Raw genomic sequence first — 101,181 nt, 5'->3', positions numbered from 1 at the left:
CATTCCCGCCGACGGCGCCGTCCTCTACCCGACCGTCGACGACGGCCTCGACGGCGTCGCCTTCGTCCAGGCCTGCGTCGCCTCCTCACGCAAAAACGGCGCATGGGTCAGGCTCTAGCACGCACATCACCGGCGCATAACCGGAGCTCCCCCCGCCCGGCCTTCCCCGGAAAGCCCGCAACCCGCGTCAGGCCGCCGCAGCCCGTCTGTTCTTCATCGCCGCGTCGACGCTCATCGGACCGCCGCCGGCTGCGAAGAGGTAGAGAAAGACGAAGCAGAACAGGATGGCGGCGACGCCGCCGTTTTGCGCCGGAAAGAAACCTCTCGGGAAATGGCCGATGAAATAGGCGAAAGCCATGAGGCCGGAGAGGACGAAGGCTGCGGGACGGGTCTTGAACCCGATCAGAACACAGAAGCCCAGGACGAGTTCGAGAAGCCCGGCGGTCCAGGAAAGCGACCAGGCCGGCGGCACACGGTCGGTGGCCGGAAACAGAAGGATTTTCTGTGTTCCGTAGCTGAAAAGCACAAGGCCCGCCACGGCACGCAGCAGGCTCAGGAAACAGGGTTGCAGGTTACTGATCGTCTTTTGCATCGTTTATCCAGTTGCTTGTTGATCGCGCTCTTTTGCCTCCGCCCGGCGACGGGCGACAACACACGTCTCCTGACATTGGCGTGAGCATGGGCCGGATATGATGCGGCGCAATTCTGCAACGTTTCAGGATACGGGGTCTTGACGCTGTACAAGCGCCGCTATGTTGGTTAAACGGCCGGCCAGCATGGATGGACGGCCTTTAGAGCGCCGTGCGTCCTTTGGGACGCACAAAGGACGCTCTACCTTATTGAAAGCACGATGCTGCAGGGCCTGTAGCGATCAGAGATGGTGCCGATCCGATGATTGATCCCAAGACTTTTGCCTCCCGCTTCCCCGGAGACTTCCTCTGGGGCGTGGCGACCGCCTCATACCAGATCGAGGGCTCGACCAGGGCCGGTGGCCGGAAACCTTCCATCTGGGATGCGTTTTCCAACATGCCGGGCCGGGTCTACAACCGCAATAACGGCGATGTCGCCTGCGATCACTACAATCGCTGGGAATCGGATCTCGACCTCATCAAGGACATGGGCGTCGAAGGCTACCGCTTCTCGATCGCGTGGCCACGCATCATTCCCGACGGCACCGGCCGTATCAACGAGGAGGGGCTCGATTTCTACGACCGGCTGCTCGACGGCATGAAGGCGCGCGGCATCGAGGCCTATGCAACGCTCTATCATTGGGACCTGCCGCTGATGCTGATGGGCGAGGGCGGCTGGACGGCGCGTTCCACGGCCTATGCGTTCCAGCGTTACGCCAAGGTGGTGATGGCCCGCCTCGGCGACCGCCTGGACGCCGTCGCAACCTTCAACGAACCCTGGTGCATCGTGTGGCTCAGCCATCTCTACGGCATCCATGCCCCGGGCGAGAAGAACATGGAGGCGGCGCTCGCCGCCATGCACCATGTCAACCTTGCCCATGGTCTCGGCGTCGAGGCGATCCGCCATGTCGCGCCGAACGTTCCGGCCGGTATCGTCATCAATGCGAACTCGGTCATTCCGGGTTCCGACAGCCCGGCGGACCTCGCGGCGGGTGAGCGCGCCCACCAGTTCCATAACGGCGTCTTCTTCGATCCCGTGTTCAAGGGAGAATATCCGCAGGCATTCCGGGAGGCGTTCGGCGACCGGATGCCGGCTGCCGAGGACGGCGACCTGGAGATCGTCAGCCAGAAGCTCGACTGGTGGGGGCTCAACTACTACACGCCCCTGCGCGTCCATGACGATCCCGAGCGCAAGGGCGATTTTCCCTGGACGGTCGAGGCGCAGCGCGCGAGCGATGTGAAGACCGATATCGGCTGGGAAGTCTATGCTCCGGGGCTGAAGCTTCTGGTCGAGGATCTCTACCGCCGCTACGACCTGCCGGACTGCTACATCACCGAGAACGGCGCCTGCTACAACATGGAGCCGGTGAACGGCGAGGTGGATGACCAGCCGCGCCTGGACTATTATGTCGAGCACCTTTCGGTGGTCGCCGATCTCATCCGCGACGGCTATCCGATGAAGGGCTATTTCGCCTGGAGCCTGATGGACAATTTCGAATGGGCGGAGGGCTACCGCATGCGGTTCGGGCTCGTTCATGTGAACTACGAGACCCAGGAGCGGACGATCAAGAAGAGCGGCAAGTGGTATCGCGAACTCGCCGCGCAATTTCCGAAAGGCAACCACAGGTCGGGATGATTTCGCAGGTGCGAGAAAGATTTTCCTGCATTTCAAAATAATCGAAAAATCATCCCTGTTAAACGGGAGCGTGTCCGGGCATTTATGCGGCATCAGAAGAGGCCGGCCCGGCCTCCAGTGAAAGCCGATCAAGATGCTCCGGAAAGTCTTCTGTCATCGAATGTGCCGCCTGGCCGCATGAACTGAATACGGCGATCCTGTCGCCGGGATGACCAGACTTAACCTGAGAGCCTACAATGACATTCGCACAAGCCGCGGCCCGGTCCGCGCCGGTCGCTGAGGCCGTTCCTGCTCCCATGGTGGCGTTCGAGGCGGTGACGAAACGCTTCGGCGGCAACGGCAAGAGCCAGTTCACCGCCCTTGACGGCATCGATCTTTCCGTGGCCCGCGGCGCGATAACCGGCATCATCGGCCGGTCCGGCGCCGGCAAGTCGACGCTCATCCGCCTCGTCAACGGGCTGGAAAAGGCGACGTCCGGCCGCGTGGTCGTCGACGGCGTGGAAGTCGGGGGACTTTCCGAAAACGGGCTTCGCGATCTTCGCCGCCAGGTCGGCATGATCTTCCAGCACTTCAACCTGCTCTCCTCCCGCACCGCGTTCGAGAATGTCGCGCTGCCGCTGGAGATTGCCGGCCTGCCTGCCCGGGAGATCCGGGAGAAGGTGGCGCCGCTTCTCGATCTCGTCGGTCTCGGCGACAAGGCGAACCGCTATCCGGCCGAGCTGTCCGGCGGCCAGAAACAGCGCATCGGCATCGCCCGGGCGCTCGCCACCTCGCCGAAGCTGCTTCTCTCCGACGAGGCGACGTCCGCGCTCGATCCCGAGACCACCCAGTCGATCCTCGATCTGCTCAAGCGCATCAATGCCGAACTCGGCCTGACGGTTCTTCTCATCACGCACGAGATGGAGGTGGTGAAGACCATCGCTTCCGATGTCGCCGTCATCGATCGCGGCCGGATCGTCGAGAAGGGACGCACCTTCGACGTCTTTACCGATCCGAAGCACGAGACGACCCGGGCACTGCTGGCCGGTCTTGCCGGCGCCAGGCTGCCGGAATCGATCGCCCGCAAGCTGGCCGCCGCGCCGCAGGCGGTTTCGCGCGCGGTCGTGCGCGTCACCTTTTTCGGCGAGACGGCGCAGCAGCCGCTGATCTCGAAACTCATCCAGGAACTGGGTTCGGAAGTGAATATCATCGCCGGCACGATCGACGAGATCGCCGGCGAGCCCTATGGGTCGCTGGTCATTTCCTACACGGCGACGCCGGAGGTGCTTGCCCGCGCCGAACGCTTCTACGTCCAGACCGGACTTCGAACGGAGGTGCTCGGCTATGTCTCCTGATATGCTGCTCAGCCTGCTTTCCAAGGCGCTCCTGCAGACGCTGCAGATGGTCGCCGCCGCCGGTCTCGTCGGTTCGCTCATCGGCCTGCCGGTCGGCGTCTTCCTCGCGACCAGCGGCAAGGGCGAACTCTTTCCGGCACCCGTCAGCAATCGCGTCATCGGGGCGATCGTGAACGCGGCGCGCTCGACGCCCTTCATCATCCTGGTCGTGGCGATCATCCCGTTCACCCGCCTCGTCACCGGCACCTCGATCGGCACCTATGCCGCGATCGTACCGCTCACGGTGGCGACCATTCCCTTCGTCGCGCGGCTTGCCGAGGCGGCGATCCGCGAAGTGGACAAGGGCCTGATCGAGGCCGCCCGGGCCATGGGCGCCACGCCTTTGCAGATCGTCTTCAAGGTTCTGCTTGCCGAAGCCAGGCCGGGCCTGACGCTGGCGCTCACCCTCACCCTCGTCAGCCTGGTCGGTTATTCCGCCATGGTCGGCGCGGTCGGCGGCGGCGGGCTGGGGGACCTCGGCATCCGTTACGGTTACCAGCGTTTCATGCCGGAGGTGATGCTCGCCGTCGTCGTGGTGCTGATCGTGCTCGTGCAGGCGATCCAGAGTGCCGGCGACGCGCTCGCACGCCGTTTCGACAAGCGCAACCGCAAGACCTGATTTTCGAAATCCAGCCTCCCAGGACTGGCCGCCACAACAACCAAGGAGACACCCAATGAAGAAGCTCATCATCGCGGCGGCGCTGGCCGCGTTCGCAGCCGCCCCGGCGTTCGCGGAATCGATCAAGATCGGCGTGACGCCCGGCCCGCATGCCCAGATCATGGAAAAAGTGAAGGAAGTCGCCAAGCCGAAAGGCCTCGACATCGAAATCCTCGAATTCTCCGACTATGTCGTACCGAACCAGGCGCTGGCAGACGGCGAACTCAACGCCAATTCCTTCCAGCACAAGCCCTATCTCGACAACCAGGTGGCCGACCGCAAGTTCAACCTCGTCGGCGTCGCCCAGACCGTCAACTTCCCGATGGGCGTCTATTCCAAGAAGGTGAAGAGCATCGGCGACCTCAAGGAAGGCGCGACTGTCGCGATCCCGAACGATCCGACGAACGGCGGCCGTGCCTTGCTCATCCTCGCCGATCAGGGCCTCATCAAGCTGAAGGAAGGCGCGGGCCTCAAGGTTACCCCGGCGGATGTCGCGGAAAACCCGAAGAAGATCGAATTCGCGGAACTCGACGCCGCCCAGCTTCCCCGTTCGCTGGACGATGTCGACGCCTCGGTGATCAACACCAACTATGCGCTCGAAGCCGGGCTCAACCCGAAGACGGACCCGATCGCCCGCGAAGGCGAGAAGGCGCCCTATATCAACATCATCGCTGTCAACGCCAAGGACAAGGACGCCGCCTGGGTCAAGACGCTGATCGAGGCCTATCACAGCGACGCGGTGAAGGATTTCGTCAACACCCAGTTCAAGGGCGCCGTGATCGCGGCCTGGTGATATAGACTTTCGTGAAATTACCGGAGGGCCGGGCTTCCAGGGCGAAGTCCGGCCCTCCGCCTTTAACGCTATCTGAAGGAATACCCGCGAAAGATGTACAATCTAGCGAGGTATTTCATGCGGTTTCTTCCGTCACGTTTCCGACGTACCGTTTCGGTCGGCCGTCGATCCGCCGTGACATCCATGCTGTTTGCATTTGCGGTCGTCGTGGCGCTGGTGACGATCTTCATCCTGACCGCGCTGGACCGCATCGCCGACTACGCCAACCGGGCGGACGACGCGCGCTCGCGGGAGACCATGGTCGGCGCGATCCGCACTTTCGAAAGCCAGCTCCACGCGACGCTGAACGACTATGCCGCCTGGGACGACGCGGCGAGGTTCGTCTATGCCGGCGACCGGGAATGGACCGTCAGCAACTACGGCGACATGACGGTCAACAGCGACCTCTTCGATACGGCTCTGGTCATGGACGCCCGCCGGAACGTCCTGATGGCCTATCAGGACGGCGCTCCCGTCGCCTGGTCGCCCTCGGCCTATTTCGATTCCTCCTTCTGGACGCTGTTCGAAAAGGCGTATTCCGCAGGGCCGGAGGCCGTGCCGGAAGCGACCGGTTTCGTCCGGACGGAAAAGGGACTGGCAGCCGTCGGGGTCGCGCTGGTCCGCCAGAAATCCGGCGCGCTGAACCAGCCGCCCGAGGACCGGCGCTACCTGGTCTTCGCCCGCCATCTGGACGAGGCGAAGATCCGGGACCTTGCGGAAACCTATGTCATCGAGGGACTTCGTTTCGCCGGCGCGGGCGAGGCGGCTCCGAATGGCGTCGACATCCGCAATGCCCACGACACGCTGCTGCGGCAGTTCGTCTGGCCGCCGCGCCTGCCGGGCGACATGGGTTATGCGCAGGTTCGGCCGCTCGTCTATTGCGCGCTTGCCATGGTCGGCCTATTCTTCCTGCTTCTCTTCGTCAGTGGCAGCAATACGCTGAACCGGCTGAAGGCGGACGAGGCGGCCGCGCGACGGCTCGCGATGAGCGACCGGCTGAGCGGGCTCCTCAATCGCGCCGGCTTCTTCGCCGCGCTGGACGGGCTGGTCTCGGCAAGCCGCCGCGACGGGACCGATGTCGTCCTGCTTTATCTCGATCTCGACGGTTTCAAGGAGGTCAACGACGCCTACGGCCATGGAACCGGCGATCGGCTGATCCGCGGTGTCGCCGCCGGCCTCAAGACGCTTGTCGGAGACGAGGCGACGCTGGCGCGCGTCGGGGGCGATGAATTCGCCATCGCGCTTTCGACCGGGCAGGTGGCCAAGGCGGTGGAAAGCCTGAGCGATCGCATTCTATGCTTCTTCGACGAACCTTTCGTGATCGGCGAGCGGGTGGCGACGATCGGCACCAGCATCGGCGTCGCGATTTCTCCGCAGGGCGGGGTGTCCGGCGAGGAACTGGTGCGGCATGCCGACATGGCGATGTACCACGCCAAGGAGACGGGCGGCGGCCGGGCCGAGTATTACCGACTGGAGATGGATGCGGAGCGCGAAGGCCGCAACCTCCTGGAGATCGATCTGCGGGCGGCGATCGAACAAAGCGAGCTGCATGTGGTCTACCAGCCGGTGGTCGATGCGAAGACGTGGCGGCTGGTCGGCGTGGAAGCGCTTGCCCGCTGGAATCGCAAGGGGCACGGCCCGGTGTCGCCCGACATCTTCATTCCGATCGCCGAATCGACCGGGCTGATCGACCAGCTCGGGATATACGTGCTGCATCGCGCCTGCGAGACGATCGCCGGATGGCCGGAACTGCGGCTTTCGGTCAACATCTCACCGGGCCAGTTCCGCGATCCGGCCTTCGTCGCACATGTCGGAGCCGTCTTCCGCGATACGCGGACGGACCCGGCGCGCATCACGCTGGAAATGACCGAGGGCTATTTCATCCAGAACCCGGAACGGGCCCGCGCGGCGCTCGCCAAGCTCAAGCGGCTCGGTGTCCGGATCGCGCTCGACGATTTCGGCGTCGGTTTCTCCAGCGTGGGATATCTCAGGCAGTTCGGCTTCGACCGGATGAAGATCGACAAATCGATGGTGCATGCGATGGACGACGGCGGCCGGGCCGTCGACATGCTGCAGGCGACCGTCGCGCTCGCCCGTTCGCTGGAGATTCCCGTCACGGCCGAGGGCGTGGAGACCAAGAGCCAGGCCCTGGCGCTGAAGCGCAGCGGCTGCGACGAGCTGCAGGGCTATCTGTTCGGCAAACCCATGTCGGCAGAGGAAATCAACACCATCTACCGCAACGACAGTTTTCCGGGCGTGACGGTCGCCTACGGCTGACCAAAGGAAGGGAATGTCTGTTCAGGCGCGGGCCGCAGTCAAGTCGGTGCTGCGCAGAGCCTCTTTATGAGGCGTGTCGTATTCCAATTCCGGAGCGGTTTCCGTCGTCACGACCTCTTCGGGTAGCGGCGTCATTCCGGTCCGAATGCCTTCGGCATGCCACCACATGGCGTCTCGCGGCATACGGGCGCGGCGCAGCGGTTCCAGTTCGGTAAAGATGAACCGGCGCCTATAGGCGCTGGGGCTTTCTGCGAGATAGAAAGGCTTCATCCCTTCCGGACCAAGGAACCATGGTCTTTTCAGGAAACGGGCGGGATCTTCGACCCAGCCGGGAGCAGGACCTAGCCGCCATCTCCGGCAGAGATGCTCCGCGATCGCCCCGATCAGGGCGTCGAGCCGTTCGTTGCCGGTCAGCGGAGGCTCGTCGATGAGACGTGCCTGCCTGCCGTCGAACGACGGATCGATATAAAAACCATCGAGAAAACTGGCGAGGTGATATCTGAACTCGCTACCTGTCTCCAGGTGCGAGCGGACGGCCGCGGCCAGCGTTCCAGGTCGGATTTGTTCGATTTGCCGCATTGTATTCGTCCACCAGGCTTTTGATCTTCGTGCTCATGCGCGCCGAAACAGCGGGAAGAACGACTCCCGGGATATTAGGGTAACATTGAGCCATGAGATCAACAATCTTCTCATAGGTATCGATCCCGGTGAGCGTCATGAGTGCTATTGCATCGGTCGCGTCCGTCAGGTTCTTTTCGTCCTCCTCTGCCCGGTTTGCCAGAATTTTCATGGCAAGAAGGTATTCTGGCGTCGGGGTGAAAATCCTCAGACCGACCGCCGATCCGTCTCTCGGATAGTCCCTGAACCGAAGAAGGTGAGGGGGCGGGTTTCCTCTCGGGGGCGCGAATTGCTTCGCAGCCTGATTCAGCCATTCTTCCGGAAGCCGCTTGCGCCGCGTGACGGTCTCCACGATCTTGCGGGCTTGATCCTGATGGTTGAGATAGACCGCATCCACATCTTCGGAGGCTGCGCGGATATTCGATGCCAGGACGAGGCAGGAGCCGCCGTAGACGGCCATATCCAGAACGATTCCGAGCTGCGACGCGAGTTCGCCGATGGCGTCAAAGGCGTCTTCGACCGTTCGTTTGTCCAGCCTCCTATCGATTGACATGCGCAATCTCCAAATGCGGAGAAGAGATCCAGACCTATTCCGCCGCTAGCTTCCGATATGTTTTTGGCCGCGCTTGCGGGCGAGGGCGATCTGGTGCTGCCGCTGGCGATAGCGCAACCGGTCCTCCTCCGTCCGCGTGTGGTAGCAGTTCGAGCAGGACACGCCCTCCTCGTAATAGGGCGAGGTGATTTCCTCGGCGGTAATCGGGTTGCGGCAGGCATGGCAGAGCCGGTGGTTGCCTTCCTTCAGCCCGTGCTCCACGGAGACGCGCTCGTCGAAGACGAAACAGGCGCCTTCCCAGAGGCTTTCCTCCTGCGGCACGTCCTCCAGATATTTCAGGATGCCGCCCTTCAGGTGGTAGACGTCCTCGAAACCCTGCTCCTTCATGAAGGCGGTCGCCTTCTCGCAGCGGATGCCGCCCGTGCAGTACATGGCGATCTTCGGCTTGTTGTGCAGGCCGGGATTGTTCTTCACCCAGTCCGGGAACTCGCGGAACGTCCTGGTCTTGGGGTCGACGGCGCCCTTGAAGATGCCGATCGCCGTTTCGTAATCGTTGCGCGTGTCTATGACGATCGTGTCCGGATCGGAAATCAGCGCGTTCCAGTCCCGCGGATCGACATAGGTGCCGACGATGCGGTTGGGGTCGATGTCCTCGACGCCCATCGTCACGATTTCCTTCTTCAGCCGCACCTTCATGCGCAGGAAGGGCATTTTCGACGCCCGGCTTTCCTTGTGCTCCAGCTTTGCGAATTCCGGCTGGGAGCGCAGGTAGGCCAGAAGACGGGCGATCGCCTCGTCCGAGCCGGCGACGGTTCCGTTGATGCCCTCGCGGGCGAGAAGCAGGGTGCCCCTGATGCCGTTTTCGGTGCAGAAATCCTGCAGCGGATCACGAAAACTCTCATAGCGTTCGAAGCGCGCGAAATGATAGAGCGCGGCCACGAGAAAGGCGCCGGTCGTTTCCGGGCGGTACTGGATCGGATTGTCTGTCATGGCGCTGGAATACAGGCTCAGGCCTGTTCGCGCAACGCGGTTTCTTTCGCGCCCGTTTCCGGTGTCTTGCGTATCCTTGCGGTCCTGCGCTCCTTGCGGGAGGCCGTGGCCGCCTTCTCCCAGAGCAGCGCGATCAGGGCGCTTTCCGCCTCGGGGCTATCGGCGAAGACGTCCTCGGCCTTTTCCAGGGCTTCGTGTCTCAGGGCCTGCTGGCGCGCGATGATGGCGCCGAGCATGAGCGCGAGCGTATCGCTGTCGCCGAAAAGCTCGGGGCTTTCGTTGACCAAGCCGGTCAGCACCGAAAGATCGTGCTCGTGGCCGAGCAGGTCGACGAGTTCCTTGGCCTGCCTCTGTTTGGCGAGCATGGCGGAGGGCCAGATGTCGTCCAGCAGCGAGAGGTGCATCCAATAGGTCTGGCCGCATTTGCGCAGCTCATGATAGGCCTCGGCGTCCGCATGCTCCTCGCAGGCGGAAAGCGCGCCATGCGCCCTCAAGCGCTGTTTCCGCCAGGCCTTGGCGAGCCGTTTCGCCGTCTTGCGGGGATCGTTGTCAAGTTCGAGTCCCTCGGTGGCGCCGATCGCCTCGCGGCAGGTGTCGACCGCCGCGGCCATCTTCGCCGGCAGATCATGCTCCTCCGAGGCGATCCGGTCGCGCCGTTTCGTCAGCGTCTTCGACGCGAAGGCGAGGGCGGCCATTTCCTCCGCCGAAACCGCCTGGCTTGCCAGGTAGTCCACGGTCTCCACCAGCGCGGTCGCATCCCGCACGGCCGATAGCGTCATCGCCATGTCGCGGATGCGGGCGTTCTCGCGCCGGCGAAACTCCCTCGCGTCCGGCTGGACCAGCCGGTAGAGGGCGCGCACGCGCTTGAATTTCTTGCGGGCGTCGTGGATCGCCTCGTGCGGGCCGTCCGGCTGCTTTTCCAGCAGGTGGATCGCCCTGGAAAGCTGGCTTTCCGCCACCGACCGGAATTCGGCGGTGAAGGATTTAGCGGGCCGCAGACGATAGGCCATGACAGAGTTCCCTGCTCAAATCTTCCGTTGCCATCACCACATTCGAATAACGCCGGTCGCCGGTGATCTCCCTGCCGATCCAGTCGGGAATATCCGGGCGCGCGTTCTCGTCCTCCACCTCCACCTCGGCCACGACAAGGCCCTTGTAGGTCCCGTCATAGACGTCGACCTCCCAGGTATAGCCCTCGTGCTCGACCTCGTAGCGGGTCTTTTCGAGCACGATGCCGACGGCGTTCCCCGCCATCTCCCTGGCATCCGACAGCGGGATGTCGTATTCGAACTCGTCCCGCGCGATGAGCTTGCGGCCGATCTTGATGGTGAGCCTGGCGCGGGCGTCATCCATGATCCGGATGCGCACCGAGCGATCCTCGCCGGAGGCGATATAGGCCTGCAGGAAGTTCGACGACGACGACACTTCGGAGCGCCAGCCATCGCCCTTCACGAGAAATTTGCGCTCGATTTCCTTGGCCATGTTTTGCCCACTCTGCTCAGGAACCTTTTTCAACCCTACCGCATAATTCCGGGGAGCGGAATCGATTTGAGGACAAAATTATGCAGCAGTTCTAGAGTGCTACGGCATCGTCCCGGCATCGGATACGACGCGGCCCCGCCGTGTCCGGCGCTTTGGAGCGGCAGGCCCGGCTTCTCGCCGGGCGGCATTTTTCCTCGACAATGACAGGCTTGGGCGCTATCTCCTTCATCGGATTTCAATCGTTTTAGCGGAGAAGATCGCCATGGCCGGCAAGACCGAAAAGCTGCTTTCCATCCTGAAACTGCAGCCGGTGGTGCCGGTGCTCATCGTCGACGACGCGAAGTCGGCGGTGGGGCTTGCCAGGGCGCTTGTCGCCGGCGGCCTGAAGGCGATCGAGATCACCATGCGCACGCCTGCCGCGCTCGATGCCGTGAAGGCGGTCGCGGCCGAGGTCGAGGGCGCCAATGTGGGTGCCGGCACGATCCTCAACGCCCGCGATTTCGATGCGGCCGTGAAGGCGGGGTCCACCTTCATCGTCAGCCCCGGCTCGACGCCGGGCGTGCTGGCCGCCGCCAACGATTCGCCCGTGCCGCTTCTGCCGGGTGCCGCGACGGCGAGCGAGGTGATGACGCTGCGCGAGGCGGGCTACGACGTCCTGAAGTTCTTCCCGGCCGAACAGGCCGGTGGCGCGGCTTACCTCAAGGCGCTTTCCTCGCCGCTCGCCGGCACGCTGTTCTGCCCGACTGGCGGCGTTTCGCTGAAGAACGCCAACGACTACCTGTCGCTGCCAAATGTCGTCTGCGTCGGTGGCTCCTGGGTCGCGCCGAAGGATCTCGTCGCGTCGGCCGACTGGGCCGGCATTACGAAGCTCGCTTCGGAAGCGGCGGCGCTGAAAGCCTGACGCCTGAAAGAAGCCTGTCGCGTGAAAAGATATACGCATGACAGGCTTCAGATTGTCATTTCCGTGCATGCCGTTGCCGCAAATTACTGCACGCTCCTGCGCGACATGCGTGAGGCATTTCCGCATCCGGCGAGCGCCCGTCTTTGTAATTTCACAATCGCATTCCTATCTTCCAGCGGAAAACGCTACAGGGAGATTGAGCGATGTTCGACGCCAAGAAGCTTCTCGACCAGTTCCTGGGTTCGCAGATACCCGGGCTCTCGGGAACGGTGAAGGAGAGGGCGGGGCAGGCGGGCCAGCTCGCCAAGGACAATCCGCTTGCCACCGGTGCGATCGTCGCAGCGCTTCTCGGCACCAAGGCGGGCCGGCAGCTTGCCGGCAATGTCGCCACCGTCGGCGGTCTCGCCGCGGTCGCCGGGCTCGGTTATCTCGCCTACAAGAACTACAAGTCCGGCCAGTCCCCGGAAGCGGCGCCCCAGCCGGCGCCGCAGGCCGATACGCCGCTGCCGCCGCCGCCGGCCGATTCCTCCTTCAGCACGCAGTCGCCGCTGCTCAGCAACGATTTTGCGCTCACGCTCCTGCGCGCCATGATCGCGGCCGCCAAGGCGGACGGACATATCGACGCGTCCGAGCGGGCCAACATCATGGACAAGGTGCATGCGGTCGATCTCGGTCCGGAGGCGGAGGCCTTCATCGAGAACGAACTCGCCAATCCGGTCGACATGGACGATCTCGTCGCCGCGGCCGGGACCGAGGAGCAGAAGGTGGAGCTCTACACGGCCACGCGCATGACGATCGATCCGGATACCCGCGCCGAGCGCGGTTATCTCGACCTGCTTGCCGGCCGCCTCGGCCTGCCGGATGCGCTGATCGATCATATCGACGCGACGGTATCGGCGGCGAAGGCCTGATCCTCACCCGGCCGGCGGGTTCCGGGGAGGGGTGGTCGCATGTCCACCCCGTTGCCTTTCCAATCCCGCTGGCCTAAGCCTCTTTGCTCAATTGCAGAGGCAGACATGCGCGATCTCAGGAACTATAAAGTGGCCGCTCCCGCCCCGGTCACCCTCAAGGGCAGGTTCGTCACTCTCGAGCCGTTCGAGAAGGAGAGGCATCTTCAGGCGCTGTGGGATGCGCTTGGAGGAGCGGAAGGCATCAACGATCTCCTGAAGTATTTTCCCAATGAGGAATTCAGGACCGCCGACGAGCTGGGCGCCTGGATCGACAATGCCCGCACGGCCTCGAACTGGGTGACGCTGGTGTTTCGCGAAAATGCCACCGGCAACGTGGTGGGAATGGCGAGCTATATGCGTCCCGACCCGAAGAACGGCGTGGTGGAGGTCGGTTCCGTCGCGCACGGGCTTTCCATGAAGCGTTCGCCGCTTTCGACGGAGGCGCATTACCTGATGGCGAAGCACGTCTTCGACGACCTCGGTTATCGCCGCTACGAATGGAAGTGCCACAACGGGAACGAGGCGAGCAAGACGACCGCCCAACGTTACGGTTTCAGCTTCGAAGGCATCTTCCGCCAGCACGTCATTTCGAGGGGAGCCAATCGCGACACGGCGTGGTTCTCCATGATCGACGGGGAGTGGCCCCTGCTGAAGGCCGCGTTCGAGGCATGGCTCGCGCCTGCGAATTTCGACCCGGAAGGCCGGCAGAAGCGGCGACTCGAGGACATCCGCCAGGAGATCGCGGAAGGCATGGCGGCCGGGGAGACGTTGCAGTGAGCCCCGAAAGCCGCTCTCAGGCGATTGCCGCCGCCGTCATCCTCGTCGTCGCCGGGCTGGTCATCTATTTCCTGCCGGCCATCGTCCTCGGCATCGGCAAGTTTTCGCCGGTGCTCGGCTTCATCGTCGGCGCCGCGCTGCTGCTCGGTTTCTTCGCGATCTTCTGGCTGAGGGCGCGCTACCAGCAGCGGAAATAGCGGGCGGTCAGCCGCCCGCCAGGCTCGATGCCTGCAGCGAGGCGCCGAGCAGCGACAGGCCGACCAGAAGCACGAAAAGCGCGCCGGCGATCTCGATCGCATGGGTGATGCGCCGTCCGGTCCGCGAACCGGGGCCGGCGATCCTGACCGCGACGTCCTTGGCGGCCACGGCCAGCACCGCGAGGATGGTGACGGTGATGGCGGTTCCGAGCGACATGGCGAGCACCGAGAGCACCCCGCCGAGGTAAAGGCTGTTCAGGAGCGCGAAGCTCATGACCAGGATTGCGCCGGAGCAGGGGCGCAGGCCGACCGCGACGATCGCGGACCAGGCCTCGTGCAGGCTGAAGTCCTTCGCTTTCAGCATCGCCGGGTCCGGCATATGGCTCGCGCCGCAGGTCTCGCAATATTCACCCCGGCCCGTGTGGTCGTGATCGTCGACCTCGACGGCCTGGAAGTTGAGCCCGGTGGAGCCGCGGCTTGCGTGCGAGCCGATGCCGGCCGACGCCGCGACGGGAAAGGCGACGACGCGCATCCTGAGCGCACGGATCTTCTTCACCAGGAGCCAGGCGCCGAAAAGGGCGACCAGCGCGAAGCTTGCGATTTCCATCGCCTGCGTCGCCTGGGTCATGGTGATGCCCGAGCCGCGCAGCACCAGAAAGGCGGCGCCGACGAGGACGATCGCCACCAGGCCCTGGAGCAGGGCGGAGACGAAGGAAATCGCGACGCCGCGCTTCAGGGCGATTTCGTTGGCGATCATGTAGGACGAGATCACCGCCTTGCCGTGGCCGGGTCCGGCGGCATGGAAAACGCCGTAGGCGAAGGAAAGGCCTATGAGGCCGGAAAGCGCCCAGGGGTCCTCGCGCATCGCCTTCAATGCGCCGGTCAGCGCCCGGTAGAAGGATTGCTGGTAGGCGTTGATCCAGGCGAAGAACGGGCCGAGCGGCCCGCCGATCGAGAATGCCGGTTCGGCGGACCCCACGCCCAGCGGCGACTGCCCGTGGGCCGCGCCGGCGACGGCCAGCATCGCGATGACGGCGAAGGCCAGGGCATGGCGGTTCTTCAGCATGTCACTTCCAGTCTGGTGGCGAAAAGCTTCGACATGTCGGTGCCGGTCGGATCGTTGAAGAAGGCGTCCGTTAACGATGTGCTGTTCTGGGAGATCACCTCGTCGGGGTCCGGCCGCACCACCTTGTGCTGGCACTTGCCGAAGCCGCTTCCCTGCACCACAAGGTCGCCGTCCGTCGGGAAGTCGATCGAGGTGTAGAGCGACGGATCGTAGATGCCGAAGGTGAGCCTGCCCTTGAGCGGCACCGGCTTTTCCGGCTTGACCGCGAAGATGACGAGGAGCTGGTTGCCGTCGAGCGACGTGTGGATGACGTCGGGCTTCTTGACGCCGACCGTCGCGCCGTTGAGGGTGATGGTCGTGAAATAGTGGAAATCGGCGAGCGACTTGCGCATCACCTCGCCAAGCTCGGCAAGTTCCCTGGCGTCGAGCTTCAGGTCGGTGTTCTTGTCGAAGTCGAGCAATACGCTGGAGGAGAAGACCTCGTCGAAGCGCCAGACGTTGCGCAGTTCGGCGATGTTGCCGTCGTCGCCGGCCACCACTTCGAGCCGCGCTTCCGCGAAGATATGCGGATGGGCGAGCGCCGGAAGCGGCAGGCAGGCGACCGCCAGCGCGGCAATGGTCAGGACCTTGTATCGCATTCCCTGTCTTGCACTCCCGCTTCGTCCTGCGTGCTGTGCAGCGCAAATGGGACGGAATTTCGACTCAACCGCTGCGCGGGGAGGGTAGCGGTTCAATGCTGCCGGCGGAACCAGGTGGAGAGGAAATCGACGAAGCTTCTCACCTTCGCCGGCAGATAGCGGCGATGCGGATAGACCGCATAGATGCCGCGGTCCTTGGCGATATATTCGTCGAAGAGGGTTACGAGCTCGCCGGACTGGATCGACGCATTGGCGATGAAATCCGGGATGATCGCGACGCCAAGCCCGGCGCGGGCGGCGCGCAGCGTCGCCTGCGGGCTGTTCACCTCGATCGGTCCGCTGACGGCGACCGAGATCATCGAACCGTCCCTGTCGGTGAAGCGCACATTGTTGTGCCAGCGGGAATTGGTGTCGATGATGAAGGGGACGCGATTGAGGTCCTGGGGGTGTTCGAGCGGGCCGTATCTGGCCACGACATCGGCGGTCGCCACGGCATAGACCCGGAAATCGGAGAGCTTTCTGGCGATGAGGCCCGAATCCTCCAGCTTGGTGATGCGGATCGCGAGATCGAAATTCTCCTCGATCAGGTCGACGAACCGGTCCTCCGCGACGATTTCCAGCGAAACGTCGGGATGCGACTTGGCGAAGTCGATCAGCGACTGGCCGACCTCGGCGTCGACGAAGGTGCGCGGCACGGAGACGCGAAGGCGCCCTTTCAGGTCCGCATTGTTCTCGCGCACCAGGTCGGCGAGGTTGTCGATCTCCTTGAGGATGTCTGCCGCGGTGCGGTAATAGGTATGGCCGGCCTCGGTCAGGGAGAACTGGCGGGTGGTGCGGTTGAGCAGCAGCGCGCCGAGATCGTCCTCGAGTTCGCGCACATATTTGGACAGCAACGCCTTGGAGCGGCCCGTGCGCCGCGCCGCCGCCGAAAAGCCTTCCGCTTCAACCACATCGATGAAGGCCCGCATGCGCGTCAGAGTATCCAAATGCCACTCCCTTGGTTGTGCGATGCCCTAGGTGGGAGTTTCCGGGGGATTGTGCAATGCGAATTTTCGATGACGGCCAAAAAAACTCTTGATTATGACCGCGAATATTCTTATCTCCCGGGCTGCCCAAAGTCGCACGTGCCTGTGGGTGTCCGCCGACCCTCGAACTGGGAAATATCCCTAAGGTGAGGTCATCGGTAAGGTACCTGGAACTAACCCCTCCAGTCGCTATTCCGGCCAACCGGGAAATGCGAGGACATCTTGAAGCAACGACGGTGCGGGCCTTTCTGGTCTCTGTAGGCTTTCCATCAGCCTGCAATTCTGAAGAGGCACACCATCATTGCCGGAAGTGCGGTAGGGAACCCCCTCCAATCCAAGGCAGACAAAGCCGGATCAAAGCTCGTGGCAGGGCGTTGGTCTACATACCGCGCGGTAGAGCGTGTTCACGGTACCGGTGTCTCCACCAACTGGGCCGAACGCATCCTCATCCGCCCTTTGTCCTCCGGTTCTTGAACCGGAGCTTTGAGATTTCGAAGGGACTGACCGATGACCACTGCTCGTATCCTCGACTTCATCAAGACCCGACGTCCGGAAGGACCGTGCCTTGTCGTCGATCTCGATGTCGTGCGCGACAATTTCCACGCCTTCCGTCATGCCCTGCCGGACAGCGCGATCTACTACGCGGTCAAGGCAAACCCGGAGCCGGCAATCCTGAAGCTGCTCGCCTCCCTCGGCTCGAGCTTCGACTGCGCGTCGGTCGCCGAAATCCAGATGGCTCTCGACGCGGGCGCGACCGCCGACCGCATCTCCTTCGGCAACACGATCAAGAAGGAACGCGACATCGCCCGCGCTTTCGCGCTCGGTGTCGGCCTCTTCGCCGTCGACAGCCACGAGGAAGTCGAGAAGATTTCCCGCGCAGCCCCGGGTGCGAAGGTGTTCTGCCGCGTGCTGACCGATGGCGAAGGCGCCGAATGGCCGCTTTCCCGCAAGTTCGGCTGCGTGCCGCAGATGGCCGTCGACGTGCTCGTCTACGCACACCAGATGGGCCTCGAGTCCTACGGCGTGTCGTTCCATGTCGGTTCGCAGATGACCAAGGTCGATGCCTGGGATTCGGCTCTTGCCGATGCCAAGCGCGTCTTCGCACAGCTCGCGAAGCAGGGCATCTACCTGCAGATGGTCAACATGGGCGGCGGTTTCCCGACCAAGTACCTGCGCGACGTGCCGTCTGCCGAAGCCTATGGCAAGGCGATCTTCGCTTCGCTCCGCAAGCATTTCGGCAACAACCTGCCGAAGACGATCATCGAGCCGGGTCGCGGCATGGTCGGCAATGCGGGCGTGATCAAGGCGGAAGTCGTCCTCGTGTCGAAGAAGTCGGATAACGACAACCATCGCTGGGTCTTCCTCGACATCGGCAAGTTCGGCGGTCTCGCCGAGACGATGGACGAGGCCATCCGCTACCCGATCCGCACGACGCGCGATCAGGACGAGATGGAGCCCTGCGTGCTGGCCGGCCCGACCTGCGACAGCGCCGATGTGATGTACGAGAAGAACATGTACCCGCTGCCGGTGACGCTCACCATCGGCGACGAGGTTCTGATCGAAGGCACCGGCGCCTACACGACCACCTATTCGGCGGTTGCGTTCAACGGCTTCGAACCCCTGAAGGCCTACGTCATCTAAGGGGCGGCTTGCCGCTCCCAAGGCGATCCTCGCCGATCGACGTGACCTGATTGCCGCGGCCCCCGTTCCTCCAGGCGGGAGCCGCAAATTCACAATGATCTTCCGACACCGTCTGAAACGGTTTTGAGTACGGGAGGCCAGGATGGCCACTGTTCTTGATTCTGTCCGCGCACTCTTTGCGCCCAACACCTTCACCATCGACGCCGAAACGCCGGCCGACGTGGTGGCTCGCGAAACCCTGCTCGACCGCGCCATGGGGGCGGATCGTCGCAGGAAGTCGTCGGAAAAGATCCGCCGCGGCCGCGTGCCGGCGGAAGGGCTGGCGCTCGTCGCCCGCGATGGCGCAGGCCATGTGATCGGCACGGTGCGGCTGTGGAACGTCGAGGCCGGCATCTCGCCGGACGGCCAGCCGCTGGACGCGCTGCTGCTCGGCCCGCTGGCCGTCGACGGCGCCCATGAGGGCAAGGGGATCGGCGGCGCCCTGATGCGGGCCGCGATCGCCGAAGCCCACAGCCGCGGCCATGGCGCCATCCTGCTCGTGGGCGATGCCGCCTATTACGAGCGGTTCGGCTTCTTCGCCGACAAGGCGCGGCATCTCGTCATGCCCGGCCCCTTCGAGCGCTCTCGTTTCCTGGCGCTCGAACTGAAGGCCGGCTGGCTGGAAGGTGCTGCGGGCATGATCGTCGCGAGCGGACGCAAGCTGGCCTGATCCAAGGCATTCGACGCACAGGCCCCGCGTCTCCCCGATCTGCCCGGACCCCGCCTCCGCGCGAAGCGTTCCCGTTGGAGCGCCCGCCCGGAGGCGGGGGTTTCCATGCGACAAATTGGCCACGGACGCCCGCAGTCCCGCATCCTTCGCGGACCGGTTGATCCTGATCAAACCGACCCTATCCCCAGCGGCCTACCGCTTCTCCCTGCAAAAAGATCATTGCTGATTCATGGAGAGGTCAAATGAACACGAGTGGTGTACGGCATCTGAGGTGGCTCGCAGGCGCCAGCGCGGCTTTTTTCGCATTCGGGGCGGCGGCGGCGGATTTGACGCCGGCCCCCGTTGCCCCGGTCGCAGAAGAAACGGTGACTGGGCAAAGCCCATGGCAGATCCGCGTGCGCGGCTTGGGCGTCATCACTGAGGACAAGGGCTCGGTGAAGGGCGTGCCGGGTTCGGATCTTTCCTATACCGACTCGGTCATCCCGGAACTCGACATCACCTATTTCTTCACCGACAACATCGCCGCCGAACTCATCCTCGGCACGACCTATGCGAACATCAAGGAAGACGGCGCCGTGGGCGTGCCGGTGGGCAAGGCCTGGCTGCTGCCGCCGACGCTGACGCTGCAATACCACTTCACGGATTTCGGCGCCTTCAAGCCCTATGTCGGCGCGGGCGTCAACTATACGTTCTTCTACAACCAGTCGGAAAAGTCCGGCTTCCACAACCTCGATATCGACAACCATGTGGGCGCCGCACTGCAGGTCGGCTTCGACTACATGATCGACCAGCACTGGGGCGTGAACTTCGACGTCAAGAAGATCTTCCTCGAAACCGACTGGAAGGCCGATCACGACGTGCTCGGACCGCTGAGCGGCAAGGCCAAGATCAATCCCTGGCTGATCGGCGCGGGTGTCACCTACCGGTTCTAAAAAGAACAACGAGGACGGTGGGTGGGCGGCGCGGCGAAAGCCGCGCCGTTTCCGTTCAAGCGGCCGCCGTCCGGAGGCTTATTCGCCGTCCCTTGCCCGATAGGCATCCGGGATGACGAAGATTTCGTCGGCGCGGGCATAACCGCCGTCCTTGACTTCCTCGATCAGCACCATGGTGTGCGGCCTTGCGGCTTCGGAAAAATATCCGACCAGCATGTCCGTCGTCCTGTGGACGATTTCCTCCTTCTGGGCGCGGGTGAGGGCGCCCTCCGGCGTCTTGATGTTCACGAATGGCATCGGGGGCTCCTTGTCCGTGAGAGGGGGCTCAGATCATGCCGCCATTGGCGCGGATCACCTGGCCGTTCACCCAGCCGCCTTCCGGGCTTGCCAGGAACGCGACGACCGAGGCGATCTCGTCCGGCCGGCCGAGGCGGCCCAAGGGGATCGTTCCGGCGATCCGCTGCACCAGGTCCTCGGACTTGCCGGTCATGAACATATCCGTTTCCACGGGGCCGGGCGCGACCGCGTTGACGGTGATCCCGCGCCGGCCGAGTTCCTTCGAGGCGACGTGGGTCATCGCTTCGATGGCGGCCTTGCTGGCGGCATAGGCGCCGTAGGTCGAGCCGTAGACGCCAACGACGCTGGACGAGAAGCCGATGATCCGGCCCCCGTCGCGCATGCGATTGCCCGCTTCGCGGATGCCGCGGAACGTGCCGGTCAGGTTGACCGCAATGTGCTGCTCGAACGCTGCGTCGTCCATCTCGGCCAGCGGCGAAAGCTTCATCGTCCCGGCATTGTTGACGAGGATGTCGACGCCGCCGAAGCTCTTTTCCGCGGCGTCGAACAGGTCGGCGGCGGCGTTCGGCACGCCGACATCCGCCTGCACGGCGATCGCCCGGCCGCCATCTGCCTCGATCGCGGCGACGACGGCATCGGCCGCATCGCGGCTCGTTGCATAATTCACCACGACGGCAATGCCGTCCTGGGCCAGACGCCGTGCAATGGCGGCGCCGATCCCTTTCGATGCGCCGGTGACGATCGCGACGCGTTGTCCGTTGATGGTCATGACAAACTCTCCTTCATTGACGAGGGAGAGATATTGCTGGCACTAATGGAGAACAATTGCCGGTGAATTGACATGAGAATTCGCCTGTGGTGAACAAAGCCATGGATCGTTTCGACCGCATGCAGCTCTTCACCCGAATCGTCGAGCGTGGCAGCTTTGCCGCCGCGGCGTCCGATCTCGGGCTTGCGCGCTCCACGGTCACCGAGGCGCTCAAGCAGATGGAGGCGGATCTCGGCGTGCGGCTTCTCGAACGGACGACCCGGCATGTGGCGCCGACGCTCGATGGCCGTGCCTTCTACCAGCGCTGCCTTGCGATCCTTGCGGAGGTGGACGAGGCGGAGAACATCTTTCGCGATGCGCAGCCGCGCGGCCTGCTTCGGGTCGATGCGCACGGGTTCCTGACCCGGACATTCCTGCTGCCGAGGCTGCAGGAATTCCTCGACCGATATCCCCTGCTCGATTTGCAGATCGGCCAGGGCGACCGGCTGGTGGACCTCGTCCGCGAAGGCGTCGATTGCGTCATCCGCGCCGGCGAAGTGGCCGATAGCGGACTGATCATGCGGCGGCTCGGGGTGATCACGGAGATGACCTGCGCCAGCCCGGCCTACATCGAAAGACACGGCATGCCGCAATCGCCCGATACGCTGACCGGGCATGTCGCGGTCGGCTTCATCTCGTCCCGCACCGGCCAGATCATGCCGCTCGAATTCATGGTCGGGGACGAGGTGCGATACGTCACGCTTCCCGGCCGGCTGACGGTGAACAATTCCGACACTCTGGTCGATCTCGCACGCCGTGGTTTCGGTCTCATCCAGGCGCCGCGCTATCGCCTGCAACGGGATGTGGACGAGGGGCTTCTGGTCGAGGTTCTCGCCGGCTTCCTGCCGCCGCCGACACCGCTCTCGGCGCTTTACCCGCAGAACCGCCAGCTTTCGCCCCGGGTGCGCGTCTTCATCGACTGGGTCGCCAGGGCGTTCGCGGAAGCCGGGTTGTGACCGGATCGTCCGCTATCCACGTCATTTCCCGGGAAATGACGTCACGGCCTGTAGATCGCCTGAAGTTTCGCAAGGTCGGCGATCTTGAGCTCGACGGGGTCCATGCCGTCGCGCGAAGGCCTGAACCAGGCGCAAGCCTCCCGCACCTGCCCGCCGTATGGCTCCGGATAGGCGGCAAGCCCCAGAACCCACTGGCGCACGATCTCCCGTTCCATGCGGCCCGCGGCATAGCGGTCGTGGATCGTCTTCGCCGAGGTGACGAGGTCTTCGATCGTCTTCATCAATGCACTGCCGGTTCAGGCCCGGGCTCGCCGAAAAACGACCGGATGCCGTCGCGTCCCACGGTTGCGAGAAACTCGTCGAAGGCCTCCCGGTCGGTGGCAAACGGCTCGTCCCAGGAGGTGACGTCGTCCTCCTGGGTGATGACCACCAGCGTCCAGTCGCCCTGGGTGCCGGCCGGACGGTAGATATCGACGAGAACGGTAACGCCGTCGTCGGTGAATTCGCCCGAGAGTTCGGAATGTTCGGTCTTGGGTGCTTTGGCCATTGCCTGTCCAATCGAGGAAGCGGATTTACGTTCCCGTACATCGCTTTCGCAGCCGATTCAAACAGGAGGATCGAACGGCCCTGCCGATGTCCCCGGCATTCACCTTCCATGGATGCGGGCCATGGATGCGGGACGAACACCGGCGAGGTTCAGGCCACCTTGCGCCTCACATTCCGTCACCTTGGTGTGAACCGGGCTTTTCGGCGGTATGCGCCGGCAGGCGATTGCCCTAGTTTCGCGGCATGCTGACACGCCGCGCCACGCTTCTGTCCCTGCCGTTCGTCCTTACCGCCGCTCGCGGCCTCGCACAGCAGGACGCTTCGCGGCTGCCGGTCCCGCAGCCGCCTCCGGCACCTCCGGACGCGTCGTTGAAGGCCGTGCTCGACGGGGCGGCGGAACTGGAGCCCCTGAAGGTCGTGCTTGTCTCGCGCAAGGGCGGGATGCTGACCGAACGTGCCTTCAACGGCCGTTCCATCGACGCTTCGACCAATATCAAGTCGGCATCGAAGTCGATCATCTCCTGCCTTGTCGGCATCGCGATCGACAGGCGGCTGCTCGACGGACCGGACCAGAAGGTCGCGCCGATCCTGAAGGCCGATCTGCCGCCAAACCCCGATCCGCGCATCCACGAGATCACCATAGGCAATCTCCTGTCGATGCAGGCCGGTCTGTCACGCATGTCCGGGCCGAACTACGGCCGATGGGTCGCGAGCCGCAACTGGGTGCGGTTTGCTCTTTCCGAGCCCTTCGATGGCGAGCCGGGCGGTTCGATGCTTTATTCCACCGCGTCCACGCATCTCCTTTCGGCAATCCTGACGAAGGTCGGGCGCAAGTCGACGCTGGCGTTGGCGCGCGAGTGGCTGGCGCCGGTCGACGGCTTTCGCATCGGGGCATGGGAGCGCGATCCGCAAGGCATCTATCTCGGCGGCAACCAGATGGCCATGACCGCCCGTTCGCTCATGGCCTTCGGCGAGCTTTATCGCCATGGCGGGCGGACCGGGGAGGGCGTGCAGGTGGTCTCCAAGGGGTGGATCGACCAGTCGTGGACGCCGCGCACCAATTCCCGCTTCTCCGGTGACGGTTATGGCTACGGCTGGTTCCTGCGCGATATCGGCGGCGAGGACGTGAAATTCGGCTGGGGTTATGGCGGGCAGATGGTCTATATCGTGCCGTCGCTCGACCTGACCGTGGTGATGACGTCCGACGACAGCGGCCCGTCGGCCCGCAGCGGTTATCGTGACGAACTGCACAACCTACTGGGCGAGATCGTCGAGGTCGTCAGGCAGGCCTGATGCGGCGACCGGTAAAATTCTAGCGAACGGGCGCACGATATCTAAAGGAGGTTGTATTACATTTCCCTTGAATTGGGACGGGACCTGTCTTTGCGTGATCCTGCCGGGAAACCGTCAGGCGCACGGACGATACAGGCGCATCTTCCGGCATGGATGGGCCGGCATGGATGGGCGGTCGCGAACCCTGGCCGGGATGCCGAAAGCGAGGGGCGGTTTCCGACCAAGATCCCGCCCTGGCTTTCTGATGGATCAGGACTTCCGATTCCGGGCCGGCAGGCCCGGATTCATCCTGGTCGCGCGGGGGATGCAGATGACGTTCGATCTGCGAACGATATATGCGATGACGGCTGTCGCCTGCGTGGTGCTGGGCATGTTTCAGTGTGCCGCCTATGTCACGGGCCGTTTCGAGCGCTGGCTCGCCTGGTGGAGCGCCAGCAATATCCTCGTCGGGATCGGGTCCTTCTGCATCGCGCTCCGGGGTTTTGCGCCGCCTTTGATGAGCGTCCAGCTCGGGAATGTTCTCACCATTGCCGGTTGTGTGCTGCTGCCCGTGTCCATGCGGGTTTTCGTCGGGCGGCCGGTCAGTCTCCTGCATTGTTGCCTCGCCATCATCGTTCTCGGCCTGCCGTTCGTTTCCATTTTCGGCGCGTCCGATGCCTCGCTCGAACGTATCGCATATGGTTCGGTGATCTATTGCCTGCTTGATCTGGTCGTCGTCTGGGAGGCGCACCGGCTAGTCCGCGACGAGAAGCTCTATTCCGCGGAACTCGCCGTCGGCCTGTTCGTGCTGACGGCGGCGATCCATGCAAGCCGCGCCGTGATGGCGATGACCGGGTTCCTGGGCGGCGGCAATCTGTTCAGCGCCGGCGACACGGCGCATGCCTGGGTGGCGCTTTCGGCCATGGTGTTCCTCACGCTTCGCAGCATGGTCATCATGCTGATGGCGGCGGAGCGGGCGGGCAACCAGTTGAGGACCGTGGCTCATGCCGATCCGCTCACGGGCGTTCTCAACCGCGGCGGACTGGTCTCTTCGTTCCCGGCGCTTTCCCCGAGGCCGCTGGCGGTGCTTCTGATCGACATCGATCATTTCAAGCAGCTCAACGACACCCACGGCCATGCCATGGGCGACGAGGTGCTGCGGGCATTCGCGGTATCCGCCTCGAACGCGCTCGACGGCGAGGACCTGATCGCCCGGCATGGCGGAGACGAATTCGTGATCGTGCTCAAGGAGCGCTCGCTCGAACAGGCGGTGGCGATCGCCGAACATATCCGCCTGGCGTTCACGGCCTCGCTATGCCGCCTCGGCGACCGCCTGTCCGTCCTGCCCACGCTCAGCATCGGGGCGGCCGCCGAGACGTCGGGGCCATCCGAGCTCGAAGCCCTGCTCCACATGGCGGACCAGGCGCTTTATGCGCGAAAGAGGCAGGGGCGCGACGGCGTCGACGCCTTCGGCGGAAGCGTGCTGGCGGCGTGATGGCGGGGACGAAGCCGCCGGTGTGGAAAGAAATCTCCCTGAAATCCGAATGACGTATGCGGGAATTTATCCCCGGCGCGTCCACGCTTTTCCGGCAGGGGTTAGGCTGTTGTCGTCATCGGGCAGGGAGCCGGGTCGCGAACCGGTCTGCCTTCGGGGAACCATCCGGCGTCCGGTGACGGCCGTTCAAGGCAGGCGAAGCGTCGTCAGGACGCCCGCCGCCGGAAGACGAGGTTCCCGAGATCGCATCCCCGGGAGCCGATGTTTTCCGGAAAAGCCGAAAACAACCGGGCAGGCGGAACAGCCTGACACGATTGCCACGTACCAGACACTGCCTGCCCATCCCATATGGATCAGGCCGCGGCGGAAATCTTTCCGCCGCGGGGTCTTCGTGCTGTTTTCTACGCAGAGATATCGACCACGCCGCAATCGCCGGCTTCGGAGGCGAAGGCGAGCAGCTTGCCGCTGGCGCTCCAGCTCAGGCCTGTGATCGCGCCCTGGCCGGGACGGCGCAGCAGCGCCTCCTTCTGGTCCGCAAGGCGGACGCCGAGGATCATGCCGTCGATGAAGCCGATGGCGAGGACTTCCTCTGCGGGGTGGAAGGCAACTTGCGTCGCCATGATGTTGGCACGGGTGCCAAGCTCCAGGGGAGCCTTGCCCATCGGGCCGTCCTTCGACGAAAACGGCCAGACGATCGCCGCCGGCGCGCCGGAGGAGGCAAGCCATTTGCCCTTCGGCGACCAGGAGAGCGATTTCACTTTGGCCGGATAACCGGTCATGCGCATGTGCCGGTTTTCACCCGGCTTGCCGTCCAGCTTCCAGCCGTGCAGCGCGTTTTCCTGCATGGTAGTGACGAGGAAACGACCGTCGGGCGAGAAGGCGACGCCGGTATGGGCGCCCTTCCATTCCAGATCGGCCGGCGGCGCACTGGTCGCCACCCAGTGCAGCGAAACACCGTTGTAGCGGGCCGCGGCGATGCGCAACCCCTTCGGTGCGAAGGCGAGTCCCTCGACGCTGCGGCTCTCTGCGAATTCCTTCACGGAGCCGTCGTTCTGGAGCACGAAGCTCGACTTGCCGTAGGCATAGGCAACGGCATTCTGCGGACCGCCCGCGACGACGCCGATCCATTTGCGCGGCGCCTCGGCAACGAGGACGGCTGCGCCATCCTTGCCGATGCGGAAGACCTTTCCGTCCTCGCCGCCGGTCAACAGCGTCGGGCTGAAAGGATCGCGCACGCAGGTCAGGAGGCCCTGATGGACCTCGGTGACCTTCTCGCCGCCGTCGAGCCGATGGATCGGGCCGGCGGCCGTGGCGAAGAACGGAATATCGCTGAGGAAATGGGCGGCGACGACATGGCCTTGCAGATCAAGCGGAGCGACAGTCGGCATTATGCAGCAATTCTCTCAGGCATGACGGCGTCGGAAAACCGCCCGGCAATTCCGGGCCTCATGCCGTCGCCTCGCAAGCCTTGAAGCTTCTCTCGATCTTTTCGACGTCCAGGTCGCGGCCGATGAAGACAAGGCGGGATTCGCGCTTCTCGCCATTCTTCCATGGACGCTGGTGATCGCCTTCGATGATCATGTGGACGCCCTGCACGACGTAACGTTCCTCATCGCCCTTGAAGGCGATGATGCCCTTGAGGCGCAGGATGTTCGGCCCGTCCGTCTGGGTGATCTTCTGTATCCAGGGGAAGAAGCGTTCCGGGTTCATCTCGCCGCCGCGCAGCGAGATCGACTTCACCGTCACGTCATGGATCGGCGACATCTCGCCGTGGTGATGGTGGTGGTGATCATGATCATGATGATCGTGGTCATGCCCATGGTGGTCATGATGATGGCCGTGATCGTGGTGGTGATGGTCGCAGTCCGGGCCGCAGACATGGTCCTCATGGCCATGTTCCAGGAAATGCGGGTCGTTTTCCAGGGCGCGCTCCAGGTTGAACGCGCCCTGGTCCAGCACGCGTGCGAGGTCGACGCCGGAACGGCTCGTCTTGTAGACGCGGGCAACCGGATTGATGGCGCGCACCACGTCTTCCACCTGGGCCAGTTCCTCCGGGGTGACGAGATCGGTTTTGTTGACGATCACGACATCGGCGAAGGCGATCTGGTCTTCCGCCTCGCGGGAATCCTTCAGGCGTAGCGGCAGGTGCTTGGCGTCGACGAGGGCGACCACCGCGTCGAGTTCGGTCTTCGAGCGCACGTCGTCGTCCATGAAGAAGGTCTGGGCGACCGGCACCGGATCGGCAAGTCCCGTCGTTTCCACGATGATGCCGTCGAAGCGACCCGGACGGCGCATCAGCCCTTCCACGACGCGGATCAGGTCGCCGCGCACCGTGCAGCAGACGCAGCCGTTGTTCATCTCGTAGATTTCTTCGTCCGATTCCACGATCAGGTCGTTGTCGATGCCGATCTCCCCGAATTCGTTGACGATGACCGCGTATTTCTTGCCGTGGCTTTCGGAAAGGATGCGGTTCAGCAGCGTCGTCTTGCCGGCGCCGAGATAGCCGGTGAGCACGGTGACGGGAACGGGCTTCTGGGTGGCTGTATCGGTCATGGGAAACCTCGAGGGGTTATGGACATCCAGGCGGCGCGATCCTCGCGCGACCCGGGGCACGGAATTTCGGTCCGCCTCATATAAGGGCAAGGCGGGAGGAGTTCAAAGGGTTTTGAATGTTATAAGATCACATTGGTTTTCAGGGCAGCGTTTCGGCATCCGTCTGCCGCAGAAGCTGCCGAGAGGCGGGGCTGTTCCGCTCATTCTGTAAGAATAGGCAGCCTGATGTTACTTCAATGTTCCCACATCGAACTTCGCCACGTCCTCCAGCAGTTCGATGATCCCCCTGACCGCGTGGGCGATGAGCGTTTCGCCTCTTGCCGCGGTCGCATGGGCGGCGTTGCCTGCGACACCTTCCGTGTTGAGGTCCGACATCTTCCAGCCGAAGGCATGCGGGCCATAGGCGCGCAGGTGTTTGAATTCGCGCGCGAAATCCGACTGGCGCGAGCCGAAGTTCCGGGCTTTCGCCATGTCGACCCTGTCCGGGTGGAACGCCAGCATGACGGAGGTCTCGATATCGCCACCGTGGATGTCGACCGCCTTGTGCTCCGGCCTGATCCAGCCCTCGGGCTGGCCGAACCGCGTCCAGCTGGTCGCAACCGCGAGCATGCCGAATCGCACGCGCGCCTCGGTCGCGACGATGGTCGCCAGCGGCGAGTTGCCGCCATGGGCATTGAGCAGAACCAGCTTACGGATGCCCTGTGCGTGAAGTTTTTCCGCGATGGCGAGCCAGCGGTCGACCGCTTCTCCGAAGGCAAGCGTTTTCGTGCCGGGGACATCCATGTGTTCGATCGAGTAACCGACCGGTTCGGCGGGCAGGAAGGTGACCGGCAGGCCGGCGGGCAGGGCGGGGACGAGCCGAGCTACGAGGCCCTCGGCGATCAGCGTATCGGTGTCGAACGGCAGGTGCGGTCCGTGCTGTTCGTGCGCGCCGAGCGGCAGGACGGCGATCCAGTCGCCTCTTTCTGTGGATGCGAGTGTCGGATCGTTGTCATGATAACGCGGCAAAGGTTGCGACATCTGGCGGTCGATTCCCGGTTTGGATATGGATAGGCTGTGCAGATATAAGCCTAAATGCGGCAGGACAAAACGAGCGGAGCCGATGAGCAAGAAAAAGGGTGAGAAGAAAGCCAAGTCGGGCAAGAAGAAGAATCCGGAGGTCTTTTCGGCCGCCGATCTTGCGCCGGCGATCACGCAGACCGCCCGCTCCATGCGCACGGCGCTTTCCCGCAGCCTTGGCGAAAGCGGGCTTTACGCAGGGCAGGACGGCGTCGTCCTCATGCTCGCGGAGGAGGATGGCCTGACCCCCGGACAGCTTGCATCGAGGCTCGGCGTGAAGGCGCCGACCATGACCCGCACGATCGGCCGCATGGAGGCCCAGGGGTTTCTGGAGCGCCGCCCGGACGGCACCGATGGCCGGTTGACGAAGGTCCACCTGACCGAGGTCGGCCAGAAGAGCGTCGAGCAGATCGGCCGTTCCGTGGCCGATTGCGGCTCACTCGCAGCAAAGGGCCTGTCCGACAAGGAAGTGCGCACGCTTCTGAAGCTTCTCAGAACCGTCGAGCACAATCTCCAGCCGGCACTCGCCGACGACTGACCCGCCGCGCCGCCGGCCCCTTCGAAAAAATGCTGTCACAGGATTGTCGTACGGAATTAAATTGTTTATTTAAACTTTAATTCCGACATCAAAGACGATGCCTGATGGCGTGAGTGGGGGAGATGGCGCAAAAGATCAAGTTGTCGACGATTGCCGAGAGCCTCGGTCTTTCCACCGCCACCATTTCGCTTGCGCTTCGCGACAGCCCGCTCGTGGCGATCGATACGCGCGAAAAGATCAAGGAGCAGGCGCGGGCGCTGGGCTATATCTACAACCGCCGGGCCGCCAGCCTGCGCACCTCGCGCTCCGGCATCATCGGCGTCGTGGTGCACGACATCATGAACCCGTTCTACGGGGAAATCCTCAAGGCGATCGAAAGCGAACTCGACCGCAGCCGCCATACCTTCATCCTTTCCAACCACTACGACTCGGTCGAGAAACAGCGCACCTTCATCGAGACGCTGCTGCAGCTCGGCGGCGACGGGGTGATCATGTCGCCGGCGATCGGGACGCCGGTGGAGGACGCCAGGCTGGCCGAACAGAACGGCATGCCGGCGATTCTCGTCGCCCGTTCGATGGAAGGCGTCGACCTGCCGACCTATCGCGGTGACGACAGCTACGGCATTTCGCTTGCCACCAACCATCTGATCGGCCTCGGGCACCGGGTCATCGCCATGATCGGCGGCACTGACCAGACCTCGACCGGCCGCGACCGTTATCAGGGATATGTCAACGCGCTGCGCAAGGCGGGCATCGAGGTGGACCCGAACCTGCGTATTCCCGGCCCCCGCTCGAAGCAGGGCGGCTTCGAGGCCGCGGTGAATTTCCTGTCGCTGCCGCAGAAGCCGACCGCGGCCGTCTGCTGGAACGATCTTGTCGCGATCGGCCTGATGAACGGCATTGCCCGCGCCGGCTTCGTGCCCGGGCAGGACATTTCGGTGACCGGCTACGACGATCTGGAGGAAGCCTCGATCGCCACGCCGGCATTGACCACGGTTTCCAACGGTCAGGCGGAAGTCGGCAGGCTGGCGGCGCGCGCGCTGCTCGACCGGCTGGCCGGCAGCCACGAGCCGGACGGGCTACACCTGATCAAGCCGGAAATGCGCATCCGCCAGTCGACCGGCATCTACAAGCCGCGGGCCTGACGGCGCGAGGGGTCAGGCGGCGGCGCCGGTCAGCGTCCTGCGCTGCGCGTAGGCCCGAACCGCCTCGCCGAAGGCGTGGAAGAGGGCGCGGGACGGGGCGTCCGTCTCGGCCCAATATTCCGGATGCCATTGCACGCCGACGGCGAAATTCCGGGCGTCGATCACCGACACGGCTTCGATAGTGCCGTCTTCCGCCGTCGCCTCGACCTTCAGCCTCGGCGCGGTCTCGGCGATCGCCTGACGGTGCAGCGAATTCACCTGCACTTCGCCGGAGAGACCGAGATAGCTGGCGATGCAGGAGCCTTCCTGCACGAAGACCGGCTGGCGGATCGCATACATGTCGTCGCGGTGCGGGACATCCGGCTTGCGGTGATCCCATACGCCCGGCTGTTCCTGGATTTCGCTTGCGAGCGTGCCGCCGAGCGCCACGTTCAGCTCCTGGATGCCGCGGCAGATGGCGAGCAGCGGGATGCCCCGGTCGATCGCCCGGCGGATGAGGGGCAGGGAGGTCGCGTCGCGCGCCGGGTCGAAGGGGCCATCCCTCTCGCCGGCCTCCCTGCCGTAAAGCGCCGGCTGGACGTTGGTCGCCGAACCGGAGACCAGAACGCCGTCGACCCGGTCGAGGATGGCGTCGGTCTCGTTGCCTTCCTCGAAGGCCGGGATGATGAAGGTCATCACATCCGCCACCTTGAGTGCCGCCCGGACATACTGGTTGGGGGTGGCGTGCCAGAGCGCTCCGTCCAGTTCGCGGATATCGGCAGGCACGGCGACGATCGGTTTCGGCATGGGAATCTCCGGGTCAGGCATGCGGCGGTCGCATCGTGAACCTTGTGACGCCGGAAGCTGCCGCAAGTCAAGTTCGCGGTGCGGGCGCGCGCCTGGCATTGCACAAAGAATAAGCAATTTCCCTTTGAAATTCTTTGTGAATCTCGTTCCAGGCAATGCGCTACGAAAGTCTAAGGACAAAAGAACTTCCCGCATTGAGGAATATCGGCGGCGGCGCTTGCAACCGTTCAAGCAACATGTTTACTTCGATGCGGAACCGGGGGAATGGGAACGGGAAACCCTCGGTTGTCACCACTGGGAGGTATTTCATGGATCGTCGTTCATTCTTCAAAAAGGCTGCCGTCACGGGCGCCGGCGCCGCCGCAGCGACGGTGCTCGCCGCTCCGGCCATCGCGCAGTCCAACCCCAAGATCACCTGGCGTCTGACGTCTTCATTCCCGAAGTCGCTCGACACCATCTATGGCGGCGCGGAAGACATCGCCAAGCATGTCGCCGCCGCAACGGACGGTAATTTCACCATCCAGCCCTTTGCAGCGGCGGAAATCGTGCCGGGGATGCAGGCCGCCGACGCGGTCAGCAACTCGACCGTCGAGATGTGCCATACCTGCTCCTATTATTTTGTCGGCAAGGACCCGACCTTCGCCATCGGTACGGCGATCCCCTTCGGCCTCAATGCCCGGCTTTCCAATGCCTGGTTCTATCAGGGCAACGGCAATACGCTGCTGAACGAGTTCTATGCCAAGCACAACATCTATGGCCTGCCGGCCGGCAATACCGGTGCGCAGATGGGCGGCTGGTTCCGCAAGGAGATCAACACCGTCGACGACTTCAAGGGCGTGAAGATGCGCATCGCCGGCATTGCGGGCCGGGTGCTCGAAAAGCTCGGCGCGGTGCCGCAGCAGATCGCCGGCGGCGATATCTATCCGGCGCTCGAAAAGGGCACGATCGACGCCGCCGAGTGGGTCGGTCCCTACGACGACAACAAGCTGGGCTTCGCGAAGGTTGCGAAATACTACTACTATCCGGCCTTCTGGGAAGGCGGCCCGACCATCCACGCATTCATCAACCTGGAGAAGTGGAACAGCCTGCCGAAGGCCTATCAGGCGGCGCTGACCGATGCCTGCGCTTTCGCCAACACCAATATGATGGCGAAATACGATTCGAAGAACCCGATGGCGATCAAGCAGATCGTTTCGCAGGGCACGACGCTGCGTCCGTTCAGCCAGGATATCCTGGAGGCCTGCTACAACGCGTCCCTGGAGGTCTACAAGGACATCTCGTCCAAGAACGCGGACTTCAAGAAGATCTACGAGGACCAGGTCTCCTTCAAGAAGGAGGGCTATCTCTGGATGCAGCTTTCCGAATACACGTTCGATACCTTCATGATGATCCAGCAGCGCAACGGCAAGCTCTGATCGTCAGGCATCGAGGCTCGGCCCTCAACGAACCCCGGACCGGAAGGTCCGGGGTTTTTGTTTGTCAACTTCATGTTTTTGCTTGTCGACTCGACTTTCTTGTTTGTCGACACGATGCCGCGCGCGGTGTGGAAGCCGGGCAGGCACCGCAGGCAAAAGCCCTGGAAAATCCTGGGCTTGAGATGGCGGCATTCCTTATGGATTGATCTTGGGCGGCTCGCCGAAGTTCGGCATGGCCGGCTGGCTTGGCTGACCGGGCTGGGCCGGCGCGCCGTCCATTGGCGGCAAGCCGAAATTCGGCATCTGGTTGCCGCTGCCCGAACCGAAGCCGGGCACTTCGATCTTGATCGTGTTCAGGTCCACTTCCGGGGTCTTGTCCAGCCAGTAGATGACGGATTCGGGCCAGAAGATGATGATCGCCACGAGGATGAGCTGCATGCCGAGCCACGGAATGGCGCCGAGATAGATATCCCTGGTCTTGACGGACTTCGGGGCGATCGAGCGCAGATAGAAGAGCGCGAAGCCGAAGGGCGGGTGCATGAAGCTCGTCTGCATGTTGACGCAGAGGAGCACGCCGAACCAGATCAGGTCGATGCCGAGCGAATGGGCCACCGGGGCCAGCATCGGCAGGACGATGAAGGCGATCTCGAAGAAATCGAGGAAGAACGCCAGGAAGAAGACGAAGATGTTGACGAAGATCAGGAAGCCGACCGCGCCGCCGGGAACGTGGCTCAGCAGGTATTCGATCCACAGTCCGCCGTCCATGCCCTGGAAGACGAGGCTGAAGCAGGTGGCGCCGACCAGGATGAAGACCACCATGGAGGTGATCGTCATGGTGGAGTGCATGCCCTGGCGGATGAGGTCCCAGGTGAGGCGGCGATGCAGCGCCGCAAGCACCATGGCGCCGACGACGCCGAGCGCGCCGGCTTCCGTCGGGGTCGCGAGACCCATGAAGATGGTGCCGAGCACGAGGAAGATCAGCACGATCGACGGGATCATGCCCCACAGGACCTTGATGACCAGCGCGGCGTTCATCTCTCCGCGGGCTTCGAGCGGCAGCGGCGGCACGTCCTTCGGGCGGAAGATCGACAGGGCCAGGATGAACAGCAGGAAGATCACGACCTGCAGGATCGAGGGGCCGATCGCGCCGAGATACATGTCGCCGACCGAGCGGCCGAGCTGGTCGGCGAGCACGATCAGGACGAGCGATGGCGGAATGACCTGCGTGATGGTGCCCGAGGCGGCGATGACGCCGGTGGCAAGCCGCGGGTTGTAGCCGTATTTCAGCATGATCGGCAGCGAGATCACGCCCATGGTGATGACCGAGGCCGCGACCGTGCCGGTGATGGCGCCGAGGATCGCGCCGACGAGGATGACCGCGTAGGCGAGGCCGCCGGGGATCGCGCCGAACAGCTTGCCGGTTCCTTCCAGAAGGTCCTCCGCAAGGCCGCAGCGTTCCAGCACCGCGCCCATGAAGGTGAAGAACGGGATGGCGAGCAGCAGGTCGTTCGAGACGATGCCGAAGATCCTGAGCGGCAGGGCCTGCAGGAAGGCGAACTCGAAATGACCCGTGGCGATGCCGAGCAGGCCGAAGAAGAGGCCGACGGCGGACAGCGAAAAGGCGACCGGGAACCCGTAGAGCATGAAGATGATCATGCCCAGGAACATGGCCGGCGGCATTATACCGTATTCGAACATTGGCGGCTTTCCCCCGAATTTATTGTTATTGCAGCGGTTTTTCGTAAGTCGTGTCGACCTGGAGGATGCCCATGAGGCCGGCGATGCGCTTTACGAGTTCCGAGAGGCCCTGCAGCGCCAGGAGAACGAAGCCTGCGACGATGACGAGCTTGACCGGCCAGCGAATGAGGCCGCCGGCATTCGACGATATCTCGTTCTGGACATAGGAGATCGTGAAGAACGGCCAGGCCAGCCAGGCGAGATAGATGCAGCCGGGAATGAGGAAAAACACCAGCCCCAGCACGTCGATCCACAGGCGGGTCTTCTCCGACACGGCGCCGTAGACCAGGTCGACGCGCACATGCTCGTTGAGTTTGAGCGTGTAGGACGCGCCCATCAGCACGATGAAGCCGAAGAGATACCACTGGATCTCGAGCCAGCCGTTCGAACTGTAATTGAAAAGGTAGCGGATAATGGCGTTGCCGGCACTGATCAGAGTGCAGAAAAGAACGAGATATCCGGAAAATTTGCCAATGATTTCACTCAGGCGGTCGATGAGACCGCTCAATTTCAGTAACGCAGCCATAATTTCCCCATTTCAAAAACGGGTCTCCTTCTATCCCGCCCGTTCTGGGAACGCGATGTAAACCAAGGTCTAAGAAAAGGAAAGTCCTAATAAACCGCGTTTTTGCCCAGAAAAAGCCCGGATGGCGGCCGATTTGCACAGGCTGACGTTGCAGCCGGCCCGGCATGCGCGCGGACGCCCCCAAGAATTTTAGCTATCCTGTTTTCAATTTATTGAGCAAATTCTGAAGAACCCCCCTATGAAAGGGGGCGCGGCGCGTTCGGACAATCAATTTTTAAAGGGTTTTCCGCAGTGTTAGCCGGACGCAAAGGGATGAACCCGATGAAAGAGATCGAAGCGAAGACGTTGTCGACGGATGTCTATCTGTCGTTCGTCGCATCGCTGTTTGGAAATCGCGGCACATTGTGGACCGGGGTGGTTGTTCACGTCCTGTGGTGCCTGCTCGTTTTCCATTACAGCGGTTCGCAGTTCTATCTCCTCTTCGCGGGTGGTTTTGCCTCGGTCTTCGCCTATCGCATGTATTGGTTCAGCCGGTTCGACAAGGTGGACAAGACATCGCTGACGCACGAGCAGATCGCGGCCTGGGAGCAGCAGTATGTCATCGGCGCGTTCCTGGCGGCCTTCCTGCTGGGCGTCGCCAGCGGTTATGCCCTGCTGGTGCTGCAGAACACGTTCGTCGGCTTTACCTGCATCGCCATGACGCTCGGCTCGATGATGTCGGTCGTCGGCCGGAACTACGGGTCGCGCATCGCCGTGGACCTGCAGACGCTCGGATGCTGCGGGCCGATCCTGATCGCCTGCCTGTTCACGGAAGACCTGCATCTCGCCCTGATGTCGCTCCTGCTCATTCCGTTCGGACTGACCACCCGGTCGATGGCGAACGGCGTGCGCGACTTCCTCTATGAGAACGTCATCTCCTCGCGGAAGATGGCGATCATCGCCGGCCGCTTCGACATCGCCCTGAAGACGATTTCCCACGGCCTCGTCATGCTCGACGGCACGGGCAAGATCCAGGTGATCAACCGCCGCGCCCGCGATCTCCTCGGCCTCGACAAGAAGAGCGACCTGAAGGACCGCGATTTCGCGGCGGTGCTCTGCGAGGATGCGGAAAACGTGCCCGAGCCCATCCTCCGCCAGCTCTCGCGGCTGGCCGACGGATCGCTGGAGCGCGCCCTTTTCACGTTCAGGGACGAACGCCGCCTGGAATTCTCGGTCAGTTCCCGCAGCGACGGCGGCGTCGTGCTGATTTTCGAGGACGTCACCGCGCGTATCGCGGCGGAGGAAAAAGTCCTGCACCTGGTGCAGTTCGATGCGCTGACCGGCCTTCCGAACCGGGGGCATTTCGCGGATCTGGCGGCCGAAAAGGTGAAGGGCCGCGGCGGGGCGCTGGCGGCCCTCGCGCTCTTCGATGTGGACGGTTTCAAGCATGTCAATGACATGCGCGGGCATGTGGTGGGCGACCGGCTGCTGGCGGCGATCGCCGCGAGGTTTTCCACCTTCAAGACGGACAACCTGCTGGCGGGGCGCCTGATCGGCGACGAATTCGTGCTTCTGCTTCTCGGTTCCGACGACAATTGCGACCTGGAGCGTCAGGTCCGCCGGATTCATGCGGACATCCAGGGGGACTATCATGTGGAGGGCCTGCTCTTGACGGTCTCCATGAACAGCGGCTGCGTCATGCTGTCCTCGCAGGATTTCGACATGGAGACATGGCAGATCAAGGCTGACCTTGCGCTCAACCATGCGAAATCGGCGGGCCACGGCACGCTGACGGTCTTCCGGTCGGAAATGGACGCCCAGTATATCGACGACCAGAAGCTTCGCGCCGACCTTCGCCAGGCGATTGCCAACGGTGCCCTGCACGTCGTCTACCAGCCCATGTACCGGCCCGACGGCTCCGCCATCGAGTGCTGCGAGGCGCTGGTGCGCTGGCGCCATCCGGAGCGCGGGCCGGTCGGGCCGAACGTCTTCATTCCGATGGCGGAGGAGATGGGGCTCGTCTCCCAGATCACGCATCTGGTCGTCGACCGGGCCTGCCGCGACTGCGCAGCCTGGCCCGAACCGCTTGGCGTTTCCGTCAACCTGTCGATCCAGGACCTGCGCAACGACGATATCGTCGGCTACGTGGCGGAAGCGCTGAAACGGCATTCGCTCGATCCGTCGCGGCTGCATCTGGAAGTGACGGAAAGCTGCTTCATGGACGAACCGGTGGCCGTCAGCGCCATCCTCAACCGGTTCCGGAAGACCGGCGTGACGATCGCGATCGACGACTTCGGCACCGGCTTCTCGAGCCTCAGCTATCTCGACACGCTGCCGCTCGACGTCGTCAAGATCGATCGCGCCTTCATTCGCAATCTCGGCGAGGACCAGCGCAAGCTGAAGCTCCTGCGCGGCATCGTCAACCTGTCGCGGGAGCTGGGCCTGAAGATCGTCGTCGAGGGCGTCGAGACAGGGGACCAGCTCGGGCTGATCAACCGCCACAGCTTCGCCGATCTGGTGCAGGGTTTCGTGTATTCCATGCCGGTGGAGGCCAGCAGGATCGTCGAGCTTGCGGCGGAAGCCGCGCCGGCCGCCAAGCTTTCCGCCATGCATCGCGGCGCCAAGACTGTGGAAAACCCGCCGTTCAGAGCGGCTGCGCGCTGACCTCCTGCTTAAAAACTAGACAGAAGTGTAAGGATTTCGCACAGGGTGAACTGTGCGTTAACCCTTTGTTAACCATAATATTTAGAAGTTTATTAAATTCTTTGCCTGTTTGTTGCGGGCGGCAAGTCTTTTAGGGTTAATTCCTGGTTAACGCCCAGGAAATGACCCAATGCCGATGGACAAGACCTTTTCAGACGGAAATTTTTCCAACAAGCTTCTCACCACGCTGGACCACGTCGAATACCGGCGGATCGAAAGCCATGAGGATTTCGAGGATATCGCCAGGCTTCGCTACAAGGCCTACAAGACGCATGGCGTCCTGCCCGTGAACGCCACGCGGCTTATCGACGAGATCGATTTCGACCGCAACGCGCATGTGTTCGGCGTGTATCACGACGAGACGCTGGTTAGCACGATCCGCATCCACTACGTGACGCCCGAACATCGCGTCTGCCAGTCGATCGGGATATTCCCGGAGGCCGTGAACGCGCTTCTCGATTCCGGGATGACGCTGATCGATTCCGCCCGCTTCGCGATCGCGCCGGAATATGCGACCGAGCTTGCGGCCATGCCCTATCTGACGGTGCGGCTGACCCCGGTCGCGGCGATCTATTTCGATGCCGATCGGGTTCTGCAGCCGATCCGTCCCGCGCATGCCGCATTTTACCGCCGGTTCTTCTTTGCCCAGCCGCTCGTTCCGCCGCGGCGTATTCCGCAATACGATTTCGACCTGATGCTGCTCACCTCGCTGACCCGCGAGCTGCGTTCCAAGATGATGAAGCGCTTTCCGGCCTTCCAGTCGGAGGCATACGAACGGCGGATGCTGTTCGCGCGTTCGAATTTCGAAACCGCGCCGCTCACCATCCTTCCCACGGCCCGGATCGCCGGCCGGCCGAATTCTGCCGAAATGGCCTATGTGACCTGATGCCGAAAGGCGTACCGGGAGCGGCATTTGGTGGCATTGCGCTTTCCGGCGGCTTTGTGTAAGGCCTGAGGTGATGTTCGTCGCGCCGTCACGGGCGCGTTCCGGATGTCGACGAGGGTTTTTGTCGCGCGCCAGAACGCATTGATCCTGCGGGCCGCGCGCGGCGGTTTCAAGGAGACGGGACAGATGGACAATCACCATAGCGGGCCGGCGGAAACGGGCGCTTCCATGGACTATTCGGAACATGAAAAGACCTACAACATGTTCCTCGCCGGCACGAAATGGGGCACGATGGTCATCGCCGTGCTGCTGATCGCGATGGCGGCCGGCTTCTTCGGCGGCGCCGGCTTTCTCGGCAGCCTGATCGTCTTCATCGTTCTCAACGTCGCCGGCGTCTTCCTGCTGCGCTGATCCTGACACGCCAGATTTGTCTCTGGCGCAGGGAGGGGTGATCCATGTCGCCCTTCTGCGATATCGACTGGGAGGAAACAGTCTTTGGCGAAGATCATTTTTGTAAGCCGCGAAGGTTCAGAGGAACCCCGCGTATCGGCATCACCCGAAACGGTGAAGCGGTTTGCCGGCCTCGGCTTTTCGGTCGTGGTGGAAAAGGGCGCAGGGATCGCTTCGGGCGTCCCGGATGGTGATTTCGAGGCCGCGGGCGCACGGATCGGCACCGCCGCCGATGCGGCAGCCGCCGATATCGTGCTGCGGGTCAACCGGCCGACGGTGACGGAGATCGCTTCCTACAAGCCGGGAACCGTCGTGTTCGCGGTCATGGACCCCTACGGCAACGAGGCGGCGCTGGCCGCGATGGCGAAGGCGGGGCTCACCACCTTCGCGATGGAGCTGATGCCGCGCATCACCCGCGCCCAGTCCATGGACGTCCTGTCGTCCCAGGCGAACCTCGCCGGCTACCGCGCCGTCATCGACGCCTCCCACGAATATGGCCGCGCCATGCCGATGATGATGACCGCCGCCGGCACCGTTCCCGCCGCCAAGGTCTTCGTCATGGGCGCCGGCGTCGCCGGCCTGCAGGCGATCGCGACCGCCCGCCGTCTCGGCGCGGTGGTCACCGCAACCGACGTGCGGCCCGCTGCCAAGGAGCAGGTCGCTTCGCTCGGCGCGAAGTTCATCGCCGTCGAGGACGAGGAATTCAAAGCGGCCGAAACAGCCGCCGGTTACGCCAAGCCGATGTCGGCGGAATACCAGGCGAAGCAGGCCGCGCTAGTGGCCGAGCATATCGCCAAACAGGACATCGTCATCACCACGGCCCTCATCCCCGGTCGCGCCGCGCCGCGCCTCGTCTCGCGCGCCATGCTGGCTTCGATGAAGCCGGGTTCGGTCGCGGTCGACCTCGCCGTCGAGCGCGGGGGCAATATCGAGGGCTCGGAAAAGGGCAGGGTGGCTGCCGTCGAGGGCGTCACCGTCATCGGTTACGCCAATGTCGCCGGCCGTATCGCGGCATCCGCCTCGGCGCTTTATGCCCGCAACCTTTACGCCTTTATCGAAACGATGGTCGACAAGGGCACGAAGGAATTTGCCGTCAATGTCGAGGACGAACTCGTCAAGGCGACCATGCTGACGCATGGCGGCCCCGAAGGCGGCGCGGTCGTGCATCCGACCTTTGCCGAAGCCGCCGCGGCGCTCGCAACGGAAGCGCCGGCCGTACCTGCCGGGCAGGAAGAACCCGCAGCCAAGCCGGCCAGGACCGTGAAACCGCGCAAGAAGGCTGCCGCAGAAGACGCCGCGAAGAAGGAGGAGCTTTGATGGCCAGTGAAGCTATGGACAAGGCGCTGGAACAGCTTGACCAGGCCGTCAGCGCGGTGATGGCCGCGGCCGCCCAGGCGCCGGAGGCCGCAAGCGTGGCGGCGCACGGGATTTCCGGCGGCGCGATCGATCCCTTCGTCTTCCGGTTCGCGATTTTCGTGCTGTCGATCTTCGTCGGCTATTACGTCGTCTGGTCGGTGACGCCGGCGCTGCACACGCCGCTGATGGCGGTCACCAACGCGATCTCCTCGGTCATCGTGGTCGGCGCGCTGCTCGCGGTCGGCATTTCCGCAAGCGGGTTTGCGACGGGCTTCGGCTTCATCGCCCTGGTGCTGGTTTCGGTGAACATCTTCGGCGGCTTCCTGGTGACCAGCCGGATGCTCGCCATGTACAAGAAAAAAGATCGCTGAGGGGTTCTCAAGACATGTCGCAGAACCTCGCAGCCTTTCTCTATCTCGTTTCCGGTGTGCTGTTCATCATGGCGCTCCGGGGTCTTTCCCACCCCACGACCAGCCGCAAGGGTAATGTTTACGGCATGGTCGGCATGGGCATCGCCATCGGCACGACGCTCCTGCTCGCCACGCCGAATTTCGGCGGCTTCGTGCTGATCGTTCTGGCGCTGGCCATCGGTGGCGGAACGGGGGCCTATATCGCCCGCACCATTCCGATGACGGCGATGCCGCAGCTCGTCGCCGGTTTCCACTCGCTGGTCGGTTTCGCCGCCGTCATGGTCGCCGCCGCGGCGCTTTATGCGCCGGCTTCCTTCGGCATCGGCGAGATCGGCGAAATCCATGGCCAGGCGCTGGTCGAAATGGCGCTGGGCGCGGCGATCGGCGCGATCACCTTCACCGGCTCGGTCATCGCCTTCCTGAAGCTCGACGGGCGCATGTCCGGCAAGCCGATCCTGCTGCCCTACCGGCACTTCATCAATATCGGCCTGCTGGTGTTGATCGTCTTTTTCGTCGTGGGCCTGGTGCAGAGCGAAAGCCATGTGGACTTCTGGCTGGTCGTCCTCCTGTCGCTGGCGCTCGGCGTGCTGATCATCGTGCCGATCGGCGGCGCCGACATGCCGGTCGTCGTGTCGATGCTCAACTCCTATTCGGGCTGGGCGGCCGCCGGCATCGGGTTCACGCTCGGCAATCTGGCGCTGATCATCACCGGCGCTCTGGTGGGGTCGTCGGGCGCGATCCTCTCCTACATCATGTGCAAGGGCATGAACCGCTCGTTCATCTCCGTCATCCTCGGCGGCTTCGGTGGCGAGACGGCGACGGCCGGCGGTGACGACGGGGTGCAGCGGACGGTGAAGCAGGGCTCCGCCGACGACGCGGCCTTCCTGATGCAGAACGCCGAAAAGGTCATCATCGTGCCGGGTTACGGCATGGCGGTGGCGCAGGCGCAGCATGCGCTGCGCGAGATGGCGGACGTGCTCAAGGAACACGGCGTCGAGGTGAAATACGCGATCCATCCGGTCGCGGGCCGCATGCCGGGTCACATGAACGTGCTGCTCGCCGAAGCGAACGTGCCCTATGACGAGGTCTTCGAACTCGAAGACATCAATGCCGAGTTCGCGCAGGCGGACGTGGCCTACGTCATCGGCGCCAACGACGTGACCAACCCGGCCGCGCGCGACGACAAGTCCTCGCCGATCTACGGCATGCCGATCCTCGACGTCGACAAGGCCAAGACCTGCCTCTTCGTCAAGCGCTCGCTCGGCTCCGGTTACGCCGGCATCGACAACACGCTGTTCTACAAGGATGGCACGATGATGCTGCTCGGCGACGCCAAGAAGATGACCGAGGACATCGTCAAGGCCATGAAAGCCTGAACGGGCGGAATGAGCGAATAACGAACAGGAAGCCCGGCACTGCCGGGCTTTTTTGTTCGCCCGGGGGCGTGCGACGGCAATTGAGCGTCATGCGCGTCTATTGACACCAGACGGACGATGGCCGCACTAGCTTCCCATGACCGTTCCTATCAAGCATCCCTTCGATTTCGATCCGACCTATGGCATGGACCTCGCAGAACTTCAGGCCGTCGATCCGCCGGAAGCTCCGGAAGGTTTCGACGAGTTCTGGAAAAACCGCCATGCCCGGGCGCTGACCGTCGATCCGCGGCCGCAGCTTCGAAAGAGCAGGCTGACCCATCCCAGGTGGCAGGTCTTCGACATCACCTACACATCGACCGACGCGTTTGCGATCGGCGGCTGGCTTCTCCTGCCCAAACACAGCGAGCTGCGGCGCGGGCTTGTCGTCGGCCATGGCTATGGTGGCCGCGACGCACCGAATTTCGACATGCCGGTGGAGGAGACGGCCGTCCTGTTTCCCTGTTTCCGCGGCATGTCCCGAAGCGCCCGGCCGCCGATCTCGCCGGATTCCAGTTGGCATGTGCTGCATGATATCGACAAGCCCGAGCGCTACGTCATCGGCGGCTGCGTGGAGGATCTCTGGGTCGCCGTCACGGCGCTGACCCTCCTCTATCCACGGATCGCCGGGCGCATCGGCTATAGCGGCGTGAGCTTCGGCGGCGGCATCGGCGGGCTTGGCATTCCTTTCGACAACCGCATCGACCGCGGGCACCTGTCGCTGCCGACATTCGGGCAGCAGGAACTCAGGCTCAAGCTGCCGAGCATCGGCAGCGCCGCCGCCGTGCAGGCCTATCAGGCAAAGCACGGCAACGCGCTTCCGACGCTGCGCCTGCACGATTCGGCCGTGGCGGCGGGGCGCATCACCGTGCCGATGCTGATGAGCGTGGCGCTCTTCGATCCCGCCGTGGCGCCGCCCTGCCAGTTCGCCGTCGCCAATGCGCTGCCCCGGTCGCCGGAGACGCTGAAATTTAATGAAATCTTCATCCTCGACGCCGGGCATTTCGACTATCCTGACAGCGAGGCGCAGAACGCGGTCCTCAACGAAAAGGTGAGATTGTTCTTCAGGGCCCCATGAACCGCGAATACCTGCGCTGGTACAGTCCTCGGCTCAACCGGGAGATGGAACTCCTGGTGTTCGGCCATGCCGGCGCAAAGGTCCTGATGTTTCCGACGCGGGACGGCCGTTTCTTCGAATACGAGGAACTCGGCCTCATTGCCAGCCTGGCCGACAAGGTGGAAGCAGGCCATCTGCAGCTCTATTGCGTGGAGGGACTGGCGCGCGAGACCTTCTACGGCTTCGAGTGGCATCCGGCCGAGCGTATCCAGCGCCATGCCGCGTTCGAGGATTATATCCTGCATGAGGTCCTGCCGCTGATGGCGGCGCGCAATCCGCATGACTGTACCATCGTGCACGGCTGCAGCCTGGGAGCCTTCCAGGCGGCGAGCCTCGTCTTCCGGCATCCCCATCTCTTCCGCAAGCTCGTCGCTTTTTCCGGCCGCTACGACCTGACGCTGAAGGTCGAGTCCTTCGGCGATCTTTTCGACGGATATTACGACGACATGGTCTATTTCCATACGCCGTCGCATTTCCTGCCGGGGCTGGGCTGCGGCTGGCAGCTCGAAAGGCTGAGGGAGATGGATATCGTGCTGACGATCGGCGAGGGCGATCCCTTTCTCGACAACAACCGGCATCTGAGCCGCATACTGGGGGAAAAGGGTGTCGGCCACCGGATGCATGTCTGGGATGGCCGTGCGCATCGGGCAGGTGCCTGGCGCAAGATGGCGGCGCTCTATATCTGAAGGCGCATATCTGGAAGCTGCCCACGGTGTCGTCCATGGACGCGGGGCCGGTGTCTGTCGTCGTCAGCTCGCCAGCCGCGGCGTGCTGACGATCTTCAGGAACAGGGTGTTCATCGCTTCGGTGATGCCTTGCGAGGGGCTGACCTCGAAGAAGTAGCCGGGCGAGGCGCATGCTTGCATGCGCGGAGCGATCTCGCCCTGGAAGGGTCTGATCCAGTTCTTGTACCATGGGTTGTCCGGCAGAGGCAGGTAGGTGGTGTAAAGGACCGCGATCTTGTAGCCCTTGTTCTTGAGCTTTTCGCAGGCCTTGGTGTCGATCGGCTCCTGGCAGCGGGTGCCAGTCGTCTTCTTCGTGCAGCCGGCACCCTTGGCGCTGTCGTTTACCCCGTCGGAGACGAAGAACACGATCTTCTCCGGGCTTGCGGCTGTCAGGCCGGTTCCCGGCTTTCCCATCTTGCCCGCTATGTCATTGAACGCGCGGTCGAAATCCGTCTGCTGGTCGCTATTGTAGTTCTGGTAGGGAATCGACATCAGATCGATCAGCGACGCATTGCCTTTTGCGCTGGCGAGGTTGTCGGTGAGAGCGGAGACTTCGAGGAGCTTGGTGTCCTCGGCCTTCTGCCCGAAGGTGTAGATTGCCATGCGGTACTGGTTGCTGCTCTTGCGAACCGCCACCGCCGTGTCCATCAGCGCGGCCGCCGCCTTGGCGACGACATTGATGCGGATGGTGACGCCGAGCTTCTTGGCCAGATTGTAGTAGCTGTTCTTGTCCTCTACGCCGTTGTTGACGATGTGGCAGGCGAAGGCGCATTTGTCCGACGTGTTGGCGACCATCTTGTCGATATCCGCCGTGGTCGCGCCCACGCCCATGGAGGGCGTGTTGTCGAGCAGCAGGTAGAAGTCGCGGAAAGTCTCCGTCTGGAAGACGGCCGTCGCCTGGCCGCTGACGATCATCTCCTTCTTGCCGAGCGCCCTCAGCAATGTGGTCGGGACGCTGGCGGAATAGGTGAACACCGCTTTCAGCTGGTTGTCCTCCCGGACGACCTCGGCCTTGCTGGTCCTGATCTCGTATCCGGTCATGGCGGCAAGCTGGGCGTCGAACAGCTGTTCGGCGTCCTTGATCGCGACGGCGATCTCGCCGTTGCCCGTCATCTTCATGGCTTCCGCGACGCCTGCGGATTTTTCCGAGACCGCACCGAGGGCTGCGGCGTCGGCCGCGCCCTGGAGCTGGTTCCTGACGGCGAATGCCTCGCTGATGTCGACCGCCAGTCCCGCGACGCCAAGCAACGGCACGAGCAGGAGGGCAGTCATCATGCCGAAATTGCCGGACCTGTCCCTGAATAACCTGCGCAGCATGCCGTACCCCCTGCGGTTTCAGGAGGTATTGTGCCGTGGAATAGTAATTGCTTTGTTAGCTTTTGCTTGATGCTGTGGAAACTACTTAGAGTGCCGTGCGTCCGAATGGATGTAGTGTGCGCTACCCTATTGAATCCGCGCATCGTACTTTCCGAAAATCGATTCCGGTTTTCGGGCCGATGCTGTGGAGCACGTCCGGCGAAAACGGGATCGCCGACCGTGCTGCGTACTTTTGCTGGAATTGCACCGGTTGCCGCCGGCAGGACGAAAGCCTCGCTGCGCACTCTGTGAATGGCGTGCGGAGCTTCCCAAGGCCGGCTGCGAATTCCTGCCGTCCGGTCCCGATCAGCTCGTCGGGCGGGTCCGGGAGGCGCCGTCCTGGGCCGGCTTGTAGTTCGGGTCGAGGCGCATGGCGTGCGAATAGGACTTGTAGGCACGCGCCTTGTCGCCGCGATGCTCGTAGACGAGCGCCTGGTTCGCCCAGGATTCAGCAAGCTTGTCGTTGAGCTCGATCGCGTGGTTGAAGTCGGCGAAGGCGTTCTCGTCGTCGTTCAGCGCCACATAGGAGATGCCGCGACCGTTATAGGGCTCCGGCGAGTTGGGCGAGAGCGAGATGGCTTTCGAGAAGTCCTCGATGGCCTGCGCATGCTGGCCGCGGGTCTGGTAGATCAGGCCGCGATTGTGCCACGCGCGGCCATCGGTGGTCTCGAGCTGGATCGCTTTCGAGAAATCGTTGAAAGCCTCGTTGGTGCGGCCCGCCTGACGGTAGATATTGCCGCGGCCGATATAGGCGACGTCATAGTTCGAGTTGATCTGCAGCGCGCGGTTGTAATCGTTCACCGCGTCGGCCGGCTTGCCCATGTTGCGGTAGACGAGCGCCCGGTTGGCATAGGCCTGGTAGAACTGCGGATTGATCTGGATGGCGCGGCTGAAATCGCCGAGCGCGCGCGAAAACTCGCCGGCGCGTCCATAGGCCGAGCCGCGGACATTGTAGCCTTCCGGATCGTTCGGGTTGGCGTTGATGACGGCGGAAAGCGAGGCGATGTTTTCCTGGCTGCCCTGGGCGCGGTCCACGGTGATCATGTCCGTGGAGCTCGTCGTCGAGCAGCCGGCAAGCGCCAGCAGCGCGATCAGCGCGGGAATAATGGTGGTCTTGCCGCGGAGGGGAGAAGCAGTGGTCGAAAGGCCGGAAATATGGGTCCGATTAAACAGAACGGCAGTTTTGGCGGCCATCAGGCACGTTTCCTCGTATCGGGCAAAAGTCGGTTTCGGTTTTCTGCATGCCGTTTCCACCAAGCCGGTTTCCCATTTTCAGGCGGCATGCAACCGGTTCAAGACAAAATCAAAAGAGCGGCGGCGCCCATGTCGCCACCGCCCTGAAAGCACAGGAAAACGTCGAAAAAGCGGCCAATCAACGGCCGGTGCGGCCGCCGGCGATGAGGCCTTCGCGCTGGGCGCGCTTGCGAGCCAGCTTGCGGACACGACGAACAGCTTCTGCCTTTTCGCGAGCGCGCTTCTGCGACGGCTTCTCGTAGTAGTCGCGCATCTTCATTTCACGGAAAATGCCTTCGCGCTGCATCTTCTTCTTAAGAGCGCGGAGAGCCTGATCGACATTGTTGTCGCGGACAAGTACCTGCACGTGAATCCCGTTCCTTTGGTTGGTTGATCGCCCAAACCCCTTTTCGGATTCGAGGCGAAAAAATAACGTCCGCCCGGCGTGAGCCGTGCGATTGGGAAGGCAATTAGCAGATGAGTCCGCCAAAGTCCAGACGCTCCCTTTCAAACCCTCGCGAAATTCGTCCATGGCCCGTCCTTTTGTCGCGTGTCGAAAGGGAAGGTGAATGCGTCGCAAAACAGCTATTGCGGCGCATGTTGATTTGCGATGGGTATGGCACTACCCAAAAATACCCGGCCCGTCGTCACGGAGCCAGCGATCCCAGGAGTTTTGAGGCGAGATGCGCAAATATTCGGTTTTCGCCATAGTCCGCGAGGCGATGCGGGCCCACAAGGGATGGGAGGCGCAATGGAGCTCGCCGGAGCCGCGCTCTTCCTACGACGTCGTCATCGTGGGGGCCGGCGGGCACGGCCTCGGCGCCGCCTATTACCTCGCCAAGGAACACGGCATCACCAATATCGCGGTGATCGAGAAGGGCTGGCTCGGCGGCGGCAATACCGGCCGCAACACGACGATCATCCGGTCCAACTATCTCTATGAAGAGAGCATGGACATCTACGAGCACTCCCTGAAGCTCTGGGAGGGCCTGAGCCAGGACCTCAACTACAACGTCATGTATTCGCCGCGCGGCGTGATGATGCTGTCGCACAATGTCCATGACCAGCAGTCGTTCAAACGGCATATCAACGCCAACCGGCTTTACGGCATCGACAACGAGTGGCTGACGCCGGAAGAGGCCAAGGCCTATTGCCCGCCGCTCGACATTTCCAGGACGGCCCGCTATCCGATCAACGGCGCCGCGCTGCAGCGGCGCGGCGGCACGGCCCGCCACGACGCGGTCGCCTGGGGTTATGCGCGCGCGGCATCCGACCGCGGCGTGCACATCATCCAGAACTGTGAAGTGACCGGCATCCGCCGCGGCGCGAAGGGCGAGGTCGTCGGCGTGGAGACGACGCGCGGCTTCATCGGGGCGAAGAAGGTCGGCGTGTCGGCGGCGGGCCATTCCTCCGTCGTCATGGAAATGGCGGGCGTGCGCGTGCCGCTGCATTCCAACCCGTTGCAGGCGCTGGTGTCGGAACCGCTGAAGCCGATCTTCCCCTGTGTCGTCATGTCGAACACGGTGCATGCCTATATCTCGCAGTCGGACAAGGGCGAGCTGGTCATCGGCGCCGGCACCGATCAGTACAATTCCTATTCGCAGACCGGCGGCCTGCAGATCATCACCCACACGCTCGATGCGATCTGCGAGCTCTTCCCGGTCTTCCGCCGCGTCAAGATGATGCGCCAGTGGGGCGGCATCACCGACAACACGCCGGATCGCTCGCCGATCCAGGGCGTGACGCCGGTGCCTGGCCTGTTCGTCAATTGCGGCTGGGGCACGGGCGGCTTCAAGGCGACGCCGGGATCGGCCAACCTCTTCGCGTATCTCATCGCCAGGGGCGAGCCGCACCGCCTGGCCGCCGGGCTGACGCTCGACCGGTTCCGCACCGGCCGGCTGATCGACGAGGCGGCGGCTGCCGCCGTGGCGCATTGAGAGCAACGGCCATGTCTTTGATTCTGAATAATGCGGTTGCCCCGATCGCCCGTCTTCTCCCCAGCGGGGAGAAGTGCCGAGCAAAGCGAGGCGATGAGAGGGTGTACACACCGCGAACTCGGCATTTGGCCAATTGGCTTCGCTCCCCTCATCCGGTCCTTTGGACCACCTTCTCCCCGCCGGGGAGAAGGTGTAGCCAGCCTCGCTCACCTGCCTCTTCCCAACGTCGGAGTTCCGCATGCTTCTGATCCATTGTCCCTATTGCGAGGAAGCGCGTTCGGAACTGGAATTCCGCTGGGCCGGGGAGGCGCATATCGCCCGGCCGGAGAATATCGCGGCGATCTCCGACGAGGAATTCGCCGAATACTGCTTCCTTCGCAACAACGAAAAAGGCCTCACCTATGAGCGCTGGCGGCATATCCATGGCTGCGGCCGGTTCTTCAACGCGGCCCGCGACACGGTGAGCGACAGGTTCCTGATGACCTACAAGGCCGGCCTGCCGAAACAGCCGGTGTCCCAAGAACTGAAAAACCGGACCGGCGCCAGCGAAAAGACCGTCGAAACCCATGAAGCGACGGAAGGAGATGCACGATGAGCGGTTCTCCGGACAATCTCGGCGCCTTCCGCATCAGGGGCGCGGGGCGGCTGACGCCGGCCCGCACGGCGCGCTTCACCTTCGACGGCAAGATCTACACGGCGATGGAGGGAGACACGGTCGCCTCGGCGCTTCTGGCGCATGGCGTGCATCTTGTCGGCCGCTCGTTCAAGTATCACCGGCCGCGCGGCATTCTCTCCGCCGGTCCGGAAGAGCCGAATGCGCTGCTCGACGTCTCGCGTGACGCAGCGCGCCGCCAGCCGAACGTGCGCGCCACCGTGCAGGAAGTCTTCGACGGCGTGAAGATCTCGTCGCAGAACCGCTGGCCGTCGCTGAAACACGACATCGGCGCCTTCAACGACCTGCTCTCGCCCTTCTTCGCGGCCGGCTTCTACTACAAGACCTTCATGTGGCCGAAGGAGGCCTGGGCCAAGCTCTACGAACCGTTCATCCGCCGGGCCGCCGGCCTCGGCGTCGCGCCGGAAGAGGCGGACCGGGATCATTATGCCAGCCGTTACGCCCATTGCGACGTGCTGGTCGCCGGCGCCGGCGTGGCGGGGCTGACGGCCGCGCTTTCGGCCGCAGCGACCGGCGCCTCCGTCATCCTCGTCGACGAGCAGCCGCAGGCGGGCGGCGCGCTGCATTTCGATTCCTCCGCCGTGATCGACGGCCAGAACGGCTACGACTGGGCGCAGGGCGTCGCGGCGAAGCTCAAGGCCATGCCGAACGTCACCGTGCTTACCCGCACGACCGTCTTCGGTTACTACAATCACGGTTTCCTCGGTCTGGTGGAGCGTGTCGCCGACCATGTTCCCTTGCCGGGCAAGGACCTTCCCCGCGAGCGCCTGTGGCAGGTGCGCGCAGGCCGCGTCATCCTGGCGACCGGCTCGATCGAGCGGCACATGGTCTTCGCCAACAACGACCGGCCGGGCATCATGCTGGCGTCGGCGGCGCGGACCTTCCTCAATCATCACGGGGTCGCCGTCGGAAGGAATGTCGGCGTCTATGCGGCGCACGATTCCGCCTATGAAGCAGCCTTCGACCTGAAGCGCGCCGGTATTTCGATCGCGGCGATCGTCGACAGCCGCAGCCATCCGGGCGAAGCGGTTCTCGCCGAGGCGCGCGCGCTCGGCATCGACGTGCTGACCGGTCATTCCGTCACCAATACGTCGGGACGGTTGCGCATTTCCTCCATGACCGTCACGCGCAACGGCGGCACCAGTTCGCGCAGGATCGCGGTCGATGCGCTCATCGTCTCCGCCGGCTGGACGCCTTCCGTGCATCTCTTCTCCCAATCGCGCGGGAAGCTGCGTTTCGACGAGCAGAACCAGCGCTTCCTGCCGGATATCTACGCGCAGGACTGCGTCTCGGTGGGCGCCTGCAACGGCACGGACGACCTTTCCGACCTGATCGACGAGGCGATCGCGGCCGGCGGCGGTTCGCCGGCGCTCTCCGGCGAGAACAGGTTCGAGTGGACGGGCGGCATGATCGGAGCGGCGGAAGGCGCGGGACCGGACACGGTCGTCAAGGCCTTCGTCGACTTCCAGCACGACGTCACGGCGAAGGACATTCGCCTTGCGGTGCGCGAGGGCATGCATTCGATCGAGCATATCAAGCGCTTCACCACCAACGGCATGGCGTCCGACCAGGGCAAGCTTTCCAACATGCATGGCCTGGCGATCGCCTCCGAAGTGCTCGGGCGGCCGATCCCCAAGGTGGGGCTCACCACGTTCCGCGCGCCTTATACGCCGGTCACCTACGGCACGCTGATCAGCCATTCGCGCGGCGATCTCTTCGATCCGACCCGCAAGACGCCGATGCATGCGCTCGAAGCGGCCGCAGGCGCCGAATTCGAGGATGTCGGAAACTGGAAGCGCGCCTGGTATTTCCCGAAGCGTGGCGAGGACATGGCGGCCGCCGTCAACCGCGAGTGCCGCACGGCGCGCGACGTGGCGGGCGTGTTCGACGCCTCGACGCTCGGCAAGATCGAGGTGGTCGGCCCGGATGCCGCGGCCTTCCTCAACCTTCTCTACACGAATGCCTGGGACACGCTGAAACCCGGCAGATGCCGTTACGGCATCATGACCCGCGAAGACGGATTCGTCTACGACGACGGCGTCGTCGGGCGTCTAGCGGAAGACCGCTTCCATGTGACGACCACGACCGGCGGGGCGCCGCGCGTGCTGCATCACATGGAGGATTATCTCCAGACGGAATTCCCGCATCTCAAGGTCTGGCTGACCTCTACCACCGAACAATGGGCGGTGATCGCGGTGCAGGGGCCGAAGGCGCGCGAGATCGTCGAGCCCTTCGTGGAAGGGCTGGATATCTCCAACGAGGCCTTCCCGCATATGTCGGTCGCCGAATGCTCCGTCCTGGGCGTGCCGGCAAGGCTTTTCCGCGTCTCCTTCACCGGCGAGCCCGGTTTCGAGGTCAACGTGCCGGCCGATTACGGCCCGGCCGTCTGGACGGCGATCTGGGAACGCGCCGAGGCCCTGGGGGCCTGTCTTTACGGCACCGAGGCCATGCATGTGCTGCGCGCCGAAAAGGGATATATCATCGTCGGTCAGGATACGGACGGCACGGTGACGCCGGACGATGCGGGCCTTGACTGGGCCGTCTCGAAGAAGAAGGCCGATTTCGTCGGCATCCGCGGCCTGAAGCGGCCCGACCTCGTCCGCGAGGGACGCAAGCAGCTTGTCGGCCTCCTCACCCGCGACCCGAACGTGGTGCTGGAGGAAGGCGGGCAGATCGTCGCCGATCCCAACCAGCCGAAGCCCATGACCATGCTCGGGCACGTCACGTCGGCCTATTGGTCGGAGAATTGCGGCCGGTCGATCGCATTGGCGCTGGTCGCCGGCGGGCGCTCGCGCATCGGCGAGACACTCTACGTGCCGCTGAAGGACAGGACGATCGAGGTCGAGGTGACCGACATGGTATTCTTCGACAAGGAAGGAGGCCGCATCCATGGCTGATCTCGGGACAATTCGGACCCAGCCGCTTTCCGGCTATCACGGCGGCTCCTCGGCGGTCCGGCTGGAAGCCGCGCCGCCGGCCGAACGCATCTCGCTTCGCGCCCGGCCGGAGGACGTGGCGGCCCTGTCCGCCGCGCTCGGCATGGACCTGCCGGTGAAGCCGAAGACATCGTCTTCCTCAAACGGCCACACGGCGCTGTGGCTCGGGCCGGACGAATGGCTGGTTTTCGGCGCCGCCGACGGCGGGCTGATGCAGGCGGCGAAGAATTCCGGCGCGCTGCATTCGGCCACCGACGTCTCCCACCGCAACACGGCGATCCTGGTCTCCGGGCCGGGTGCTGCCGCTGCGATCAACGCCGGCTGCCCGCAGGATCTGTCCCTCAGGGTCTTCCCGGTCGGCGCCTGCTCGCGCACCGTGTTCGGCAAGGTGGAGATCGTGCTTCTGAGGACCGGCGAGGATGCTTTCCGCGTCGAAGTCTGGCGATCCTTTTCCGACTACGCTTTCGGGCTGCTTTCGGAAGGCGCCCGCGACGCCGCGCTCTGAGACGATGAAGCGCCGTGCGTCCGAACGGCCGCACGGAGAACGCGCGAACCTACCGCATCGACGCATCGGCCCGAAAATCGATCCCGATTTTCGGGCCGATGCTTTTCATCTGACTTGACTTGCAGCGCGGCTGCCGCACTCTCCCATCAAAAGACGGGCATCAAGAAACGGGAGGACCTGATGGGGGAATTTCAATTGATCGCGATTGCGATGGTTGTCGCGGTGATCGGCGGCGCGGTCGCCGCAAGGCTCACGCAGACCGAGATATGGAAGGGCGCCGCCGTTGCCGCGGCGGCCTGTGCCGCGGCGGTCGCTGCATTCTTCGTTCCGGGCTTCGACAGGAGCCTTTCCATGCCGCTCGCCGGCCTTGCCGGCGCGGGTGTTTCCGGCGCCTTGCTGGGCCTTTCGGCACCCGCTACCGCCAATATCCTGATCGGCGCCGCCGTGCCGCCGATGCTGGGGTTCGTGATCATGGAAATGGCCGCATGAGGGCTGTTCCGCCCGCCCGGTCCCGGCGCGGCTGAAACCGCCGCTCGCCTCAGACGCCTTCGGGCCGATCCTTGGGATCGAACTGGACGATGGTGATCCAGTTGGCGGTGAGCGCCGGTTTCTTCTCGTTCTCGATCTCGACCGTCACCTCGTAGGTCGTCATCAGCATGCCTGCGCCGCGAAACCGGCAGTCGGAGAGGACGAACCGGCCACGCACGCGGCTGCCGGTCCTGACCGGCGACATGAAGCGGATGCGGTCGAAGCCGTAGTTGAGCCCCATGGTCTGCTCGCGGATCTTCGGCACGCTGCCGAAGTTCATCGCCGACAGGAGCGACAGCGTCAGGAAGCCATGCGCGATCGTCCCGCCGAAAGGGCTTTCGGCGGCGGCGCGCTCCGGGTCCACATGGATGAACTGGTGGTCGTGGGTCGCATCGGCGAAGAGGTCGATCATCGTCTGATCGACGACGATCCAGTCGGACAGACCGAGCTCCTGGCCGAGGAGCCCCGGCACGTCCACGAGCGAAATTTCACGCATGCGACCTCACTGGTTTCTTTCGCGCCGCTTCGCGCCTTTGGAACATCTCCTGCGGCGGGCGGACTTTACAGGGTTTGACCCGATTGGCGAGTGAAGATTTTGCACCGCATCACTCTTCGATGCAGAAGAGGACGGAGCGGGCGGGCAGAACCTGGTTCCACAGGTCGCGGGAGGGAAAACGCTTCCAGCCCCAGCCGGGAAGCGCGAAGGTGGCGGGCTCGTGGCCGCGGTTGACGAGAACGGCCAGGCGGGTTTGCAGATCGGTCTGCCGGTCGAGCGTTCTGAGCACCATGCCGAGAACGCGATTGTCCGCAGCCTCCCAGTCGCCGACCTCCATCGGCCGCCCGGTGGCGGACAGCCATTCGACGTCTCCGTTGCCCGAGAAGAAGCCCGTTTCGGAAAAGACGGCGAAGCGCCTGCGGATCGCGGCGAGCGTGGCGGTGTGTTCGATCAGCGTCTTGTCGGCCGTGCTCCAGTCGAACCAGGTGATGGCGTTGTCCTGGGCATAGGCGTTGTTGTTGCCGTGCTGGCTGCGGCCGGCTTCGTCGCCCATGGTGAGCATGACGAAGCCGCGGCTGGCAAAAAGCGTGGAGAGCAGGGCCGCCACGTCGGCGCGTCGGCTTTCCAGAATGGCCGGGTCGCCGGTCCCGCCCTCGACGCCGTTGTTCCAGGAGAAATTGTCGTTGTGGCCGTCACGGTTCTCCTCGCCGTTCGCCTCGTTGTGCTTCTTTTCGTGGGAAACGAGGTCCATCAGCGTGAAGCCGTCATGGGCGGCGAGGAAATTGACGCTGCGGCTGGCATGGTGGCCGTGGCGGGCGAAGATATCCGAGGAACCGGCAAGCCGGGTGGCGAGCGCGCCGGTGGTCCAGCGCTCGCCGCGCCAGTAGCGGCGGATGTCGTCGCGGGCGCGGTCGTTCCATTCCAGGAAGGGTTCCGGGAAGTTGCCGAGCTGGTAGCCGCCTGGACCGATGTCCCATGGTTCGGCGATCAGGATGCGGTCCTTCAGCGCCTCGTCGGACATCATCGCGGCTAGTGTTGCGCCCTGCGGATCGAAGCCGCCCGAGGTGCGGCCGATCACCGGCGCGAGATCGAAGCGGAAGCCGTCGATGCCGGCATGGACGACGAAATGACGGAGCGTGTCGACGATCAGGCGGCGGACATGGGGCTGGTCGCAGGCGACCGTGTTGCCGGTGCCGGTGTCGTTGACGAGATGCCCCGGCACGCCCGGCACATGGCGATAATAGGAGAGATTGTCGAGGCCGCGCATGGAAAGCGTGGCGCCGTGGCGGTCGCTTTCCCCGGTATGGTTGAAGACGAGATCGAGGATGACGCCGATGCCGGCCTGATGCAGCGCCGCGACCGTCTCGCGCAGTTCCTTCACGCCGCCGGGGCAAAGGCGCGCGTCGAGCGCCATGAAGGCGACCGGATTATAGCCCCAGGCATTGGCAAGGCCGAGCGGCGGCAGGTGGCGTTCGTCGATCCAGGCCGTGACCGGCATCAGTTCGACAGCATCGACGCCGAGCTTCTTCAGGTGGGAGATGATCGAAGGATGGGCGAGAGCCGCCACCGTGCCGCGGCTCGCTTCGGGAATGGCGGGATGCAGGATGGTGAAGGATTTGACCGCGATCTCGTAGATGAAGCCGCCGGCGGGCAGGAGAGGCCTGCCGATCTTCGCCAGAGGATCGCGGGTGACGACCGCTTTCGGCACGAGATTGGCAGTGTCGACGCCGAACAGGGAGAGTTTCGCGTCGTGCCGGAAAGGGCGGTCGAGTTCTCGGGCATAGGGGTCGACCAGCAGTTTCGAGGGGTCGAACCAGAGGCCCCTGTCGGGATCGTAGGCGCCCCAGGCGCGATAGCCGTAACGCTGCCCGGCGCCGGTCGCCGGCACCGATACGCGGTGGATGTCGTCACGGCCGCGGACCAGGCGGTGACGGGCGGTCTCCCGTTTGCCTTCGGCGTCGAAAAGGCAGAGTTCGATCCGTTCGGCATGGTGCGACCAGACGGCGAAATCGGCGCCGTCCGCCGTCAGTGTCACGCCGAGCCTGGGGTCGGGCGCCTTTGCCATCTAGCTCCACCCCCCTCTGCCCCGCCGGGCATCTTCCCCGCACGGGGGGAGATCGGCAAGACGCTGCGGCGATTGTCCAACCTCGGCGAAGATACGTATCGCAAAAGCAGCGCCGCGGGTGCTGCGCGGGGCCGTGCTACATCCAATCTCCCCCCGTGCGGGGGAGATGTCCGGCAGGGTAGAGGGGGGTAACGCCATGGCTGGCCTCCGAACGTCCCGCCTCAAGCGATCAGGTAATGACCGTCGGCCTGTCGCGGCCGGTGCGTTTTTTCAGCTCCGAAATCTGGTCGGCGATGGTGATGAGATCGGCCAGCGCTTCCTGTGTGTCGATGCCGTGCTTTGCGGGATCGGGCTCGTAGCGTTCCACATAGACGCGGATCGTCGCCCCCGACGTGCCGGTGCCGGAAAGCCGGAAGACGATGCGCGAGCCGCCTTCGAAAAGGATGCGGATGCCCTGGTTTTTCGAAACCGAGCCGTCGATCGGGTCGTGATAGGCGAAATCGTCCGCTGCTGCGACCTTGAGCGCGCCGAAGGTCTGGCCGGGGAGGGCGGCGAGCCTGTCGCGCAGGGCGGCGATCAGGCCGTTGGCGGCTTCGGAATCCACCTCTTCGTAGTCGTGTCGGGAGTAGTAGTTGCGGCCGTATTCGGCCCAGTGCTTCTTCACGACCTCGGCAACGCTTTCGTTGCGGGCGGCGAGGATGTTGAGCCAGAAGAGGATCGCCCAGAGGCCGTCCTTTTCCCGCACATGGTCCGAGCCGGTGCCGAAGCTCTCCTCGCCGCAGACCGTGACCTTGCCGGCATCCAGAAGGTTGCCGAAGAATTTCCAGCCGGTCGGCGTCTCGTACATGCCGATGCCGAGCTTTTCGGCCACCCGGTCGGCGGCGGCGCTGGTCGGCATGGAGCGGGCGATGCCGGCGATGCCCTTGGCGTAACCGGGCGCGACGGTGGCGTTAGCGGCGATGATCGCGAGGCTGTCGGAGGGGGTGACGAACATGCCCTTGCCGACGATCATGTTGCGGTCGCCGTCGCCGTCGGAGGCAGCGCCGAAATGCGGGCCGTCCTTGCTCATCACGTCGTCATAGAGTTCCCTGGCATGGACGAGGTTCGGGTCCGGATGATGGCCGCCGAAATCCGGCAGGGGCGTGAAGTTGCGGACCGAGCCTTCCGGCGCCCCGACGCGGTTTTCGAGGATCTCCCTGGCATAAGGCCCGGTGACGGCGCCCATGGAGTCCATGACGACGCGCACGCCGCTGGCGATCAAGGCGCGAATGGCCGGAAAGTCGAAGAGCTGTTCCATCAGGTCGGCATAGTCAGTGACCGGGTCGATGACCTCCACGGCCATGCCGGCGACCTTGAGGGAGCCGATCCGGTCGAGGTCGAGATCGTCCGCGTCGGCGATCTTGTAGGTGTCGATCACCTTGGAGCGGGCGAAGATCGCGTCGGTGATCTTCTCCGGCGCGGGGCCGCCATTGCCGATATTGTACTTGATGCCGAAATCCTCGGTCGGGCCGCCGGGATTGTGGCTGGCGGACAGGATGATGCCGCCGAAGGCCTTGTATTTGCGGATGATGTTGGAGGCGGCGGGCGTGGACAGGATGCCGCCCTGTCCGACCATGACCTTGCCGAAGCCCGCGGCGGCGGCCATCTTGATCGCCTTCTGGATGACCTCGCGGTTGTAGTATCGGCCGTCGCCGCCGATCACCAGCGTCTTGCCTTCGAAACCTTCCAGCGAGTCGAAGATCGACTGGATGAAGTTCTCCGCATAGTTTTCCTGGGCGAAGACCGGGACTTTCTTGCGCAGGCCGGACGTGCCCGGCTTCTGATCCTGATAGGGAGTGGTTTTGACGGTCTTGATCATGGTCGGGACCCTTTTCTGACAAGGAGGTTCTTGTAGAGCTCGGCATAGAGGCCGGCGCTCTTTTCCCAGGAGACATCGGATTTCATGCCCTGCTTCTGCATGGCCGTCCACACTTTCGGCTCGTGATAGAGCCGCACGGCGCGGCGGAGCGCCCGGCGCAGGTTGCCGGTGGTGACAGGACCGAAGGAAATGCCGGTCGCCGTCCTGGCGGTGATCGCCGCATGGCTCGCGTCGATGACGGTATCGTTCAGGCCGCCGGTGCGCGCGACGACGGGGACACAACCGTAACGCAGGCCATAGAGCTGGGTCAGCCCGCAGGGTTCGAAGCGGGAAGGGATGATGATGGCGTCAGCCCCCGCCTGCATGAGATGCGACAGCGGCTCGTCGTAGGTGGAAAGCAGGGCGACGCGGCCGGGATGGCGCGCCGCCGCGGCATGGAAGGCGTTTTCGAGCGCCCTGTCGCCGGAGCCGAGCACCGCGAGCCTTCCGCCGAGCTCGACCAGTTCGTCGAGGGTCTCGGCCAGGAGGTCCATGCCCTTCTGCCAGGTGAGCCGGGATATGACGCAGAAAAGCGGCCCGGCGTCCTGCACGAGGTGGAAACGCCCGGCGACCGCCTGTTTGTTCTCCGCCCGCGCCTTCAGGGTGGAAGCCGTGTAATTGCTCCTCACGACCGGGTCGGTGGCGGGGTTCCAGATGTTCGCGTCGATGCCGTTGACGATGCCGGCGAGATCGTCGGCGCGATGGGCGAGCAGGCCCTCCAGCCCCATGCCGAATTCCGGCGTGAGGATTTCCTCCGCATAGGAAGGGGAGACGGTCGAGATCGCCCAGCTCGTCTGCAAGCCGGCCTTGAGGTAACCGACGCCGCCGAAATATTCGACGCCGTCGATGCCGAGGGCGTGCGGCGGCAGTTCCAGGTAGGGGAAGATGTCGGCGCCGAACTGACCCTGGAAGGCGATGTTGTGGATGGTGATGAGGGTGGGAACTTCCGGCTCCGCGGCATAGCGCATATAGGCCGGCACCATGGCCGCCTGCCAGTCGTGCACATGCACGATATCCGGCCGCCAGGCCGTTCCTTCCTGGGCCATTCCTCCCTGCGCGATGATCGCGCCGGCCTTGGAAAGGGCCGCGAAGCGCCGCCAGTTGTCGAAATGATCCTTGCCGGTGGCGTCCGCATAGGGACCGCCGGGCCGGTCGAAGAAGGTCGGCGAATCGAGGACCAGGAGGTCGAGCCCCTCGTGCTGCGCTTCCAGCACCCGGGCCCTGGCGCCGAGCAGGTTTTCGAACATCATGCGGACCGTGGCGTCCTCGATCATCCGCATCACCGCCGGATAACCGGGCACGAGCGTCTTGACCGAAACGCCGTGGCCCTTGAGGGCAAGCGGCAGGGCGCCGGCCACATCTGCAAGACCGCCGGTCTTGACCAGCGGATAGACTTCGGACGCGACCGAAAGGACCTGCATTAAATTTCCGAACCCCGTCTCATAAATCCAGTTTGTCGATCATCGCCTGGGTGATCAGGCAAACTCCGCTCTCTGTGCGACGGAAGCGCTTCGCATCGAGTTCCGGGTCCTCGCCGACCACAAGGCCTTCGGGGATGGTTACACCGTGGTCGATGACGACATTGCGAAGCTGCGCCCGTCTGCCGATGCGGACATTGGGGAGAATGACGGCGCCTTCAAGGCGGGAATAGGAATTGGCGCGCACTCCGGTGAAGAGCAGGCTGTTGTAGAGCGTCGAGCCCGAGATGATGCAATCGCCCGAGACGACGGAGGAGATCGCCGAGCCGCGGCGGTCCTCGTCGTCATGGACGAATTTCGCAGGCGGGGTGATTTCCGCATAGGTCCAGATCGGCCAGGACTTGTCGTAGATGTCGAGTTCCGGCGTGACGGCGGTCAGGTCGATATTGGCCTGCCAGTAGGCGTCGACCGTTCCGACGTCGCGCCAGTAGGGCTCGCGTTCGAAATCGGAGCGGACGCAGGAATTGGCGAAGCGGTGCGCGACCGCCTTCCCGTTCTTGACGATGTAGGGGATGATGTCCTTGCCGAAATCGCGATTGGAGCCGGGGGTTTCCGCGTCCCGCTTGAGGATGTCGATCAGGAATTTCGTGTGGAAGACATAGATGCCCATCGAGGCCAGCGCGAAATCCGGGTTGCCGGGAATGCCCGGCGGATCGGCGGGTTTTTCCACGAAATCGATGATCTCGTCCTTGTCGTTGACATGCATGACGCCAAAGCCGGTCGCCTCCATGCGCGGCACTTCCAGGCAGCCGACCGTGACGTCGGCGCCGGAATTCACATGCTGCTGCAGCATGTATTCGTAGTCCATCTTGTAGACGTGGTCGCCGGCGAGGATGACCATGTATTCCGGGTTGTAGGGCTCGATGATGTCGATGTTCTGGTAGACGGCGTCGGCCGTGCCTTCGTACCATTGCGTCTCGGAGACGCGCTGGGAGGCCGGCAGGATGTCGAAGCTCTCGTTGCGCTCCGGCCGGAAGAAGTTCCAGCCGCGCTGCATGTGGCGGATCAGAGAATGCGCCTTGTATTGGGTCGCGACCCCGATGCGGCGGATGCCCGAGTTCAGGGCATTGGACAGGGCGAAATCGATGATGCGCGCCTTGCCGCCGAAATAGACCGCGGGCTTGGCACGGCGGTCGGTGAGTTCCTTGAGGCGGCTTCCCCGGCCGCCGGCAAGCACATAGGCCATCGCATCGCGCGACAGAGGCTGAATTCTCTTCTCGTTCATTTTTCCCTCCCTATTCTTGTAATGACCTATACCTGTTGTTCCAGTTCCAGCATGAGCGTCGCGAGCGGCGGCAGCGTGACCTCGGCATGGATGTCTCCTCCCGCATTCACCGCCTGGACGCGGCCGCCATTGCCCTTGCCGCTGCCGCCGTAGATCTCGGCATCGGTATTGAGGATTTCCCGCCATCTTCCTTCATTTGGCAAGGGGATACGGAAATTTTCCCGGTATACGGGGGTGAGATTGGTGACCACCGCCACCGGTTTTTCTCCCGGCGCCAGCCGCAGCCAGGCGAAGACGGAATTTTCCGCGTCGTCGACGATCAGCCATCGGAAGCCGTCGCCCTCGCAGTCGCGGGCATGCAGGGCCGGTTTCGAGCGGTAACAGAAGTTGAGATCGCGGACCAGGCGGCGCATGCCCTCATGCGGGTGGTATTGCAGGAGGTTCCAGTCGAGCTCGCGGGCCTCGCTCCATTCCGCCCATTGGGCGAATTCCTGGCCCATGAAAAGCAGCTTCTTGCCCGGATAACCCCACATGAAACCGTAATAGGCGCGCAGGTTTGCGAATTTCTGCCAGTCGTCTCCGGCCATCTTGGCGATCAGCGAGCCTTTGCCGTGCACCACCTCGTCATGCGAAAGCGGCAGCACGAAGTTTTCCGAGAAGGCGTAGATGAGGCCGAAGGTGATCTCGTTGTGGTGGAACCTGCGATGCACCGGCTCGCGCTTCAGGTAGGAGAGCGTGTCGTGCATGAAGCCCATGTTCCACTTGAAGCCGAAGCCCAGGCCGCCTTCATGGACAGGCTGCGACACTTTCGGCCAGGAAGTGCTCTCCTCGGCGATCGTCATCATGCCCGGATGGGCGCCGTAGGAGAGCATGTTCATCTTCTGCAGGAAGCGGACGGCCTCCAGGTTTTCCCGGCCGCCATATTCGTTCGGCACCCATTCGCCCTCCTTCCTGGAATAGTCGAGGTAGAGCATGGAAGCGACCGCATCGACGCGCAGCCCGTCGAGATGGTATTTCTCGGCCCAGTAGAGCGCGTTGTTGATGAGGTAGGAAAGGACCTCGATACGGCCGAAATTGTAGATCGCCGTGTTCCAGTCGGGGTGGAAGCCCTGGCGCGGATCGGCATGTTCGTAGAGCGCCGTGCCGTCGAAATGCCTGAGGCCATGCGCGTCGGTCGGGAAATGCGCCGGCACCCAGTCGAGGATCACCCCGATGCCGACCTTGTGACAGCCGTTGACGAAGCGGGCGAAGCCTTCCGGCTCGCCGAAACGGGCGGTCGGGGCAAAGAGGCCGGTCGTCTGGTAGCCCCAGGACGGGTCGTAGGGGTGTTCGGTGATCGGCAGGAACTCGATATGGGTGAAGCCCATGTCGACGCAATAGGGAATGAGCTGCGCCCCGAGCTCGTCCCAGGTCAGGAAGGAACCGTCCGGTTTCCGGCGCCAGGAGCCGGCATGCACCTCGTAGATCGTGATCGGCTGGCGGCGATGGTCCGCCTTTTCCCAGAATTCACGATGTGCGTCGTCCTCCCATTTCTGGTTGAGTTCCGGCGCGGTGACGGAAGCGGTGTCGGGTCTCAATTCGGCGCGGCGGGCATAGGGGTCCGCCTTCAGCGGCAGGAGCTTGCCGTTCTTGCCGATGATCTCGAACTTGTAGGCGGAGCCCGCCCTGACATCGGGGGCGAAGATCTCCCAGATGCCGGTGTCGCCCCTCAGCCGCATGACATGGCGGCGGCCGTCCCAGCCGTTGAATTCGCCGACCACGGAAACGCGCCTGGCGTTCGGCGCCCAGACGGCGAAGTGGAAACCCTCGACGCCCTCATGTTTCATCGGGTGGGCGCCCATCTTGTCGAAGAGGCGCAGGTGCGAGCCCTCGCGGACGAAATAGTCGTCCATGGGGCCGAGCACGGGACCGAAGCTATAGGGATCGGTCACGGCCCATTCGTCGTCGCCGCGGCGGGCCCGGTAGCGGACGGGCTGGAGATGCGAGGCGTTGACGAGGCCTTCGAAATATCCGGCCTCGTGGCGGCGGGTAAGCTCCCCGAGCTCCGTCCCGTTGAGCGCCGTGGCGGTGACCGCCTCGGCGCCGGGAACGAAACAGCGGGCCCGGAAGCCGTCCTTCAGCTTGTGAAGGCCGAGGACGGCGAAGGGATTGGTATGCCTGCCTTCCAGTATCGCCTCGATCTCGGATAACGGAATTTCGCCAGGGGCCCTCCCGTCATCGGCCACACGCGGCGATTTTTTCATCAGGCTCTCCAGATTTCCGACGCGTATTGGCGAATAGTTCTGTCAGAGGAGAACCATCCCATCCGGGCGGTATTGCGAATCGTCTTTGAATACCAGGATTTAGGGTCGGCCCAGATTTGGTCAACCTGGCGCTGGGCCTCCGCATAGGCGTCGAAGTCGGCGGCAACCATGAACCAGTCATGATTGTAGATGCCGTCGATCAGGGTGGAGAAGCGGGAGCGGTCGTCCGGCGAGAAGACGCCGGTGGCAATGGCGTTGAGCGCCTGGGCAAGCTCGCGCGACTTCTCGATAATAGCGCGCGGATTGTGGCCGTCGGCGCGAATCTGCGCCACCTCATCCGCCTTCAGGCCGAAGATGACGATGTTCTCCTCGCCGACATGATCGCGCATCTCGACATTGGCGCCGTCGAGCGTGCCGATGGTCAGGGCGCCGTTCAGCGCGAACTTCATGTTGCCGGTGCCCGACGCCTCCATGCCGGCGGTGGAGATCTGCTCGGAAAGGTCGGCGGCCGGAACCATGATCTCGGCGAGCGAGACGTTGTAGTTCGGCACGAAGACGACCTTCAGCAGGCCGCGTACGGCCGGGTCGTTGTTGATCGTGCGGGCCACGTCGTTGGCGAGCTTGATGATCAGCTTGGCGTTGTGATAGCTCGGCGCCGCCTTGCCGGCGAAGAGTTTCACGCGCGGGACCCAGTCGAGCTCCGGATGCGAGCGGATCTGGTCGTAGAGCGCGACGGCCTCGACGATGTTCAGAAGCTGGCGCTTGTATTCGTGGATGCGCTTGATCTGGATGTCGAACATGGCCGACGGGTCGAGGCGGACACCCATGCGGCTGCCGACGAGATTGGCAAGCTGCACCTTGTTGGCGCGCTTGACGGCGGCGAACTTCTCCTGAAACGACGGGTCGTCGGCATGGGCGTCGAGCGCCTTCAGGGCTTCGGTGTCATCCAGGAACTTGTCGCCGATCGCTTCCTGGATCAGCGAGGTCAGGTCCGGATTGCACTGCATCAGCCAGCGGCGCGGCGTGATCCCGTTGGTCTTGTTGTTGATACGGGCCGGATAGAGCGTATGGAGGTCGGCAAAGACCGTGACCTTCATCAGGTCGGTGTGAAGCGCGGAGACGCCGTTCACCGAATGGGAGCCGACGAAGGCGAGGTTGCCCATGCGCACCCGCCGCTCGCCGCCCTCGTCGATCAGCGAGATCGAGCGGATCTGCGTGTCGGAGAAACTCTTCTGCTTGCGGGCCTCGAGCAGGATCTGCGCGTTGATCGCGTAGACGATCTGCATGTGGCGCGGCAGAAGGCGCTCGAAGAGCGGCACGGGCCAGCTTTCCAGTGCTTCCGGCAGCAGCGTGTGGTTGGTGTAGGAGAAGGTCTGGCGGGTGATGTCCCAGGCGAGCTCGAAGTCGAGCCCGTGGATGTCCGTGAGCAGGCGCATCAGTTCGCCGATCGACACGGCCGGATGTGTGTCGTTGAGCTGGATCGCCACCTTTTCATGCAGGTTGGTGAAATCCGGATACTGCTGCAGGTGGCGCCGCAGGATGTCCTGAAGAGAGGCCGAGGAGAAGAAGAATTCCTGGCGCAGGCGCAGTTCCTGGCCGGCCGGGTTGGCATCGGCCGGATACAGCACACGGGTCAGGCTTTCCGCCTTATTGCTTTCGCGCAGCGCGCCGATATGGTCGCCCGCGTTGAAGGCGTCGAGCAGGATCGGGTCGATCGGCTGTGCCGACCACAGGCGCAGCGTATTGACGCGCTTGCCCCGCCAGCCGACGATCGGCGTGTCGTAGGCCATGGCGATGACGCGCTCGGCCGGCTTCCAGACGTAGCGGGGCGCGTCGTCGTAACCGCCGACCGTTTCCACCGTGCCGCCGAAACCGATCTCGTAGGAGCTCTCGCGGCGTTCGAATTCCCATGGATTGCCGTGGGCGAGCCAGGATTCGGGCAGTTCCACCTGCCAGCCGTCCGCCATCTGCTGCCGGAAAAGGCCGTGGACGTAGCGGATGCCGTAGCCATAGGCCGGGATGTCGACGGTCGCCATGCTCTCCATGAAACAGGCGGCGAGGCGGCCGAGGCCGCCGTTGCCGAGCGCGGCATCGGGCTCCAGGCCGGCGATCACGTTGATATCGACGCCGAGGGAAGTGAGGGCGTCCTGGATCTCCTTCATCAGGCCCATATTGGTCACGGCGTCGCGCATCAGGCGGCCGATCAGGAATTCCAGCGAGAGGTAATAGACGCGTTTGTCCCCGGTCCGGTAGACCTTGCGGGTGCTCTCCATCCACTTGTCGATGATCCGGTCGCGCACCACCAGGATCGTGGCGGTCAGCCAGTCGTGGGGCTTGGCCACCTTGGCGTCCTTGCCGATCCTGTATGTCAGACGCTCGATGATCTCTTCCGCCATGATTTCAGGGCGGGAGCTGCGGGGGGCCGGCTGAGGGATTTCAACCGCGGGAGACGTTTTGTTCATATGTCGCCAACTTTCTGGTGGAACGGGGAGGATAGCGTCCGATTCAGTCCATCTGGCATGATGTATAGCGATAGTTTATGCACCGTTATGACACTGTTGCAACGGCCGTTTTATCTTTGCGCATCCATTGGGCAATCGCGCAAAGCAAAACGCCCGGCCGGCAAGGGCTGGGCGTTTGCGATCCATGCGGATTTCGACTTCAGTTGGTGAGGCGGGTGCCCGTCTTGGCGGCCTTGCGGGCGATTTCGCCGAAGCTCTGGACGAGCTGCGTCATGTTGTTCGGCTCGTAATAGTAGTCGTCTCCGCTGGAGCAATATCCCAGAAGATCCTTGCCCTTGTCCGGCGCCATGAAGGCGATCGTATAGATCTTGATGCCCTTCGACTTCACCGCTTCCGAGGCCGTGCCCGCCTTCACCATGGCCTTTTCCGCGTCCGTCAGGCCATCGACCTTTGCCGCATCGCAGATGCCGCGGACCTTGGTGTCGATCGTGGAGTTCCAGTTGGAGCTGTTGCCGGTCATCTCGCCATCGGTCATGAAGACGATGAAGCGCTCGAAGCTCGTGTTCTTCTTGCTGTCATGCGCGTTCTTTTCGGTCGCATTGGCGGTCTTCAGCGCATTCAATGCATTGGTCAGCGCTCCGGAAGCGTCGGTGCCGCCATCGGGCACGGTGGGCAGTTTGCCGATATAGGTGCGCACCGCCGTGGTTCCCCAGGCGATCGCCTGTTCCGTCTTGGTCTTGTCGTCGTAGGAGTCGGCGCCGACACGGACCAGTTCCTTGTTGGGATCGGCCTTGTCCAGTTCATCGAACATGACTGTCGCCGCGGTCTTCAGCGACTGTATTTTCGTGATGTAGTTGGTGACTGTCTGATAGCAGGTCTTGTAACCGCATTTGTAGGCTACCTGTTTGGTCGGCTGATCCGGATTGACCGTCGTCGTGTCCCAGGCCATGGAGCCGGATTCGTCGAGCGCCAGATACATGGAGAGCGCATTGCCGTCGCGGCTGCTCGCGGCAATGCTCTCGACGCTGACGCGCATGGTCTTGAAGCCGAGTATCGCCGTCATGCCGTTGAGCGGAACGTCGTAGACCGTCTTCAGCCGGATTTCGTAGCCGGTGGCGGTGTTCGACGTGGAGGTGATGGTGGCCTTGATGGACGTGTTGTCCTTGAAGGCTTTCGCAGCCGCGTCCTGGTCGTCGGCATCCTCGTTGGAGGCCGCCTGTCCCGCAAAAGTGTCGAGGCCCATCTTCTCGGCCTCGGCCTCGGTCATCTCGCCCTTGTCGGCCATGGCTGCGGCCGTGGCGAGGGTAGAGGCGTCGGCGACCGACTGGAGCCGGTTCTTCACTTCCATCACATGCGTCAAGTCTATCGCGACGCCCGCCGCTCCCAGGAGAACGGGAAGCATGGCAGCCGTCATGATGCCGAAATTGCCGGCACGGTCCTGTATCAGCCGGGAAAAGAGAGTGTGCTTCATCGTCGTCTTCAGCCCCGTTCAACTCATTTGAACACCCATTGGAGGTGTTCTTAGCGGATGCGGGTGTAGGAACGGCTAAGCCAACCGCTGCAATTTTAGCGATCCGAAGGAATTAGCGTCAAAACGGGGCGGGGCGTCACGATTTCAGCGGAATGACGTCGACCGCCTGGGCGGCCTTCTGATTTCCGTAACCTTTCAGCACCCCGATGACCGGTGCGATGTCGGAATAGTCGCGGCCATAGGCGACCACGATATGGTCGCTGCCGGCCGGAATGTTGTTGGTCGGGTCGAGTTCGAGATAGCCCATCGTCTCGCCGCACCAGACGCGCACCCAGGCATGCATGGCGTCGGCGCCTTCCAGGCGCTCCTTGCCGGGCGGGGGGATGGTGCGCAGGAAGCCGCTGACATAGCCCGCCGGAATGCCGAGGCTCCGGAGCGCGGCGATCATGATATGCGCGAAATCCTGGCAGACGCCGCGCTTCAGGCGGAAGGCCTCCTTCGGCGTCGTATCGACGGTGGTGGCCTCGGGGTCGTAGGTGAAGTCCTTGTGGATGCGGGCGCAGAGGGCGGTGGCGATCTCCCGCACCGTCTGTCCGGGCCGGACGGTCTCGCGCGCATAGGCGGCGATCTGCGGTTCCTCGGCCAGGCGCGGGCTCGGGCCGGCGAGGTGATGCGGCGAGGCGGCGTCGACCGACCAGAGACCCGCCAGCTCCTCCCTGAGCATGTCGAGTTCCGGCGAAAGGTCGGCCGTCATCGGCTGGACCTCCACCATGACGCGGGCCTGCATCCGGATGTCGAGCCGTTCATGCGGCGCGCGCACCAGCACCGAGGTCGCCTGCTGACCGAAGAAGTCGATGAACGTCGTCTTCTCGTCGGCGTTCGGCGTCACCGTGAGCGAGCCGGCGATCAGCCGCTGGCGGTCCGGCAGGAACAACGGCAGCACACGGATGACGTGGCGGGCGCCGGATGCCGGCACGTCGTAGACATAGCCCATATGAAGAGAGAGGTCGTAAAGCATCTTGCTGTCCTCCCGTGGGCCTCAGCTGAAGTAAGTCTGGCCGAGAATGTCGGACAGCTTCTCCATCTCCTGTTCGAGCTTCAGGTAGACGTCCTGGTCCATGGCTTCCGGCGTCATGACCGCGAGCCCGGAATGCAGCCGCATCGCTTCGCGGTAGAAGGGCGACATCTGGCCGTTGACGAAAGCGTTCGGCAGTTGCTCCACCTCGGTGCGGATCTCGTTCAGCTGGAAGAGGATCGAGCGCGGGTTGAGCGGATCGAGCGCCAGAAGGTCGGCGACCGTCAGCCTGGCGGTGTTGACGTTGTAGCGGCGGCGATGGGTCATGACGCTGTCGCCGATCTCGAGCAGCATGTCGAGCGAACCGTCCGGCGCGTCGGGCCCGGACATGTGGCCGAGCAGGCGGGTCATGTGCAGGCCGCGTTCGAGATGGCGGCCGATCGACAGGAAGCGCCAGCCGGTGAAGCGATACATGTTCTCATGCACCAGGCCGGCGAAGCCCGCGAGCTTGCGGAGCAGGACGGTCATGGCATGCGAGGCGTCGTCGCCGGCCTGCACGGAATCGTGGAAGCGGCGGGCCGTCTTCGCAAGATCGGTCAGGGCCAGCCAGCCGTCCGGCGAGAAACGGTCGCGGATGTTGCTTGCGGAATAGATGGCGCTGTCGATATTGCGCAGCAGCGGCGTGGGAACCGCCTTCGACATATCGATGTCGATCGCCTTGAGATACCGGGCCACGTCGGCGAGCAGCGGCTGTTCCGGATCGGCGGATTCCGCATAACGGAGATGCCAGGCTCGCAGGATGCGCAGCGCCCCTTCGGCCCTTTCGATGTAGCGGCCGAGCCAGTAGAGGTTGTCTGCCGCGCGGCTCGGCAGGCTGCCCGGCATGTTGCGGGTGAAGCTTTCCTCCGGCGGCAGCAGCGTCGGCCGGGCGACCGGCTTGTCCGAGACGATCCAGACGTCGGCCGCCGTGCCGCCCGCCTGCATGGCGATCGCCGCGACGTCGTCGCCCGAACCGATGCGGGCGAAGCCGCCCGGCATGATCTGCCAGCCGTTTTCGGTGCGGGCCGCGAAGACGCGCAGCGACATGGGGCGCGGGGTGAGCTTGCCGTTGACATAGGCCGGCGTGGTCGAAAGCGTCACGACTTCCTGGCCGACGAGCTTGGCGCCCTCGGTCGCGAGCCAGTCACCGACCGTGTCCTTCGCCGTCTTGCGCAGCGAGGAGCCCAGCACCGACTGGCCGTTGTCGTCGAAGAAGGGAAGCCGCGAATAGGCCGGGCCGATGACCATCTTCCCGATATTCCTGGCCACATGCTCGCGCTCGGCCTTCTGGCCGCACCACCAGGTGGCGATGGAGGGCATGAGAGGTTCGTCGCCGAGCAGCCGCCGGCAGACGGTCGGCATGAAGGCGAGGAGCGCGCGGGTTTCCAGGATGCCGGAACCCAGCGCATTGACGATGGCGAGCGAGCCGGAGCGCAGCGCCTGCACCATGCCGGGCGTGCCGATATGGGAATTCTGGTTCAGTTCCAGCGGATCGGCATAGGAGGCGTCGAGGCGGCGCCAGAGCACGCCGATGGGTTTGAGGCCCGCGACGGTGCGGACCATGACGCGGTTGTTGACGACGGTCAGGTCTTCGCCTTCGAGCAGCATGAAGCCCAGGTAGCGGGCGATATAGGCGTGCTCGAAATAGGTCTCGTTGGCCGGACCGGGCGTCAGGACCGCGATCCGGTCTTCCGGATACTGCTTGTGGGCCTGCAGCGCATCGCGAAACGCGCCGAAGAAGGAGGCCAGCCGGTGCACATGGCTTTCGGCATAGATATCGGAAAAGGAGCGCGTGGTGGCGACGCGGTTCTCCAGCGCGAAGCCGGCGCCGGAGGGCGCCTGGGTGCGGTCGGCCAGAACCCACCAGTTGCCATCCGGGCCGCGGCCGATCTCGAAGGAGCAGAAATGCAGGTAGTGGCCGCCCACGGGTCTGACGCCGACGAGGGGGCGCAGGAATTCGGAATTGCCGGCGATCAGCGCCGGCGGCAGGATGCCTTCCTGCACCAGCTTGTTCTCGCCGTAGATGTCGGCGATCAGCGCTTCGAGAAGCTCGGCGCGCTGGATGAGGCCCTTCGAGACCGCTTCCCATTCCTTGCCGTCGATGAGGACGGGGACATGGCTGATCGGCCAGTTGCGCTCGCCGCTCCCCTGGGCGCCGTAGGTGCGGTAGAAGACCCCGGCATCGCGCAGATACCGGTCGGCGCGGGAGAAGCGTTCGTGAAGCTCCGCTTCCGGCATGCGGCCGAGATGCGCGATGAGGTTGCGCCAGACCGGTTTGATCCCGCCGCCCGCGTCGAGCATCTCGTCGGCGACGCCCGGCAGCGCGGCATAACCGAGGATGGGATCGGCGGCGATCCCGTCTTCTGGCTTACGTTCGGTTGCCGGTGTCTTGGACATCGGTATTTCTTACACTCCTAGCGGCCGGCGCAGGTCGAGCGTCAGCGGGAATTCGGGCGAGGGCGTCTCCGGCATGAGCGCATAGCGCCCCGCCGTGTGGCCCCAGGGCTCGAACCGGGCAAGCCGGCGTGCTTCCGCCTCGTTGCCGTTGACCGGGAAGGTCTCATAATTGCGACCGCCCGGATGGGCAACATGGTAGATGCATCCGCCGATCGAACGGCCGGACCATGTATCATATATGTCGAATGTGAGCGGCGTATTAACCGGCAGCACGGGATGCAGGCCGGAAGCGGGCTGCCAGGCCTTGAACCGGACGCCCGCGACCGCGGCGCCCGACGTGCCCGTTTCCTTCAGCGGGACGGCGCGGCCGTTGCAGGCGACGGTGTAGCGCGACGGATTGCCGGTCTCCAGCCTCACCTGCAGGCGCTCCACCGACGAATCGACATAACGGACGGTGCCGCCGATCGCGCCCTGCTCGCCCATGACGTGCCAGGGTTCCAGCGCCTGGCGCAGTTCCAGCTTGGAGCCTTCGTATTCCACCTCGCCGAAGAAGGGAAAGCGGAATTCGAGCTGCGCCTGGAACCATTCGGGGCGAAGATCGAAACCGTTCTCCCGCAGGTCCGCCAGCACGTCGAGGAAATCGGCCCAGACGTAATGCGGCAGCATGAAGCGATCGGCAAGCGCGGTGCCCCAGCGGACGAACCGGCCCGCTATCGGGTTCTTCCAGAATCTTGCGACCAGCGCTCGCACGAGAAGCTGCTGGGCAAGCGACATGCGGGCGTTGGGCGGCATCTCGAAGCCGCGGAACTCCACGAGGCCGAGGCGGCCGGTCGGGCCGTCCGGCGAGAAGAGCTTGTCGATGCAGATTTCCGAGCGGTGGGTGTTGCCGGTGACGTCGGTCAACAGGTTGCGGAAGAGGCGGTCGACCAGCCAGGGCAGCGGGGCCAGGCCCTGTCCGGGCGCCGGCACCTGGGCGAGCGCGATCTCCAGTTCATAGAGCGAATCGTGACGGGCCTCGTCGATGCGAGGCGCCTGGGAGGTGGGACCGATGAAGAGGCCCGAGAACAGGTAGGAGAGCGACGGGTGGCGCTGCCAGTGCAGCACGAGGCTCTTCAGCAGGTCGGGGCGGCGCAGGAAGGGGCTGTCGTTCGGATTGGCGCCGCCGACCACGACATGGTTGCCGCCGCCGGTGCCGGTGTGGCGGCCGTCGATCATGAACTTGTCGGCGCCGAGGCGGCTCTGGCGGGCCTCCTCGTAGAGCGCGGTGGTGACGTCGACCGTTTCCTTCCAGCTTGACGCCGGATGGATGTTCACCTCGATGACGCCCGGATCGGGTGCGACGCGGATCACGTTGATGCGCTCGTCCTGGGGCGGCGCGTAACCCTCGATATGGACGGGCAGTCCGAGTGCGGCGGCGGCGCGCTCCGCCGAGGCGATGAGGTCGAGATAGTCCTCGATGCTGACCGTCGGCGGCATGAAGATGCAGAGCCGGCCGTCGCGCGGCTCGATGGAGAGCGCGGTGCGGACGTGGCCGCCGATCTCCACGCCGAGGCGCGACTGCGGCAGATGGCTCTCCGAGAAGGGTTCGAAATGCGCCGCCTGCAGCGGCCGTCCGGCATCCTTTTCGAAGTCGGGCAGGGAGCCGCGCGGGATCGTCGGGTCCATGGGGTTGATGTAGGGATATTGGGCCGGCGCGATGTAGGGCAGGGAATTCAGGGGCAGGCGGTAGCCGACCGGGCTGTCGCCCGGCACCAGGAAGATGCGGCCGCGCCGCGTCGTCCATTTCTCGCTCGTCCAGCGGCGGCCGTTGGCGCGGCTGTTCCAGGCCTGGACCGGCAGGACATAACCGGTCGGCCGCGTGAGGCCGCGTTCGAACACGCGGGCGATGCGGTTTCGCTCCTCGGGGTCCTCCAGCCTCGAATTGGCCGGATCGACGTTTTCCGGCAGGCCGGCTTCCTTGAGTATCCATTCGGCCGGGTCCTCGAACGCCGGCGCGACGAAATCGGGCGCGATGTCGAGCTCGCCCGCGATCGCGGTCAGAAGGCGTTCGGCGTCATCCGCCGTCACGCCGTAATCGCGGCCTTCGCCGGCGATCAGGTCGGGCTTGCGCCAGATCGGCACCCCGTCCTTTCGCCAGTAGAGCGAGAAGGTCCAGCGCGGCAGGCTTTCACCCGGATACCACTTGCCCTGGCCGTAATGCAGGAAGCCGCCCGGCGCGAAACGCTCGCGGAGCCGCCGGATGAGGATATCGGCCTTGTCGCGCTTCGTGGGGCCGACGGCGGCGGTGTTCCACTCGGCGGATTCGAAATCGTCGATCGAGACGAAGGTCGGCTCGCCGCCCATCGTCAGCCGTACGTCCTGCGCATGCAGCAGGCGGTCCACCTCATCGCCGAGGTCGTTCAGCGCCTCCCAGGACTCGTCCGAGAAGGGCTTTGTGATGCGCGGATGTTCCGCGACGCGGGTGACCCGCATGTCGAAGTCGAAGGACGTCTGCGCCTCGCCGTAATAACCGCCGGAGATCGGCGCGGCATTGCGATAATGCGGCGTGGCGGCGAGCGGGATGTGGCTTTCACCCGTCAGAAGGCCGGACGTCGGGTCGAGACCGATCCAGCCGGCGCCGGGCAGGTAGACTTCCGCCCAGGCATGCAGGTCGGTGAAATCCACTTCGGTGCCGGAAGGGCCGTCGAGAGCCTTCAGGTCCGGCGTCAGCTGGATCAGGTAGCCGGAGACGAAACGGGCAGCGAGGCCGAGATGGCGCAGCACCTGCACGAGCAGCCAGCTCGTATCGCGACAGGAGCCCCGGGCGACCGTCAGCGTCTCCTCCGGCGTCTGCACGCCGGGCTCCATGCGGATGACGTAGCCGATCTCCTTCTGCAGCCGTGCATTGAGGCCGACGATCATGTCGACGGTCGGCTGGCCTGGCGATTGATCGATCGAGTTGACGAAGGCCTGCAGCAGCGGTGTCGCCGGCTCCGGCTTGCGGTAGATCGAAAGGTCCTCGACAAGCGTTTCCGGGTATTCGAACGGCCACTTGGTCGCCTCCTCCTCGACGAAGAAGTCGAAGGGATTGTAGACCGTCATGTCGGCGACGAGGTCGACCTCGATCTTGAACTCGGTGACCGGGTCGGGAAAGACATAGCGGGCGAGATAGTTGCCGTAAGGGTCCTGCTGCAGGTTCACGAAATGGTTCGCCGGCGTCACCTTCAGCGAATGGCTGAGCACCTTGGTGCGCGAGTGGGCGGCGGGTTTCAGCCTTATGATCTGTGGTCCGAGCCGGACGGGCTTGTCGTATTTGTAATGGGTGAGGTGATAGATGCTCGCCTTGATCGACATTGTACCCCTTGCCGGTCTTTCCAAGGGTTGTCCCCGAGACCGATCGCTGATGATTGCCGGGATTTTGTGCGCTGCACGAAAATAATGCAAGGTGGATTTCGAGGTTATCCCGAAGGCCCGGCCCCGCTGTGGCGGAAGGCGAGTGGAGCCGCGATCCCCGGTTCAGGCCGGGTCGGGGTAGGGTGAGCCGTCCTTGTGCACGAACCGGCCGTCGGCATTGGAACTCTTCATGTCCACGTCGGAGCAGGTGGTGAGGTCCGACGGGTGGCGCGAGCCGATTTCGAGGTAGATCGCCACGGCCTCCGACCTGTTGATCATGTGATGGCCATTGCCGGAGTTCTTCGGGAAGGCGGCGCAGTCGCCGGCGCGTAGCACGGTCTCGCCGCCGTCCTCCACCAGCGTCAGCTCGCCTTCGAGCACGTAGACGAATTCGTCCTCGTGCGAGTGCCAGTGGCGCTGGCTCGACCAGTTGCCCGGCGGCAGGTGCATGAGATTGATCCCGAAATCGGTCAACCCGCCGGCATTGCCGAGCCGCTGCCGTATGCGGTCCGCACAGAGCGCGTCGAAGGGAGGCGGGTAGCCCGAACCCTTGTGTTTCGGCACGGCGGCGATATCGATCCTCGGCATGGCGGTCTCCTTGCGGGCGGCGGCGGTCGGGTTCCGTCCGAATATAGCACGGCATCGGGCCACGGAGACGAAGGCGGCCGGTTCTTCGGCGCGATCAATCCAGCGTGCGGCGGAAGCGCGTCACGGCGATCGACATGGCGACCAGCATGAGGCCGGCAAGCGCCGCCGTATCGTAGGCGAGGATGCCGATGTCGGCGCCCTTCAGCATCACCGCCCTGACGACCCTCAGATAGTGGGTGAGCGGCAGCGCCTCGCCGATCCATTGCGCCCAGACCGGCATGCCGGCGAAGGGAAACATGAAGCCGGACAGAAGGATGTTCGGCAGGAAGAACATCATCGCCATCTGCACGGCCTGCAACTGGTTCGAGGCGAGGGTGGAGAAAGTATAGCCTATCGACAGGTTGGTGATGACGAAGAGCGCCGTGAGGGCGGCGAGCGAGGCCGGATGGCCGACGACCGGGACCCGGAAGACCAGCACGCCGGCGGCGATGATGATCAGTGCCTGGATCAGCCCGATCAGCACATAGGGCGTGATCTTGCCGAGCATGATTTCCAGCGGCTTGATCGGCATGGAGAGCAGGTTTTCCATCGTGCCCCGCTCCGTCTCGCGCGTGACTGAAAGCGCGGTGAAGATCAGGAGCGTCATGGTGAGGATCGTGCCGAGCAGGCCGGGCACGATGTTGAGCGTGGAGGAACCGGCCGGGTTGTAGCGCCGGTGCTGGACGATTTCGAAGGCCGGCCTGGCGGGCTCGGAAAATTCGACCTGGCGGTCGTTGGCGAGCGCGCTCGTGACGATGCCGGAGAGCGCGCCGAGCGCCGAGCTCGATGCTACGGGATCGGTGGCGTCCGCCGCCACGAGCAGGGCGGGGGTCTCGCCGCGCCTGAGCGCGCGTTCGAACCCTTCGGGGATTTCGATGACGAAGAGCGCGCCGCCGGATTCGAGCAGCCTGTCCATGTCCTCGGCGCGGGTGATGACGGCCCTGATCTCGAAGAAATCCGTGTTCTCCAGCGCCGCGAGGATCGAGCGGCCGACATCGGTGTTCTCGCGCATGAGGACGGCGGTCGGCAGGTTGTGCGGCGTCGTGTTGATGGCGAAGCCGAACAGGAAGAGCTGCATGACCGGGATCATGATCATGGTGGCGAGCGTGATGCGATCCCGGGTCATCTGGATGAATTCCTTGATCGTCATCGCCCAGAAGCGTCCGAAGGATATGCCGTCGTTTCCGTTTCCGTTCGCCGTCATCCGAAATTGTCCTCCGAACGGCGCATCAGGTCGATGAAGGCGTCTTCGAGCGTCGGCTCGTCCTTTTCCCACCGGAAACCCGTGCGGTCGCGGAAGGGCGCGATCGCCTGCCCGAGCGCCGCCTCGTCGTGGCCGGCCACATGCAGGCTGGTGCCGAAAGGGGCGATCATGTCGATGCCGGGCAGCTTTTCGAGCTCCGCCTGGAGGCGATGGACCTCGGGGCCTGAAACCGTCCAGGTGACGAGGCCGGTGCCGGCGATCACCTCGTCGACGGTGCCTTCGGCCAGCAGCTTGCCATAAGCGATATAGGCGATCTCGTGGCAGCGCTCCGCTTCGTCCATGTAATGGGTGGAGACCAGCACGGAGAGCCCCTCGCTCGCGAGCGCGTGGATCTCGTTCCAGAAATCGCGGCGCGCCTGCGGGTCGACGCCCGCCGTCGGCTCGTCGAGGAGAAGCAGCGCCGGTTCCGGCAGGATGCAGGCGCCGAGCGCCAGCCGCTGTTTCCACCCGCCGGAGAGTTCTCCCGCAAGCTGCTTTTCCCGCCCCTTCAGGCCGAGGCGCTCGATCGCCGCGCCGGCCTTGCCGCGCGGGTCGGAAAGGCCGTAGACGCGCGCGACGAATTCCAGGTTCTCGCGGATCGAAAGGTCCTGGTAGAGGGAGAACTTCTGGGTCATGTAGCCGACCCGGCGGCGGATGCGGTCGCTCTCCGTCAGGATATCGAAGCCGAGGCAGGTGCCGTCGCCGCTGTCGGGCGTCAGGAGGCCGCAGAGCATGCGGATCGTGGTCGTCTTGCCGGACCCGTTCGGTCCGAGGAAGCCGTGGATGCGCCCCTTCCTCACCGACATCGAGACGTCGTCCACCACCTTGCGACCGCCGAAGCTCTTCGTCAGGTGATGGACGTCGATCACCGTCTCGGGCGTTTCCCCGGTCGTGGCGCTCATGGCCGGGCTCCCGCCGCGACATCGACCGGCTGGCCGGGGCGGAAGGTCGAGGGGTCGGCCGGAATAGCCTCGACGCGATAGACGAGCTTGGCGCGTTCCTCCAGGCTGTAGATTTCCGGCGGCGTGAACTCCGCGGTGCCGGAGACGAAGCTGATCTTCGCATCCGCGGGCCGGCAGGCATCGCAGGCGACACGGATCGTCTGGCCGAGCGCGAGCCTCGCGATCTCGGTCTCCGGCACGAAGAAGCGGATGCGGACGTTTTCCGGGGGCAGCAGCGCCACGATCGGCCGCCCGGCCGGCACGACCTCGCCCAGCCGGTAGTAAACGGTTTCGATGCTGCCGCCTGCCGGGGCCGAGACGGACCGTTTGGCAAGTGCCGCCTCCGCTGCGGCGAGGTCGGCCCTCGCCGCGGCGACGGCTTCCCGCGCCTGGCGGAGCTGTTCGTCGCGGGCCGGCAGGTTGGCGAGCGTGATCTGGCTGCGGACGCTGTCGAGCGCCGCGCGGTTGGCGGTTTCGGTGGCGATGGCCGTATCCAGGCTGGCCTGGGTGGCGGTGCCGCGTTCGACCAGGACGCGGGTGCGGTCGAGGTCCTGCTTGGAAAGTTCCAGCCGGGCCGTGGCCTCCCGCTCGGAGGCGCGCAGGACGTCGATCTCTTCCGGCCGCTTCTGGGCGGCCTCGGCAAGATCCAGTTCGGCCTGTGAGCGGGCAAATGCTGCCCCTGCCGCGGCGACCGCCGCCGTCTCGCCCGACGATTCCAGCCTGAAGAGCGCCTGGCCGCGCTCGACCTTCCCGCCTTCGGCCACGTCGAGCGCGGTCAGGCGTCCGGTGCCTTCCGCTCCGATGAACAGCGTATTGGCCTCGACCCAGCCCTGATAGGGGCGCGGGCCGTGTCCGGCGAGCAGGAAGGGAAGCGCTGCGAGCATCGCTCCGGCGACGAGGACGATGAGAAGAACGCGTTTCACCTTGCGTCTCCTTCCGGCAGGAAGAGCGTGTCGAGAAAGACATCGAAGAGTTTTCCGGTGTCGAGATGTTCATAGCGCTCGAAGAGCGTCGTCCAGATGATCGAGGTCAAAGCCGGCGCAATAACAAGCTGCGGCACTTCGGCAATGGCGGGATTGCGAAGATCGCCGCGGCTGGCGGCCCGGGCAAGCAGGATGCGCAGCACGCCGAGGCCCCTCGAAATGATCTCGCGATGATAGAATTCGGCAACGCCGGGGAAGATCGGCCCTTCGGCCAGGATCAGGCGCAGCAGGTGGCGGCGCTCGGTCTCCAGCACGTCGCGCCTGAAGAGCGCGTAGAACATCGACAGGGCGGCACGGGGCGGCGTCGCTTCGTTGCGTGCCAGTTCCTCTATCTCGCCGAGGATGGGGGAGGCGACCCCCGACGCGAGTTCCGTGAAGAGCCGTTCCTTGTCGGGAAAATGCAGGTAGACCGTGCCCTTGGCGATGCCGGCGCGGGCCGCGACATCTTCCATGCGGGTGGCGGCGAAGCCGCGCTCGGCAAACAGGGCGAAGGCGGCGGCCAGGATTTCCGCCCGGCGCTGCTGGGGATCGCGTTTCTCCCTTCTTTTCCGTGACATGAAGCTGGTTCCATATTATGACTGACTGGACAGTCATTATCACCGACTGCATAATTTTGCAAACAAAAGTCACGAGGGCGGCTGTGGGGAGGTAGCCTTAACGATGAATAACTATGTTAAGGGTGTGAATTGATCGGCAGGCAACAGTATTGCGAAAGGGCGGCGAAGGATGGCGAACGGTAAAGCTGCGCTTCAAACCTACGAGCTTCCCCTGGGCGGCCAGCTCCGGATGATGGTCGGCGCGTTCTGGAACGCGCCGGTGCGCAATCGCGTGCTGGTGCTGACGGTGGCCCTGCTCATCGTGATCTTCTCGACGACCTATGCGACATACCGGCTGAACGAATGGAACGGGCCGTTCTACGATGCGCTGGAGCGGCGCGACATGCCGGAATTCCTGCATCAGCTCGTCGTCTTCGCCGTCATCGCCTTCAGCCTGACGCTGCTCAACGTCGTCCAGATGTGGCTGAACCAGATCACCGCGATGCGCATGCGCGAAGGGCTGGCCCGCGATCTCTCCGACGTCTGGCTGGTGCCCGGCCGTGCGCTGAAGCTGGTGAGCGCCGGCGCCATCGCCGCCAATCCCGACCAGAGGCTGCACGAGGATACGCGCATCCTGGCGGAAAACACGACGGCGCTTGCGATCGGTCTGGTGAATTCGACGATCCTGCTTGCGAGCTTCATCGGCGTTCTGTGGGCGATCTCTTCCGACTTCGCCTTCCATTTCGGCGAGCGCGTGATATCGATTCCCGGCTATATGGTCTGGGCGACGATCCTCTACGCGCTGATCGGCTCCGTGCTCAGCAATGTGGTGGGCGACCGCCTGCCGGGCCTGAACGCCGATCGTTATGCCCGCGAGGCGGATCTGCGCGCCGCCCTGATGCGCGTCAACGAGAACCTGAAGCCGATCACGCTCGCGCGCGGCGAGCGTAACGAGACCCTGCGGGTTCACCTGGCGATCGACGGCGTGCTCGAAATGCTGCGCAAGGTCGCATGGGCGCTCACCAATCTCACCTGGGTCTCGGCCGGCTTCGGCTGGCTGGCGCTGGTCGCGCCGATCATCATCGCCTCGCCCATGTATTTCTCCGGCGAGCTTTCGTTCGGCGGGCTGATGATGGCGGTCGGCGCCTTCAACCAGGTCAACCAGGCGCTGCGGTGGTATGTCAACAATTTCAGCGTCATCGCGGACTGGAAGGCGACGCTCAACCGCGTCTCCTCGTTCCGCAACGCATTGCTCGCCATGGACGTGCCGGCGGCGGAAGGCGAACTCATCGCCTATCGCGACGCGGCGGCCGGGGAAGGGATCAGCCTTCGCGGCGTCATGGTCTGCGGCGAACCGGAACGGGGCACGCTCGGCCATGGCGTCCGCATCCGGGAGGGCGAATGCGTCATCAAGCATGGCGAGCGGGTGATGATCAACGGCGATCCCGGCGCCGACCGGCACCTGTTCTTCCAGTCGCTCGCGCGCATCTGGCCCTGGGGGCGCGGCGAGATCGGCCTGCCACCGATCGAGGGGATGATCTTCATGCCACAGGAAGGCTATCTGCCGACCGCGACCCTGCGGGAGGTTATGACCTATCCCTCCGGCATGCCGGGCGCGGACGACAAGGCGCTGGCCCAGGTGCTGGAAAAAGTCGGGCTGGAACGGCTTGTCCACCGGCTGGACGAGGTCGAACGTTGGGACCGGTTGCTCGACAAAGACGAGGAGGCCGCCCTGCAGGTCGCCAACGCGGTTCTGCACCGGCCGGACTGGCTGATCATGGACGACGTCCTGGAAGGGCTGGAGCCGGAGACCCGCGAGCGGCTTCTGGCCGTGCTCTCCAGCCTGGAAAGCTCGACGCTGGTCTATATCGGCCGGTCGGAAGACTATCTGGAAAAATTCGCGCCGAAACTTTTCCATCTCGCTCCGCTGCAGGCCTATACGGAACCCGTGATGGAAGAGCAGAAGGCGGAAGAGGCGTGACATGAACAAGCATTCGCCTTCCGGCAAGACCGGGCAGTGCGTTGTCTGCGGCCGCACGTTTCCCCTGCTGAAGCTGCACAAGGTCGATCACCTGAGGCCGCATCTCTACGAGATGATCGCCGAGGAGGTTCCCGGCTGCGCCGCCGACAGCCTCATCTGCGACGAGGATCTTGCCCATTTCCGCCGTCGCTATGTCGAGAAGCTGCTCGACGAGGAACGCGGCGAGCTTTCCGAACTCGACCGGCAGGTCCTCGACAGTTTCGAAAAAGGGGTCTCGACGGTGCAGGCGAGCGCCGTCGCGATGCGCGACAGCGGCCCCACCTTCGGCGAACGGGTGGCGGACAAGGTCGCCTCCTTCGGCGGATCGTGGACTTTCATCCTGCTGTTCATCGCCGTTCTCTTCGGCTGGATGGGGCTGAACATCACCGGACTCTTCTTCGCCCAGCCGTTCGATCCATATCCCTTCATCCTTCTTAACCTGGTGCTCTCCTGCCTTGCGGCGCTGCAGGCGCCGGTGATCATGATGAGCCAGCGCCGGCAGGAGGAGAAGGATCGCCGCCGGGCCGAGAACGACTACATGATCAACCTTCGCGCCGAGCTGGAAATCCGCCAGCTCCACGAGAAGATGGACCACCAGATGGCGAGGCAATGGGAGCGGCTGGCGGAACTGCAGCAGATCCAGATCGAGCTTCTGGAGCGCCGGGACAGGCCGGACCAGGGTTGATGATGGCAGGTCTCCGGGCGATCCGTCAGCCGATGAAGTCGTGGATGATGCGGGCGATGTCGTCCGGCATTTCGAGCTGCAGCATATGGCCGCTCGCGACTTCGATCGCTTTCCAGCCCGGATCGGTGCTCAGCCGCGCGTAGATGCCGGCAAAGATTGCCGCCTGGTCGATCGTGGCCGAAACGTAAAGCCGCCTGGCGATCGCGTGGCAGGCGCCCGTCAGCCTGACCTTCTGGACCATCGTGGCGAAGGGCTGCGGCGAGCGCCCGGCCATGTAGTGCCTGAGATGTTCCGGCACGCGGGCCGAATGGCGGGCAGGCGGCGGCACGGCGACGCCGCCGTGTTCGCCGGCGAGCGCGAGATTGGCGAGGGCGATCTCCGGGCCGAGCAGATCGAGCGCCGACTGGCCGTCGGAAGGGAGGAAGGCGTCCAGATAGATCAGGCTGCGGATACGGCTTGAAAAACGGTCGGCGACGCCGGTGACGACCATGCCGCCATAGGAATGCCCGACAAGATGGAACTCTTCGAGCCCCTCCGCTTCGATGAGGCCCGAGACATCGCCGACATGGGTGTCGAGGTTGATCGCGCCCGAGAAAAGATGCGCGCGTTCGCCAAGGCCCGTGAGGCTCGGCACGAAGACCTGGTGGCCCAGCACGCGGAGCCGGTCCGCGACGGGCGTCCAGCTTGCGCTCGAACCCCAGGCGCCCTGCACCAATACGATCCTGCTGCCGGTCATCTCGATCTCCTCCCCGATCTCGGAACGAACTGCGGCCGGTTTCCCACCGGGCATGGTGCGAGTCAATGCGACAGGCGAGGGGACAAGCGGAGAAACGGGCAGGGACGAGAGGCGCTCGTCCGGATCAGCGCCACATGCCGCGCATGCGGGCGCCGACATCGACGCGGATCTGCCTTGTCTGGCGTCCGGCGGCGGTGGCGGGCGCGACGACCGGCCAGGAGGCCGTCTCGAAGAACTGCAGGAGCGTCGCCGGGATGAAGCGGGAGCGGGCGGCATAGACATGACGGTCGCCCTGCGACGCCTGCCCGTGGACGAAGAAGCGCTGCGGCGTGATGAGATGCAGGTAGTCCTTCGCCCGCGTCATCGCGACATAGAGAAGCCGGCGCTCCTCCTCGACCTCGGCCGTCGAGCCGACGCCCAGGTCGGACGGAATGCAGCCGTCGACGCAGTTCAGCAGGAAGACCGAACGCCATTCCTGCCCCTTGGCCGAATGGATGGTCGAAAGGGTCAGGTAATCCTCGTCGAGCAGCGGCGTGCCGGATTCGGCGCTCGTCGCATCCGGCGGGTCGAGCGTCAGTTCGGTGAGGAACCGTTCGCGGGATGCATAACCGCCGGCGATCTGTTCCAGTTGCAGCAGGTCGGCCTTCCTCGTCTCGGCGTCTTCGTGGATGCGGGCGAGATGCGGCTCGTACCACTGGCGGGCAAGGCCGATCTCCGAGGGCCAGCCATCGCCGCCGCGCACGGCGCCGAGCATGTCCACGAAAGCCGGCCAGTCGGCGCCGGAGCGCGGCGGCGCGGGGATTTCCTGCAGGGCGGCGAGCGGCTCGGGATCGGCGGCGATCGCGTCGAGGATCTTCCCCGCCGTCTGCGGGCCGATGCCGGGAACGAGCTGCATCAGCCGGAAGCCGGCGACGCGGTCGCGCGGGTTCTGGGCGAAGCGCAGCGCGGCCAGCATGTCCTTCACATGCGCGCTGTCGAGGAATTTCAGTCCGCCGTATTTGACGAAGGGGATGTTGCGGCGGGTAAGCTCCACTTCCAGCGGGCCGGAATGGTGCGAGGCGCGGAAGAGCACGGCCTGCTGTTTCAGGGTCATGCCAGTCTCGCGGTTCTCCAGGATCTTCTCGACGATATAGTTCGCCTGTTCGTTCTCGTCGCGCACGGCGACGAGGCGCGGGCGCTCCTCCGACTGGCGGTCGGTCCACAGGTTCTTGGTGAAGCGCTCGCGGGCAAGGTCGATGACACCGTTGGCGGCGGCGAGGATCGTGTTCGTGGACCGGTAGTTGCGGTCGAGCGTGACGATGTCCGCCGGCGGATCGAAGGAATTGGGGAAGTCCAGGATGTTGCGGATCGTCGCGGCGCGGAAGGAATAGATCGACTGGGCGTCGTCGCCGACGACCGTCAGGCCGCGGCCGCCGGGCTTCATCGCCATCAGGATCGACGATTGCAGGCGGTTGGTGTCCTGGTATTCGTCGACCAGCACATGGTCGAAGCGTCCTCCGACTTCCCCGGCAAGAATGGGGTCGCTCATCATCTGCGCCCAATAGAGCAGCAGGTCGTCGTAATCGAGGACGTTCTGGGCCTGCTTGGCCTCGACATAGGTTGCGAAGAGCTCGCGGAGCTGCTTTTCCCAGGCGGAGCACCAGGGAAAATTGAGCTTCAGCACCTCGTCGAGCGGCGTTTCGGAATTGACCGCCCGGGAATAGATGGCAAGGCAGGTGCCCTTGGTCGGGAACCGGCTTTCGGTCTTCGAGAAGCCGAGTTCATGGCGCACCAGGTTCATCAGGTCCGCGGAATCCTCCCGGTCGTGGATAGTGAAATCGGGATCGAGGCCGATCTGGTCGGCATGCATGCGCAGGATGCGCGCGCCGATGCCGTGGAAGGTGCCGGCCCAGGCGAGGGCATCGGTCATGATCGCGGAATTGGGCCCAAGCACCTGCGAACAGATGCGCTCGACGCGGCGGCCCATTTCGGAGGCGGCGCGCCGCGAAAAGGTCATGAGCAGGATGCGGCGCGGATCGGCGCCAGAGACGATCAGATGCGCGACACGATGGGCAAGCGTGTTCGTCTTGCCGGAACCGGCGCCGGCGATGACCAGCAGCGGTCCGGCCGGTCCGCCCTTCGGCACGTCCGAACCATGCTCCACCGCGCGTCGCTGCGCCTCGTTCAGTTTCTCAAGATAAGCGACCGACATTCCCGCTTCCGATGGGCTCCGTTCCCGATGCGTTCGTGTGAGCAATAGCTGATTCGTGCGTTACCGCATCCTTTCACGTATTTGGGAATGCGCTTAACTTGACCCGCCTTCTCCCCTTTCGATATGAGGACCTCGTAATTCTCTCGCGCGGAGGCGATCTTGTGAACACTTCATCCACCCTGTTTGCAGGCGTCGCCGCGCTTGCCCTTTCCGTCATCGCCTTTTCGGCGCCGGCTTCGGCGCAGGTGGCCGACAGCATCACCATCTACAATGCCCAGCACGAGGGGCTGACGAAGGAATGGGTCGAGGCCTTCACGGAGGAGACCGGCATCGTCGTGACGGTGCGCAACGGCTCCGACCTCGAATTCGCCAACCAGATCGCCCAGGAAGGCGCCAATTCCCCGGCCGACGTGTTCCTGACCGAAAACTCGCCGGCGATGGCGCTGGTCGACGGCAAGGGCCTGTTCGCGCCGGTGGACCAGGCGACGCTCGACCAGGTGCCGGAACAGTTCCGCCCGGCGAACGGCCACTGGGTCGGCATCGCCGCGCGCTCCACCGTCTTTGCCTATGACAAGACCAAGCTTTCCGGGGACAAGCTGCCGAAGTCCATGCTCGACCTTGCCGGGCCGGAGTGGAAGGGGCGCTGGGCGGCGTCTCCCTCGGGCGCGGATTTCCAGGCCATCGTCGGGGCGCTGCTTCAGCTCAAGGGCGAGGAGGCGACAGCCGCCTGGCTGAAGGGCATGAAGGAGAATTTCACCGCCTATCGCGGCAATTCCACCGCGATGAAGGCCGTCAATGCCGGGCAGACCGAAGGCGCGCTGATCTATCACTACTATTACTTCGGCGACCAGGCGAAGACCGGCGAGAACTCGAAGAATGTCGCCCTGCATTACTTCAGGAACCAGGACCCGGGCGCGTTCGTGTCGATCTCGGGCGGCGGCGTGCTCGCATCCTCCAGACACAAGGAACAGGCCCAGGCCTTCCTGAAGTGGGTGACGGGCAAGGGCGGCCAGGCGGTGCTGCGCGACGGCACGTCCTACGAATATGCGGTCGGCAAGGGCGAGGCCTCCAACAAGGCGCTGGTGCCGCTTGACGAGCTGCAGGCGCCGAAGGTCGAAGCCTCCACGCTCAACAACGCCAAGGTGACCGACATGATGACCGCGGCCGGTCTTCTCTGAAGGCTGCTGAATATGGTTGCGCGGAGACATCGCAGGGCGTACCTGCGATGTCTCGTCTTTTTCGGGTCGTCCATGAGTTCCATCGCAGACACCAGGGTTTCCGTCGCACCGCGGCGCCGCATGCCGGCAGCTTCGTCCTGGACGCTGACTGTCGCGGTCGCCGTGGCCCTGGTGGCGCTGCTGCCGCTCGGTTTCGTTCTGTGGGCGACCGTGGTGACCGGCTGGGAGGCCGCGTCCCAGCTCATCTTCCGCTCCCGGGTCGGCGACCTGATGGTCAACACCATCTTCCTGATCTTCTTCACCATTCCGATCTGCGGCGTGCTCGCCGTCTCGCTCGCCTGGCTGACGGAGCGCAGCGACCTGCCCGGCGCGCGGCTGTGGTCCTGGCTCGCGGTGGCGCCGCTCGCCGTGCCGGCCTTCGTGCACTCCTATGCCTGGATCGGCATGTGGCCGGGGCTGCACGGTCTTTTCGCCGGCGTGGCGATCTCGGTCGTCGCCTATTTCCCCTTCCTCTACCTGCCGCTTGCGGCCGCCTTCCGCCTGCTCGATCCGGCGCTGGAGGATCAGGCGGCCTCGCTGGGGCTGACGCCCTTCGCCGTTTTCCGCCGCGTCGTGCTGCCGCAGCTTCGCCTCGCGCTTTGCGGCGGCGCGCTGCTGATCGGCCTGCATCTGCTGGCCGAATACGGCCTTTATGCGATGATCCGCTTCGACACGTTCACCACGGCGATCATCGACCAGTTCCAGTCGACCTACAACGGCGTGGCGGCGCATATGCTCGCACTGGTGCTGGTGATCTGCTGTTTCGTGCTGCTCGGCCTCGAGGCGGGGCTTCGCGGCAGCCGCCGTTATGCGCGGCTCGGCCCCGGCGTGGCGCGACGGCCGAAGATCACCAGGCTCGGCCGCTGGAGATATCCCTGCCTGCTGCTGCCGCTCGCCGTCGCGGCGTTTTCGCTCGGTATCCCGGTGCTGACCATCGGCCGCTGGCTGATCGCCGGGGGAGCGGAGATATGGCGCGCGGACGAAGTCGGGCTTGCGCTTTTGCAGACGCTCGCCATCTGCCTCATCGGCGGTCTTGCGACCACCGCCGCCGCCGTGCCGATCGCGTGGCTTTCGGTGCGCCGTCCGACCCGCGCGACACGCTTCCTCGAAGGCTGCTATTACCTCGCGAGCTCCATGCCGGGCGTCGTCGTGGCGCTGGCGCTCGTCACCATCACCGTGCGCGTCATGCTGCCGCTCTACCAGACGGTCGCGACCATCGTGCTGGCCTATATGGTGATGTTCCTGCCGCGCGCGCTCGTCAGCCTGCGCGCCAGCATCGCGCAGGTGCCGGTGGAACTCGAACAGGCGGCCGCAAGCCTCGGCCGGTCTCCCGGCAATGCGTTGTGGTCGACGACGGTCAGGCTTGCCGCGCCGGGTGCCGCCGCGGGCGTGGCGCTCGCGTCCCTTGGCATCATGAACGAACTCACCGCCACGCAGATGCTGGCGCCGAACGGCACGCGGACGCTTGCCATGGCCTTCTGGGCGCTGACGGGCGAAATCGACTATGCGGGCGCTGCGCCCTATGCCCTGCTGATGGTGCTCTTCTCCATGCCGCTTATCTGGCTTCTCCATTACCAATCCAAAAAGATCGCCGGGCGATGACACTTCTGGAACTGACCTCGCTACGCAAACAATACGGCCCGGTCGCCGCGCTCGACGGCGTCGATCTCTCGGTTCCGGCCGGCAGCCGCACGGCGATCGTCGGGCCGTCGGGCTGCGGCAAGACCACGCTCCTGCGCCTCGTCGCCGGGTTCGACGCGCCGGACGGGGGGCGCATCGTGTTCGGCGGACAGGTGCTGGCGGACGGCGCGACACAGGTGCCGGCGCACAAGCGCGGCATCGGCATCGTGGCGCAGGACGGCTGCCTGTTTCCGCATCTGACGATTGCGCAGAATATCGGCTTCGGCCTGGACGCCGAGGCTTCCGTCAAGGCCGGCCGGATCGACGAGCTGATGGACATGGCGGGGCTCGACCGCGCCATGCTCGCCCGCCGGCCGGACCAGCTTTCCGGAGGCCAGCAGCAGCGCGTGGCGCTTGCCCGGGCGCTTGCCCGCAAGCCCCGGCTGATGCTGCTCGACGAGCCCTTCTCGGCGCTCGACACCGGGCTTCGCGCCGCGACCCGCAAGGCGGTGACGGACGTGCTGACGGCCGCCGGCATCACCACGCTGCTCGTCACCCACGACCAGGGCGAGGCGCTTGCCTTCGCAGACCAGGTGGCGGTGATGCGGGCGGGGAAGTTCGCGCAGATCGGCAGCCCGCGCGAGGTCTATTCGCGGCCGGTGGATTCCACGACCGCGGCCTTCCTCGGCGAGGCGATCGTGCTGCCCGCCACGGTGGCCGAGGGACGGGCGGACAGCCCTCTCGGCGCGCTCCCCGTCGACGATACGGCCTATCGGGGCCGGGCCGAGATCATGCTGAGGCCCGAGCAGATTTCCGTCACCCGGCAGGAAGGGAGCGGGGGGACGCCGGGCACGATCGCGGAAATCAACTTCTGCGGCCCGACCTCGGACGTGCGGATCACGCTCGGGGGCGAACAGGCCTTTTCCTTCCGGCTCGACATCCCCAGCCGCGAGCCGCTTCTCCCCGGCGACCGGGTGACCATCGGGGTCGCCGGAACAGCGCACGTCTTCCGCTGAGCCATATCCGGCCGGACGACATGCCTCGCGCATGGAACCCGGGAACGCTCCTTCACGTTATCGGCCTGTCAACGTGAAGGAAAAAACCATGCTGAAATGGGCACTTATCTTTCTGGTCATCTCGCTGATCTCCGGCTTCCTGGGTTTCTCCGGCATCTCGGCCGCGACCGCGGGCATCGCGAAAATCCTCTTCTTCCTGTTCCTCGTCGTCTTCCTGGTCTTCCTCGTGCTGGCGCTCATGGCCGGCGGCGCGGTGATGTGACCCGCGGCATAGGCATACCGCCATCCCGGCAGATGACAGTCGCGTCGCAGCGACGCGCAGGCTTTTGCCGTTCCTGAAAAGAAAAAAGCCCTGCCAGAGTTCGGGCAGGGCAAGTTGGGGAAAAAATCCGCGCCGCGGGGGCGCGGGCAGGTCGCATTTGGCATATTTAATGTCGCTTCACGAGGTCGGTTTGGGAGGATTCGGTACGCTTTCGAAAAGAAATTGACGGTGCCGACCTTCGGAAGCGGCCCGATGCCAGCTCTTCGTTTTCGAGCGGGGCCGATGGAAGCGCTCATGGGCTGCCCCATCTCCCGGGAGAAAGCTTCCCGAAAGACTGCTTGCAATAGTTTCAAGGCGCATGTCCAGCGTGGATGCGAAACGCGAGCCCGCGCCCCTGGTGACCTGCGGGAAGCGATCTTCGACCTGCCGGGCCTGTCGCCGGAAGCCCTGAAAGGTTCGTCCGGGTGTCCTTCAGTTCCTGAACACCGTGCATGGCACGCCGGCAGTCCTGATCCGCTCGCAAAGCTGGGTGGCTTCGGCCCGCGAGGTTCTTCCGATCCTTGCGGCATATCTTGCCCGGTAGCCGAAATTGCCTCCCTTCTGGCGGACGATCAGGGCGCGCTCGTCGGCGAGCGGCTGGGGAAGCCTGCCGATCGCGTTGACAAACAGCCGGCTTGCCACCGTCGGATTGTAGTGCGCCGAAAGCTGGACGCCCCACGGCGCCCAGTCGGCGGAGCCCATCAGGACCGGCTCCTGCAGGCGTCGGGTATCGGCGAGCTGCACGCAGCCTTCCATGAAGGTCTTGTCCGTATCGAGGGGAGGAGCCGCCGTTTCGGGCGGCTTGTCTCGCCAGACCTCGACGGTATGTCCCGTGATGGCGAACACGTAGTCCCGCGTCTCGATCGGCAGCCGGCCCGCCCTCAGGAAGGTTTCGAGGCCCGCTTCGCCCGCATTGTAGGCTGCGGCGGCAAGGCCCAGATTGCCGAAACGGTTCCGCAGGTCGCTGAGGTAGAGGGAGGATGCCGCAAGCGCCTCAACGACGTCGAAGCTGTTTGCGAGCCCGCGCAGCCGGGCGGTGCCCGGCATGAACTGAGCAATGCCTTCCGCGCCCTTGGGGCTGACGGCTTCCGGCCGGAACAGGCTTTCCCGCCAGATGAGACGCGCGAAGAAATGGGGCGGCAGCGCATTGGAAAGAGCGGCATGTTCCATCACCCGGCACAGGTCGCGGTTATAGCTTTCCCGCCGGATGCAGAGCGTCTCGGTGTCCTCGCCGGCGTGCCTGTAGAGACAGCCGTCGGAGGCTTCGTCCTCGCCCGCGGCGGGGACCTTCGAAGCCGGGATAGCCACGGCGAGAAAAGCCAGGCCGGCAATGGAAAGGCGACGGGCCGCCGTCACCGGGCGCTCTCCCGAAGCCGAAGCCGGGAGCGATGGTCCGGCCCGGCGCACCGGCCCGAGGAGGGGCGTTGCGTTCCGCAGGGCGCGATGGGCAGCCCCACGCGATCACGGCGCCCCTTGCGCATCCAGAGGGGTGCAGGGCGCTCTGAGGGCGCGAGTGGGAGCAGGACGTCTCTCATGCGGGCGATGATAACCTCATCGCGGCCCTTTGGGGAGGGTGGACATCGCGGGTTCGAGGCGCCTGCGGGCCGCAAAGCAAAAGGCCTTTCGATTTCTCGAAAGGCCTTTGATATCAGAAACTTGGATGGTGGGCGTGACAAGGATCGAACTTGTGACCCCTACGATGTCAACACGGTAGCCGCACCGGAAACCCGGGCTTCTTTGACATCCGAAGGGGTGGAAGTCAACGCACATTCAGCTTCTAACGGCCCTTTTCTTGGGCATAGCTTGGGCAAGGTTGAGCAGGCCGGCCGCTGGCTTTTCCTGAACCGTGAGGCCGTATCCGGTCCGCTCATTCCGTACCTGCGTTGTCGCTTCGATCTGACAAACCTCGAAGCCATCGAAGCCTCCAAGCTGGCGCATGCGTTCGAATACGGTGGGCGATGATGGCTGAAGGAGCGGAGCGCGTCGGACGCGTTCGCAAGGGCCGCAGGGAGGGTGGCTTCACCGTTGTCCGAAATGAACTGATCAACCATCGAACCCTCGCCGTCGAGGCACGGGCGCTGATGATCTATCTCCTGAGCCGGCCCGACGATTGGGAACTGCAGATCGCAGACGTTCGTCGGTTTCTCGGCCGAGGCGACAAGCCTTGCGGTCGGGACAAGGCTTACAGCGTCGTCAAGGAGCTGAAGCAGGCGGGCTATCTCGTCATGTGCGAAGACGTGAACGGGCAGCACTTCGCCGGCGTAACCTATTACGTTTTCGACGAGCCCGTGAGCGACCCGGAGGAAGTCCAGCGGCGGCACAAAGCTGGCGAAGATGCAACCATCACAGAGCCGAAATCCTCGCTTCCTGAAAATCCGGAAGCGGGCGTTTCCCCGCTTCCGGATTTTCCGTATCCGGAAAACCAGCACGAGACAAATAAAAGATATATACAAAACACTGATCCCCCCTTACCCCCCAAACCGCGCCAGAGGAGGCGGACCAGGGCTCGGGAAGGGGAGTGCGTAGCTCCTGCTGCGGATCATCTCGCTAAGGTTGCAGAGCCTTGGAGCCCGGAGTGGGTTGAACATCGCATCCGGCTCTTGCGCCGTGGCCGGAAACAGCGTCCAGCCAAGCCATCGCGTTTCGTTGCGCAGCTTATCGCCAAAGGCGGCGAGGCTGGCGAGCGGGAGAGGCTGGCGCACCAGGCGCGGACATGCTGGCCAACTGTGCTGGCAATGGACGAGGCGACGCATGAGGCGCGAGGCTGGCGCGTGCCGTCCGATCTGTTCGATCTCGATCTCGTCACAAGTTATCGGTCGGTGCGCATCGACAGCGATGAATTTGTGGAATGGCAGGAGGCGCACAGGCTTCGAGGTTGGCCGCCATTCCCGGTGCCAAGCCGAGCGCCCTGTGTCTTGCTCCCAACCGATGGCGTTTCGGCGTTGGACGTGCCGAACGAAGAGCCGGCGCGGGCGGTGAACCGATGACGGGAGGTGGTCGAGAATGCCGATGGTCCACCGTGCTTGGTCGCATGACACCCAACATCGAGGAAGCCGCGTCCATCGCCGAGCTGAAAGAGCCTGGCGCTGGCCTCCGCGTCGTCGTCGATCGGCTGCGTCTCGGTGGCCATAGTGGCGAGGGGTAGGGGGGGTGAAATCCTTCGGGACCTTTGGGGCCGTAACCGCATGGGTCTCATCAGCATACTTTTTCTGGCCGCTGGAGTTTTTTGCAGCCACAGCCCGCTCCGAAGCGAGACTTTTGCCGAGGCGCTATGGGTGACGAAAATTAGAATAGTCAATTCAATTGGTTAAGTGGATCGATGGGCGAAGATGAACCAAAAATCGGCAAGACTTCGGGAGTATTTTGCAGTTCGGCAGAAGCACTGTTCGTCTCCGAGCCTGAGCTGCCGGGAATGCCGCCCGCGACAAGAACCTGCCTTCGCTGCGGTCACCCTGTCCCCGCGCTCAAGTGCGTTGGCCGCCCGCTCCGGTTCTGTTCCGCGCAGTGCCGGAGGCAGCAAGCGGTCGAGCAGCGCCTCGAATGGGGGCGTGAGAACCGTCGCGATGAGAACCGTCGCGCGGCAGTTCCATGCTGGGGCTGCGGAAAGGCCTTCAGTGCGCCACCATCCAGGCACGGCCGCCTGCCGCGCTTTTGCTCCGCCGCCTGCCGATCCGCAGTGGCCAAAGTTCGCCGGCTCCGACCGAAGCGTTCCCGTTGAGGCCAGATCCATGCGACGGCAAACACCTTTCCAGGTAATCGGTGACGGCCCCGGTCAGGATCCTCTCGACGGGATCGCCGACGATGCACGCCGAGGCGATGCAGCGGCGATCGAGCTGTTCATCCAGCTTGCGCGGGAGAACACCACAGCCAGGGCATGCCTGTTGATCCGCAACCATGCCATCGGGCGCATCGATGCCTGGTTGATCAGCATTCTCGCCAGACCCGTGCCGCACGTCAGGGCGCGTATCGTCGCCGATGCCGGGCAAGTTCTGGCCACCCGCCGCACCCTTCCCGACGGCCCAGCGTTTGCGGTTCTGGACCATGGCGAACGGCACCATCTGGAGAAGATGATTCGACCGTTCATCGGCTGGGTAAAATGGCCCAAAAACGGCAAGTCATTGAAATTATTGAAAATCGTTTTGCAGTTTTACCCTCTTGAAACTGCAAACGTTCCTCGATGATCCTTATTCCACCGAACAATGGAGGACATGGAGACATGCTTCAGATGCTACGAAAAAGCTCTCCCGAAGATTTCAGTGAGCGCGTTGCCCGCGAGAAACCTGAAGGCATGGTCGCTGCAGAGCACCAGCTCCGCGCTGCCCGCCAGGCGCGTTCCGATCACGCGGAGCAACTCCGCAAGGCCTGCGTCGAATATAATGATCTCAACTACTCACCCGATTATCATAACGTCAGTAACATCAATCGTTTGCTGGACGAGATCGCAAGCCTGGAGAAGAAATCCCCGGATTTCGAGGCATCTGTCGCCGCCGCGCGTCAGGCGCTCGAAGTTGAGCGTGAAGCCTTCGCGCCGGCCTTCTTTCGGATGGCGGACGAGGCTGCCGGCGAACAGCTCAAGCACGTAGTCGGTGCGATAGCGGCGATCGAAGCCGTTGCCTTGTCGCTGGCAACGATCGAGCGAGAATCGTTTGCGGTCAATAGGCCAACCAAATATGGCCCGTATACCGCGAACAACATCCTGCACGCTCTCCGCGCATTGGCGAAGGCTCTCGACAATGCCTGAGCGATCGCTGCGGGAGATCGGGCAGACCTTTGGCTGGGCGTTGCCTGCTGGCGCTACCTCGTTGCGCCTGACGCTGGTCGGACCGATCGGCCGGCGGACGAATGACGGCCGGGGAATTCTGCCCTGGGAAGTCGGTGCCCGGATCGCCGCCAATTCCCATGTCCCTGCCATTGAGGTCGAGCTCGACAGTGGGGGCGGCGCGGTAGTAGCGGCAAAGGAAATACACGACATGCTTACCGGAGCCGGTAAGCCTGTGACCGTCCGGGTCATCGGTCAGTGCTGTTCCGCAGCGATCCTGGTTCTTCTCGCCGGGCAATATCGCGAAGCCGTCGCATCCGCGCGGTTCCTGATCCATGGCGCCGCCACGGCGATGCCGCCCGAGCGTTGGACGGCTGAAATCCATCGGCGCGAGGCCGAAGCGCTTGAAGAGATAAATCGAGGTGCCATTGATTGCCTCGTCGCGCGCTGTGGCGGTCCCCGTTGGACGTATGAACGCCTGATGGAGTGCGAGGATGAGATTTCCGCCTATGATGCGCTGACGCGCTTTTTCTTGATCGACAGGATAATCCGATGGTTACGGGATTGGGCGAAAGCCGAAACGACATCACCGAAATTCCTCTGGATGAACCGAGCAAGCCAGAGGCCATACTTCCCGCGTCGACGATCATAGATGCCGGAGGCGGTACGTCGCCGGATGGCCATCGGCTCTGGAGTTACGCGGGCGCTGAGATCCACCGTATCCCCGGCATAAATGGTCTGGCCGTCCTGCGACTTCAGGTGATCGAAGGCGCTTTCGACCTGGTAATGACCGACGCCGACGCCGCCGCTCTTGGGAGTTGGCTTCTGAGGCCCGCCGATGGTCGATGATCGAATTTCCGCACGAGCTGCGCTAGCCTGTGGCGCAAGGACCAGGCGCAGGTGGTATTCCGGATCGAGAGCGAGTTAAAGGGCGTATGACCAACATCACCAAGCACCCGACGACATTGCAGGCGGAAACGGACGCCATGAAAGACCTCCTGTGTTCCGCGCATCGGGCGGTCTGCAAAGGTGAGGACCTGCTTCGAGCCATCGAGCGGAGTCTCCTGCAGGCAAAGCAGTTTCACGCGGCGGGTCGAAAGCGCCAGTCGCGTGAAGTCCTCGACGAAACCCTCACCATCATCCGTGAGCATCTTCTGACAGGCGGATACAGCGAAGTTCACGCGGCGATGGCCGCACTCGGTACGGAGACCGGCAATGGCAGGGCGTGAGCAGAGGGTCGTCGAGCTGGTGATTGATGCCCGGCCGGCCGTGGCCGGCGCGAACCAGGCGGGTGACGCCGTCGATAGATATGGCGCGCGCCTCGAAGCCGCCCAGGCGAAGTTCAAGGCGACGGTTGAGCGGCAGCAGATGATTTTCAGTACGGAGATGCCGCTCTCGATTGAGCGGACCCAATATGCGTTCAACAAGCTGCGAGCGTCAGTCGACCCTGCTTTCGCGGTCGGGCTCAAGGCGCAGCAGGAAATGGCGCGTGCCATGAGGCAGCTCGATCAGGCCGTCCTGACCGGTGTGGCGACCCAGCAGCAGGCCGATAACGTCCTTACCCAACTTAGGGAGAAGCACATCCGCGATATTGATCGCGTGCGCGATGCGCAGTTGCGCGCCGATCAGGCCACGATGCGATCGCGCCAAGCCCAAGCCCACGTCAATGACAACTTGCGGATCGATCGCGGCCCGAACCGGGCGGACGCCGCCAATATCGGCTACCAGTTTCAGGACGTCGCCGTGACGGCGGCCATGGGCATGAACCCGCTGATGATCGGACTGCAGCAGGGCATGCAGCTTGCTCCTGTGATCTCATCCATGGAGCGGCCCGTGGCGGGCCTCGCGGCCGCCTTCATGTCGCTGGTGAACCCGGTCGCGCTGGTGACGGTCGGGTTGACGGCCGGCGCAGCGGCGCTGATCCAGTATTTCAGCACCTCGCGCAGCGGCACGGCAGAGATGGAAAGCGACTTCGCCAAGCAGTCCCAGCTGATCGAGACGGTCGCGGCGAAATGGGGTGCCGCCTACCCGGCGCTCAAGAGCTACGCCGATGAACTGCAGCGTGCGCGGCAGGAAAGCGAGTTGGTGGCCGCCAGCGACGCTGTGAGCACGATGCGTATGAAAGACCAGCTTTCGACACTGGACGCGCTGGCGGCAAGCGAACGCGAGCTTTCCCGCATCCGCCGCGACATCACGTCGGATGCAGGCGTCCAGGCATCGCAGCAATACCTTCAATCCATGGTCGATCTTCGATCCGCTCTGGAGCAGGGCCGAGATCCGGCAAACGCCCTGATGGGCGTCATGTCGTCGATCGCCGTCATCCAGCGCGAAAGCGCGACGTCGCAGATGGACAGCTACGCGACCTCGATCAAGAACCTCGCCGACCAGATCTGGCGCGCGCGCGATGCCAGCGCCGCACAGCGCGCGGAGATCGAGCGGGGGCTTTATGGCGGGACATCCGTGCAGGATGTGCTGGAGCGAAACTACTTCTGGGATAACGGCAGAGCCTACAAGACCAGCGATTTCATGCCGGCCAATCCGCCGATACCGATGGCGCGGCCGGAACAGGAGGTCGGGCCGCCCACAATCATGAATTCCGACGGCCGAATGGTGCTCGTGCCGTCGCCGCGCGACAAACCGAACTATTTCGAGCGGGACGACCCGCTGGCAAGCTACCGGAGTTCCTATCGGTCCAGCTACCACGATCCAGCCGTTGCCCGCGAGGAGTTGCAGCGCCAGGCGCTTGGAGCCGAGTTCAAGGGTTTCCTCACGAATTTCAGCCAGACGCTTCAGAGCAATGGTGGGGATATCGGGGATGCCTTCGGCAAGGCCGTTCTCAACTCAGCAACGCGCGCCATGGACCAGTCGCTCGATCACTTGTTCAACCAGATCGCAACTTCGCTGGTCAATGCCTTCATGGGACCCCCGAGCGCCGGCCTGCTAAACAAGCAGATCGGCTTCACCGGAGCGAACACAACATTGGGCGAGATCCTCGGCGCAGGTGGCGGCCTTTCCGCCAACGACAATGTTGCAGGAGTGTTCCCCGGGCCAGCCAACGCATCGTCCGCCCCGGCGACCGACGTTGCCTCCTATATCGCCCAGGCCGCCTCTCAGCGTGGCATCGATCCCAATGTCGCCTTGTCGGTCGCCCGGTCCGAGGGCGGCCTGTCGAGCTGGAACATGCAGTCCGGCATTTTCAAGAGCGGGGTGCAGGAGCCTTCCTACGGGCCGTTCCAGCTTTATATGGGCGGCGGTCTCGGCAATGAGTTCCAGCGGCGGACCGGCCTCGACCCGCGGCTTGCTGCGAACGGTCCGGCCGGTGTGGATTTCGCTCTCGATCATGCCGCGAAAAACGGCTGGGGAGCGTGGTATGGCGCCCGCAATACCGGTATCGGCAACTGGCAGGGCATCGGCGCGAATGCCGGGTCGAACGGCGCCATCGACACTGTGAACAAGTTTGCGGATTCTGCTGGCGCGGCCACGAAAAGCCTCGACACCTTCGGCGGCGAGGTCGGCAAGATTGGGCAGTCGCTTTCGACGAGCTTTTTCCCGCCAGCTCTCGCCGCTCCGGCGCAGGGCGGCGGCGGCCTGTTCGGCTGGCTCGGTGGACTTTTTGGCGGGACGACGCTGAATTCCGCGCTCTCGGCTTCGCCGCAGTTCGCGCGCGCCTGGTCATTGGGCGGGATCGGCCTCTACGACCGTGGCGGCTTTACCGGCCATGGCGGCGTCAACGATCCGGCCGGCGTCGTGCATCGTGGTGAGGTGGTCTGGAGCCAGGCGGATGTCGCCCGCGCCGGCGGCGTTCCCGTCGTCGAGGCGATGCGGCTCGGGTACCGCGGGTATGCGAGCGGCGGAGCGGGCGGTGATCGGGGCTACGTCGCGCCTGCGCGGCCGGTGCCGACAAGAGAGGCTGCCCCGGCATCCTTCCGCTTCGAGCACACGCATTCGTTCGACAAGAACGGAAACCTGAAGACGGTGACACGGACGGTGGTTCAGGAAGAGGCCCCCGATATCGCCCGCCAGGTGGGTGCGGAACAGCGCCGCGACGATCGCATCGCGCAGGCGCGCGGTGACTTCGGCAGGGTCCAGCAGCAGTTCATGAAGCGCAAGGGGTGATTGCCATGAGCCTTCGCAAGGACTTCGAAAATTTGCCCAGCATGGAGATTATTCTCCGTGGGAGGGAATTCGATTTTCACTCGACATGCAGCGTGCCAGCGATGACGCCGCCCCGATATGATCCGATCTTCACGCCAATTTTTGCGGCTGCTCTGGGCCCTGGCGGATTGGGGCTCAGTGCAGGCATAGCAACCGCCGCCGCGCCAGTTCTCAGCGCAGTCGCGGTGACGCCTGTTATTCCGGGTGTGTATTGGGAAAGAGCATGACTGCTCTCAATATCTTCGTTCTCGACCATGCGGCGCTGATCGTCACTGATAGTCGCACCGTGCCGGCGGGCAACGCCCCCCCTTTCGATCATGCAAAGTGTTTCACGATCCCGCACCTGCGGCTCGCTGTCGCTACGAGGGGGAAAGCCTCGCTTCTTCCTTCGCTGGTTCGGATCATCAGCCGTTTCGCTGGTGACTTCGAAGCTGCCCGCGCTCTGATGCAGGATGATATCAGGGCGTTTTCCGCTGTACCGTATGACGATGTGAGCGAACGCGATGCATGGGCCGATGATTGGGACATCATCGTTGCCGGCTGGATGTCAGCGGAAAACCGGCCTGCCGCATTCATGATCTGCAATCATGAAAAGCATGGTTTGTCGGCGTGGACCATCCACGACATCGAATACATGCTCTCTACCCCCTATATCCCGTATGCCGTCAAGGCAGCCTCCTTTGATCCGGTAGGACAGGCGGTTGCGCTTGTCCAGGCGCAGCACGATTGCCACCCGAGGGAGATTGGCGGCTACGTCACCGGTACGTTCATCGACGGGGAAGGGATCTCACAAATTGTGATGGGTAAGGTTGTCGAGCATCTGTAGAGGCGCGCACGCGCCGATGCTCGTCGGTAGGACAGGGTCAACTGGGAGCGCGGCGGCTTCGGCTCGATGCAGCAGTTCGTGAAGCGCAAGGGGTGATTACTTTGAGCCTTCGTAAGGACTTCGAAAATTTGCCCGGCATGGAGATTATTCCCCGCGGAAGAGAGCTCGATTTTCATTCGACATGCAGCGTGCTAGCGATGACGCCCCCGACGGGACCCGATCTTCACGCCAATTTTTACGGCTGCTCTGGGCGCTGGCGGATTGGGGCTCAGCGCAGGCATCGGAAAAGGACCATCCAAGCCGTGGTGCGTATCGCCGTGGAGATACTGCATCTGAAGTTAATGTCGCGGCAGAGCGAAGGATTAACAAACGTACTTCAGCAGTGATTTTGCGACCTGCCCGAAAATTATGCGCCGTCGCCGAGGTAATGTTTTCCGGTCGCAGCTTCCATTACAACAGCCAGCTGAACGGCCAGCATACGCTCAATCAGCGCTTCCATTTCGCTGAGGTCAATCTGGCCCTGCGTTGCGGCCTTATCTGCCGCTTCCAGCGCATTGAAGTATGGATTTCGATTGTCTACGATCTGGTCGGGGATTGTGTTTCGACCCGGCAACAGCATGCCGAGCTTCACTGAAAGCACCAGATAGGAAACCATCCGAGACGTGCGTCCATTGCCGTCGCTGAAAGGATGTATCCAGTTCAGTCGCCACATGATGTAGGATGCAAGATGGACAGCGTTCTTCTCTGCCCAATTGTCATTGACGTAATCGCATAGATCCTCAATGAGCTCCGGGACCCGGAAAGCTTCGACCGGCACATGTTCACTGCCCTGGATGGCAACGCCGGCCGGCCGAAAATTTCCCGCATAGGGGCTAATCCCATCAAGGGCAGCACGATGTAAGCTCAAGATCGTTGACGGCCGCAGCTTCCAGCCAGCGCCCCTATCGATCGCGTCCATGATCATGTGGCACGCCAAATCGAACTGAAGAAGACCGTTCTTAGCCTCGGCTTCCGCCCGTGCTTGTTCGTCTACGATCAAGTGAGCTTCACCGGCAACGCTATGGCGACGATCTTCTTCCGTCATGGGATTCAGCGAGCCTTTTTGCCTAGATCGCCGGTAAAAGGCATTTCGTCGGCGATCTTGTCTACCATTTCGCGCGTGATCTTGCTGTTCTCGAAATGGGTGTTCCCGTAGGCGAAGCTGCGGCGCTGAACTTCGATATCACTCTTTGTCTGCGGCGCGGTGCGTGCAACCTCGATGAGTTTTTTGAGCGGTTCATTCATGCCGGTAGTCCTTTCATCTGCAGCCCCATAAAGACCAGCTTAGCGATTCCTAGCAATCGCAATTCTCAGATGGCGGCATTGCATGAAGCTGGTGGGGCTTGTTTGCCACATGTAGGCGGCGATTTGGTGACGGCAACCGCCGTACCTTGAAGTTGATCCTTGTTCGGCTGTGTTGCATAGCTGGTTGCCGAAGCAACGCAGCGTGATGCGACACTGTCTACTCCCAACCTCGTTGCCGCATCCTTGACCGGGGGCTCATCTTCCATCCCGGCCTGTTGCGGTGACGAAGGCGGGAGACCGCATGGCCGCCAACGCGGCCATCGGAACCTCGATCCTTGGGATCGGGGTGCGGTCGGCGGTAGCCAATTCCCGCCGATTTGATTGTCCGATGGACGTCGATCCACGAGCCGAGTTCGGCGGGCAGGAGGAGATCCTTCCGCAGGTTCTCCCACCCTTCCTCCAGCTCCGGAAGGACATCCTTGGTTCCGGCGAGACGCGCCAGGCCGCGTCTCGCGATCTCCGCGGCGGAGGCGCACGCGTCCGGTGCCTCGAACGCCACGTTGCCGATGGTCGTCGAGTAGCCGCTCCAGACCTCGATGATGTCGATGCCCGCAAGGCGCGCCTTGCGCGCCAGCATGGCGACGAAGACCGTCCGCGCCCAGTAGTTCAGCAGGCGGTTCTGCGAGCGGCCGCGGCTGCTGCTCCGCAGCTTGCCCAGTCCCTTCTCGACGGCGATCGTGCCGACACCCCACTTCCGGCAGAGACGACTGCGCGGTCGCAGACCGCCGCCAGCGTCTCGCGCACGAGCTCCGCGGATGCGGCCGCAGGCATGTCGAGCTTCACCAGCTCGTGCTCCAGAAGCTTTGTCACCGAGAGCTTCGCCGGATCGGTGGCGTTCTCGACGACCGACGAGCCGATCCAGTTGGGATTGAGGTCGATGCCGAGGCATCGACCCTTCACCGCCGCTGATCATCCTTAAAGCCCCGCCGCCTTGCGCAGATCGTCGTTCAGGCGCCCCTGCCAGCCTTTGCCGGTGGCCTTGTAGTGATCGATCACCTCCGGGTCGAGCCGGATGGAAATCTGCCGTCGCGGTGTTTCGACCGGCGGCCGGCCGCGCTGGCGCTGCAGCGCCTGGGCGAATGTCATGGGGCGCTTCGCAGCCTCGTCGCTCAGGTCCTCGTCGTCGGGGTCGGCGGCGATCTGGCGCTGGATTTCCGCCTCTTCCTCGTCGGTGATCGGTTTAATGTGTTTCGGCAACTTGCTCATATCGACTTCCTTTCCTTGCGGGAGGCCCGGCGCATCGAAATAACCGAAATCGCTTCCGTACCGAGCAGTTTGAAAATCACCGTGATCAGATCGTCACCGAAAAGGCCTACGGCTTTCAGCCGGCCCAGCTTCGCGTCGAAGATCGTTGCTTCTTCAAAAAACTCGACAGTCAGGTCGGCCATGTCGAGCTTCCGCTCCTTGAGCGTCGTTTCGCGCTTGGGCGGATCGAAGATGATTTTCATGCGATTATATGTATCACTTTAAATTGGGGAGGCAAGGGGATGAGCAAAGGCCACGCTATTTCTGGCCATCGCAGGATAGCATTTTCAATGGTGCCGCCTTGGAAAGACCATCCGGGCACGAACACTACTGGCCAGTGGCTTTGGTCCGATCGAGAGCTTCCGATCGTGAAAAAGCTTTATGTGGCACGTCGCAGTTATTTTCGCCTTCGGCTCGAACGTTCTTCGGCCCGTTTTTTGGCATGCGCAAGAAGGTTTTCATAAGCCCGACTTTCGCTGATCGGGCGCGCGGCAGCCTTCTTTTGAGCGAGTAGGGAAGGCGACGCGCGTAGCAGTCCCCAGATGGCACGGATATCTTCCTCGGAGAAGAGAATGTCGCGGCCGTGGACGCTGCACAACCCATTTGTCTTTGCTATTTTTGCCATCTTCCTTTTCGATAGGCGGAGGTGGGTCGCGGCTTCTTCCAGGGAGTAAATGTTGCCAAGCGGGCCGGGCATTGCGTGCACCTATTACTGATTCTCCAACGAAGCGGTATTTTCGTGATAAAAATTAGAGAAGAAACAAGCCCAACCCCAAAGCCGTTCTGAAGGTGATAGAAGTCCTGGGCGGCAAAGTTTCGGTCACTTGGGGCGACTAGTTATCTAAGTTCCAAGGAAAAAATCCCAGATGTCCGCTGCGGGGCGCGCGCCTCATCGATCCGGCCGGGCGATGCCTTCCACGAAGTGCTTGCCCTGCGCCACCCGTTCGCCGTCGCCGGTTAGGTGAATGGTGAGGTATTCTCCTATCTGTTCCGAGCGCACGAGGCCAAGGCTTTCGAGCGAATTGACGAGCATGGCAATCTGGTCGCCGTTCGCGTACATGCCATAGCGTTCCAGCAGCTCCGCGAGGATATGGCCGTTATTGCTGTCATCGGCTAGGCCGCGCAGGATCTCAAGCTTCTGGTACTCAGTCTTGATTTTCCTCATCAAGTCTTTTTCGTTGGAGATCATCGTCTGCTCACGGTTCATTCGGAGGGAAGATTTTTCTTAGAGTCCGTCCGAGAATTCATTATGTTCGAGCAATCCTTCGAACGAGCGTCATGATGGATGCGGCGTAGAGGAAGGCTTCGGCTGATTTGATGGTTGCTTCGGGGTCTCTCCAGAGCCGCCGGTTT

At 63.8% G+C, this 101,181-nt stretch carries 95 protein-coding genes and 1 pseudogene; 47 read left to right on the top strand and 49 right to left on the bottom strand.

Features of this window, described 5'->3' with window-relative positions:
* Positions 1-187: 187 nt before the first annotated feature.
* Positions 188-592: a DoxX family protein gene (locus tag ACFFP0_RS01155; protein WP_377254847.1), complete on the bottom strand. Its 405-nt coding sequence runs from the start codon at positions 590-592 to the stop codon at positions 188-190.
* Between the two features lie 299 nt (positions 593-891).
* Between ACFFP0_RS01155 and ACFFP0_RS01150 the strand changes: the two genes are divergently transcribed.
* From ACFFP0_RS01150 to ACFFP0_RS01130, 5 genes are all read left to right on the top strand, one after another.
* Positions 892-2,265, top strand: a complete 1,374-nt coding sequence (locus ACFFP0_RS01150; RefSeq protein WP_377254844.1) for a GH1 family beta-glucosidase — start codon at positions 892-894, stop codon at positions 2,263-2,265.
* A 296-nt stretch (positions 2,266-2,561) separates the two neighbouring features.
* Positions 2,562-3,599: a methionine ABC transporter ATP-binding protein gene (locus tag ACFFP0_RS01145; RefSeq protein WP_377254850.1), complete on the top strand. Its 1,038-nt coding sequence runs from the start codon at positions 2,562-2,564 to the stop codon at positions 3,597-3,599.
* Entirely contained in the window at positions 3,589-4,257 is a 669-nt protein-coding gene (locus ACFFP0_RS01140; RefSeq protein ID WP_377254841.1) for a methionine ABC transporter permease, read from the top strand. The genes ACFFP0_RS01145 and ACFFP0_RS01140 overlap by 11 nt, the downstream gene beginning before the upstream one ends.
* Before the next feature lie 55 nt (positions 4,258-4,312).
* Complete coding sequence (locus ACFFP0_RS01135) at positions 4,313-5,089, top strand: MetQ/NlpA family ABC transporter substrate-binding protein (protein ID WP_377254839.1); 777 nt, start codon at positions 4,313-4,315, stop codon at positions 5,087-5,089.
* 117 nt (positions 5,090-5,206) lie between these two features.
* Positions 5,207-7,405 (top strand): putative bifunctional diguanylate cyclase/phosphodiesterase, encoded by a 2,199-nt coding sequence (locus tag ACFFP0_RS01130; RefSeq protein WP_377254836.1) that lies wholly within the window; start codon positions 5,207-5,209, stop codon positions 7,403-7,405.
* Between the two features lie 21 nt (positions 7,406-7,426).
* Here ACFFP0_RS01130 and ACFFP0_RS01125 read toward each other — a convergent pair whose 3' ends face one another.
* Positions 7,427-7,984, bottom strand: coding sequence for a hypothetical protein (locus ACFFP0_RS01125; RefSeq protein WP_377254833.1), 558 nt, complete (start codon positions 7,982-7,984; stop codon positions 7,427-7,429).
* Positions 7,985-8,069: 85 nt separating this feature from the next.
* On the opposite strand from ACFFP0_RS01125, the gene ACFFP0_RS01120 reads away from it, so the two are divergent.
* The gene (locus ACFFP0_RS01120; protein WP_377254830.1) at positions 8,070-8,573 is read left to right on the top strand and encodes a hypothetical protein; all 504 of its coding nucleotides are present in this window, start codon (positions 8,070-8,072) and stop codon (positions 8,571-8,573) included.
* Positions 8,574-8,621: 48 nt separating this feature from the next.
* Here ACFFP0_RS01120 and trhO read toward each other — a convergent pair whose 3' ends face one another.
* Genes trhO through ACFFP0_RS01105 form a run of 3 tightly spaced genes read right to left on the bottom strand, consistent with a single transcriptional unit; the run spans position 8,622 to position 11,048 of the window.
* Positions 8,622-9,566, bottom strand: coding sequence for an oxygen-dependent tRNA uridine(34) hydroxylase TrhO (trhO, locus tag ACFFP0_RS01115; protein WP_377254827.1), 945 nt, complete (start codon positions 9,564-9,566; stop codon positions 8,622-8,624).
* A 17-nt stretch (positions 9,567-9,583) separates the two neighbouring features.
* Positions 9,584-10,576 (bottom strand): CHAD domain-containing protein, encoded by a 993-nt coding sequence (locus tag ACFFP0_RS01110; protein ID WP_377254824.1) that lies wholly within the window; start codon positions 10,574-10,576, stop codon positions 9,584-9,586.
* Positions 10,551-11,048, bottom strand: a complete 498-nt coding sequence (locus tag ACFFP0_RS01105) for a CYTH domain-containing protein (protein ID WP_377254822.1) — start codon at positions 11,046-11,048, stop codon at positions 10,551-10,553. The genes ACFFP0_RS01110 and ACFFP0_RS01105 overlap by 26 nt, the downstream gene beginning before the upstream one ends.
* A gap of 262 nt (positions 11,049-11,310) precedes the next feature.
* On the opposite strand from ACFFP0_RS01105, the gene ACFFP0_RS01100 reads away from it, so the two are divergent.
* The 4 genes from ACFFP0_RS01100 (at position 11,311) to ACFFP0_RS01085 (ending at position 13,873) form a co-directional block, all read left to right on the top strand.
* Positions 11,311-11,949, top strand: a complete 639-nt coding sequence (locus ACFFP0_RS01100; RefSeq protein WP_377254819.1) for a 2-dehydro-3-deoxy-phosphogluconate aldolase — start codon at positions 11,311-11,313, stop codon at positions 11,947-11,949.
* Between the two features lie 203 nt (positions 11,950-12,152).
* On the top strand, positions 12,153-12,860 hold the full coding sequence (locus ACFFP0_RS01095; RefSeq protein ID WP_377254816.1) for a tellurite resistance TerB family protein: 708 nt from the start codon (positions 12,153-12,155) through the stop codon (positions 12,858-12,860).
* A 105-nt stretch (positions 12,861-12,965) separates the two neighbouring features.
* The gene (locus tag ACFFP0_RS01090) at positions 12,966-13,676 is read left to right on the top strand and encodes a GNAT family N-acetyltransferase (RefSeq protein ID WP_377254813.1); all 711 of its coding nucleotides are present in this window, start codon (positions 12,966-12,968) and stop codon (positions 13,674-13,676) included.
* Complete coding sequence (locus tag ACFFP0_RS01085) at positions 13,673-13,873, top strand: hypothetical protein (protein ID WP_377254809.1); 201 nt, start codon at positions 13,673-13,675, stop codon at positions 13,871-13,873. The genes ACFFP0_RS01090 and ACFFP0_RS01085 overlap by 4 nt, the downstream gene beginning before the upstream one ends.
* A 7-nt stretch (positions 13,874-13,880) precedes the next feature.
* Here the strand turns inward: ACFFP0_RS01085 and ACFFP0_RS01080 are convergent, their stop codons facing one another.
* The 3 genes from ACFFP0_RS01080 to ACFFP0_RS01070 form a co-directional block, all read right to left on the bottom strand.
* Positions 13,881-14,939 carry a nickel/cobalt transporter gene (locus tag ACFFP0_RS01080; RefSeq protein WP_377254806.1) on the bottom strand — a complete coding sequence of 353 codons (1,059 nt, stop codon included), beginning with the start codon at positions 14,937-14,939 and terminating at the stop codon, positions 13,881-13,883.
* Entirely contained in the window at positions 14,933-15,577 is a 645-nt protein-coding gene (locus ACFFP0_RS01075; protein WP_377254803.1) for a DUF1007 family protein, read from the bottom strand. The genes ACFFP0_RS01080 and ACFFP0_RS01075 overlap by 7 nt, the downstream gene beginning before the upstream one ends.
* Before the next feature lie 92 nt (positions 15,578-15,669).
* On the bottom strand, positions 15,670-16,563 hold the full coding sequence (locus ACFFP0_RS01070) for a LysR family transcriptional regulator (protein WP_377254800.1): 894 nt from the start codon (positions 16,561-16,563) through the stop codon (positions 15,670-15,672).
* A gap of 546 nt (positions 16,564-17,109) precedes the next feature.
* On the opposite strand from ACFFP0_RS01070, the gene odc2 reads away from it, so the two are divergent.
* The 3 genes from odc2 to ACFFP0_RS01055 all read left to right on the top strand — a co-directional run bounded on the left by odc2 (position 17,110) and on the right by ACFFP0_RS01055 (position 19,884).
* Entirely contained in the window at positions 17,110-18,243 is a 1,134-nt protein-coding gene (gene odc2, locus ACFFP0_RS01065) for an ornithine/lysine decarboxylase (RefSeq protein ID WP_377254798.1), read from the top strand.
* Between the two features lie 142 nt (positions 18,244-18,385).
* Positions 18,386-18,952, top strand: a complete 567-nt coding sequence (locus tag ACFFP0_RS01060; RefSeq protein ID WP_377254795.1) for a GNAT family N-acetyltransferase — start codon at positions 18,386-18,388, stop codon at positions 18,950-18,952.
* 242 nt (positions 18,953-19,194) lie between these two features.
* Positions 19,195-19,884, top strand: a complete 690-nt coding sequence (locus ACFFP0_RS01055) for an OmpW/AlkL family protein (RefSeq protein ID WP_377254792.1) — start codon at positions 19,195-19,197, stop codon at positions 19,882-19,884.
* Positions 19,885-19,962: 78 nt separating this feature from the next.
* Here ACFFP0_RS01055 and ACFFP0_RS01050 read toward each other — a convergent pair whose 3' ends face one another.
* Entirely contained in the window at positions 19,963-20,181 is a 219-nt protein-coding gene (locus ACFFP0_RS01050) for a tautomerase family protein (protein WP_377254789.1), read from the bottom strand.
* 28 nt (positions 20,182-20,209) lie between these two features.
* Positions 20,210-20,950, bottom strand: coding sequence for an SDR family oxidoreductase (locus tag ACFFP0_RS01045; protein WP_377254786.1), 741 nt, complete (start codon positions 20,948-20,950; stop codon positions 20,210-20,212).
* A 101-nt stretch (positions 20,951-21,051) separates the two neighbouring features.
* On the opposite strand from ACFFP0_RS01045, the gene ACFFP0_RS01040 reads away from it, so the two are divergent.
* Positions 21,052-21,945, top strand: coding sequence for a LysR family transcriptional regulator (locus ACFFP0_RS01040; protein WP_377254784.1), 894 nt, complete (start codon positions 21,052-21,054; stop codon positions 21,943-21,945).
* A 41-nt stretch (positions 21,946-21,986) separates the two neighbouring features.
* Here ACFFP0_RS01040 and ACFFP0_RS01035 read toward each other — a convergent pair whose 3' ends face one another.
* Both ACFFP0_RS01035 and ACFFP0_RS01030 read right to left on the bottom strand, forming a co-directional pair.
* On the bottom strand, positions 21,987-22,226 hold the full coding sequence (locus ACFFP0_RS01035; RefSeq protein ID WP_377254781.1) for a hypothetical protein: 240 nt from the start codon (positions 22,224-22,226) through the stop codon (positions 21,987-21,989).
* Positions 22,226-22,492 carry a hypothetical protein gene (locus ACFFP0_RS01030; protein WP_377254779.1) on the bottom strand — a complete coding sequence of 89 codons (267 nt, stop codon included), beginning with the start codon at positions 22,490-22,492 and terminating at the stop codon, positions 22,226-22,228. The genes ACFFP0_RS01035 and ACFFP0_RS01030 overlap by 1 nt, the downstream gene beginning before the upstream one ends.
* A 242-nt stretch (positions 22,493-22,734) precedes the next feature.
* Between ACFFP0_RS01030 and ACFFP0_RS01025 the strand changes: the two genes are divergently transcribed.
* Positions 22,735-23,784: a serine hydrolase domain-containing protein gene (locus ACFFP0_RS01025; RefSeq protein WP_377254776.1), complete on the top strand. Its 1,050-nt coding sequence runs from the start codon at positions 22,735-22,737 to the stop codon at positions 23,782-23,784.
* A 310-nt stretch (positions 23,785-24,094) separates the two neighbouring features.
* Positions 24,095-25,258 (top strand): GGDEF domain-containing protein, encoded by a 1,164-nt coding sequence (locus tag ACFFP0_RS01020; RefSeq protein WP_377254773.1) that lies wholly within the window; start codon positions 24,095-24,097, stop codon positions 25,256-25,258.
* A gap of 401 nt (positions 25,259-25,659) precedes the next feature.
* On the opposite strand, the gene ACFFP0_RS01015 is transcribed toward ACFFP0_RS01020, so the two are convergent.
* The 3 genes from ACFFP0_RS01015 to ACFFP0_RS01005 form a co-directional block, all read right to left on the bottom strand.
* The gene (locus tag ACFFP0_RS01015; protein WP_377254770.1) at positions 25,660-26,646 is read right to left on the bottom strand and encodes a WD40 repeat domain-containing protein; all 987 of its coding nucleotides are present in this window, start codon (positions 26,644-26,646) and stop codon (positions 25,660-25,662) included.
* Positions 26,647-26,704: 58 nt separating this feature from the next.
* A complete protein-coding gene (locus ACFFP0_RS01010) occupies positions 26,705-27,811 on the bottom strand; it encodes a CobW family GTP-binding protein (protein ID WP_377254767.1) in 1,107 nt (368 codons plus the stop codon).
* Between the two features lie 228 nt (positions 27,812-28,039).
* Positions 28,040-28,831, bottom strand: coding sequence for a creatininase family protein (locus ACFFP0_RS01005; RefSeq protein WP_377254764.1), 792 nt, complete (start codon positions 28,829-28,831; stop codon positions 28,040-28,042).
* An 82-nt stretch (positions 28,832-28,913) separates the two neighbouring features.
* Between ACFFP0_RS01005 and ACFFP0_RS01000 the strand changes: the two genes are divergently transcribed.
* Complete coding sequence (locus tag ACFFP0_RS01000; RefSeq protein WP_377254762.1) at positions 28,914-29,408, top strand: MarR family winged helix-turn-helix transcriptional regulator; 495 nt, start codon at positions 28,914-28,916, stop codon at positions 29,406-29,408.
* A 122-nt stretch (positions 29,409-29,530) separates the two neighbouring features.
* Positions 29,531-30,553, top strand: coding sequence for a LacI family DNA-binding transcriptional regulator (locus ACFFP0_RS00995; protein ID WP_377254759.1), 1,023 nt, complete (start codon positions 29,531-29,533; stop codon positions 30,551-30,553).
* Positions 30,554-30,565: 12 nt separating this feature from the next.
* Here the strand turns inward: ACFFP0_RS00995 and ACFFP0_RS00990 are convergent, their stop codons facing one another.
* Positions 30,566-31,339 carry a gamma-glutamyl-gamma-aminobutyrate hydrolase family protein gene (locus ACFFP0_RS00990; protein ID WP_377254756.1) on the bottom strand — a complete coding sequence of 258 codons (774 nt, stop codon included), beginning with the start codon at positions 31,337-31,339 and terminating at the stop codon, positions 30,566-30,568.
* A gap of 308 nt (positions 31,340-31,647) precedes the next feature.
* Here ACFFP0_RS00990 and ACFFP0_RS00985 point away from each other — a divergent pair, with 308 nt between their 5' ends.
* Positions 31,648-32,754: a TRAP transporter substrate-binding protein gene (locus ACFFP0_RS00985; RefSeq protein ID WP_377254753.1), complete on the top strand. Its 1,107-nt coding sequence runs from the start codon at positions 31,648-31,650 to the stop codon at positions 32,752-32,754.
* Positions 32,755-32,949: 195 nt separating this feature from the next.
* Here ACFFP0_RS00985 and ACFFP0_RS00980 read toward each other — a convergent pair whose 3' ends face one another.
* Both ACFFP0_RS00980 and ACFFP0_RS00975 read right to left on the bottom strand, forming a co-directional pair.
* Complete coding sequence (locus ACFFP0_RS00980) at positions 32,950-34,452, bottom strand: TRAP transporter large permease (protein WP_377254750.1); 1,503 nt, start codon at positions 34,450-34,452, stop codon at positions 32,950-32,952.
* Positions 34,453-34,477: 25 nt separating this feature from the next.
* Complete coding sequence (locus ACFFP0_RS00975) at positions 34,478-35,017, bottom strand: TRAP transporter small permease subunit (protein ID WP_377254747.1); 540 nt, start codon at positions 35,015-35,017, stop codon at positions 34,478-34,480.
* Between the two features lie 321 nt (positions 35,018-35,338).
* Here ACFFP0_RS00975 and ACFFP0_RS00970 point away from each other — a divergent pair, with 321 nt between their 5' ends.
* The 8 genes from ACFFP0_RS00970 to ACFFP0_RS00935 all read left to right on the top strand — a co-directional run bounded on the left by ACFFP0_RS00970 (position 35,339) and on the right by ACFFP0_RS00935 (position 44,016).
* Complete coding sequence (locus ACFFP0_RS00970) at positions 35,339-37,660, top strand: putative bifunctional diguanylate cyclase/phosphodiesterase (RefSeq protein ID WP_377254745.1); 2,322 nt, start codon at positions 35,339-35,341, stop codon at positions 37,658-37,660.
* 169 nt (positions 37,661-37,829) lie between these two features.
* Positions 37,830-38,585 carry an N-acyl amino acid synthase FeeM domain-containing protein gene (locus ACFFP0_RS00965; protein WP_377254742.1) on the top strand — a complete coding sequence of 252 codons (756 nt, stop codon included), beginning with the start codon at positions 37,830-37,832 and terminating at the stop codon, positions 38,583-38,585.
* A gap of 105 nt (positions 38,586-38,690) precedes the next feature.
* Complete coding sequence (locus ACFFP0_RS00960; RefSeq protein ID WP_377254740.1) at positions 38,691-38,996, top strand: aa3-type cytochrome c oxidase subunit IV; 306 nt, start codon at positions 38,691-38,693, stop codon at positions 38,994-38,996.
* Between the two features lie 84 nt (positions 38,997-39,080).
* Positions 39,081-40,352 carry a Re/Si-specific NAD(P)(+) transhydrogenase subunit alpha gene (locus tag ACFFP0_RS00955; protein WP_377254737.1) on the top strand — a complete coding sequence of 424 codons (1,272 nt, stop codon included), beginning with the start codon at positions 39,081-39,083 and terminating at the stop codon, positions 40,350-40,352.
* On the top strand, positions 40,352-40,762 hold the full coding sequence (locus ACFFP0_RS00950; protein ID WP_377254735.1) for a proton-translocating transhydrogenase family protein: 411 nt from the start codon (positions 40,352-40,354) through the stop codon (positions 40,760-40,762). The genes ACFFP0_RS00955 and ACFFP0_RS00950 overlap by 1 nt, the downstream gene beginning before the upstream one ends.
* Before the next feature lie 14 nt (positions 40,763-40,776).
* Complete coding sequence (locus ACFFP0_RS00945; protein ID WP_377254733.1) at positions 40,777-42,177, top strand: NAD(P)(+) transhydrogenase (Re/Si-specific) subunit beta; 1,401 nt, start codon at positions 40,777-40,779, stop codon at positions 42,175-42,177.
* Between the two features lie 136 nt (positions 42,178-42,313).
* On the top strand, positions 42,314-43,291 hold the full coding sequence (locus tag ACFFP0_RS00940) for an acetylxylan esterase (RefSeq protein WP_377254730.1): 978 nt from the start codon (positions 42,314-42,316) through the stop codon (positions 43,289-43,291).
* Positions 43,288-44,016: an esterase family protein gene (locus ACFFP0_RS00935; RefSeq protein ID WP_377254727.1), complete on the top strand. Its 729-nt coding sequence runs from the start codon at positions 43,288-43,290 to the stop codon at positions 44,014-44,016. The genes ACFFP0_RS00940 and ACFFP0_RS00935 overlap by 4 nt, the downstream gene beginning before the upstream one ends.
* Before the next feature lie 63 nt (positions 44,017-44,079).
* Here the strand turns inward: ACFFP0_RS00935 and ACFFP0_RS00930 are convergent, their stop codons facing one another.
* From ACFFP0_RS00930 to rpsU, 3 genes are all read right to left on the bottom strand, one after another.
* Complete coding sequence (locus ACFFP0_RS00930; protein ID WP_377254724.1) at positions 44,080-45,372, bottom strand: TadE/TadG family type IV pilus assembly protein; 1,293 nt, start codon at positions 45,370-45,372, stop codon at positions 44,080-44,082.
* Positions 45,373-45,717: 345 nt separating this feature from the next.
* A complete protein-coding gene (locus ACFFP0_RS00925; RefSeq protein WP_377254720.1) occupies positions 45,718-46,605 on the bottom strand; it encodes a tetratricopeptide repeat protein in 888 nt (295 codons plus the stop codon).
* 178 nt (positions 46,606-46,783) lie between these two features.
* Positions 46,784-47,011, bottom strand: a complete 228-nt coding sequence (rpsU, locus tag ACFFP0_RS00920; protein ID WP_037155834.1) for a 30S ribosomal protein S21 — start codon at positions 47,009-47,011, stop codon at positions 46,784-46,786.
* A 316-nt stretch (positions 47,012-47,327) separates the two neighbouring features.
* Between rpsU and ACFFP0_RS00915 the strand changes: the two genes are divergently transcribed.
* The 5 genes from ACFFP0_RS00915 (at position 47,328) to ACFFP0_RS00895 (ending at position 53,184) form a co-directional block, all read left to right on the top strand.
* Positions 47,328-48,581, top strand: a complete 1,254-nt coding sequence (locus ACFFP0_RS00915; RefSeq protein ID WP_377254717.1) for a sarcosine oxidase subunit beta family protein — start codon at positions 47,328-47,330, stop codon at positions 48,579-48,581.
* A gap of 238 nt (positions 48,582-48,819) precedes the next feature.
* Positions 48,820-49,176 carry a sarcosine oxidase subunit delta gene (locus ACFFP0_RS00910; protein WP_377254713.1) on the top strand — a complete coding sequence of 119 codons (357 nt, stop codon included), beginning with the start codon at positions 48,820-48,822 and terminating at the stop codon, positions 49,174-49,176.
* Positions 49,173-52,151 (top strand): sarcosine oxidase subunit alpha, encoded by a 2,979-nt coding sequence (locus ACFFP0_RS00905; protein WP_377254710.1) that lies wholly within the window; start codon positions 49,173-49,175, stop codon positions 52,149-52,151. Before ACFFP0_RS00910 ends, ACFFP0_RS00905 begins: the two co-directional genes overlap by 4 nt.
* Positions 52,144-52,695 carry a sarcosine oxidase subunit gamma gene (locus ACFFP0_RS00900; protein WP_377254707.1) on the top strand — a complete coding sequence of 184 codons (552 nt, stop codon included), beginning with the start codon at positions 52,144-52,146 and terminating at the stop codon, positions 52,693-52,695. Before ACFFP0_RS00905 ends, ACFFP0_RS00900 begins: the two co-directional genes overlap by 8 nt.
* Before the next feature lie 180 nt (positions 52,696-52,875).
* Positions 52,876-53,184 (top strand): hypothetical protein, encoded by a 309-nt coding sequence (locus ACFFP0_RS00895; RefSeq protein WP_377254704.1) that lies wholly within the window; start codon positions 52,876-52,878, stop codon positions 53,182-53,184.
* Between the two features lie 49 nt (positions 53,185-53,233).
* Here the strand turns inward: ACFFP0_RS00895 and ACFFP0_RS00890 are convergent, their stop codons facing one another.
* The 16 genes from ACFFP0_RS00890 to ACFFP0_RS00815 form a co-directional block, all read right to left on the bottom strand.
* Positions 53,234-53,719: a MaoC family dehydratase gene (locus ACFFP0_RS00890; RefSeq protein ID WP_377254701.1), complete on the bottom strand. Its 486-nt coding sequence runs from the start codon at positions 53,717-53,719 to the stop codon at positions 53,234-53,236.
* 109 nt (positions 53,720-53,828) lie between these two features.
* Positions 53,829-55,784: a glycogen debranching protein GlgX gene (gene glgX, locus ACFFP0_RS00885; RefSeq protein WP_377254698.1), complete on the bottom strand. Its 1,956-nt coding sequence runs from the start codon at positions 55,782-55,784 to the stop codon at positions 53,829-53,831.
* A 229-nt stretch (positions 55,785-56,013) separates the two neighbouring features.
* A complete protein-coding gene (locus tag ACFFP0_RS00880) occupies positions 56,014-57,642 on the bottom strand; it encodes an alpha-D-glucose phosphate-specific phosphoglucomutase (RefSeq protein ID WP_377254695.1) in 1,629 nt (542 codons plus the stop codon).
* Positions 57,639-59,102, bottom strand: a complete 1,464-nt coding sequence (gene glgA, locus ACFFP0_RS00875) for a glycogen synthase GlgA (RefSeq protein WP_377254693.1) — start codon at positions 59,100-59,102, stop codon at positions 57,639-57,641. Before glgA ends, ACFFP0_RS00880 begins: the two co-directional genes overlap by 4 nt.
* A 19-nt stretch (positions 59,103-59,121) precedes the next feature.
* Positions 59,122-60,384 carry a glucose-1-phosphate adenylyltransferase gene (glgC, locus tag ACFFP0_RS00870; protein ID WP_377254691.1) on the bottom strand — a complete coding sequence of 421 codons (1,263 nt, stop codon included), beginning with the start codon at positions 60,382-60,384 and terminating at the stop codon, positions 59,122-59,124.
* A 26-nt stretch (positions 60,385-60,410) separates the two neighbouring features.
* Positions 60,411-62,627 carry a 1,4-alpha-glucan branching protein GlgB gene (gene glgB / locus ACFFP0_RS00865; RefSeq protein WP_377254688.1) on the bottom strand — a complete coding sequence of 739 codons (2,217 nt, stop codon included), beginning with the start codon at positions 62,625-62,627 and terminating at the stop codon, positions 60,411-60,413.
* Positions 62,627-65,089, bottom strand: a complete 2,463-nt coding sequence (locus tag ACFFP0_RS00860; RefSeq protein ID WP_377254685.1) for a glycogen/starch/alpha-glucan phosphorylase — start codon at positions 65,087-65,089, stop codon at positions 62,627-62,629. Before ACFFP0_RS00860 ends, glgB begins: the two co-directional genes overlap by 1 nt.
* Before the next feature lie 199 nt (positions 65,090-65,288).
* On the bottom strand, positions 65,289-66,560 hold the full coding sequence (locus ACFFP0_RS00855; RefSeq protein ID WP_377254682.1) for a TadE/TadG family type IV pilus assembly protein: 1,272 nt from the start codon (positions 66,558-66,560) through the stop codon (positions 65,289-65,291).
* Between the two features lie 136 nt (positions 66,561-66,696).
* Entirely contained in the window at positions 66,697-67,578 is an 882-nt protein-coding gene (locus ACFFP0_RS00850) for a transglutaminase family protein (RefSeq protein ID WP_377254679.1), read from the bottom strand.
* A 21-nt stretch (positions 67,579-67,599) separates the two neighbouring features.
* Entirely contained in the window at positions 67,600-70,011 is a 2,412-nt protein-coding gene (locus tag ACFFP0_RS00845; RefSeq protein WP_377254676.1) for a circularly permuted type 2 ATP-grasp protein, read from the bottom strand.
* A 9-nt stretch (positions 70,012-70,020) separates the two neighbouring features.
* Positions 70,021-73,344 carry a transglutaminase family protein gene (locus ACFFP0_RS00840; protein ID WP_377254672.1) on the bottom strand — a complete coding sequence of 1,108 codons (3,324 nt, stop codon included), beginning with the start codon at positions 73,342-73,344 and terminating at the stop codon, positions 70,021-70,023.
* 162 nt (positions 73,345-73,506) lie between these two features.
* Complete coding sequence (locus ACFFP0_RS00835) at positions 73,507-73,971, bottom strand: cupin domain-containing protein (RefSeq protein WP_377254669.1); 465 nt, start codon at positions 73,969-73,971, stop codon at positions 73,507-73,509.
* 94 nt (positions 73,972-74,065) lie between these two features.
* A complete protein-coding gene (locus ACFFP0_RS00830) occupies positions 74,066-75,214 on the bottom strand; it encodes an ABC transporter permease (protein ID WP_377254667.1) in 1,149 nt (382 codons plus the stop codon).
* On the bottom strand, positions 75,211-76,155 hold the full coding sequence (locus ACFFP0_RS00825; RefSeq protein WP_377254663.1) for an ABC transporter ATP-binding protein: 945 nt from the start codon (positions 76,153-76,155) through the stop codon (positions 75,211-75,213). Before ACFFP0_RS00825 ends, ACFFP0_RS00830 begins: the two co-directional genes overlap by 4 nt.
* Entirely contained in the window at positions 76,152-77,117 is a 966-nt protein-coding gene (locus tag ACFFP0_RS00820; RefSeq protein WP_377254660.1) for an HlyD family secretion protein, read from the bottom strand. The genes ACFFP0_RS00825 and ACFFP0_RS00820 overlap by 4 nt, the downstream gene beginning before the upstream one ends.
* Positions 77,114-77,734 (bottom strand): TetR/AcrR family transcriptional regulator, encoded by a 621-nt coding sequence (locus tag ACFFP0_RS00815; RefSeq protein ID WP_377254657.1) that lies wholly within the window; start codon positions 77,732-77,734, stop codon positions 77,114-77,116. The genes ACFFP0_RS00820 and ACFFP0_RS00815 overlap by 4 nt, the downstream gene beginning before the upstream one ends.
* A gap of 169 nt (positions 77,735-77,903) precedes the next feature.
* Here ACFFP0_RS00815 and ACFFP0_RS00810 point away from each other — a divergent pair, with 169 nt between their 5' ends.
* Together ACFFP0_RS00810 and ACFFP0_RS00805 are read left to right on the top strand one after the other, a co-directional pair.
* Complete coding sequence (locus ACFFP0_RS00810) at positions 77,904-79,694, top strand: ABC transporter ATP-binding protein/permease (protein WP_377254654.1); 1,791 nt, start codon at positions 77,904-77,906, stop codon at positions 79,692-79,694.
* Between the two features lies 1 nt (position 79,695).
* Positions 79,696-80,418 carry a DUF1003 domain-containing protein gene (locus ACFFP0_RS00805; protein WP_377254652.1) on the top strand — a complete coding sequence of 241 codons (723 nt, stop codon included), beginning with the start codon at positions 79,696-79,698 and terminating at the stop codon, positions 80,416-80,418.
* Between the two features lie 25 nt (positions 80,419-80,443).
* On the opposite strand, the gene ACFFP0_RS00800 is transcribed toward ACFFP0_RS00805, so the two are convergent.
* Both ACFFP0_RS00800 and ACFFP0_RS00795 read right to left on the bottom strand, forming a co-directional pair.
* Positions 80,444-81,154 carry an alpha/beta fold hydrolase gene (locus ACFFP0_RS00800; protein WP_377254649.1) on the bottom strand — a complete coding sequence of 237 codons (711 nt, stop codon included), beginning with the start codon at positions 81,152-81,154 and terminating at the stop codon, positions 80,444-80,446.
* A gap of 124 nt (positions 81,155-81,278) precedes the next feature.
* On the bottom strand, positions 81,279-83,345 hold the full coding sequence (locus tag ACFFP0_RS00795) for an ATP-dependent helicase (protein ID WP_377254646.1): 2,067 nt from the start codon (positions 83,343-83,345) through the stop codon (positions 81,279-81,281).
* 161 nt (positions 83,346-83,506) lie between these two features.
* Here ACFFP0_RS00795 and ACFFP0_RS00790 point away from each other — a divergent pair, with 161 nt between their 5' ends.
* From ACFFP0_RS00790 to ACFFP0_RS00775, 4 genes are all read left to right on the top strand, one after another.
* Positions 83,507-84,523, top strand: a complete 1,017-nt coding sequence (locus ACFFP0_RS00790; protein ID WP_377254643.1) for an iron ABC transporter substrate-binding protein — start codon at positions 83,507-83,509, stop codon at positions 84,521-84,523.
* A 72-nt stretch (positions 84,524-84,595) separates the two neighbouring features.
* Positions 84,596-86,164 carry an ABC transporter permease gene (locus tag ACFFP0_RS00785; protein WP_377254640.1) on the top strand — a complete coding sequence of 523 codons (1,569 nt, stop codon included), beginning with the start codon at positions 84,596-84,598 and terminating at the stop codon, positions 86,162-86,164.
* Complete coding sequence (locus ACFFP0_RS00780) at positions 86,161-87,198, top strand: ABC transporter ATP-binding protein (RefSeq protein WP_377254637.1); 1,038 nt, start codon at positions 86,161-86,163, stop codon at positions 87,196-87,198. Before ACFFP0_RS00785 ends, ACFFP0_RS00780 begins: the two co-directional genes overlap by 4 nt.
* 88 nt (positions 87,199-87,286) lie before the next feature.
* Positions 87,287-87,460, top strand: coding sequence for a DUF1328 domain-containing protein (locus ACFFP0_RS00775; protein ID WP_377254634.1), 174 nt, complete (start codon positions 87,287-87,289; stop codon positions 87,458-87,460).
* 471 nt (positions 87,461-87,931) lie between these two features.
* Here ACFFP0_RS00775 and ACFFP0_RS00770 read toward each other — a convergent pair whose 3' ends face one another.
* Positions 87,932-88,855: a lytic transglycosylase domain-containing protein gene (locus ACFFP0_RS00770; RefSeq protein ID WP_377254632.1), complete on the bottom strand. Its 924-nt coding sequence runs from the start codon at positions 88,853-88,855 to the stop codon at positions 87,932-87,934.
* Between the two features lie 177 nt (positions 88,856-89,032).
* On the opposite strand from ACFFP0_RS00770, the gene ACFFP0_RS00765 reads away from it, so the two are divergent.
* The 9 genes from ACFFP0_RS00765 (at position 89,033) to ACFFP0_RS00725 (ending at position 97,239) form a co-directional block, all read left to right on the top strand.
* Positions 89,033-89,461 carry a hypothetical protein gene (locus ACFFP0_RS00765; RefSeq protein WP_377254629.1) on the top strand — a complete coding sequence of 143 codons (429 nt, stop codon included), beginning with the start codon at positions 89,033-89,035 and terminating at the stop codon, positions 89,459-89,461.
* A complete protein-coding gene (locus ACFFP0_RS00760; protein WP_377254626.1) occupies positions 89,461-90,486 on the top strand; it encodes a hypothetical protein in 1,026 nt (341 codons plus the stop codon). The genes ACFFP0_RS00765 and ACFFP0_RS00760 overlap by 1 nt, the downstream gene beginning before the upstream one ends.
* Positions 90,487-91,062: 576 nt before the next feature.
* Positions 91,063-91,680 carry a hypothetical protein gene (locus tag ACFFP0_RS00755; RefSeq protein ID WP_377254623.1) on the top strand — a complete coding sequence of 206 codons (618 nt, stop codon included), beginning with the start codon at positions 91,063-91,065 and terminating at the stop codon, positions 91,678-91,680.
* Between the two features lie 35 nt (positions 91,681-91,715).
* On the top strand, positions 91,716-92,240 hold the full coding sequence (locus ACFFP0_RS00750; protein ID WP_377254620.1) for a hypothetical protein: 525 nt from the start codon (positions 91,716-91,718) through the stop codon (positions 92,238-92,240).
* Positions 92,233-92,910: an ATP-dependent Clp protease proteolytic subunit gene (locus ACFFP0_RS00745; RefSeq protein ID WP_377254617.1), complete on the top strand. Its 678-nt coding sequence runs from the start codon at positions 92,233-92,235 to the stop codon at positions 92,908-92,910. Before ACFFP0_RS00750 ends, ACFFP0_RS00745 begins: the two co-directional genes overlap by 8 nt.
* 283 nt (positions 92,911-93,193) lie before the next feature.
* A complete protein-coding gene (locus ACFFP0_RS00740) occupies positions 93,194-93,487 on the top strand; it encodes a hypothetical protein (RefSeq protein WP_377254614.1) in 294 nt (97 codons plus the stop codon).
* Positions 93,474-96,374 (top strand): phage tail length tape measure family protein, encoded by a 2,901-nt coding sequence (locus ACFFP0_RS00735; RefSeq protein ID WP_377254611.1) that lies wholly within the window; start codon positions 93,474-93,476, stop codon positions 96,372-96,374. The genes ACFFP0_RS00740 and ACFFP0_RS00735 overlap by 14 nt, the downstream gene beginning before the upstream one ends.
* Before the next feature lie 5 nt (positions 96,375-96,379).
* Positions 96,380-96,640, top strand: coding sequence for a hypothetical protein (locus ACFFP0_RS00730; protein WP_377254608.1), 261 nt, complete (start codon positions 96,380-96,382; stop codon positions 96,638-96,640).
* Complete coding sequence (locus ACFFP0_RS00725) at positions 96,637-97,239, top strand: hypothetical protein (protein ID WP_377254605.1); 603 nt, start codon at positions 96,637-96,639, stop codon at positions 97,237-97,239. The genes ACFFP0_RS00730 and ACFFP0_RS00725 overlap by 4 nt, the downstream gene beginning before the upstream one ends.
* A 406-nt stretch (positions 97,240-97,645) precedes the next feature.
* Here the strand turns inward: ACFFP0_RS00725 and ACFFP0_RS00720 are convergent, their stop codons facing one another.
* The 9 genes and pseudogenes from ACFFP0_RS00720 to ACFFP0_RS00680 all read right to left on the bottom strand — a co-directional run.
* Entirely contained in the window at positions 97,646-98,323 is a 678-nt protein-coding gene (locus ACFFP0_RS00720) for a Fic family protein (RefSeq protein WP_377254602.1), read from the bottom strand.
* A 5-nt stretch (positions 98,324-98,328) separates the two neighbouring features.
* Positions 98,329-98,523: a hypothetical protein gene (locus ACFFP0_RS00715; protein ID WP_377254599.1), complete on the bottom strand. Its 195-nt coding sequence runs from the start codon at positions 98,521-98,523 to the stop codon at positions 98,329-98,331.
* Positions 98,524-98,740: 217 nt separating this feature from the next.
* Positions 98,741-99,160, bottom strand: a complete 420-nt coding sequence (locus ACFFP0_RS00710; RefSeq protein WP_377254596.1) for a hypothetical protein — start codon at positions 99,158-99,160, stop codon at positions 98,741-98,743.
* A gap of 29 nt (positions 99,161-99,189) precedes the next feature.
* Positions 99,190-99,483, bottom strand: coding sequence for a hypothetical protein (locus ACFFP0_RS00705; RefSeq protein WP_377254592.1), 294 nt, complete (start codon positions 99,481-99,483; stop codon positions 99,190-99,192).
* Between the two features lie 15 nt (positions 99,484-99,498).
* Positions 99,499-99,789, bottom strand: coding sequence for a BrnA antitoxin family protein (locus tag ACFFP0_RS00700; protein ID WP_377254589.1), 291 nt, complete (start codon positions 99,787-99,789; stop codon positions 99,499-99,501).
* Positions 99,786-100,031, bottom strand: a complete 246-nt coding sequence (locus ACFFP0_RS00695; RefSeq protein WP_377254586.1) for a BrnT family toxin — start codon at positions 100,029-100,031, stop codon at positions 99,786-99,788. Before ACFFP0_RS00695 ends, ACFFP0_RS00700 begins: the two co-directional genes overlap by 4 nt.
* A gap of 194 nt (positions 100,032-100,225) precedes the next feature.
* Positions 100,226-100,525, bottom strand: coding sequence for a helix-turn-helix domain-containing protein (locus ACFFP0_RS00690; RefSeq protein WP_377254583.1), 300 nt, complete (start codon positions 100,523-100,525; stop codon positions 100,226-100,228).
* 192 nt (positions 100,526-100,717) lie between these two features.
* Positions 100,718-101,035, bottom strand: coding sequence for a hypothetical protein (locus ACFFP0_RS00685; RefSeq protein WP_377254580.1), 318 nt, complete (start codon positions 101,033-101,035; stop codon positions 100,718-100,720).
* 40 nt (positions 101,036-101,075) lie between these two features.
* Positions 101,076-101,181: pseudogene (locus ACFFP0_RS00680) on the bottom strand (IS5/IS1182 family transposase); the annotation flags it as partial.

This window comes from Neorhizobium puerariae, assembly GCF_042429745.1.
Taxonomy (GTDB): domain Bacteria; phylum Pseudomonadota; class Alphaproteobacteria; order Rhizobiales; family Rhizobiaceae; genus Neorhizobium; species Neorhizobium puerariae.
The sequence above is the reverse complement of the archived record's forward strand: the minus strand, read 5'-3'. Positions and strand labels throughout refer to the sequence as shown.

Bases quoted from the DNA above. Each gene is read 5' to 3' on its own strand.
- ACFFP0_RS01155 (WP_377254847.1), bottom strand. From the start codon at position 592: ATGCAAAAGACGATCAGTAACCTGCAACCCTGTTTCCTGAGCCTGCTG.
- ACFFP0_RS01150 (WP_377254844.1), top strand. From the start codon at position 892: ATGATTGATCCCAAGACTTTTGCCTCCCGCTTCCCCGGAGACTTCCTC.
- ACFFP0_RS01145 (WP_377254850.1), top strand. From the start codon at position 2,562: ATGGTGGCGTTCGAGGCGGTGACGAAACGCTTCGGCGGCAACGGCAAG.
- ACFFP0_RS01140 (WP_377254841.1), top strand. From the start codon at position 3,589: ATGTCTCCTGATATGCTGCTCAGCCTGCTTTCCAAGGCGCTCCTGCAG.
- ACFFP0_RS01135 (WP_377254839.1), top strand. From the start codon at position 4,313: ATGAAGAAGCTCATCATCGCGGCGGCGCTGGCCGCGTTCGCAGCCGCC.
- ACFFP0_RS01130 (WP_377254836.1), top strand. From the start codon at position 5,207: ATGCGGTTTCTTCCGTCACGTTTCCGACGTACCGTTTCGGTCGGCCGT.
- ACFFP0_RS01125 (WP_377254833.1), bottom strand. From the start codon at position 7,984: ATGCGGCAAATCGAACAAATCCGACCTGGAACGCTGGCCGCGGCCGTC.
- trhO (WP_377254827.1), bottom strand. From the start codon at position 9,566: ATGACAGACAATCCGATCCAGTACCGCCCGGAAACGACCGGCGCCTTT.
- ACFFP0_RS01110 (WP_377254824.1), bottom strand. From the start codon at position 10,576: ATGGCCTATCGTCTGCGGCCCGCTAAATCCTTCACCGCCGAATTCCGG.
- ACFFP0_RS01105 (WP_377254822.1), bottom strand. From the start codon at position 11,048: ATGGCCAAGGAAATCGAGCGCAAATTTCTCGTGAAGGGCGATGGCTGG.
- ACFFP0_RS01100 (WP_377254819.1), top strand. From the start codon at position 11,311: ATGGCCGGCAAGACCGAAAAGCTGCTTTCCATCCTGAAACTGCAGCCG.
- ACFFP0_RS01095 (WP_377254816.1), top strand. From the start codon at position 12,153: ATGTTCGACGCCAAGAAGCTTCTCGACCAGTTCCTGGGTTCGCAGATA.
- ACFFP0_RS01090 (WP_377254813.1), top strand. From the start codon at position 12,966: ATGCGCGATCTCAGGAACTATAAAGTGGCCGCTCCCGCCCCGGTCACC.
- ACFFP0_RS01080 (WP_377254806.1), bottom strand. From the start codon at position 14,939: ATGCTGAAGAACCGCCATGCCCTGGCCTTCGCCGTCATCGCGATGCTG.
- ACFFP0_RS01075 (WP_377254803.1), bottom strand. From the start codon at position 15,577: ATGCGATACAAGGTCCTGACCATTGCCGCGCTGGCGGTCGCCTGCCTG.
- odc2 (WP_377254798.1), top strand. From the start codon at position 17,110: ATGACCACTGCTCGTATCCTCGACTTCATCAAGACCCGACGTCCGGAA.
- ACFFP0_RS01060 (WP_377254795.1), top strand. From the start codon at position 18,386: ATGGCCACTGTTCTTGATTCTGTCCGCGCACTCTTTGCGCCCAACACC.
- ACFFP0_RS01055 (WP_377254792.1), top strand. From the start codon at position 19,195: ATGAACACGAGTGGTGTACGGCATCTGAGGTGGCTCGCAGGCGCCAGC.
- ACFFP0_RS01050 (WP_377254789.1), bottom strand. From the start codon at position 20,181: ATGCCATTCGTGAACATCAAGACGCCGGAGGGCGCCCTCACCCGCGCC.
- ACFFP0_RS01045 (WP_377254786.1), bottom strand. From the start codon at position 20,950: ATGACCATCAACGGACAACGCGTCGCGATCGTCACCGGCGCATCGAAA.
- ACFFP0_RS01040 (WP_377254784.1), top strand. From the start codon at position 21,052: ATGGATCGTTTCGACCGCATGCAGCTCTTCACCCGAATCGTCGAGCGT.
- ACFFP0_RS01035 (WP_377254781.1), bottom strand. From the start codon at position 22,226: ATGAAGACGATCGAAGACCTCGTCACCTCGGCGAAGACGATCCACGAC.
- ACFFP0_RS01030 (WP_377254779.1), bottom strand. From the start codon at position 22,492: ATGGCCAAAGCACCCAAGACCGAACATTCCGAACTCTCGGGCGAATTC.
- ACFFP0_RS01025 (WP_377254776.1), top strand. From the start codon at position 22,735: ATGCTGACACGCCGCGCCACGCTTCTGTCCCTGCCGTTCGTCCTTACC.
- ACFFP0_RS01020 (WP_377254773.1), top strand. From the start codon at position 24,095: ATGACGTTCGATCTGCGAACGATATATGCGATGACGGCTGTCGCCTGC.
- ACFFP0_RS01015 (WP_377254770.1), bottom strand. From the start codon at position 26,646: ATGCCGACTGTCGCTCCGCTTGATCTGCAAGGCCATGTCGTCGCCGCC.
- ACFFP0_RS01010 (WP_377254767.1), bottom strand. From the start codon at position 27,811: ATGACCGATACAGCCACCCAGAAGCCCGTTCCCGTCACCGTGCTCACC.
- ACFFP0_RS01005 (WP_377254764.1), bottom strand. From the start codon at position 28,831: ATGTCGCAACCTTTGCCGCGTTATCATGACAACGATCCGACACTCGCA.
- ACFFP0_RS01000 (WP_377254762.1), top strand. From the start codon at position 28,914: ATGAGCAAGAAAAAGGGTGAGAAGAAAGCCAAGTCGGGCAAGAAGAAG.
- ACFFP0_RS00995 (WP_377254759.1), top strand. From the start codon at position 29,531: ATGGCGCAAAAGATCAAGTTGTCGACGATTGCCGAGAGCCTCGGTCTT.
- ACFFP0_RS00990 (WP_377254756.1), bottom strand. From the start codon at position 31,339: ATGCCGAAACCGATCGTCGCCGTGCCTGCCGATATCCGCGAACTGGAC.
- ACFFP0_RS00985 (WP_377254753.1), top strand. From the start codon at position 31,648: ATGGATCGTCGTTCATTCTTCAAAAAGGCTGCCGTCACGGGCGCCGGC.
- ACFFP0_RS00980 (WP_377254750.1), bottom strand. From the start codon at position 34,452: ATGTTCGAATACGGTATAATGCCGCCGGCCATGTTCCTGGGCATGATC.
- ACFFP0_RS00975 (WP_377254747.1), bottom strand. From the start codon at position 35,017: ATGGCTGCGTTACTGAAATTGAGCGGTCTCATCGACCGCCTGAGTGAA.
- ACFFP0_RS00970 (WP_377254745.1), top strand. From the start codon at position 35,339: ATGAAAGAGATCGAAGCGAAGACGTTGTCGACGGATGTCTATCTGTCG.
- ACFFP0_RS00965 (WP_377254742.1), top strand. From the start codon at position 37,830: ATGCCGATGGACAAGACCTTTTCAGACGGAAATTTTTCCAACAAGCTT.
- ACFFP0_RS00960 (WP_377254740.1), top strand. From the start codon at position 38,691: ATGTCGACGAGGGTTTTTGTCGCGCGCCAGAACGCATTGATCCTGCGG.
- ACFFP0_RS00950 (WP_377254735.1), top strand. From the start codon at position 40,352: ATGGCCAGTGAAGCTATGGACAAGGCGCTGGAACAGCTTGACCAGGCC.
- ACFFP0_RS00945 (WP_377254733.1), top strand. From the start codon at position 40,777: ATGTCGCAGAACCTCGCAGCCTTTCTCTATCTCGTTTCCGGTGTGCTG.
- ACFFP0_RS00940 (WP_377254730.1), top strand. From the start codon at position 42,314: ATGACCGTTCCTATCAAGCATCCCTTCGATTTCGATCCGACCTATGGC.
- ACFFP0_RS00935 (WP_377254727.1), top strand. From the start codon at position 43,288: ATGAACCGCGAATACCTGCGCTGGTACAGTCCTCGGCTCAACCGGGAG.
- ACFFP0_RS00930 (WP_377254724.1), bottom strand. From the start codon at position 45,372: ATGCTGCGCAGGTTATTCAGGGACAGGTCCGGCAATTTCGGCATGATG.
- ACFFP0_RS00925 (WP_377254720.1), bottom strand. From the start codon at position 46,605: ATGGCCGCCAAAACTGCCGTTCTGTTTAATCGGACCCATATTTCCGGC.
- ACFFP0_RS00915 (WP_377254717.1), top strand. From the start codon at position 47,328: ATGCGCAAATATTCGGTTTTCGCCATAGTCCGCGAGGCGATGCGGGCC.
- ACFFP0_RS00910 (WP_377254713.1), top strand. From the start codon at position 48,820: ATGCTTCTGATCCATTGTCCCTATTGCGAGGAAGCGCGTTCGGAACTG.
- ACFFP0_RS00905 (WP_377254710.1), top strand. From the start codon at position 49,173: ATGAGCGGTTCTCCGGACAATCTCGGCGCCTTCCGCATCAGGGGCGCG.
- ACFFP0_RS00900 (WP_377254707.1), top strand. From the start codon at position 52,144: ATGGCTGATCTCGGGACAATTCGGACCCAGCCGCTTTCCGGCTATCAC.
- ACFFP0_RS00895 (WP_377254704.1), top strand. From the start codon at position 52,876: ATGGGGGAATTTCAATTGATCGCGATTGCGATGGTTGTCGCGGTGATC.
- ACFFP0_RS00890 (WP_377254701.1), bottom strand. From the start codon at position 53,719: ATGCGTGAAATTTCGCTCGTGGACGTGCCGGGGCTCCTCGGCCAGGAG.
- glgX (WP_377254698.1), bottom strand. From the start codon at position 55,784: ATGGCAAAGGCGCCCGACCCCAGGCTCGGCGTGACACTGACGGCGGAC.
- ACFFP0_RS00880 (WP_377254695.1), bottom strand. From the start codon at position 57,642: ATGATCAAGACCGTCAAAACCACTCCCTATCAGGATCAGAAGCCGGGC.
- glgA (WP_377254693.1), bottom strand. From the start codon at position 59,102: ATGCAGGTCCTTTCGGTCGCGTCCGAAGTCTATCCGCTGGTCAAGACC.
- glgC (WP_377254691.1), bottom strand. From the start codon at position 60,384: ATGAACGAGAAGAGAATTCAGCCTCTGTCGCGCGATGCGATGGCCTAT.
- glgB (WP_377254688.1), bottom strand. From the start codon at position 62,627: ATGAAAAAATCGCCGCGTGTGGCCGATGACGGGAGGGCCCCTGGCGAA.
- ACFFP0_RS00860 (WP_377254685.1), bottom strand. From the start codon at position 65,089: ATGAACAAAACGTCTCCCGCGGTTGAAATCCCTCAGCCGGCCCCCCGC.
- ACFFP0_RS00855 (WP_377254682.1), bottom strand. From the start codon at position 66,560: ATGAAGCACACTCTCTTTTCCCGGCTGATACAGGACCGTGCCGGCAAT.
- ACFFP0_RS00850 (WP_377254679.1), bottom strand. From the start codon at position 67,578: ATGCTTTACGACCTCTCTCTTCATATGGGCTATGTCTACGACGTGCCG.
- ACFFP0_RS00845 (WP_377254676.1), bottom strand. From the start codon at position 70,011: ATGTCCAAGACACCGGCAACCGAACGTAAGCCAGAAGACGGGATCGCC.
- ACFFP0_RS00840 (WP_377254672.1), bottom strand. From the start codon at position 73,344: ATGTCGATCAAGGCGAGCATCTATCACCTCACCCATTACAAATACGAC.
- ACFFP0_RS00835 (WP_377254669.1), bottom strand. From the start codon at position 73,971: ATGCCGAGGATCGATATCGCCGCCGTGCCGAAACACAAGGGTTCGGGC.
- ACFFP0_RS00830 (WP_377254667.1), bottom strand. From the start codon at position 75,214: ATGACGGCGAACGGAAACGGAAACGACGGCATATCCTTCGGACGCTTC.
- ACFFP0_RS00825 (WP_377254663.1), bottom strand. From the start codon at position 76,155: ATGAGCGCCACGACCGGGGAAACGCCCGAGACGGTGATCGACGTCCAT.
- ACFFP0_RS00815 (WP_377254657.1), bottom strand. From the start codon at position 77,734: ATGTCACGGAAAAGAAGGGAGAAACGCGATCCCCAGCAGCGCCGGGCG.
- ACFFP0_RS00810 (WP_377254654.1), top strand. From the start codon at position 77,904: ATGGCGAACGGTAAAGCTGCGCTTCAAACCTACGAGCTTCCCCTGGGC.
- ACFFP0_RS00805 (WP_377254652.1), top strand. From the start codon at position 79,696: ATGAACAAGCATTCGCCTTCCGGCAAGACCGGGCAGTGCGTTGTCTGC.
- ACFFP0_RS00800 (WP_377254649.1), bottom strand. From the start codon at position 81,154: ATGACCGGCAGCAGGATCGTATTGGTGCAGGGCGCCTGGGGTTCGAGC.
- ACFFP0_RS00795 (WP_377254646.1), bottom strand. From the start codon at position 83,345: ATGTCGGTCGCTTATCTTGAGAAACTGAACGAGGCGCAGCGACGCGCG.
- ACFFP0_RS00785 (WP_377254640.1), top strand. From the start codon at position 84,596: ATGAGTTCCATCGCAGACACCAGGGTTTCCGTCGCACCGCGGCGCCGC.
- ACFFP0_RS00780 (WP_377254637.1), top strand. From the start codon at position 86,161: ATGACACTTCTGGAACTGACCTCGCTACGCAAACAATACGGCCCGGTC.
- ACFFP0_RS00775 (WP_377254634.1), top strand. From the start codon at position 87,287: ATGCTGAAATGGGCACTTATCTTTCTGGTCATCTCGCTGATCTCCGGC.
- ACFFP0_RS00765 (WP_377254629.1), top strand. From the start codon at position 89,033: ATGCGGGCGATGATAACCTCATCGCGGCCCTTTGGGGAGGGTGGACAT.
- ACFFP0_RS00760 (WP_377254626.1), top strand. From the start codon at position 89,461: ATGGCTGAAGGAGCGGAGCGCGTCGGACGCGTTCGCAAGGGCCGCAGG.
- ACFFP0_RS00755 (WP_377254623.1), top strand. From the start codon at position 91,063: ATGAGAACCGTCGCGCGGCAGTTCCATGCTGGGGCTGCGGAAAGGCCT.
- ACFFP0_RS00750 (WP_377254620.1), top strand. From the start codon at position 91,716: ATGCTTCAGATGCTACGAAAAAGCTCTCCCGAAGATTTCAGTGAGCGC.
- ACFFP0_RS00745 (WP_377254617.1), top strand. From the start codon at position 92,233: ATGCCTGAGCGATCGCTGCGGGAGATCGGGCAGACCTTTGGCTGGGCG.
- ACFFP0_RS00740 (WP_377254614.1), top strand. From the start codon at position 93,194: ATGACCAACATCACCAAGCACCCGACGACATTGCAGGCGGAAACGGAC.
- ACFFP0_RS00735 (WP_377254611.1), top strand. From the start codon at position 93,474: ATGGCAGGGCGTGAGCAGAGGGTCGTCGAGCTGGTGATTGATGCCCGG.
- ACFFP0_RS00730 (WP_377254608.1), top strand. From the start codon at position 96,380: ATGAGCCTTCGCAAGGACTTCGAAAATTTGCCCAGCATGGAGATTATT.
- ACFFP0_RS00725 (WP_377254605.1), top strand. From the start codon at position 96,637: ATGACTGCTCTCAATATCTTCGTTCTCGACCATGCGGCGCTGATCGTC.
- ACFFP0_RS00720 (WP_377254602.1), bottom strand. From the start codon at position 98,323: ATGACGGAAGAAGATCGTCGCCATAGCGTTGCCGGTGAAGCTCACTTG.
- ACFFP0_RS00715 (WP_377254599.1), bottom strand. From the start codon at position 98,523: ATGAATGAACCGCTCAAAAAACTCATCGAGGTTGCACGCACCGCGCCG.
- ACFFP0_RS00710 (WP_377254596.1), bottom strand. From the start codon at position 99,160: ATGCTGGCGCGCAAGGCGCGCCTTGCGGGCATCGACATCATCGAGGTC.
- ACFFP0_RS00700 (WP_377254589.1), bottom strand. From the start codon at position 99,789: ATGAGCAAGTTGCCGAAACACATTAAACCGATCACCGACGAGGAAGAG.
- ACFFP0_RS00695 (WP_377254586.1), bottom strand. From the start codon at position 100,031: ATGAAAATCATCTTCGATCCGCCCAAGCGCGAAACGACGCTCAAGGAG.
- ACFFP0_RS00690 (WP_377254583.1), bottom strand. From the start codon at position 100,525: ATGCCCGGCCCGCTTGGCAACATTTACTCCCTGGAAGAAGCCGCGACC.
- ACFFP0_RS00685 (WP_377254580.1), bottom strand. From the start codon at position 101,035: ATGAACCGTGAGCAGACGATGATCTCCAACGAAAAAGACTTGATGAGG.